The 113568-nt window shown below is 69.5% G+C and carries 104 protein-coding genes, 3 tRNA genes and 1 pseudogene (1 of these 108 only partly in view); 63 read left to right on the plus strand and 45 right to left on the minus strand.

The genetic code is table 11. The features are described from left to right. Positions 1-60 precede the first annotated feature (60 nt). Together ACT3T9_RS03710 and ACT3T9_RS03715 are read right to left on the minus strand one after the other, a co-directional pair. On the minus strand, positions 61-1596 hold the full coding sequence (locus tag ACT3T9_RS03710; protein ID WP_444592529.1) for a UDP-N-acetylglucosamine 1-carboxyvinyltransferase: 1536 nt from the start codon (positions 1594-1596) through the stop codon (positions 61-63). An 86-nt stretch (positions 1597-1682) separates the two neighbouring features. Beyond that, on the minus strand, positions 1683-2210 hold the full coding sequence (locus ACT3T9_RS03715) for an HNH endonuclease (RefSeq protein WP_444592530.1): 528 nt from the start codon (positions 2208-2210) through the stop codon (positions 1683-1685). Positions 2211-2411: 201 nt separating this feature from the next. Between ACT3T9_RS03715 and ACT3T9_RS03720 the strand changes: the two genes are divergently transcribed. The 4 genes from ACT3T9_RS03720 to ACT3T9_RS03735 are packed head-to-tail and all read left to right on the plus strand — an operon-like array spanning position 2412 to position 4948. Next, positions 2412-3170, plus strand: a complete 759-nt coding sequence (locus ACT3T9_RS03720; RefSeq protein ID WP_444592531.1) for a hypothetical protein — start codon at positions 2412-2414, stop codon at positions 3168-3170. A 43-nt stretch (positions 3171-3213) separates the two neighbouring features. Further along, entirely contained in the window at positions 3214-4509 is a 1296-nt protein-coding gene (locus ACT3T9_RS03725; protein ID WP_444592532.1) for a hypothetical protein, read from the plus strand. Between the two features lie 47 nt (positions 4510-4556). Then, complete coding sequence (locus tag ACT3T9_RS03730; protein WP_444592533.1) at positions 4557-4772, plus strand: hypothetical protein; 216 nt, start codon at positions 4557-4559, stop codon at positions 4770-4772. Further along, positions 4769-4948: a hypothetical protein gene (locus ACT3T9_RS03735; protein ID WP_442332436.1), complete on the plus strand. Its 180-nt coding sequence runs from the start codon at positions 4769-4771 to the stop codon at positions 4946-4948. Before ACT3T9_RS03730 ends, ACT3T9_RS03735 begins: the two co-directional genes overlap by 4 nt. A gap of 10 nt (positions 4949-4958) precedes the next feature. Here ACT3T9_RS03735 and ACT3T9_RS03740 read toward each other — a convergent pair whose 3' ends face one another. Both ACT3T9_RS03740 and ACT3T9_RS03745 read right to left on the minus strand, forming a co-directional pair. After that, a complete protein-coding gene (locus ACT3T9_RS03740) occupies positions 4959-6449 on the minus strand; it encodes a peptide MFS transporter (RefSeq protein WP_441442885.1) in 1491 nt (496 codons plus the stop codon). A gap of 62 nt (positions 6450-6511) precedes the next feature. Continuing rightward, a complete protein-coding gene (locus ACT3T9_RS03745; protein WP_444592534.1) occupies positions 6512-8035 on the minus strand; it encodes a phytoene desaturase family protein in 1524 nt (507 codons plus the stop codon). A gap of 75 nt (positions 8036-8110) precedes the next feature. Between ACT3T9_RS03745 and ACT3T9_RS03750 the strand changes: the two genes are divergently transcribed. From ACT3T9_RS03750 to ACT3T9_RS03775, 6 genes are all read left to right on the plus strand, one after another. Continuing rightward, entirely contained in the window at positions 8111-8971 is an 861-nt protein-coding gene (locus ACT3T9_RS03750; RefSeq protein WP_441442887.1) for a siderophore-interacting protein, read from the plus strand. A 15-nt stretch (positions 8972-8986) separates the two neighbouring features. Then, positions 8987-9640: a DNA-3-methyladenine glycosylase I gene (locus ACT3T9_RS03755; RefSeq protein WP_441442888.1), complete on the plus strand. Its 654-nt coding sequence runs from the start codon at positions 8987-8989 to the stop codon at positions 9638-9640. Between the two features lie 68 nt (positions 9641-9708). Further along, positions 9709-11013, plus strand: coding sequence for an O-acetylhomoserine aminocarboxypropyltransferase/cysteine synthase family protein (locus ACT3T9_RS03760; RefSeq protein ID WP_442332439.1), 1305 nt, complete (start codon positions 9709-9711; stop codon positions 11011-11013). Positions 11014-11063: 50 nt separating this feature from the next. Beyond that, positions 11064-12173 carry an FAD-dependent oxidoreductase gene (locus tag ACT3T9_RS03765; protein WP_444592535.1) on the plus strand — a complete coding sequence of 370 codons (1110 nt, stop codon included), beginning with the start codon at positions 11064-11066 and terminating at the stop codon, positions 12171-12173. A gap of 10 nt (positions 12174-12183) precedes the next feature. Beyond that, positions 12184-12915, plus strand: a complete 732-nt coding sequence (locus ACT3T9_RS03770) for a PIG-L deacetylase family protein (protein WP_444592536.1) — start codon at positions 12184-12186, stop codon at positions 12913-12915. Between the two features lie 102 nt (positions 12916-13017). Beyond that, positions 13018-14892 (plus strand): transketolase, encoded by a 1875-nt coding sequence (locus tag ACT3T9_RS03775; RefSeq protein ID WP_444605995.1) that lies wholly within the window; start codon positions 13018-13020, stop codon positions 14890-14892. Positions 14893-14905: 13 nt separating this feature from the next. Here ACT3T9_RS03775 and ACT3T9_RS03780 read toward each other — a convergent pair whose 3' ends face one another. The 4 genes and pseudogenes from ACT3T9_RS03780 to metG form a co-directional block, all read right to left on the minus strand. Next, positions 14906-16369 carry a sugar porter family MFS transporter gene (locus tag ACT3T9_RS03780; protein ID WP_441442893.1) on the minus strand — a complete coding sequence of 488 codons (1464 nt, stop codon included), beginning with the start codon at positions 16367-16369 and terminating at the stop codon, positions 14906-14908. 70 nt (positions 16370-16439) lie between these two features. Then, positions 16440-16586, minus strand: a complete 147-nt coding sequence (locus ACT3T9_RS03785) for a hypothetical protein (protein WP_441442894.1) — start codon at positions 16584-16586, stop codon at positions 16440-16442. 103 nt (positions 16587-16689) lie between these two features. Then, a pseudogene (locus tag ACT3T9_RS03790) lies at positions 16690-16815 on the minus strand (hypothetical protein); the annotation flags it as partial. 77 nt (positions 16816-16892) lie between these two features. Continuing rightward, positions 16893-18692, minus strand: coding sequence for a methionine--tRNA ligase (metG, locus tag ACT3T9_RS03795; RefSeq protein ID WP_441442895.1), 1800 nt, complete (start codon positions 18690-18692; stop codon positions 16893-16895). Positions 18693-19234: 542 nt separating this feature from the next. Here metG and ACT3T9_RS03800 point away from each other — a divergent pair. Together ACT3T9_RS03800 and ACT3T9_RS03805 are read left to right on the plus strand one after the other, a co-directional pair. Next, entirely contained in the window at positions 19235-20749 is a 1515-nt protein-coding gene (locus ACT3T9_RS03800; protein WP_444592539.1) for an ATP-binding cassette domain-containing protein, read from the plus strand. Positions 20750-20809: 60 nt separating this feature from the next. Beyond that, positions 20810-22198, plus strand: coding sequence for a UTP--glucose-1-phosphate uridylyltransferase (locus ACT3T9_RS03805; protein WP_441442897.1), 1389 nt, complete (start codon positions 20810-20812; stop codon positions 22196-22198). 895 nt (positions 22199-23093) lie between these two features. Here ACT3T9_RS03805 and ACT3T9_RS03810 read toward each other — a convergent pair. Continuing rightward, positions 23094-24341: an IS256 family transposase gene (locus tag ACT3T9_RS03810; protein ID WP_444605996.1), complete on the minus strand. Its 1248-nt coding sequence runs from the start codon at positions 24339-24341 to the stop codon at positions 23094-23096. A gap of 326 nt (positions 24342-24667) precedes the next feature. Between ACT3T9_RS03810 and ACT3T9_RS03815 the strand changes: the two genes are divergently transcribed. Then, entirely contained in the window at positions 24668-25390 is a 723-nt protein-coding gene (locus tag ACT3T9_RS03815; RefSeq protein ID WP_444592682.1) for a hypothetical protein, read from the plus strand. 936 nt (positions 25391-26326) lie between these two features. Here the strand turns inward: ACT3T9_RS03815 and ACT3T9_RS03820 are convergent. The 4 genes from ACT3T9_RS03820 to ACT3T9_RS03835 all read right to left on the minus strand — a co-directional run bounded on the left by ACT3T9_RS03820 (position 26327) and on the right by ACT3T9_RS03835 (position 28854). Next, on the minus strand, positions 26327-26959 hold the full coding sequence (locus ACT3T9_RS03820) for a recombinase family protein (protein WP_345078155.1): 633 nt from the start codon (positions 26957-26959) through the stop codon (positions 26327-26329). Between the two features lie 125 nt (positions 26960-27084). Next, positions 27085-27657, minus strand: a complete 573-nt coding sequence (locus tag ACT3T9_RS03825) for a recombinase family protein (protein ID WP_345078158.1) — start codon at positions 27655-27657, stop codon at positions 27085-27087. 180 nt (positions 27658-27837) lie between these two features. After that, complete coding sequence (locus ACT3T9_RS03830; RefSeq protein WP_345078161.1) at positions 27838-28113, minus strand: hypothetical protein; 276 nt, start codon at positions 28111-28113, stop codon at positions 27838-27840. Positions 28114-28332: 219 nt separating this feature from the next. Continuing rightward, positions 28333-28854, minus strand: a complete 522-nt coding sequence (locus ACT3T9_RS03835) for a hypothetical protein (RefSeq protein WP_345078164.1) — start codon at positions 28852-28854, stop codon at positions 28333-28335. 279 nt (positions 28855-29133) lie between these two features. On the opposite strand from ACT3T9_RS03835, the gene ACT3T9_RS03840 reads away from it, so the two are divergent. Further along, positions 29134-29499 carry a hypothetical protein gene (locus tag ACT3T9_RS03840; protein ID WP_444605997.1) on the plus strand — a complete coding sequence of 122 codons (366 nt, stop codon included), beginning with the start codon at positions 29134-29136 and terminating at the stop codon, positions 29497-29499. 1646 nt (positions 29500-31145) lie between these two features. Here ACT3T9_RS03840 and ACT3T9_RS03845 read toward each other — a convergent pair. Further along, positions 31146-32393: an IS256 family transposase gene (locus tag ACT3T9_RS03845; RefSeq protein WP_444605996.1), complete on the minus strand. Its 1248-nt coding sequence runs from the start codon at positions 32391-32393 to the stop codon at positions 31146-31148. A gap of 163 nt (positions 32394-32556) precedes the next feature. Here ACT3T9_RS03845 and ACT3T9_RS03850 point away from each other — a divergent pair, with 163 nt between their 5' ends. Then, positions 32557-32919 carry a hypothetical protein gene (locus ACT3T9_RS03850; RefSeq protein ID WP_444605998.1) on the plus strand — a complete coding sequence of 121 codons (363 nt, stop codon included), beginning with the start codon at positions 32557-32559 and terminating at the stop codon, positions 32917-32919. A gap of 149 nt (positions 32920-33068) precedes the next feature. On the opposite strand, the gene ACT3T9_RS03855 is transcribed toward ACT3T9_RS03850, so the two are convergent. Beyond that, a complete protein-coding gene (locus ACT3T9_RS03855) occupies positions 33069-36527 on the minus strand; it encodes a bifunctional proline dehydrogenase/L-glutamate gamma-semialdehyde dehydrogenase (protein ID WP_444606068.1) in 3459 nt (1152 codons plus the stop codon). 273 nt (positions 36528-36800) lie between these two features. Between ACT3T9_RS03855 and ACT3T9_RS03860 the strand changes: the two genes are divergently transcribed. Continuing rightward, complete coding sequence (locus tag ACT3T9_RS03860) at positions 36801-37169, plus strand: hypothetical protein (protein WP_444605999.1); 369 nt, start codon at positions 36801-36803, stop codon at positions 37167-37169. Positions 37170-37212: 43 nt separating this feature from the next. Here the strand turns inward: ACT3T9_RS03860 and ACT3T9_RS03865 are convergent, their stop codons facing one another. Together ACT3T9_RS03865 and ACT3T9_RS03870 are read right to left on the minus strand one after the other, a co-directional pair. Next, positions 37213-37821: a thymidine kinase gene (locus ACT3T9_RS03865; RefSeq protein ID WP_299303956.1), complete on the minus strand. Its 609-nt coding sequence runs from the start codon at positions 37819-37821 to the stop codon at positions 37213-37215. 28 nt (positions 37822-37849) lie between these two features. Further along, the gene (locus tag ACT3T9_RS03870) at positions 37850-39082 is read right to left on the minus strand and encodes a GNAT family N-acetyltransferase (RefSeq protein ID WP_444606000.1); all 1233 of its coding nucleotides are present in this window, start codon (positions 39080-39082) and stop codon (positions 37850-37852) included. A gap of 66 nt (positions 39083-39148) precedes the next feature. Here ACT3T9_RS03870 and ACT3T9_RS03875 point away from each other — a divergent pair, with 66 nt between their 5' ends. From ACT3T9_RS03875 to holA, 8 genes are all read left to right on the plus strand, one after another. Then, complete coding sequence (locus tag ACT3T9_RS03875) at positions 39149-40123, plus strand: sugar phosphate isomerase/epimerase family protein (RefSeq protein ID WP_444501904.1); 975 nt, start codon at positions 39149-39151, stop codon at positions 40121-40123. 77 nt (positions 40124-40200) lie between these two features. Beyond that, positions 40201-41232 (plus strand): 3-oxoacyl-ACP synthase III, encoded by a 1032-nt coding sequence (locus tag ACT3T9_RS03880; protein ID WP_444501903.1) that lies wholly within the window; start codon positions 40201-40203, stop codon positions 41230-41232. Positions 41233-41285: 53 nt separating this feature from the next. After that, on the plus strand, positions 41286-43919 hold the full coding sequence (locus ACT3T9_RS03885; protein ID WP_444606069.1) for an alpha/beta fold hydrolase: 2634 nt from the start codon (positions 41286-41288) through the stop codon (positions 43917-43919). Further along, positions 43916-44908, plus strand: a complete 993-nt coding sequence (locus ACT3T9_RS03890) for an NAD-dependent epimerase/dehydratase family protein (protein ID WP_441442905.1) — start codon at positions 43916-43918, stop codon at positions 44906-44908. Before ACT3T9_RS03885 ends, ACT3T9_RS03890 begins: the two co-directional genes overlap by 4 nt. A 71-nt stretch (positions 44909-44979) precedes the next feature. Next, positions 44980-45687: a vitamin K epoxide reductase family protein gene (locus tag ACT3T9_RS03895; RefSeq protein WP_441442906.1), complete on the plus strand. Its 708-nt coding sequence runs from the start codon at positions 44980-44982 to the stop codon at positions 45685-45687. A 125-nt stretch (positions 45688-45812) separates the two neighbouring features. Beyond that, positions 45813-46658, plus strand: coding sequence for a helix-hairpin-helix domain-containing protein (locus ACT3T9_RS03900; RefSeq protein WP_444606001.1), 846 nt, complete (start codon positions 45813-45815; stop codon positions 46656-46658). Continuing rightward, complete coding sequence (locus tag ACT3T9_RS03905; protein WP_444606002.1) at positions 46655-49024, plus strand: ComEC/Rec2 family competence protein; 2370 nt, start codon at positions 46655-46657, stop codon at positions 49022-49024. Before ACT3T9_RS03900 ends, ACT3T9_RS03905 begins: the two co-directional genes overlap by 4 nt. A gap of 36 nt (positions 49025-49060) precedes the next feature. Further along, positions 49061-50047, plus strand: coding sequence for a DNA polymerase III subunit delta (holA, locus tag ACT3T9_RS03910; RefSeq protein WP_441442909.1), 987 nt, complete (start codon positions 49061-49063; stop codon positions 50045-50047). A 138-nt stretch (positions 50048-50185) separates the two neighbouring features. Here holA and rpsT read toward each other — a convergent pair whose 3' ends face one another. Then, positions 50186-50452, minus strand: coding sequence for a 30S ribosomal protein S20 (gene rpsT, locus ACT3T9_RS03915; protein WP_444606003.1), 267 nt, complete (start codon positions 50450-50452; stop codon positions 50186-50188). Between the two features lie 272 nt (positions 50453-50724). After that, on the minus strand, positions 50725-51411 hold the full coding sequence (locus ACT3T9_RS03920) for a type II toxin-antitoxin system PemK/MazF family toxin (protein ID WP_441442910.1): 687 nt from the start codon (positions 51409-51411) through the stop codon (positions 50725-50727). Between the two features lie 64 nt (positions 51412-51475). On the opposite strand from ACT3T9_RS03920, the gene ACT3T9_RS03925 reads away from it, so the two are divergent. The 6 genes from ACT3T9_RS03925 (at position 51476) to ACT3T9_RS03950 (ending at position 58318) form a co-directional block, all read left to right on the plus strand. Then, on the plus strand, positions 51476-53134 hold the full coding sequence (locus ACT3T9_RS03925) for a circularly permuted type 2 ATP-grasp protein (RefSeq protein ID WP_441442911.1): 1659 nt from the start codon (positions 51476-51478) through the stop codon (positions 53132-53134). Continuing rightward, complete coding sequence (locus ACT3T9_RS03930) at positions 53121-54038, plus strand: alpha-E domain-containing protein (RefSeq protein WP_442332754.1); 918 nt, start codon at positions 53121-53123, stop codon at positions 54036-54038. Before ACT3T9_RS03925 ends, ACT3T9_RS03930 begins: the two co-directional genes overlap by 14 nt. Positions 54039-54125: 87 nt before the next feature. Further along, positions 54126-56051 (plus strand): translation elongation factor 4, encoded by a 1926-nt coding sequence (gene lepA, locus ACT3T9_RS03935; protein WP_442332755.1) that lies wholly within the window; start codon positions 54126-54128, stop codon positions 56049-56051. Positions 56052-56053: 2 nt separating this feature from the next. After that, positions 56054-56767, plus strand: coding sequence for an MOSC domain-containing protein (locus ACT3T9_RS03940; RefSeq protein WP_444606004.1), 714 nt, complete (start codon positions 56054-56056; stop codon positions 56765-56767). Further along, entirely contained in the window at positions 56764-57912 is a 1149-nt protein-coding gene (gene hemW, locus ACT3T9_RS03945) for a radical SAM family heme chaperone HemW (protein ID WP_441442915.1), read from the plus strand. The genes ACT3T9_RS03940 and hemW overlap by 4 nt, the downstream gene beginning before the upstream one ends. Positions 57913-57937: 25 nt before the next feature. Continuing rightward, positions 57938-58318: an iron chaperone gene (locus ACT3T9_RS03950; protein WP_441442916.1), complete on the plus strand. Its 381-nt coding sequence runs from the start codon at positions 57938-57940 to the stop codon at positions 58316-58318. Between the two features lie 75 nt (positions 58319-58393). On the opposite strand, the gene ACT3T9_RS03955 is transcribed toward ACT3T9_RS03950, so the two are convergent. Together ACT3T9_RS03955 and ACT3T9_RS03960 are read right to left on the minus strand one after the other, a co-directional pair. Next, positions 58394-59095 (minus strand): DUF4870 domain-containing protein, encoded by a 702-nt coding sequence (locus ACT3T9_RS03955; RefSeq protein ID WP_444606005.1) that lies wholly within the window; start codon positions 59093-59095, stop codon positions 58394-58396. Positions 59096-59217: 122 nt separating this feature from the next. Beyond that, positions 59218-60096 carry a DUF3097 domain-containing protein gene (locus ACT3T9_RS03960; protein WP_441442918.1) on the minus strand — a complete coding sequence of 293 codons (879 nt, stop codon included), beginning with the start codon at positions 60094-60096 and terminating at the stop codon, positions 59218-59220. Between the two features lie 125 nt (positions 60097-60221). On the opposite strand from ACT3T9_RS03960, the gene hrcA reads away from it, so the two are divergent. The 3 genes from hrcA to ACT3T9_RS03975 all read left to right on the plus strand — a co-directional run bounded on the left by hrcA (position 60222) and on the right by ACT3T9_RS03975 (position 63282). Beyond that, positions 60222-61232, plus strand: a complete 1011-nt coding sequence (gene hrcA, locus ACT3T9_RS03965; protein WP_444606006.1) for a heat-inducible transcriptional repressor HrcA — start codon at positions 60222-60224, stop codon at positions 61230-61232. A 105-nt stretch (positions 61233-61337) separates the two neighbouring features. Continuing rightward, on the plus strand, positions 61338-62462 hold the full coding sequence (dnaJ, locus tag ACT3T9_RS03970; protein WP_444606007.1) for a molecular chaperone DnaJ: 1125 nt from the start codon (positions 61338-61340) through the stop codon (positions 62460-62462). Positions 62463-62493: 31 nt separating this feature from the next. After that, positions 62494-63282, plus strand: a complete 789-nt coding sequence (locus tag ACT3T9_RS03975; protein WP_444606008.1) for a 16S rRNA (uracil(1498)-N(3))-methyltransferase — start codon at positions 62494-62496, stop codon at positions 63280-63282. Positions 63283-63432: 150 nt separating this feature from the next. Here the strand turns inward: ACT3T9_RS03975 and ACT3T9_RS03980 are convergent, their stop codons facing one another. Then, complete coding sequence (locus ACT3T9_RS03980) at positions 63433-63975, minus strand: NADPH-dependent FMN reductase (RefSeq protein WP_444606009.1); 543 nt, start codon at positions 63973-63975, stop codon at positions 63433-63435. 77 nt (positions 63976-64052) lie between these two features. On the opposite strand from ACT3T9_RS03980, the gene ACT3T9_RS03985 reads away from it, so the two are divergent. The 6 genes from ACT3T9_RS03985 (at position 64053) to leuA (ending at position 70330) form a co-directional block, all read left to right on the plus strand. Next, on the plus strand, positions 64053-64427 hold the full coding sequence (locus ACT3T9_RS03985) for an HIT domain-containing protein (protein ID WP_444606010.1): 375 nt from the start codon (positions 64053-64055) through the stop codon (positions 64425-64427). Then, entirely contained in the window at positions 64424-65470 is a 1047-nt protein-coding gene (locus ACT3T9_RS03990) for a PhoH family protein (protein ID WP_444606011.1), read from the plus strand. Before ACT3T9_RS03985 ends, ACT3T9_RS03990 begins: the two co-directional genes overlap by 4 nt. A gap of 2 nt (positions 65471-65472) precedes the next feature. Further along, complete coding sequence (gene ybeY / locus ACT3T9_RS03995; protein ID WP_444606012.1) at positions 65473-65934, plus strand: rRNA maturation RNase YbeY; 462 nt, start codon at positions 65473-65475, stop codon at positions 65932-65934. A gap of 45 nt (positions 65935-65979) precedes the next feature. Continuing rightward, positions 65980-67314: a hemolysin family protein gene (locus ACT3T9_RS04000; RefSeq protein WP_444606013.1), complete on the plus strand. Its 1335-nt coding sequence runs from the start codon at positions 65980-65982 to the stop codon at positions 67312-67314. Then, positions 67304-68290, plus strand: a complete 987-nt coding sequence (era, locus tag ACT3T9_RS04005; RefSeq protein ID WP_441442930.1) for a GTPase Era — start codon at positions 67304-67306, stop codon at positions 68288-68290. The genes ACT3T9_RS04000 and era overlap by 11 nt, the downstream gene beginning before the upstream one ends. A gap of 330 nt (positions 68291-68620) precedes the next feature. Beyond that, complete coding sequence (gene leuA / locus ACT3T9_RS04010) at positions 68621-70330, plus strand: 2-isopropylmalate synthase (protein WP_444501911.1); 1710 nt, start codon at positions 68621-68623, stop codon at positions 70328-70330. A gap of 298 nt (positions 70331-70628) precedes the next feature. Here the strand turns inward: leuA and ACT3T9_RS04015 are convergent, their stop codons facing one another. Next, entirely contained in the window at positions 70629-71714 is a 1086-nt protein-coding gene (locus ACT3T9_RS04015) for an EamA family transporter (RefSeq protein WP_444606014.1), read from the minus strand. Positions 71715-71754: 40 nt separating this feature from the next. Here ACT3T9_RS04015 and ACT3T9_RS04020 point away from each other — a divergent pair, with 40 nt between their 5' ends. The 3 genes from ACT3T9_RS04020 (at position 71755) to ACT3T9_RS04030 (ending at position 75974) form a co-directional block, all read left to right on the plus strand. Further along, on the plus strand, positions 71755-72732 hold the full coding sequence (locus ACT3T9_RS04020; RefSeq protein ID WP_444606015.1) for a LysR family transcriptional regulator: 978 nt from the start codon (positions 71755-71757) through the stop codon (positions 72730-72732). Positions 72733-72814: 82 nt separating this feature from the next. Next, positions 72815-75088 (plus strand): M28 family peptidase, encoded by a 2274-nt coding sequence (locus tag ACT3T9_RS04025; protein ID WP_444606016.1) that lies wholly within the window; start codon positions 72815-72817, stop codon positions 75086-75088. Positions 75089-75206: 118 nt separating this feature from the next. Then, a complete protein-coding gene (locus ACT3T9_RS04030) occupies positions 75207-75974 on the plus strand; it encodes a methyltransferase domain-containing protein (RefSeq protein ID WP_444606017.1) in 768 nt (255 codons plus the stop codon). Between the two features lie 57 nt (positions 75975-76031). Here ACT3T9_RS04030 and thpR read toward each other — a convergent pair whose 3' ends face one another. Together thpR and ACT3T9_RS04040 are read right to left on the minus strand one after the other, a co-directional pair. Next, the gene (thpR, locus tag ACT3T9_RS04035) at positions 76032-76619 is read right to left on the minus strand and encodes an RNA 2',3'-cyclic phosphodiesterase (protein ID WP_444606018.1); all 588 of its coding nucleotides are present in this window, start codon (positions 76617-76619) and stop codon (positions 76032-76034) included. Continuing rightward, positions 76619-77335 carry an EcsC family protein gene (locus ACT3T9_RS04040; RefSeq protein WP_444501891.1) on the minus strand — a complete coding sequence of 239 codons (717 nt, stop codon included), beginning with the start codon at positions 77333-77335 and terminating at the stop codon, positions 76619-76621. Before ACT3T9_RS04040 ends, thpR begins: the two co-directional genes overlap by 1 nt. Positions 77336-77562: 227 nt before the next feature. Here ACT3T9_RS04040 and recO point away from each other — a divergent pair, with 227 nt between their 5' ends. Further along, positions 77563-78297: a DNA repair protein RecO gene (gene recO / locus ACT3T9_RS04045; RefSeq protein WP_441442935.1), complete on the plus strand. Its 735-nt coding sequence runs from the start codon at positions 77563-77565 to the stop codon at positions 78295-78297. A 47-nt stretch (positions 78298-78344) separates the two neighbouring features. Continuing rightward, positions 78345-79151 carry an isoprenyl transferase gene (locus tag ACT3T9_RS04050; protein WP_441442936.1) on the plus strand — a complete coding sequence of 269 codons (807 nt, stop codon included), beginning with the start codon at positions 78345-78347 and terminating at the stop codon, positions 79149-79151. A 26-nt stretch (positions 79152-79177) separates the two neighbouring features. On the opposite strand, the gene ACT3T9_RS04055 is transcribed toward ACT3T9_RS04050, so the two are convergent. Genes ACT3T9_RS04055 through ACT3T9_RS04075 form a run of 5 tightly spaced genes read right to left on the minus strand, consistent with a single transcriptional unit; the run spans position 79178 to position 83052 of the window. Next, a complete protein-coding gene (locus ACT3T9_RS04055) occupies positions 79178-79786 on the minus strand; it encodes a DedA family protein (protein WP_441442937.1) in 609 nt (202 codons plus the stop codon). Continuing rightward, positions 79783-80253 carry a Fur family transcriptional regulator gene (locus ACT3T9_RS04060; protein WP_441442938.1) on the minus strand — a complete coding sequence of 157 codons (471 nt, stop codon included), beginning with the start codon at positions 80251-80253 and terminating at the stop codon, positions 79783-79785. The genes ACT3T9_RS04055 and ACT3T9_RS04060 overlap by 4 nt, the downstream gene beginning before the upstream one ends. Before the next feature lie 35 nt (positions 80254-80288). Further along, the gene (locus ACT3T9_RS04065; protein WP_444606019.1) at positions 80289-81212 is read right to left on the minus strand and encodes a metal ABC transporter permease; all 924 of its coding nucleotides are present in this window, start codon (positions 81210-81212) and stop codon (positions 80289-80291) included. Beyond that, positions 81209-82051: a metal ABC transporter ATP-binding protein gene (locus ACT3T9_RS04070; protein WP_441442940.1), complete on the minus strand. Its 843-nt coding sequence runs from the start codon at positions 82049-82051 to the stop codon at positions 81209-81211. Before ACT3T9_RS04070 ends, ACT3T9_RS04065 begins: the two co-directional genes overlap by 4 nt. Then, positions 82048-83052, minus strand: coding sequence for a metal ABC transporter substrate-binding protein (locus tag ACT3T9_RS04075; protein WP_441442941.1), 1005 nt, complete (start codon positions 83050-83052; stop codon positions 82048-82050). Before ACT3T9_RS04075 ends, ACT3T9_RS04070 begins: the two co-directional genes overlap by 4 nt. A 137-nt stretch (positions 83053-83189) precedes the next feature. On the opposite strand from ACT3T9_RS04075, the gene ACT3T9_RS04080 reads away from it, so the two are divergent. Next, positions 83190-84581, plus strand: a complete 1392-nt coding sequence (locus ACT3T9_RS04080; RefSeq protein ID WP_441442942.1) for a glycine--tRNA ligase — start codon at positions 83190-83192, stop codon at positions 84579-84581. Positions 84582-84664: 83 nt separating this feature from the next. On the opposite strand, the gene ACT3T9_RS04085 is transcribed toward ACT3T9_RS04080, so the two are convergent. Further along, positions 84665-85768, minus strand: a complete 1104-nt coding sequence (locus tag ACT3T9_RS04085) for an LLM class flavin-dependent oxidoreductase (protein ID WP_444592132.1) — start codon at positions 85766-85768, stop codon at positions 84665-84667. Between the two features lie 193 nt (positions 85769-85961). Between ACT3T9_RS04085 and dusB the strand changes: the two genes are divergently transcribed. Genes dusB through dnaG form a run of 3 tightly spaced genes read left to right on the plus strand, consistent with a single transcriptional unit; the run spans position 85962 to position 90484 of the window. Continuing rightward, positions 85962-87194: a tRNA dihydrouridine synthase DusB gene (gene dusB, locus ACT3T9_RS04090; protein WP_441442944.1), complete on the plus strand. Its 1233-nt coding sequence runs from the start codon at positions 85962-85964 to the stop codon at positions 87192-87194. A 4-nt stretch (positions 87195-87198) separates the two neighbouring features. Beyond that, complete coding sequence (locus ACT3T9_RS04095) at positions 87199-88503, plus strand: deoxyguanosinetriphosphate triphosphohydrolase (RefSeq protein WP_441442945.1); 1305 nt, start codon at positions 87199-87201, stop codon at positions 88501-88503. Positions 88504-88507: 4 nt separating this feature from the next. Next, positions 88508-90484 (plus strand): DNA primase, encoded by a 1977-nt coding sequence (gene dnaG / locus ACT3T9_RS04100; RefSeq protein ID WP_444592131.1) that lies wholly within the window; start codon positions 88508-88510, stop codon positions 90482-90484. A gap of 30 nt (positions 90485-90514) precedes the next feature. Here dnaG and ACT3T9_RS04105 read toward each other — a convergent pair whose 3' ends face one another. The 4 genes from ACT3T9_RS04105 to ACT3T9_RS04120 form a co-directional block, all read right to left on the minus strand. Then, positions 90515-91333: a CHAD domain-containing protein gene (locus ACT3T9_RS04105; RefSeq protein WP_444501888.1), complete on the minus strand. Its 819-nt coding sequence runs from the start codon at positions 91331-91333 to the stop codon at positions 90515-90517. 186 nt (positions 91334-91519) lie between these two features. Continuing rightward, the gene (locus tag ACT3T9_RS04110; RefSeq protein WP_441442948.1) at positions 91520-92245 is read right to left on the minus strand and encodes a GOLPH3/VPS74 family protein; all 726 of its coding nucleotides are present in this window, start codon (positions 92243-92245) and stop codon (positions 91520-91522) included. A 70-nt stretch (positions 92246-92315) separates the two neighbouring features. Then, positions 92316-93038 carry an ABC transporter permease gene (locus ACT3T9_RS04115; RefSeq protein ID WP_444592130.1) on the minus strand — a complete coding sequence of 241 codons (723 nt, stop codon included), beginning with the start codon at positions 93036-93038 and terminating at the stop codon, positions 92316-92318. Positions 93039-93072: 34 nt separating this feature from the next. Beyond that, complete coding sequence (locus ACT3T9_RS04120; protein ID WP_444592129.1) at positions 93073-93960, minus strand: ABC transporter ATP-binding protein; 888 nt, start codon at positions 93958-93960, stop codon at positions 93073-93075. Between the two features lie 149 nt (positions 93961-94109). Here ACT3T9_RS04120 and ACT3T9_RS04125 point away from each other — a divergent pair, with 149 nt between their 5' ends. Together ACT3T9_RS04125 and ACT3T9_RS04130 are read left to right on the plus strand one after the other, a co-directional pair. Continuing rightward, the gene (locus ACT3T9_RS04125; RefSeq protein WP_444592128.1) at positions 94110-95258 is read left to right on the plus strand and encodes a sensor histidine kinase; all 1149 of its coding nucleotides are present in this window, start codon (positions 94110-94112) and stop codon (positions 95256-95258) included. Then, entirely contained in the window at positions 95255-95857 is a 603-nt protein-coding gene (locus ACT3T9_RS04130) for a response regulator (protein ID WP_441442952.1), read from the plus strand. The genes ACT3T9_RS04125 and ACT3T9_RS04130 overlap by 4 nt, the downstream gene beginning before the upstream one ends. Before the next feature lie 78 nt (positions 95858-95935). Here the strand turns inward: ACT3T9_RS04130 and ACT3T9_RS04135 are convergent, their stop codons facing one another. Further along, positions 95936-96268 carry a cupin domain-containing protein gene (locus tag ACT3T9_RS04135; protein ID WP_441442953.1) on the minus strand — a complete coding sequence of 111 codons (333 nt, stop codon included), beginning with the start codon at positions 96266-96268 and terminating at the stop codon, positions 95936-95938. Positions 96269-96492: 224 nt separating this feature from the next. On the opposite strand from ACT3T9_RS04135, the gene ACT3T9_RS04140 reads away from it, so the two are divergent. Then, on the plus strand, positions 96493-97308 hold the full coding sequence (locus tag ACT3T9_RS04140) for a suppressor of fused domain protein (RefSeq protein ID WP_444606020.1): 816 nt from the start codon (positions 96493-96495) through the stop codon (positions 97306-97308). Between the two features lie 138 nt (positions 97309-97446). On the opposite strand, the gene ACT3T9_RS04145 is transcribed toward ACT3T9_RS04140, so the two are convergent. Then, a complete protein-coding gene (locus ACT3T9_RS04145; protein WP_444598975.1) occupies positions 97447-97602 on the minus strand; it encodes a hypothetical protein in 156 nt (51 codons plus the stop codon). A gap of 319 nt (positions 97603-97921) precedes the next feature. Between ACT3T9_RS04145 and ACT3T9_RS04150 the strand changes: the two genes are divergently transcribed. Beyond that, positions 97922-98479 carry an OsmC family protein gene (locus ACT3T9_RS04150; protein ID WP_444606021.1) on the plus strand — a complete coding sequence of 186 codons (558 nt, stop codon included), beginning with the start codon at positions 97922-97924 and terminating at the stop codon, positions 98477-98479. A gap of 215 nt (positions 98480-98694) precedes the next feature. On the opposite strand, the gene ACT3T9_RS04155 is transcribed toward ACT3T9_RS04150, so the two are convergent. Further along, positions 98695-98768: transfer RNA gene (locus ACT3T9_RS04155), tRNA-Ile, on the minus strand. A 173-nt stretch (positions 98769-98941) separates the two neighbouring features. On the opposite strand from ACT3T9_RS04155, the gene ACT3T9_RS04160 reads away from it, so the two are divergent. The 4 genes from ACT3T9_RS04160 (at position 98942) to ACT3T9_RS04175 (ending at position 100626) form a co-directional block, all read left to right on the plus strand. Beyond that, a tRNA-Asn gene (locus ACT3T9_RS04160) sits at positions 98942-99013 on the plus strand. A gap of 77 nt (positions 99014-99090) precedes the next feature. Further along, the gene (locus tag ACT3T9_RS04165; protein ID WP_442331689.1) at positions 99091-99558 is read left to right on the plus strand and encodes an OsmC family protein; all 468 of its coding nucleotides are present in this window, start codon (positions 99091-99093) and stop codon (positions 99556-99558) included. Continuing rightward, positions 99555-100046, plus strand: coding sequence for a peptide deformylase (locus ACT3T9_RS04170; RefSeq protein ID WP_444592124.1), 492 nt, complete (start codon positions 99555-99557; stop codon positions 100044-100046). The genes ACT3T9_RS04165 and ACT3T9_RS04170 overlap by 4 nt, the downstream gene beginning before the upstream one ends. A gap of 88 nt (positions 100047-100134) precedes the next feature. After that, positions 100135-100626: a DUF3145 domain-containing protein gene (locus tag ACT3T9_RS04175; RefSeq protein ID WP_441442959.1), complete on the plus strand. Its 492-nt coding sequence runs from the start codon at positions 100135-100137 to the stop codon at positions 100624-100626. Positions 100627-100785: 159 nt separating this feature from the next. Here the strand turns inward: ACT3T9_RS04175 and ACT3T9_RS04180 are convergent, their stop codons facing one another. The 5 genes from ACT3T9_RS04180 to aceE form a co-directional block, all read right to left on the minus strand. Further along, positions 100786-102027 carry a beta-ketoacyl-[acyl-carrier-protein] synthase family protein gene (locus tag ACT3T9_RS04180; RefSeq protein WP_444501880.1) on the minus strand — a complete coding sequence of 414 codons (1242 nt, stop codon included), beginning with the start codon at positions 102025-102027 and terminating at the stop codon, positions 100786-100788. A 74-nt stretch (positions 102028-102101) separates the two neighbouring features. After that, the gene (locus ACT3T9_RS04185; protein WP_010551652.1) at positions 102102-102350 is read right to left on the minus strand and encodes an acyl carrier protein; all 249 of its coding nucleotides are present in this window, start codon (positions 102348-102350) and stop codon (positions 102102-102104) included. Positions 102351-102476: 126 nt separating this feature from the next. After that, positions 102477-103478: a beta-ketoacyl-ACP synthase III gene (locus ACT3T9_RS04190; RefSeq protein WP_444600900.1), complete on the minus strand. Its 1002-nt coding sequence runs from the start codon at positions 103476-103478 to the stop codon at positions 102477-102479. A gap of 1 nt (position 103479) precedes the next feature. Further along, a complete protein-coding gene (locus ACT3T9_RS04195; RefSeq protein WP_444606022.1) occupies positions 103480-104427 on the minus strand; it encodes an ACP S-malonyltransferase in 948 nt (315 codons plus the stop codon). A gap of 111 nt (positions 104428-104538) precedes the next feature. Next, positions 104539-107286, minus strand: a complete 2748-nt coding sequence (gene aceE / locus ACT3T9_RS04200) for a pyruvate dehydrogenase (acetyl-transferring), homodimeric type (protein ID WP_444606023.1) — start codon at positions 107284-107286, stop codon at positions 104539-104541. Positions 107287-107592: 306 nt separating this feature from the next. Between aceE and ACT3T9_RS04205 the strand changes: the two genes are divergently transcribed. From ACT3T9_RS04205 to ACT3T9_RS04220, 4 genes are all read left to right on the plus strand, one after another. Further along, entirely contained in the window at positions 107593-108012 is a 420-nt protein-coding gene (locus ACT3T9_RS04205) for a DUF3052 domain-containing protein (RefSeq protein WP_444592123.1), read from the plus strand. A gap of 73 nt (positions 108013-108085) precedes the next feature. Then, positions 108086-108159 (plus strand) — tRNA-Val (locus ACT3T9_RS04210). 567 nt (positions 108160-108726) lie between these two features. Beyond that, the gene (locus ACT3T9_RS04215; protein WP_444606024.1) at positions 108727-109464 is read left to right on the plus strand and encodes an alpha/beta fold hydrolase; all 738 of its coding nucleotides are present in this window, start codon (positions 108727-108729) and stop codon (positions 109462-109464) included. After that, positions 109461-110213: an esterase/lipase family protein gene (locus tag ACT3T9_RS04220; RefSeq protein WP_444592121.1), complete on the plus strand. Its 753-nt coding sequence runs from the start codon at positions 109461-109463 to the stop codon at positions 110211-110213. The genes ACT3T9_RS04215 and ACT3T9_RS04220 overlap by 4 nt, the downstream gene beginning before the upstream one ends. 156 nt (positions 110214-110369) lie before the next feature. Here ACT3T9_RS04220 and ACT3T9_RS04225 read toward each other — a convergent pair whose 3' ends face one another. Next, positions 110370-110591, minus strand: a complete 222-nt coding sequence (locus tag ACT3T9_RS04225) for a hypothetical protein (protein WP_444606025.1) — start codon at positions 110589-110591, stop codon at positions 110370-110372. A gap of 188 nt (positions 110592-110779) precedes the next feature. Here ACT3T9_RS04225 and ACT3T9_RS04230 point away from each other — a divergent pair, with 188 nt between their 5' ends. The 3 genes from ACT3T9_RS04230 to ACT3T9_RS04240 are packed head-to-tail and all read left to right on the plus strand — an operon-like array spanning position 110780 to position 113378. Further along, a complete protein-coding gene (locus ACT3T9_RS04230; protein WP_442331688.1) occupies positions 110780-112057 on the plus strand; it encodes an aminotransferase class V-fold PLP-dependent enzyme in 1278 nt (425 codons plus the stop codon). Then, positions 112054-112509 (plus strand): Fe-S cluster assembly sulfur transfer protein SufU, encoded by a 456-nt coding sequence (sufU, locus tag ACT3T9_RS04235; protein WP_441442966.1) that lies wholly within the window; start codon positions 112054-112056, stop codon positions 112507-112509. The genes ACT3T9_RS04230 and sufU overlap by 4 nt, the downstream gene beginning before the upstream one ends. A 32-nt stretch (positions 112510-112541) precedes the next feature. Beyond that, positions 112542-113378, plus strand: coding sequence for a Nif3-like dinuclear metal center hexameric protein (locus ACT3T9_RS04240; protein WP_442331699.1), 837 nt, complete (start codon positions 112542-112544; stop codon positions 113376-113378). 2 nt (positions 113379-113380) lie between these two features. On the opposite strand, the gene ACT3T9_RS04245 is transcribed toward ACT3T9_RS04240, so the two are convergent. Then, a protein-coding gene (locus ACT3T9_RS04245; protein ID WP_444606026.1) for a YaaA family protein crosses the window boundary here: on the minus strand, positions 113381-113568 show its final stretch. 589 nt of this gene lie beyond the right edge of the window; only the last 188 of its 777 coding nucleotides appear in the window; its start codon lies beyond the right edge, outside the window; the stop codon is at positions 113381-113383.

The following is a 113568-nucleotide window of genomic DNA, read 5'->3' on the forward strand; positions in this document are numbered from 1 at the left end:
CCCAGGCCCAGGCCCAGGCCCAGGTCAGGCCCAGGCCCAGGCGCAGCAGCAGTCGCGGGCTCAGATGTCCCGGAACGTCTCGATCCGAGCTCCGAGCTTGTTGAGCCGGGCCGCCAGATCCTCGTAGCCACGGTTGATGACGTAGACGTTGCGCAGCACCGAGGTGCCCTTCGCGGCGAGCATCGCCAGCAGGATCACCACGGCCGGGCGCAGCGCCGGCGGGCAGACCAGCTCCGCGCCGCTCCACCGCGTCGGCCCCTCGATGAGCACTCGGTGCGGATCCATCAGCTTCACGTTCGCACCGAGCTTGGTGAGTTCGGTGAGGTAGATGGCGCGGTTCTCGTACACCCAGTCGTGGAGCATCGTCTGCCCCTCCGCGGTCGCGGCGATCACCGCGAAGAACGGAAGGTTGTCGATGTTCAAGCCGGGGAACGGCATGGGATGGATCTTGTCGATCGGTGCCTTCAGATCCGAGGCATGGGTGGTGATGTCCACCAGGCGGGTCTTCCCGTTCTCCGCCAGGTACTCCTCGGAGCGGTCGTACTGCAGGCCCATCTCCTCGAGCAGCGCGAGCTCGATCTCCATGAACTCGATCGGGACCCGGCGCACCGTGATGCTCGACCGGGTCACGATCGCGGCGGAGATGAGGCTCATCGCCTCGATCGGGTCCTCGCTGGGGGCGTAGTCGACGTCGGTGGAGATCGCGGACTTCCCCTGCACGCGCAGCGTGGTGGTGCCGATGCCCTCGATCGTCACACCGAGCTTCTCGAGGAAGAAGCACAGGTCCTGGACCATGTAGTTCGGGCTTGCGTTGCGGATGACGGTCTCGCCGTCGTAGAGCGCCGCGGCCAGCAGTGCGTTCTCGGTGACGGTGTCGCCGCGCTCGGTGAGCACGATCGGGCGCCGCGGCCCGGAGATCGGGGAGGTGCTGGCCTGGTAGTGGTGGTCGGTGGCCACCACCTCGAGACCGAAGTGGCGCAGCGCCGACATGTGCGGCTCGACCGTGCGGGTGCCCAGATCGCAGCCCCCCGCGTAGGGGAGCTGGAACTTCCCGGCGCGATGCAGCAGCGGACCCAGGAACATGATGATCGAGCGGGTGCGGCGGGCGGCGTCCGCGTCGATCGAGGAGAGGTCCAGGGTTGCCGGAACGCGCAGTTCGAGGTCGTTGTCCGCATTGAGCCAGGTGGCCTTCACGCCGATCGACGTGAGCACCTCGAGCAGCCGGTTGACCTCCTCGATGCGCGCGACCTTGCGCAGCACCGTGGTTCCCGTGTTCAGCAGCGACGCGCACAGCAGAGCAACGCCCGCGTTCTTCGACGACTTCACATCGATCACACCGGAGAGGGTGGTCTCGCCCTGCACGCGAAGGTGGCTCGGCCCGGAGGTCCCGAGGCCCACGAGCTCCGAGTCGAGCGCCGACCCGATCCTCGAAATGGTCTCCAGCGTGAGGTTCTGCTGACCCTTCTCGATGCGGTTCACGGCGCTCTGGCTCGTGCCGAGCTCGGTGGCGAGCTGGGCCTGGGTGAGGCCGGAGTGCTGACGGGCGTCACGGATCAGAGTGCCGATCCGTGCCAGGTAGTCCTCGTTCTCAGTCATCCAGCGACCGTAACTCACAGATGAGATATCTGCTGTTGAGTGGGGGTGCGGCGATGCTCACGTTGCCACATTGCGCCTGGTGGCGGTCACCCGCTGATCAGCAGCGGGAACCGGCCCCCGGCCAGGAGCACCCGCTGGGCGAGAGCCGGGTCATAGGGGCGCACCCGCAGTGGCATGCCCGCCTCCGCCGGAGTGCGGTCCGCCTTGCGGTTTTTGCACTCTTTGCAGGCGGAGACCAGATTCGTCCAGGACGACGGGCCTCCGCGAGAGACCGGGAGGATGTGGTCCACAGTGGCGAGCAGGCCCTCGCACGGTGGGCTCTTGGAGACGGGCCGCCCGCAGTACGCGCAGGTCCAGCGATCCCGCTCATGGATCGCCCGATAGGAGAAGCCGATCGAGCGCTGCCCAGCGCCCTCCACCCAGGCCCCGCTCAGCTCACGGGTGAGCTCGAGAGCAGTGGGGAGGATCCTGTCCTGGACGATCGTGAGCTCGACCGGGTTCGCGACCTCCCGCCGGATCATGCCGAAGGCGTGGCGCACGCTGGTGGTGTGCAGGAGCTCGCCGATCCCGGTCTCGGGGTCGAATCCGAGGTTGTAGACCCGCACCTGTGCCATCGAGTCACCTCCGATGTTCGGCTGCTGCGTGCAGCCCGGAACCGGTGTGCAGCTCGTGATGCTCGAGGCCCCGGGCATCTCCAGTGTTGTCGATCACAGCCTCCAGGGCCATCGAATTCTTGCGGACGGTCGGGTGGCCGCGGCCTGCACGGCAACCGAACACTGCGTGTCGCCCTGCGCGCCGCGGTCCTAGGATCAGGGGTGGGAGTCGAACAGCTCGAGCTCGTCGCCGTCGTCGGCGTGCTGCTGATCGTCGCGTCCTCCTACTTCGCCGGGAAGTTCGGAGTTGCCACTCCGATCGCGCTGGTGCTACTCGGGCTGGGTCTGAGCTTCCTGCCCGGGATGCGGGCCCGCATCGAGCGCTGGTTGCAGAGGCATCACGCCGACTCCCGTTTCTACGCCGGCAATGGGCTGGGCCTGCGCGGGGGAGCGGTGATCGCATGGGCCGGGATGCGCGGTGTGGTCACCCTCGCCGCCGCCCAGTCGCTGCCCCTGGACTTCCCCTACCGTTCGCAGCTGGTCCTGCTCGCCTTCGTCGTGGCACTGGTGACCCTGGTGGGCCAGGGCGGGACCCTGCCGCTGCTGATCCGGGTGCTCGGCATCCGCGGCACCGATGAGGAGCAGGCCCAGCGCGAGCTCTCGCTGCTGCTGGGGGAGCTGCGGGAAGCCTCCGCTGTCCAAGTCCTCGACAACCCGGATCTGAAGCGGCGCGGCGGGGAGCGCTTCGACAGTGCAGTGCTGGAGAAGGTGCGGCAGCTCCACAGCCGCTCCGCGGAGCCCGGTCGATCCGGTGCCCCGGAATCTCCGGAGGCGCAGCTGCCGGAGCTCACCCAGCTGCTGCTGGAGGTCCAGCAGGATGCCCTCAATGAGGCGCGCTCGATCGGGGCCTACGACTCCGGCACCATCGCCCGTGCACAGCGGATGCTCGATGCGGGCGCCGCGCGGAGGGGCGGGCTGTGAGCGGTCGCTGGCATGCGGGAGCTCGGGGCGTCATGCTGGAGGAATGATGGACGAGCAGCAGGCACAGCAGCGCGAGCGGGAGCTGGTGCTGTCGGAGTACGGGACGTGGAGGGTCACCGCTGACGAGGATGCCCCGGCCGTCGAAGAGGTCCGCACGCTCGAGACGCTGCTGCGGCTCAAGGCTGATCAGCTGAACAGCGCTGATCCCGGACATTGGACCGAGGGGCTCGTCGTCGAACTGCTCACCGAGGTGGTCCCGCGCACCGTGATCCAGCCACGTGAGCAGGTGATGGACATGGTGCCCACGCTGAAGCGGTTCTTCACCTATCTGCGTGAGACCGGGCGCTGGCATCCCGATTCGATGAGCGTCGACGCGTTGCCCGCGAAGCTCGCCGAGCTCGAGTTCGCCGCCCTCGAGGCGGCCGATGACCCCACCCGCCGCTCCTTCTCCACCAACATCCTGGGCTATGGGCTGAACCTCGGCATCGATCTCGAGGACGAGCAGGAGCTCGCCGCCTATATGCACTGGTACAACTCATTGGCCGACGAGGAGCGTGTCGCCTTGAGCGAGACCGGCCGGCTCGATGCTCCCGCACGGCCCTACGACCGCCTTGCCGCGCTGAGAGCTGTGCAGGAGGAGGCGGAGATACCGGCGGGCTGGCCCTGGTTCCTGCCGGAGCCTTCCGCCTCGCGCGAGGCGCTGATGTCGCTCGACCTCGAGCAGGACGCCGAGGACTATGCGACCAACAGCTTCGTGCGCTGCACCGTCGCCCTGCTGGAGTTCGTGGGCCAGGGGAGGCGGGTGACCGCCACCGGTGCGCTCGGGCGGGCGGACGCCGCTGCGCTGTTGGCGCGGTGCGGGCTCGAGCGGAACGTCCGCAGCATGTGGGACCACCCGGAGATCGTCGGCCCCTGGGTGACTCTGCGAGACGGCGGCTGGCTCGAGGTCAGCGCCGGCCGGGTGCATCGCGAACGGGGCCCGATCCCCTTCGTCGCTGCTGCGGAGGATTCTGCCGGGTTCGTCGAGTTCGGCCATGCGGTGCTGACGGCGCTGCTGCTGGGAAGGGATGCCCGGGACGTCGAGGACGGCGGCTTCCGGGGGATGCCGGACACGCTGGCCGCCCTGATGATCGCCTGCCGCGAGGGTGGACTGCGGATGCAGGACCTCCGCAGCGCGGACCCGTCGGTACTCGAGGATCGTGAGGAGGTCGCGCGGTGGATGCGGGTGAGGCACGACCTGGAGGGGCTGGTGGCGCTCGGGGCGCTCGAGCAGGACCAGGACCTCTTCACAGGCTCGGAGGCGCTGCTGGTGGCGGTGGTGGCGCTGCTGCGCGACTGAACAGGTGACTCATTGGACACTTGTCCAAGTCCTCCTAGGGTGGGGAGATGGCATCCACCCCAGAGTCCGTCGCCGTCCCTCCGATCCGCCGCCTCCAGCTCATCGCCATCACCCTGGTCGGGCTGCTCGCCGTGCTGGCCTTCCTGCTCTCGATCGCGATCGGCGGAGAGGCGGGAGCGACGCTGAACACGGTCGCCGGCGGGCTCGGGATCCTCTGCGCGGTGATCGGCGTCAGCTTCGCCGTCGTGGGGAATCGGCGATGATCGTCCTGCTCAGCGTCGTCGGCGCGATCGCGGTGCTCTGCTTCGTCCTCTTCCTGGCCCTCGGGCTGCTCAAGGGCTGGGGCGACCCCAGCGCCCGGCTGCTGCTGCGGGCAGCCGGGGGACTGGGCATCGTGTGCGCCGTGATCGGCGTCCTGCTCCCCGTGCTGGGCAGCTGAGTCCGGACGCTCAGCGCACGCCGCGCATCGCGGTGCCCACGGGCTTGGCGATCAGCAGCATGAGCAGGCCGATCGCGATCGTGACCGCGCCCAGGGCGCCGAAGTACCCCACCTCGTTCTCCGCCGAGTAGAAGGTCGCCAGCGATCCGGACAGCGAGGTGCCCAGCGCGACCGAGAGGTTGTACAGCGCCATCATCATCACCGGGTAGGCACGCGGCGCCAGCTTGGTGGCGAGCGAGAGCCCGACGGGGGAGAGCCACAGCTCGCCGACGGTGGCGACCAGCATGATCAGCGCGATCCACATCACCGGCACCTTGACCACGGACGCCATCGGCAGGAACAGCAGGAACGCGGTGCCCATCAGGATGATGCCCACGCCGAACTTCCGCGGCGTGGAGGGCTGGCGCGGACCGAGCTTCGTCCAGACCGCCGCCAGCACCGGGGCCAGCGCGATGATGAAGAACGGGTTGAAGGACTGCACCCACGAGATCGGCATCGTCCAGCCGAAGATCTCGCGATCCAGGCGAGTGTCCGAGTACAGGGTGATCACGGTGAACTGCTGCTGGAACAGTGCGAAGAATGCGGCGGTGCCGATGAACAGCGGGATGAACGCGAGCACCCGGGAGTGCTCGTCGGCGTCGAGCTTCTTCGAGGCGAGCAGCAGAGCGAAGATGACGATCGCGCCGACCACCGCGAGGCCCGCGACGACGGTGGCGAGGTTCCCGGCGTTCAGCGTCCCGGTGAGTACCAGCACCAGCACCAGCGCCACGGTGCCCGCGGCGATCCCGGCCCACAGCGGGTACTGCGAGCGCGGCAGGGGATCGGGCACGGCATGGACGCTCTCGGGCAGGCCCTTGCGGGTCAGCGCGTACTGGAGCAGGCCCACGGCCATGCCCACGGCCGCGAGGGCGAAGCCCAGGTGGAAGCCCCACAGCTGCTGTGCGAAGCCGGTGATCAGCGGGCCCAGCAGGCCGCCGATGTTGATGCCCATGTAGTAGATCGAGAAGCCTGCGTCGCGTCGCGGATCATCACGCGAGTAGAGCGAACCCACCAGGGTCGCGGCAGTGGACTTCAGTCCGCCCGAGCCGACGCCCACCAGCAGCAGACCGGTGATCAATCCGGGGATCCCGGGCAGTGCGGCCAGGGCGATGTGCCCCAGCATGATCATCACGGCGCTGCCGAAGAGGGTCTTCTCCGGGCCCAGCAACCGGTCCGAGACCAGTGCGCCCAGGATCGAGAAGAGATACACCGAACCGCCGTAGGCGCCGACGATGCCGAGCGCGACGGTCTCGTCGATCCCGAGCCCGCCCTCGGTGGCGGCGAAATACATGTAGATCGCGAGGATGCCCTGCATCCCGTAGAAGCTGAAGCGCTCCCACAGCTCGACGCTGAACAGGTTCGCCAGCGGTCCCGGCTGACCCAGGAAGCTGCGGCCGGAGGGGTTGTGCGGATCCGCGCCGGGAGGGGTGGGATCCAGTGCAGGGCCGTCTGAAGAATTCACGGTGAGCCATCTTGTGACATGTGGTATCGCAATTCAACACAGGGGGCGGGCTGTGTGATCCGTCAGTCGCCGAGAACGGCAGAACCTCTCTGTGCCGGTGACGGGGAGAGGTCCGGCAGCTCCCGGATGCCGAACTCGTGCGCGAGGGCCCGGCGCGCGGCGTGCCAGCCGGACATGCCGTGCACCCCCGGTCCCGGCGGGGTCGCCTGTGAGCACAGGTACCAGCCGGTCTCCGCCAGGCGATAGGGATCCAGGCGCGCGGTGGGACGGGCGATCATCCCGGTCATCGTGACCCGGCCCATGGAGATGTCGCCGCCGACGAGGGCAGGGTTGTGGAGGGACATCTGCGAGGCGGGGATCCCCTGGGAGGCGACGATCAGGTCGCGGAAGCCGGGAGCGAAGCGCTCGATCTGGCGGGTCACCAGCTCCGTGGGGTCGGTGGTGTCCCCGGCGGGCATATGGGCGTAGGCCCAGAGCGGGCGCAGTCCGCCCTGGATCCGGGAGGGGTCCGCGATCGATGGATCACTGACCAGCGCCATCGGATGCTCGGGCATGCGCCCCGCGGCGACCTGCGCCTCGGCGTGCGCCATCTGCGCGCGAGTGCCGCCGAGGTGCTGGGTCCCGGCCTCACCCACCTCGGGATCCCGCCAGGGCACGGGGCCGGACAGCACGAAGTCGACCTTCGCCGCGGCATCGCCATGGGGGAAACGGCGCAGCGCCCGTTCGAGCGAGGCCGGCAGCCGGTTCGCGAGGATGTCCGCCGCGGCACCCGCCGGGGTGTCCAGCAGCACCGCCCGAGCGGGCGGCACATCACGCCAGGTGCGCACGTGATGGCCGGTGAGGATCTGCCCTCCATGGGCCTGCAGGTCCTCCACCAGGACATCGATGATCGACTGCGAGCCGCCGACGGGGATCGGCCAGCCGACCCCGTGGCCGATCGCGCTGAGCAGCCCCGCGGTCGCCGACAGCGCGAGCGAGGGCAGCGTGCCGATGGCATGGGCGGCCACGCCGCCCAGCAGGGCGCGGGCCCGCTCGGTGCGGAAGGGCAGATTCCACGCCGCGGTGCCCTGGAGGCCGATCAGGGCGCCGAAGACCGGCGCGGCCAGCAGCGTCCGTGGGGTCAGCAGCGCCGATGGGATCGAGCGCTTGTCCCCGAGGGCGAGCTCGACGACCAGGTCCTGATGGCGGGCGAGAGTGCCGACGGTGGCGCGCCAGGCGGGGCCGTCGGCGCCGAGACCGTCCACGGTGCGCTCGAGGTCGTGCCAGGCGATCGCCGCGGGCTGATCGTCCAGGGGCTGGGCGTAGGAGGCGGTCGGGGCGATCGCCCGGACTCCGCGGGCCTGCACGTCGAAGGCCTCGAAGAAGGGGCTCGCCAGGGCCAGGGGGTGCGCGGCGGAGCAGATGTCGTGCACGATCCCGGTCGCCAGGCCGAGATCGAGGGTGCGGGCACCGCCACCGATCGTCGGCTGGGACTCGAGCACCTGCACCGAGAGCCCGGCCCGGGCGAGGGTGACGGCGGCGGCGAGGCCGTTGGGTCCTGAACCCACCACGACCGCGTCGACCTCTGGCAGGGACTGTGTGCTCATCGGCCCAGCCTAGAGGAGGTGCGATCTCCCTCCCCATTCATTTACGTAAGCGGCACGTAGCGTAAACTGGACCACATGCAGACCACCACTGAATCGCCTGCCCCCGCCGAGACTGCCGCGGAGCGCTCCGCGCGCCGTCCCCAGTCCCAGGCCGTGCTGGAGGTGCTGAGCAAGACCCGCATCTCGCCACGCCTGCTGCGCCTCACCCTCGGCGGCGAGGGCTACGCCGCGCTGAACCGCAACGAGCACACCGACGCCTACGTCAAGCTGCTCATCGCGGACCCGGCGTCCGGCCTGCAGCCCCCGTATGACATGGAGGCGCTTCGCGAGCACAGCCCGGAGCTGCTGCCTGCGCGCCGCACCTACACCGTGCGCCGCTGGGATGACGAGAACCAGCGTCTCGAGCTCGACGTCGTCCTCCACGGCGACGGGCAGGACAACGGCGTCGCCGCCCGCTGGGCCGACGAGGCACAGCCGGGGGAGCGCATCGCCATGTCCGGTGCCGGCGGTGGCTACACCCCGCAGCCGGAGACTCGCCGTCACCTGATGATCGGCGACCACGCCGCCGTCCCCGCGATCGCCGCCGCCCTTGAGACGATGGCCCCCGGTGCGGTCGGCACGGTGCTCATCCAGCTCGAGAGCGAGGAGGACCGCCTCACGCTCGAGCATCCCGCCGGGGTGGAGCTGAACTGGCTGATCGGCGAGCGCGAGCTGCTGGTCGATGCGGTCGCCGCGCTCGACCTCACCGACCACGACGGCCTGCAGGTGTTCTGCCACGTCGAACGGGGCATCACCAAGCAGCTGCGCCGGGTGCTGGTGAAGGAGTCCGGCATCCCTCGCGCGCAGATCTCGATCTCCGCCTACTGGGCTCTGGGACGCATCGAGGACCAGTTCCAGGCGGAGAAGCGCGAGCCGGTCGGCAGGATCGACGACTGAGACGGAGCACCCGTCATGGACCTGATCATCGGACCCGACGAGCTGGCCCGCCCTGCCTGGGCGTCCACGCACGATGACCTGCGCCTCTATTACGACACCGAGTGGGGGATGCCGGTGCGGGACGAGCGCGGCGTCTTCGAACGGCTCGCGCTCGAGGGCTTCCAGTCCGGGCTGAGCTGGGCCACGATCCTGCGCCGTCGGGAGGGCTTTCGGCGGGCCTTCGTGGGCTTCGACATCGAGGCCGTCGCGGGCTTCGGCTCCGAGGACGTCGAGCGTCTGCTGGGGGACGCGGGCATCATCCGGCACCGCGGGAAGATCGAGGCGACCATCTCCAATGCTCGCGCGACGATCGCGCTGCGGGACGAGCGAGGCCCGGGGACCACGCTCGCGGATCTGGTGTGGTCCTACCGGCCGGCGCGGACTCCGCTGCCCCGCACCCCGGCGGAGGTGCCCACCACGAGCGTCGAATCGGTGGCGCTGGCGAAGGAGCTCAAGCGCCGCGGCTTCCGGTTCGTCGGCCCCACCACCATGTTCGCGCTGATGGAGGCGCTGGGGGTGGTCGACACCCACCTGCTGGGCTCCCATCGCCGGGGCAGCTCGGGGATCTGGGCCGCCGACGGCACAGCAGTCGACGGCACAGTGGTCGCGGAGGGCCATAGTCCGTCATAGATCTCGCGCGCCGTCCCCGCGCCGTCCGACGATGATCCGGTGAGCACCGGAGACCTCGAGGAGGCGTCATGAGCACGGCAGGGATACACGCGGGATGGGCTCCCGCCGTCGACGGCCATCACGCGCTGACGCCGCCCGTCTACACCTCGAGCGCCTACGCTCAGACCTCCCACTCCGCGCTCAAGGCGCTGTTCGAGCGGCGCGCCGAGGGCTACGCGTACTCCCGCTCCGGGAATCCGACCACGGCGGTGCTCGAGCAGCGGATCAGCGCACTGGAGCACGGGATCGGCGCGATCGCCGTCGCTTCGGGCCAATCCGCGACCACGATCGCGCTGTGTGCGCTGGCCGCCCCCGGGGGGCACGTGGTCGCCTCCTCACGGCTCTACGGAGGCACCACCGAGCTCCTCGACGACACCCTCGCCGACTTCGGTGTCACCTGCACGGTCGCGGATCCGTGGGATCTCGTCGCCTGGGAGGCCGCCTTCACCGAGCGCACCCGGGCGGCGATCGTGGAGTCCATCGCGAATCCGGGCGCCCAGCTGGTGGACCTCGCCGCGCTGACCGCCATCGCCCATGCGCATGGCGTCCCCGTGGTCGTCGACTCCACGCTCGCCAGTCCCGCCCTCTACCGGCCCGGGGAGCACGGCGCCGATCTGGTGGTGCACTCCGCCACCAAGTACCTGTGCGGGCACGGCACCACCATCGCCGGGCTGATCGTGGACACCGGCCGCTTCGATCCGCGCCGACGACCCGAGCGCTGGCAGCGGCTCACCACCCCGAACCGGCGCTTCGGCGTGACCTTCTCCGACGAGTACCGGCGCGGAGGTTCCGGCCTGCTGGCCTACGCCCGCGCCAAGTACGTCACCGACTTCGGCACCGCCCTGCCCGCCGCGAGCGCCCAGCAGATCCTGGTGGGCATCGAGACCCTCGACCTGCGGATGGGCAAGGTGAGCACGGACGCTGCGGTGCTCGCCGGCCGGTTGCACGGGTTGCCGGGGGTCGTCGCGGTGGAGCATCCCACGACTCCCGGTCGGCCCGACGCGCACCTCGCACAGCGGGACTTCCCGCGGGGCACCTCCGGGGTGTTCTCCCTCGAGCTCGCCGGGGGAGAGGCTGCGGCCGCCGCCTTCTGCGATGCGCTGTCGCTGTGGACGATCGCCGTGAACCTCGGGGATGCCCGCTCGCTCGTCTGTCACCCGGGGACCACCACCCATTCGCATCTCACCGCAGCTCAGCGCTCGGCCTGCGGGGTGGAGCCGGGCACAGTCCGGCTCAGCGTCGGGCTCGAGGACCTCGAGGACCTGTGGGCAGACCTCGCCCGGGGGCTCCAGGCGGCCCGCGAGGTGAGCACGGCGGTGCCGGCGGCGGCGTGAGCCCGGTCGCTCCGGGGAAGCACCCATGGGTGCGGGCCGTTGTGCCTGTCATGGAGACAGCTGTGCGCACCGTGGACGTGGTGGTGATCGGCGCCGGGCAGGCGGGGCTCTCCGCGGCATATCACCTGCTGCGCCGAGGCGGGCTGGACGTGATGATCCTCGACGCGGAGGACGGGCCGGGCGGGGCCTGGCGACACCGCTGGGACAGCCTCACGATGGCGACGGTCAACGGGATCCGTGAGCTGCCGGGGATGCCCGTCGTCGAAGCGGCAGGTCATCTGGCCGCCAGCCGTGCAGTGCCCGCCTACTTCGAGGACTTCGAGCGTCGCTTCGAGGTGCCGATCGAGCGCCCGGTGCGCGTGACGCGGGTGGAGGACGATCCGTCGGCCGCTCCGGACGCCGGTGGCCAACTCCCGCTGCTGGTGCACTCCGTCGGAGCCGGCGGTGAGCGGCGTCCGCCCGTGCGGACGCGCGCCGTGTTCAACGCGACCGGCACCTGGACCCGGCCGTTCCGGCCCACCTACCCCGGAGCGGCGAGCTTCCGCGGCCGCCAGATGCACACCGCCGACTATCGCCGCGCCGAGGACTTCGCCGGGAGGCGGGTCGGAATCATCGGCGGCGGCATCAGCGCCCTGGGCCATCTGCTCGAGATCGCCGAGGTGGCGGAGACCTTCTGGTACACGCGCCGGGAGCCCGTCTTCACGGACCGCCCCTTCACCGAGGAGGTGGGGCGCGAGGTCATCGCCGGGGTGACGGAACGGGTGCGGCAGGGGCTGCCGGTGCGCAGCGTCGCCTCCGCGACGGGACTGGCCTGGACCCCGCAGCTGCGACAGGCGCAGCGACGCGGGATCCTCGAGCGTCGGCCGATGTTCACGGCCATCCTCCCGAAGGGAGTGCAGGAAGCGGACGGCAACCGCACGCCGCTGGACGTGCTGCTGTGGGCGACCGGGTTCCGGCACGAGCTGCGACATCTGCGGCCGCTGTCCCTTCACAATCCCCTCGGGGGCATCACGATGGACGGCACCGCCGTCGCGGACGACCCGCGGATCCACCTGATCGGCTACGGTCCCGGCGCCTCGACCATCGGTGCCAACCGCGCCGGCCGAGCCGCTGTGACGCGCCTGGTGAAGGACCTCGCCGCTGAGCGGCTGCCCGCCTAGGGTGGAGGGCATGACCTCCACCGGCGCCGCCCTGCCCCCACTGCCCGAGGACGGGGTGCAGCGCGTGCTGTGCATCGTCGCCCACCCCGACGACAAGGAGTACGGGGCCTCGGCCGCCGTCGCCGCCTGGACCGCGGCCGGGATCGAGGTCAGCTACCTCCTGCTCACCCGCGGAGAGGCGGGGATGGCCGAGGATCCTGCGATCGTCGGGCCGCTGCGGGAGCGGGAGCAGCGCCGCGCCTGCGAGATCGTCGGGGTTTCCGATCTGCGCTATCTGGATCATCCGGACGGGATGCTCGAGGGCACCCTCGCACTGCGCCGTGACATCGCCCGGGTGGTGCGGCAGGTCCGGCCGGATCTGGTGCTCACGGCGAACTTCGAGGTGGAGGCCTACGGCGGCCTCAACCAGGCTGATCACCGGGTGGCCGGGCTGGCCGTGGTCGACGGCGCGCGCGACGCGGCGAATCCCTGGGTGTTCCGCGAGCTGCGCGAGGACGAGGGACTCGAGCCGTGGAGCACCCGCGCCCTGCTCGTGGCCGGGCATCCTGCACCGACCCATGCGAAGAGCGTCGACGCCGGGCAGGTGCAGGCGGCGGTGGACTCGCTGCGTGCCCACGAGGCCTATCTCGCGCACGTCGAGGGGCACCCGCTGCCCGAGGAGTTCATCCCCGGGATCCTCTCCGATGGGGGAGAGGCGGCAGGGAGCGAGCACGCAGTGGTGCTGCGGGTGTTCGACCTCTGAACCCCGACCGCTCCGCCGACCGTTCGGTCGTCGTTGATTGCCGGTCATGGCGGCGGGCTCCTACGGTGGAGGCATCAGGCATGATCTGCCCCGAAAGGAGTCATGATGACCACGTCCCTGCACGACGGCCTCGCACTCGACCAGGTCCCGGAGCTCGCCGCCCAGCTGCGCGTCGACTCGATCCGCTCCTCGACCAGCGCCGGCTCCGGTCACCCCACCTCCAGCCTCTCCGCCGCTGACCTGCTGGCCACCCTGATGTCGCGCCATCTGCGCTACGACTGGGACAACCCCGAGACCCCCGGCAACGACCATCTGATCTTCTCCAAGGGCCACGCCTCGCCGCTCCTGTACTCGGTATACCGCGCCGCCGGGGTCGTCAGCGATGAGGAGCTGATGGAGGGCTATCGCCGCTTCGACCAGCGGCTCGAGGGCCACCCCACCCCGGTGCTGCCCTGGGTTGACGTCGCCACCGGCTCGCTCGGGCAGGGACTGCCCGACGGGGTCGGCATCGCACTCGCCGGCAAGCACCTGGAGCAGGCCCCCTACCGGGTGTGGGTCCTCACCGGGGACAGCGAACTGGCCGAGGGCTCCATGTGGGAGGCCTTCGCCACCGCATCGCACTATCAGCTGACCAACCTGGTCACGATCGTGGACGTGAACCGGCTCGGCCAGCGCGGCGAGACCGCGCTCGGCTGGGACCTCGACACCTACGCCGCCCGGGTCGAGGCCTTCGGCGCGAAGGCCGTGATCATCGACGGGCACGACGTCACGAAGATCGACGAGGCGCTGGCGCTGGCCGATGGCGAGCTCGAGAAGCCGCTGGTGATCCTCGCCCGCACGATCAAGGGCAAGGGCATCCCCGGCGTCGAGGACGAGAGCGGCTGGCACGGCAAGCCGATGCCCGAGGAGAAGTCCGAGGAGGCGATCGCGACGCTCGGCGGCGAGAGGTCCCTGCTGGTGCGCGGCCAGAAGCCGCCCGAGATCGAGCCGGCCGACCGCACCCTGCGCGGCACGGTGGAGCTGCCCACCTTCGAGAGGGGCGAGGAGGTCGCGACGCGGAAGGCCTACGGTCCGGCGCTGGTCGCCCTCGCGAAGGTCGATCCCCGGGTGGTCGCCCTGGATGGGGAGGTCTCGAACTCCACCGGTGTCGCCGACTTCGTCGAGGCCTATCCCGAGCGCTTCTTCGAGATGTTCATCGCGGAGCAGCAGATGGTCGCGGCGGCCACCGGGCTCTCCACCCGCGGATACCTCGCCTTCGCCTCGACCTTCGCCGCCTTCCTCACCCGTGCCGCCGACTTCCTCCGCATGGCCCCGGTCTCCCGGGTCGACCTGCGACTGGTCGGCTCCCACGCGGGGGTCGAGATCGGCGCCGACGGCCCCTCGCAGATGGGCCTCGAGGACCTCGCGATGATCGCCGCGACCCAGGGCTCGACCGTGCTCTACCCCAGCGACGCGACGTCCACGGCAGCACTGGTGGTGGAGATGGCCGACATCCCAGGGGTGAGCTACCTGCGCACCACACGCGGTGGATATCCCGTGCTCTACGGGCCCGAGGAGTCGTTCCCCGTCGGCGGGTCGAAGACCCTGCGCAGCTCCCCGGAGGATGCCGTCACGCTGGTCGGCGCCGGGGTGACGCTCCACGAGGCGCTGGCCGCCGCGGAGGCCCTCGCCTCGCAGGGGATCAGGGCCCGGGTGATCGACGCCTACTCGATCAAGCCGATCGACGCCGAGGGCCTGCGCGAGGCCGTCGCCGCGACCGGCGGGCGGATCGTCGTGGCCGAGGACCACCACGCCGAGGGCGGTCTGGGCGCGGCAGTGCTCGCGGCGCTGGCCGCCGAACCGCTCACCGACCTGCACCTCAAGCACCTCGCCGTCGACGGCGTGCCCGGTTCCGGCACGCCCGCGGAGCTGCTGGACTGGGCCGGGATCGACGCCGCGCACATCGCCGCGGCGGCGCGGGCCACCCTGGAGGGGTGAGCGCCCGAGCCGCTCAGCCGCCGTTCCGGCGGCGCCGCCCGAGCTCGAGGGAGTCCATGTCCTCCAGCTCGCGGTCCTTCGTCTCCGGCACCCAGAGGAACACGAAGACCAGGCTCAGCAGTGCGAAGGCCGCGTAGATGCCGTAGGCGAAGGTCAGCCCGATGTTCGACAGGGTCGGGAAGGAGGCCGAGACGGCCCAGTTCGCACCCCACTGCGCCGCCGCCGCGACGGCGAGGGCGGAGGCACGGATCTTGTTGGGGAAGATCTCGCCCAGCAGCACCCAGACCAGCGGGCCCCAGGTGGTGCCGAAGAACATCACGAAGGCGTTCGCGGAGATCAGGGCCACCGTGGACCACGGATCGGGCAGCGCGATCGTCTCGGTGCCCGGGGCGACCTCCCCGAACGAGAAGGCGAGCGCCATCAGCCCCAGCGACACGGTCATCCCGGCGGAGCCCACCAGCAGCATCAGGCGCCTGCCCACCCGGTCCACCAGCAGGATCGCGATGATCGTCGCCACGATGTTCATCACCGAGGTGATGGTGCTGGTCAGCAGGGCCTGGGATTCGTCGAAGCCGACGGACTGCCACAGCGTGGTGGAGTAGTAGAAGATGACGTTGATGCCCACCAGCTGCTGGAACAGCGACAGCAGGATGCCCAGCCAGACGATCGGCTTGAGGCCGAACCGCCCACCGAGCAGGTCACGAAGGCTCTCCTTGTCCTCCCGCTCGAGCGTCTTGCGGATCTGCTCGATCTTCAGGTTGACGTCGAGCTCACCGGTGTAGTCGTAGAGCACCTTCGAGGCGCGATCCAGTTCTCCCTTGCCAATCAGGTAACGCGGTGATTCCGGCAGGAACAGCGCCATGATCCCGTAGATCGCCGCCGGGACCGACTCGATCATGAACATCCAGCGCCAGGCGGCGACCCCGAACCAGAACGACTCCGCCGCGCCTCCGGCGGTGTTCGCGATCACGGCGTTGGACAGCAGGGCGACGAAGATGCCGAGCACGATCGCCAGCTGCTGCAGCGAGCCCAGCCGGCCGCGGAACTTCGCCGGGGCGACCTCCGCGATGTAAGCGGGGGCGATGACGCTCGCGGCACCGACGCCGAGACCGCCGACCACGCGCCAGATGATCAGGTCCCAGACCCCGAAGGCCAACCCGGAGCCGATCGCGGAGATGAAGAACAGGGTCGCCGCGATCACCATCACCGGGATCCGCCCGTAGCGGTTCGAGAGGGTGCCCGCGAACCAGGCGCCGACGGCACAGCCGAGCAGGGCGGAGGAGACGGCGAAGCCGGTCAGGCCCGCGCCGAGCGAGAACTCGTCGGAGAGGGCGTTGACGGCGCCGTTGATGACCGAGGTGTCGAAGCCGAACAGGAAGCCGCCGACGGCGGCCGCCACGCTGATGACGACGACCTTGGGGTTCAGGCTCTGGGACGGTGCCTGGCCGCCTCCGGACCGTGCTGCGGGTGTGGACATGATGCGTCGCCTCCCTGCCGAGGATGTGAGGTGCTCCACAGTATCCCCTCGTAGGGCGTCCCTTCATCAGTCAGCGGGAGCGGCGCACCTCGGCGGCATGGGCGTCCAGGATCCGGAGGATCCCGCGATGCTGCCAGACGCGGTTCCGCGAGCGGCCGGTCGCCTCCCGGAGCGCCCCGGACTCCGTGAGCTGAGCCAGCGCGCGCTGCGCGGTCATCGGCGGAGACCGGGGCGGTGGTGGTCAGCAGCCCTTTGCCGCTGAGCATCGCGTGGACCAGGGCGCGTCCGGCGCGGCCATTGCCGTCGGTGAAGGGGTGGAGGGTCTCGAACTGTGCATGGGCGATCGCGGAGTGGAGCAGGATCGGCAGGTCATCCCGTGCGATGAAGGCCAGGAGGTCCTGCAGGGCGGCGGCCGACGGGAGGCACGGACACCGGGGTCGCCGGATATGTGCTCACACACGCACTGCAGTAACACTTTGGTGAGAAAGTGTGACTACAGAAGGCTGGGAGTCACATGTCGGGCTCAGGCCTCTGCCGCGGCCTCGAGGCGCTCGAGCTCCGCCGCGGCCGTCTCCGGGTCGAGCTTGGTGAAGATCGGGGTGGGCTTGACGACCTGCTGGCCGACGCCGACGGGATGGTGCCCCCAGGCGGGCACGTCCGTGTAATCCCCGGTGATGATCGGGTAGCCGGGCCCGCCGTCGAGATCCTCGACCTCGTCGATGCGCGGCATCGGTGCGATCTGGCGCGTCCCACCGAGCGCCTTCTCGACCGCATTCGCGGACTGCGGCAGGAAGGGGGCCAGCATGGTGTTCAGGTCGGTGACGGCCTGGGCGAGCACATGCAGCACGGTGAGCAGGCGGGGACGCTGCTCCTCCGCCTTCATCTTGAACGGCTCGGTGCGGGAGACGTACGCATTCGCCTCGCCCACCAGGCGCATGATCTCGGCGATCGCCGCCCGCTGACGGTGCGCCTCGATGAGACCGCCGACGGTCGTGAAGCCCTCGCGGATCTGGTCCAGCAGCGCGGTGTCGATCTCCTCGAACTCCCCGGCGGCCGGGATCTCGCCGACGTTCTTCGCGATCATCGCGGCGGTGCGGTTGACGAGGTTGCCCCAGCCGGCGACCAGCTCGTTGTTGGTGCGGGAGACGAAGTCGACCCAGGTGAAGTCCGCGTCATGGGTCTCCGGCCCTGCTGCGGAGATGAAGTAGCGCAGGGCATCGGGCTGGTAGCGCTCGAGCACATCGCGGACGTAGATGACGATCCCCTTGGAGGAGGAGAACTTCTTCCCCTCCATGGTGAGGAACTCGCTGGAGACCACCTCGGTGGGCAGCTTCAGCTCGCCGAACTTCCCCGGCGCGCCGCCCTTGTCGCCCTTCCCGTTCTGGGCGAGCATCTCCGCCGGCCAGATCTGGGAATGGAAGACGATGTTGTCCTTGCCCATGAAGTAGTAGGCGAGGGTCTCGGGGTCGTTCCACCACGTCCGCCACGCCTCCGGGTCACCGGACCGGCGCGCCCACTCGATCGAGGCGGAGAGATAGCCGATCACCGCGTCGAACCAGACGTACAGACGCTTGTTCGGCTGGTCCTCCCAGCCGGGCACAGGGATGCCCCAGTCGATGTCTCGGGTCATCGCCCGCGGCCGGATGTCCTCGAGGATGTTCTGGCTGAAGCGGATCACGTTCGGGCGCCACAGCCCGGTGGCCTCACGCTCGTCCAGCCAGTGGCCCAGCTCCCCGGCCAGGGCCGGGAGGTCGAGGAACCAGTGGGAGGTCTCGATGAACTTCGGGGTCTCGCCGTTGATGCGCGAGACCGGGTCGATGAGATCCGTTGGGTCCAGCTGGTTGCCACAGGTGTCGCACTGGTCGCCGCGCGCTCCGCCGGCACCGCAGATCGGGCAGGTGCCCTCGATGTAGCGGTCCGGCAGGGTGCGTCCTGTCGAGGGGGAGATCGCGCCGGAGGTGACCTGCTCGACCATGTAGCCGTTGTCCCGCACCGTGACGAACATGTCCTGCACCACCTGGTAGTGGTTGCGGGTGGTGGTGCGCGTGAACAGGTCATAGGACAGGCCCAGTGCCACCAGATCCTCGACGATCAGGCGGTTGTTGCGATCGGCGAGCTCGCGAGCGCTGATGCCCTCGGAGTCGGCGGCGACCAGGATCGGGGTGCCGTGCTCATCGGTGCCGGAGACCATGAGCACGTCGTGGCCGGCCATCCGCATGTAGCGGGAAAAGACATCGGAGGGGACGCCGAAGCCGGCGACGTGGCCGATGTGGCGGGGACCATTGGCATACGGCCAGGCGACTGCGGACAGGACTGTGCTCATAGCAGTCGATTCTAGAGGAGGGGCGGGCGCCCCTTAGCCCGCGCGATGCAGGATTGCCTGCCAGCCGACTGACTCGGCACCGCGCACGTGTCCCTCGGAGTCGTCGAGCAGCACGATCTGCGAGGGAAGCATCTCCGTGCCGAGGACCCGTCGAGCCCGAGCTCGCGCAGTTCCGCAGGGACCCGGTCAGTGCCGTTGGCCAACACGAATACTGCCGTTCCCCCGGTCGCGGAATCTCCGCAGCTCGGCGAGCACCCGGCGCTCGATCTGCGCTGGTCGACCAACTCGCGCAACTGCTGCAGGGAGGGAGTCATGACCGTCAACGTAGGGGTGACACAGGGAGGAGATATTCCCGTGACGCTTTCGGTCGGGTGTGCCTAGGATGGAATCATGTGCTGCCGAATCTCCAGCGCGATGCTGATCGCGCGTCCCCGCGCCCGCCGCTGACGGCGGCGCCCCACCACACCCTCACGCCGTCGTCCGGACCTCCACCGGGCGGTACTTCGCCATGCCCGGTGCACCCCACCACCGGAAGGCACCACATGACTCAGCACACCCACCCGCTGCCGAGCACCGGCACCGCGCACCTGCGCGCCCGCGATCTGCGCCTGGCCCGCGGCGGCCGCGTGCTCCTGGACCACGTCGATCTCACCCTGGCCCCCGGCGAACGGCTCGCCGTGGTCGGCGAGAACGGGCGCGGCAAGACCACCCTGCTCGAGGCCCTCGCCGGGATACTCGAGCCCGACGCCGGGACCGTCGAGCGCCACGGCACGCTCGGGATCGTCCGGCAGGAGCTCGCCACCGGCGCGGACGACGGCGAGGCCCTGCGTACCGTCGGTGACCTGTTTGACGAGCTGCTCGCCCGCCCGTTGGAAGCCCTGGGCGAGCTCGATGACGCCGCCGCGGCGCTCACCGAGGACACCGTGGCGGCGGCGCAACGCTACGACGAGGCGCTCGCCCTGGTCACCGCGCTGGATGCCTGGGACGCACTGCGTCGATTGGAGGTCGCGCTCGAGGAGGTCGGGGCCGTCACCGACCGTGCCCGCCCGCTCGCAGCGCTGTCGGTCGGGCAGCGCTACCGCGTGCGCCTGGCCGGGGTCATCGCCGCCCGCGACGACCTCCTGCTGCTGGACGAGCCCACCAACCACCTCGACTCGCGAGGACTCGAGCACCTCGCCCGCGCCGTGCGCGAGCATCCCGGCGCCGCCGCGCTCGTCTCCCACGACCGGACGCTGCTGGAAGACGTGGCCACCGCGTTCCTCGACCTGGATCCCACCCGCGATGCCCGGCCCCTGCTGGTCAGCGGCGGTCTCGAGGCATGGCAGGAGGCGAGGAGACGCCACCGCACCGCCTGGGAGGACGCCTACCGTGCCCAGCAGGAGCAACAGGACCGGCTGCGCTCGCAGGCTGACGCCGCCCGCTCGCGCCTCTCCACGGGGTGGCGGCCGGACAAGGGCACCGGGAGACACCAGCGGCAGTCCCGCGCCCCGGGCATCGTGCGCGCGATGAACGAACGCATCGACCGGCTCGAGGAGCACCGCCTCGACGTGCCGCCGCCCCCGCCGCGACTGCACCTCTCGGCAGCGGGGACCGCTGCCGGCACGCCGCTGCTGCGGGCCGACGCGGTGCGTGTCGATGACCGGCTGGGGGAGACCACGCTGCGGCTCGAGGGCGGGGACCGTCTGCTGGTCGTCGGCCCCAATGGCGCCGGCAAGACGACGCTGCTGCGGGTGCTCGCGGGAGAGCTCGCGCCGACCTCGGGATCCGTGCGGGTGCTCGGCCGGACGCGACTCGGGCTGCTCGCCCAGGAGGATGCACCCCTCGGGGTCCATCGCGGCAGTCCGGGGGAGCGGCGTCGTCGAGCGCTGGCCGGGCTGTTCCGTGAGCGTCCCGATGTGCTGCTGCTGGACGAGCCCACCAACCACCTCGGCATCAGCGGGGTCGACGACCTGCTCGAGGGTCTCGAGGCCTCCCCGTCGGCCGTCGTGGTCGCGACCCACGACCGCTCCGTGCTGCGGGCGCTGGCGCACTGGCCGCGGCTCGAGCTCGGGAGCTGAGGCTGCCGGTGATCGGGGTGGACGCAGCAGAGAGGGTGTCCGCCCCGATACGCTGGTGCCATGAGCAACGAAGGACTCGCCGCCGCGCAGCAGAAGATGGCCGATGAAGGGGTCGCACAGACTGCGATCGACGTCTTCTCCCACTATTACGAGCAGCTCGCGCAGGGCGTCACGGGCACCATCCCTGAGGACACGATCGACCCCTATCTCGATCCCCCGCTGCTCGAGGACGTGAAGATCGACGTCGGTCACGCCAAGCAGGTCTTCGACCAGCTGGCGATCATCAACCTCAACGGCGGGCTCGGCACCTCGATGGGCCTGGACCAGGCGAAGTCGCTGCTGCCCGTGCGCGATGGCAAGAGCTTCCTCGACATCATCGTCGAACAGGTCCTCGCCGCGCGTCGCGGCACCGGCTCCCGCCTGCCTCTGATCTTCATGAACTCCTTCCGCACCCGCGAGGACACCCTCGAGGTGCTCGCGAAGTATCCCGACCTGCCCGTCGGCGACCTGCCCCTGGACTTCCTGCAGAACAAGGAGCCGAAGCTGCGGAAGGACGATCTCACCCCCGTGGACTGGGAGGCGGACCCCTCGCTCGAGTGGTGCCCGCCCGGCCACGGCGACATCTACACCGCGCTGCAGACCTCCGGCCTGCTCCAGCAGCTGCTGGACGCCGGCTTCAAGTACGCCTCCGTCTCGAACTCGGACAACCTCGGCACCGTGCCGAGCCCCGTGATCGCCTCCTGGTTCGCCTCCACCGGCGCGCCCTATGCCGCAGAGCTGTGCCGTCGCACCCCCGCCGATCGCAAGGGCGGTCACCTCGCGGTGCGGAAGTCCGACGGCCGACTCATCCTGCGCGATACCGCGCAGACCCCCGAGGAGGAGATGGACTTCTTCACCGATGAGCATCGCCACCCGTTCTTCCACACCAACAACCTCTGGTTCGACCTCGAGCAGATGGCCGCGGTGCTCGCAGAACGCGACGGCATCATGGGCCTGCCCCTGATCCGCAACGAGAAGACGGTGGATCCGGCCGACAAAGCCAGCACCCCCGTCTACCAGATCGAGTCCGCGATGGGAGCGGCGATCGAGGTGTTCGACGGCGCGACCGCGATCGTTGTCGGCCGCGACCGCTTCCTGCCGGTCAAGGCGACCAGCGATCTGCTGCTGGTGCGCTCGGACGCCTACACTCTCGACGAGCGGGCCGCGCTCGTGCAGCAGGTGGACACGGTGCCCGCGGTCTCGCTGCACAGCGGTGCCTACAAGCTGATCCAGGACTTCGAGCCGCGCTTCCCGCATGGGGTGCCCTCGCTCAAGGAGGCCAGCAGCCTGGATGTGCAGGGCGACTGGACCTTCGGCGCCGATGTCTCCGTGATCGGCGACGCCGTGCTCGGCGAAGAGGGCGGCGAGGTCCCCGAAGGGGCCCGCGTCGGCACCGCCACTGCTGGCTGACCCCTCCGGGCCCTGCCGCGAGATCGACGTTCGGACCATATTCGGTCAGCGAAGTTGTACCGAACGTCGATCTCGCCGAGCACTGGGACCTCGGTGAGCGTTGTGCCTGATGATCAGCGGCACCAGCGCTCTCTCCTCGTGGAGGATCCGCCACGTCCTGCCGCTCACCTGCGGGTTGTGGTGCGTCATAGGGTCTACGGCGTCGGGGGCCGATGCTGTGGAGATGACCGGCAGACCACGTCCGCTCCCACCTGCTCTTCCCTTCCCTGTTTTCACGACCGCCGAAGCACGGGACGCGGGCGTGTCCGCGTCTCGCCTCCGGGCAGCGGATGTGAGATCACTGGACCGAGGACTCTGGGCACTGGCGGAGCGGCCAATCACCGAGGCGGACATCGTCGCCGCGTTCTGTCGGCGGGATCGAGACACCTTCGCAGCGGGCCTCACCGCCGCGCGACTCTGGGGCATCCCGCTGCCTGGAGTCCTGGCGGATGAGGTGGTCTGCGTCCCGCTCACCTCGCGACGCGTGAATGGCCGATCGGTGCCCCGGCCCCGGGGCCGCACGGTGGACATCCGGATCCATCTGGCATCCTAGGCACCGCCACGGCGAGGTTCCGCGCTGGTGCGGTGGAGTCGTCTCGAGATCACCCCGATGTCGCTGGATCATCAGCCGGCAGTGCAGGTCACGAGTCGGATCCGCACCCTTGTCGACCTCTCCGGGGTGCTTCGCCACGAGGCGCTCGTCGCGATCGGAGATCACCTGGTCCGCCAGCCGCGGCCAGAGTACGAGGGGCGGTCGGTCCCCTATGCGGCTCTCGAGGAGCTGCTCGAGGCGGCCAGCTCCTTCCACGGAGGTCAAGTCCCCGGAAGTGGTGTAGCGATCCTTCGGCGATAGGGATCAGGCTGTCAGCGCGGGAAGTGCATCGGTGCTCACCTCGTTCACGGGATTGGTGGTGAGGGTGAGGCGGCAGCGGGCGAGGACGTCGAGGCCGAGGTAGCGGCGTCCTTCGGCCCATTCATCGGTCTGCTCGGCCAGGACCGCGCCGACGAGGCGGACGATCGCCTCGCGGGAGGGGAAGATGCCCACCGAGTCGGTGCGGCGGCGGATCTCGCGGTTCAGACGCTCGGTGGGGTTGTTCGACCAGATCTGGACCCACACATCCTTCGGAAACGCGGTGAACGCGAGGACGTCTGCGCGGGCGGCATCGAGGTGCTCGGCCACGGCCGGGAGCTTCTCACCGACGTAGTCCAGCAGACGCTCGAACTGCGCATTCACGGCCGCGGCGTCGGGCTGGTCATAGACGCTGTGCAGCATCGCTTTCACGGCTGGCCACATGCCCTTGGGGCAGATGCTCATCAGATTCGCGGCGTAGTGGGTGTGGCAGCGCTGCCAGGACGCTCCGGGCAGGTGAGCGGCGATCGCCTCGACCAGCCCCGCATGCGCGTCGGAGGTGACCAGGCGGACTCCGCCCAGGCCGCGGGCGACCAGGTCGGCGAAGAAGCTGTTCCAGGCCGCGCCGGTCTCGCTGGTCGCGACCCGGATGCCGAGGACTTCGCGGTGGCCGTCGCCGTTGACGCCGGTGGCGAGCAGGACGACGGCGTTGATGACTCGTCCGCCCTCGCGGACCTTCATCGTCAGTGCGTCGGCGGAGACGAACGTGAACGGCCCGGCCTCGTCCAGGGGGCGGTGGCGGAACTGCTCGACGTGCTCGTCCAGATCGGCTGCCATGCGGCTGACCTGGGACTTCGAGAGGCTGTTGATGCCGAGGGTCTTGACGAGTTTGTCCATTCGGCGGGTGGAGACGCCGGCGAGGTAGCAGTCCGCGACCACGGTGATCAGGGCGGATTCGGCGCGTTTGCGGCGCTCGAGCAGCCACTCGGGGAAGTAGGTGCCGGTGCGGAGCTTGGGGACGGCGACGTCGATCGTGCCGACGCGGGTGTCGAGGTCGCGGTGGCGGTAGCCGTTGCGCTGAGCGACCCGCTCGGGGCTGGGTCGGCCGTATTCCGCGCCGGCGACCGCGTCAGCGTCCGCGGACAGCAGCTCGTTGATGATCCTTTGCAGCATCGTGCGCATCAGATCCGGGGAGGCTTCGGCCAGGGCTTCACCGAGCAGGCCGTGAGGGTCGACAATATGAGGAGCGGTCATCGTGATGACTCCGTTCGAGGATTCTGTGGAAGGTTGACTCGAAGGATCACACGGTGGCCGCGTCCTCGTCAGAGACGATCACGGGGCCACCGCGCTACACCACTATGTGGGACTCAACTCGTATCGGTACGGTGTAGGGCAATGACACAGGTGTTTTCAGGTTGCGATACAGGGGCGGGATCACGATGACGCGATCACTTACCAGCGATATGTGCCGAAGCTTGGCCGCGCTAACTTCATTCACAGTCGCCGGGGCGATGGTCCTTGCGGGAGCGGGTCTGGCATCCGCCGAACAGCCCGCGACGGATGCTGCATCCGCGCAGAGCGTGGAAGAGTCTCTCCAGAATCTGGAGGAGGTGAACCCCGGATTGCTGGCCGTGCCGGTCGAATCCGAAACGCATGGGTTGGCTGGATCAAGCCACTCGGTCCCCATTGGGGGAGGGAGCGTCGAAGTCTCTAGTAGCCCCGCCGAAGGCGTTAGCCTCCGCAGTTCGGAGGGTGAAGCTCTGAGCATCCAGTTGCCACATGCGAACAGCGCTGAGCCGGTTGAAGTGCTCGAAGACGGAACGTTTGCGTATCCAGGCGAGGATAGTGCCAATGCAGTGGTGGTCACTGAGCAAGGTGTGCAGATGTTGACTACGATCGCCAATGAGGGTGCATCCTCGACGTTCGCTTACGAGATCGATCTCAGTGTGGGTGAAACCCTGGAGCTGGTCCCCAGCGGGGCGGCAGTCGTCGTGGACTCTGCCGGCGAGACGGTACTAGCCTTCGGGGAGCCGTGGGCTAGTGACGCGGAGGGTAAGGAAGTTGAGACGTGGTTCGAGGTCAACGGCTCGACCCTGACTCAGGTCGCTGATCATACGTCCGATGAGGATGTCACCTATCCGGTGGTCTCCGACCCGATCGTCCTGGCCCCGTGGATGGTTAGGTGCCTGGTAGGGATCGGCCTCAAGAGTCCTGACATCACCCGTATCGCGCAGTTGGGAACGCCCTATTCCATCCTGGCCGCCTTCGGCCGAGGGGCCGTCGCCTGCGTCTTCATGAAGTGATAGTCATGTTTCGTCGACGAAGCGTGCCCGAGCTGGAAGGACAGTTGCGCGAAGTGGAGGAACGTATTTCAGCTCATCCACTCGCCTCAGAGCGTGTAGTAGAGGCCCAGAAGCTGGTCGAAGAACGCAACGGGAAAGACCAAAAAGCACTTTCGAGAGAGCTGTCCGAAAGAGGCTTGCCCAGTCTCGAAGAGCTGGGCCAGATCCAGTTTCGGAATACTGCTAGTTGGTGGCGACTCCATCGTGACCAGAAGCGCTTATCCCGGCAGATCCAGAAACGCCGGACATAGGCTTCCGAACTCACTTTTCCTTAATCGGGAGAGCGGGGAGATTATTTTGCGTGAGCGGCCGCGTAGACGGACCCGATCACCGCTCCGGGCTTGCTTAGCAGTGTCCGGCTCTCAGGCACGACTAGCAGGTGGTTAACCATCTTCTGGGTACTTTCGAGGCTTCGATACCAATAGCCCCGGAAATGATGTGGACTCAGCGCCAGAGATCTCTCAGCGTGGTCACGAGTCGTAACTAGAGCGGCGCCGTCCTTTGGGGTAAACCCTGGGTCATCCTGGATTGCTGCGATAAGGGTTACGTAGGCGAGGTCGGACATCGCTTTCGAAAATGCAAAGCGAGACGACGGCATGTCTATATAAATCGACTTGAGAGCTTCCCATGGCTCCCCCCAAAGGCGTTGCTCTCGTTCGTGGTGGGAAACGGAGAGGGGGGTGAGGAGTAGGAAGTGTCGGCCAGGATCGCCGAGAGCTAAGCCCGCCGGAGTTTCCTCCAATGGCCCGAATCGCTTCACGCGCGTCAGCTCCTCTTGCTCATGATTACCGGCGACGCTGGACGGAGAGAGCTTAGCGCGAAAGGGGTGAAGCTCCGCTCTTAAGCAACTATTCTATGCGACGTTCGCGACGCGGAAGGTCTTTGCTTAACTGGCCATCAGCCCAGGGGTAGTTCTGGTTGCTCGAGGTAGCGGTACAGCGTGGATCGGCTGATTCCGTGGTCACGCGCGATTTGCACCTTAGGCGTGCCGGCCAGGGCGGCGTTGCGGACGGAGCGGATCTGGTCGCTCTCGAGGGTGCGGGGCCGGCCCTTGTAAACCCCACGCTTCTTCGCCGCGGCGATGCCCTCGGTCTGGCGCTGGCGGATGAGCTCACGCTCGAACTGAGCGAACGCGCCCATCATGTTCAGCTGAAACGAGGCCATCGGGTCCGTGTCGCCCGGGGCGAAGGTGAGTCGCTCCTTGAGGAACTCGATGCTCGCACCCTTCCTGGGGTGCTGATCGGTGTGTTCGGTCGGGTCGCCGGTGATCTGCTGGACGATGTCGTTGAGGTCGATCACCGAGCGGGCGAGACGGTCCATAGAGGCGACCACGACATGGTCGCCGTGGCGGACGTGCCGGATCAGCGCCTGCAGCTGTGGGCGGTCGACCGCGCTCTTGCCGGACTGCTTCTCAGTGAAGGTCTGGTCGCACTCCCCCACCGCTTCGAGCTGCCGCGCGAGGTTTTGGCCAGCCGACGAAACCCGGAGGTAGGCGACGCGCTGTCCCAGGGTCCGATGTGTGTCACTCATGTTCTAGACCCTAGCCGAGACATGTGCCAAAAGCCGCTATTGGACCCTGTGGAACAGGAGCGATATGTGGATGTGATGGCTCAGTGGCGCGGTTCTGTGCTCGCTCAGTGGCGGGGCATGGGCGGTCAGGAGGTGGTCGTGGTGCGGCGCAGCTCGCGGTAGATGGTGGTGCGGGAGACGTTGAACAGCTCGGCGAGCTCGGCCTGGGTGTGCTCGCCAGCCGTGTGCAAGGTCAGTAGGTGCTTGCGCTGAGAGGGCGAGAGCTTGGGCTTCTTGCCTTTGAGCTTGCCCTTGGATCTGGCGATGGCCATACCCTCGCGGGTGCGCAGACGGATGAGGTCCGCCTCGAACTCGGCCACCATGCCGAGCACGTTGAAGAGCAGCCGGCCCACGGCGTCATTGGGGTCGTAGACGCTGCCGCCGAGACTGAGCGCCACTCCCTTGATGGTGAGTTCGTCGGCGATGTCCCTCGCATCGGGGAGTGAGCGGGCCAGCCGGTCGAGCTTGGCGACCACCAGGGTGTCGCCGTCCCGGGTCGCGGCCAGTGCCTCGCGGAGCCCGGGCCGGGCGCGGTTCGTTCCGGTCAGGCCGTGGTCGAAGTAGATGTTTTTGCCCTCGACTCCGAGGCGCTCGAGCGCCTCTCGTTGGGCGGAGAGATCTTGCTCGAGGGTCGAGACGCGCGCGTAGCCGACATGCATGTCGACATTGTTGCAGTTAACCTCCCCTCACCGCTCACGTCACCGTACGGGTCTTGCGTACATGACGACCCCTCGTAAAGAGGCGTCGAGGAGGACGCTCGCTCGACATACGGTGAAGGATCCCCTATCGGGCGATTGCTCACTGCAGCTGTTCGCTTCGCCAGCTGCCCGCGAGGGCCACTAGTCCAGCATGAGCTCTACGTCGTAGGCCGGCCCGAGCTCGGCCACCAGAAGACGGTGCAGCTCGATGCCTTCGGCTCGGTGCTCCGCACCCGCCGCGGAAGAGTCCCAGCCGCGCTCCCAGTCGTAGTGCGCATTGAAGAAGGCCGCCCAAGCCGTCAGTCGCCGCTTCAGTGGCTGGGAGAGTTCCCAGTCGCTCTCATCGGTCAAGCCGTCGGTCCAAAGGGGCCATTCAGCGGTGTAGTCGTTCATCAGTCGCACCTGGATCGGTTTCATGCCAGCCAGTGTGCAGCCGGGAGGGAGCCTTGGCGACCTCGATGACGCCAGCGAGCTGTCACAGACAACCGCCACTCAGCGTTCACATCCACAAGCGATACTCCGCCGGCGGCCGTCTCGTTTGGGTATACCTCAGCGAGACGTTCCGATGACAGCTGGCCAGCCACCCTTTGGGCAGCGCGAGCTCCGTCCGGGACGCAATTACTGGCACTTCAGTGCTCAGCCCCCGTTGAGACCTTCCCAGGTGCCAATCTCGGTCACGCCATCGGCCTGGTAGGCCGTGATGGGGATATAGGCGAGGCCCTCGTCGTTGGTCTCTGTCGCCATGTTTTTCACGGTCTCGTTCCACTCGAGTGCCTCTTCCGGCGAGTTGACGTGCCCGCCTTCGAGGCGGATCAGCTCCTCCGCATAGATGTAGCCGACCGCACCGTCGGGCATCTCTACCGCAACGAGGTCTGGCATGGCGTCGTACGATTCCACATCAGAAGAGGAGCCGTAGGTCTGGCCGTTCGCGTTCGTGGGGAAGCTTGGACTCGGCGCGCCCTCATCGGCGGCGGGCTCTGCCTCCGCGTCGGGTGCCGGCTCGGTGGCGGGACTGGCCACGACGGGTGCTGCCTGGCTGGGCGTGGTGGGACCGCTCCCAGCGATCAGGAAGCCAGTGGTCATGCCGGTGACCAGTAGCGCGGCCGCTCCGGCGATGACAGCAGCAGTGCGGTGGCGGGGAAGTCTCTGCGAGGACATCTGTACGGCACCTCCAGACGGCATTCGGACTGCGTCGGTGTCCCATCTCGGTATTTCGAGCGTGGGCCAGGCGTTGTGCTGAATCTGCCAACAGTACCGGCCCGGGGTGACGGGCGCCACTAACGCGGCAGGGCTGCGCACCTCGCGTGACAAGTTTCGGTCCAGGATTGTGGAGCATCTTCATATGCGACAACGAAGCGCCGGCGGCCCTGCTGCTGATGTGCCGCAATGGACCGTTTATGACGCGGGCTGCGGATCGCACTCGGCTAGCCTGGATTGATGAGCGTCACCCTTTCGATCGACTCACGGAAGCTCGACATCCTCGGCATCATGTCAACCACCGCAGGCGGTCTCGGGGTCGCACTCACGGTCTGGGGGCAACTAGCGCGGCAAGAGCTGTATTCGTTCTATGTGTTCAACGGGCACGGGACGGCGGACGGCCTCATGCTGATCCCGTTTATTCCAGGGTTGATCTGCGTCGTTCTCGCCCTTGGGCTCGGCACGGCCAGCCTGCGTACCCGGGACAGCGGGAGAACGTGGGCAATAGTGGGCCTCATTGCGGGAGCTGTTGCGGTCGCCTTCATGGTGTCTGGCATACCCGTCAATTTGGTGCCTGACCCCCGGATTCCACAAGGGCCCCTGTGAGCATCTTTGGTGCGTTCGCGGTTCACCCCTGAACCGACCGTTTAGGGATTGCTGACCTCCAGGCGCGTTCCGCGGCTTGGTCGTCGGCTGCCGCACGAAGCTGTTCGGCGGTTGTGATGTTTGGGGTTGCGAGCCGAGTGGGGTCCTCGTAGACGCCAGAGGCCGCCCCCAACAGGTGCGGCCCCTGGCGTTACGATCGGGAGAACTGTGCTATCTGAACTCTAGGGAGACTTTACTGGCGGAGGCGCCAGAGCCGAAACAATTTCCCGACTGCCATGATTCTCCGCGTATTGCCCAGCTCGTGTATCGATCCAGACCGGAACAATGAGCTCGCGCACGAGCCTGTTTGCCAGCAGCAAGAGTGGGGCATGAGACCGTTGCGTAGAAGGATGTTCCGGTGTAATAGCCGTGTTCGACGCTATATAGTCGCTCCGTTCTCTTTATTAGCTTGCCCGTACACCCGCTAGAGGTTGCTGTGCTGACGGTTGTGGTTTTGACCTGATCCGCATGGGCCAGACCAACCATCCCGGTCCACAGGCTGAGAGACAGCAACGCCGTTGCGGCTACGCGCATAGATCGTGATCGAGTTGGCATTCTCGAAGCCTTCGCTTTCTTGTTTAAGCGCCCAGCGAAAGGGCGTAGTACGTCAAGTAAATGGTAAAGGCTGGCGAAATTATTTCGACCACACCTACTAGGCACATCCACCAGGATCTGGCATATATGCCCAAGCAAACTGTAACTATCCCGAGGAGGGGAACAAAAAGGAAAGCGAGACTGTTCGCGAGTGGAGACAATACGCATAACGCCAACGAAATCGCAGCTATACTCAAGGTTGAAATGGTAGCCATCTGTTTTCGTGATTGCGCGCCATTCGGAGTTGTCGCACTTTTGTCGGACATGCCATCCTCCACTGCTAGCATTTTACGGCGATTTGGGCCGCGAAATACGTTTTCACGGCGGTTGCTGCGATCTTCTCGGTCGTATGCATACGGTTGTAAGTGCGATTAATGGTGGCAATGAGGGCGCGGTCGCAGGAGCAGTTGAAGTATCCGTTTGAGGCGTAGCACCTATCATGGGTGCGGCAAGCGCTATCAAGGAGGTCCTTGGCGATTCCTCCACCATGCCCGGGGCCGCACCAGTTCCCCCAAATAGGGATACCTAGCTTCCTTGCAGATACGCCCCCTGCCTCCTCGGTAGCGTACGCTTCCGATAAGTCAGTTAGTATAGCCCCCGCTTGAAGCACGTCCGGCGAAGCCCCTTCGGAGAGGGCTCGATCAGTGTCGAAGGCGATTATTCCACCTTCGGTTACCACATACTCTTGCACGGCTGCGTCAAAGTCATCCTGAGACGAGTTCACTGAGGCTGAGACGGTCGCACTTCCCGAGCCTGCGCCAGGAATCGCAGGTGCCGCAAAAGATGGGGCGGCCATTAATAGCGGGGCTACTAAGATGACATGCGCTACTAATAGCGAAGTAAGCTTCCTCTGGCGCCGTGTCAAAGGCCCTCCACTGCCACTCTGCATGATTCTCCCCTCTTCCGGGCTGGTAACCTTCGCTAGCTACAAGTCCCGGGCGCTTCGTTGCGCTTAGGCGGACTGTACCGGTCAAGTCCCCGGAAGTGGTGTAGCGATCCTTCGGCGATAGGGATCAGGCTGTCAGCGCGGGAAGTGCATCGGTGCTCACCTCGTTCACGGGATTGGTGGTGAGGGTGAGGCGGCAGCGGGCGAGGACGTCGAGGCCGAGGTAGCGGCGTCCTTCGGCCCATTCATCGGTCTGCTCGGCCAGGACCGCGCCGACGAGGCGGACGATCGCCTCGCGGGAGGGGAAGATGCCCACCGAGTCGGTGCGGCGGCGGATCTCGCGGTTCAGACGCTCGGTGGGGTTGTTCGACCAGATCTGGACCCACACATCCTTCGGAAACGCGGTGAACGCGAGGACGTCTGCGCGGGCGGCATCGAGGTGCTCGGCCACGGCCGGGAGCTTCTCACCGACGTAGTCCAGCAGACGCTCGAACTGCGCATTCACGGCCGCGGCGTCGGGCTGGTCATAGACGCTGTGCAGCATCGCTTTCACGGCTGGCCACATGCCCTTGGGGCAGATGCTCATCAGATTCGCGGCGTAGTGGGTGTGGCAGCGCTGCCAGGACGCTCCGGGCAGGTGAGCGGCGATCGCCTCGACCAGCCCCGCATGCGCGTCGGAGGTGACCAGGCGGACTCCGCCCAGGCCGCGGGCGACCAGGTCGGCGAAGAAGCTGTTCCAGGCCGCGCCGGTCTCGCTGGTCGCGACCCGGATGCCGAGGACTTCGCGGTGGCCGTCGCCGTTGACGCCGGTGGCGAGCAGGACGACGGCGTTGATGACTCGTCCGCCCTCGCGGACCTTCATCGTCAGTGCGTCGGCGGAGACGAACGTGAACGGCCCGGCCTCGTCCAGGGGGCGGTGGCGGAACTGCTCGACGTGCTCGTCCAGATCGGCTGCCATGCGGCTGACCTGGGACTTCGAGAGGCTGTTGATGCCGAGGGTCTTGACGAGTTTGTCCATTCGGCGGGTGGAGACGCCGGCGAGGTAGCAGTCCGCGACCACGGTGATCAGGGCGGATTCGGCGCGTTTGCGGCGCTCGAGCAGCCACTCGGGGAAGTAGGTGCCGGTGCGGAGCTTGGGGACGGCGACGTCGATCGTGCCGACGCGGGTGTCGAGGTCGCGGTGGCGGTAGCCGTTGCGCTGAGCGACCCGCTCGGGGCTGGGTCGGCCGTATTCCGCGCCGGCGACCGCGTCAGCGTCCGCGGACAGCAGCTCGTTGATGATCCTTTGCAGCATCGTGCGCATCAGATCCGGGGAGGCTTCGGCCAGGGCTTCACCGAGCAGGCCGTGAGGGTCGACAATATGAGGAGCGGTCATCGTGATGACTCCGTTCGAGGATTCTGTGGAAGGTTGACTCGAAGGATCACACGGTGGCCGCGTCCTCGTCAGAGACGATCACGGGGCCACCGCGCTACACCACTATGCGGGACTCAACTTCCACGGAAGGGGTGCCCGCAGGCTCCAGGCGGCGGTAGCGCAGGTGCGTCGCGACAGCGATTCGCCCGCCGAGACCACGCTGCGGCTCGCCCTGGTCAGGGCCGGGCTCCCGGAACCGCTGGCGAATGTGCGCCCGGTCGGTGGAGTCGACAGGCTCGGGGCCGGGATCGATCTCGGCCAGCCCGATCTGCACTGGCCGACGTGGCGGGTCGCGCTCGAGCACGACGGGCCCACTCATCTCACTCCGGAGCAGCAGGCGAAGGACATCGCCAGGGGCGAGCGGCGGGCCCGGGCAGGATGGGTCGAGGTGCGCACCACGGCTGAGGATCTTCAGTACGGCTGTCGCAAGGCCGTGGACCGTGTCCGCGACGCCTTGCTTCGGCAGGGCTGGACGGCGTCGGCGTGACCACGGCGAAGCACCGAGATCGACGTACGGAGCAGGATGCTTGTTGCAATCTGTACCGAACGTCGATCTCGACGCGAGCCGGGGCCGGAGGGGGCCGAATCGGCGCGAGACGACGCGAGCCGGGTGCGAGCTGCGTGCTGGGTCGGGGCTCAGTCCCGGCCGCGGGCCCAGCCCTGGCCGCCGGTGAGATCCAGCGGGTGGGGGAGCGGATTGCCGTAGCGGTGATCCGTGGCGCTGATCGCCTGCTCGTGCAGGAACGGGAGCAACTCGATCCGTCCGCTGGAGACCACCACTCCGGTGAACAGTGCCACCTCGATGTGCTCCGCGATCGCCCGGCGCAGCGCCGCGTCGGGCTCGCCGATCAGACGGATGCGGGACTGGGTGAGGGCGGGGATGCGACCTGCGAAGGCGACGCTGTCCTCGAGCGTGACCGCGGTACCCGCCGCTTCGGCGACGGAGACCAGCTCATGGTCCGCGACGGAGACCTCCACCTCGGCGCCGACGGTCGCTGCGGCATGCAGCACCCGCTCGAGCTCCTGCGGGGCTGCGCCGGAGGCGGCGCGGATCAGCACCGGGAGCGGCAGGTAGCGCAGCACGTTGATCTCCCCGTGCAGCTCCTGCACGTCGCGGGGAGCGAAAGTGCTCGAGAAGTGCTCGCGGTCGCTGTGTCGTGCCGAGGCCAGCCAGGTCTCTGGGTCGGACAGCGCGTCGGAGGTGGCGGGGGCGTCGGCCCAGTCCATCAGGTGGACCAGATAGTTCGGCCCGCCCGCCTTCGCGGTCTGGCCGATGGCCGAGCGCTTCCAGCCGCCGAAGGGCTGCCGTTCCACGATCGCCCCGGTGATACCCCGGTTCACGTAGAGGTTCCCGGCCTCGACGTGCTCCGTCCACCAGGCGACCTCGGCGGGCTCGAGCGAATGGAGCCCGGCGGTGAGCCCGAAGGCGGTGCCGTTCTGGATCCGCACCGCCTCCTCGAGGGACTCGGCGTGGATGACCCCGAGCACCGGTCCGAAGTATTCGGTGAGGTGGAAGGCGGAGCCCTCCTCGACACCGGTGCGCACGCCCGGGGAGAACAGGGTGCCGGAGTCATCCAGCTGGCGGGGTCGGGAGAGCCAGGCCTCACCGTCCGCGAGCTCGGTCAGCCCCGAGCGGAGCTTCTCACCGGGGGCCTCGACCACGGGGCCCATCTGTGCGGTCGGGTCGGTGGGCCGGCCCACGTGCAGGCTCAGCACCGCGTCGGCGAGCTGTGCGGTGAAGCGCCGCGAGGTGGTCACGGATCCTACGGTGATCACCAGGGAAGCGGCGGAGCACTTCTGGCCGGCGTGGCCGAAGGCGCTGGCTGCGACATCGCGGGCTGCCAGGTCGAGATCCGCCTGCGGGCTGACGATGATCGAGTTCTTGCCGCTGGTCTCGGCGAGGATCCGCAGCTCGGGCCGCCAGGAGGCGAACAGTGTGGCGGTGTCTGAGGCACCGGTGAGGATCAGCTGATCGATCCGCGGGTCCGAGATCAGCGCTCGGCCCACCTCGTCCTCCGGCACATCGACCAGGGTGAAGACGTCCTGGGGGACACCGGCCTCGTGGAGAAGCCTGCCTATCAGTGCGCCGCAGCGACGAGCCTGCGGAGCGGGCTTCATGATCACGCTGCTGCCGGTCACGAGTGCGGCGAGAGCGCCGCCGGTGGGGATCGCGACCGGGAAGTTCCAGGGCGGGGTGACCAGTGTCAGCGGCCGGGCCGTGGCCTGCAGATCGCCCTGCCGGGCGAGCTGCTCGGCCTGTTCGGCGTAATAGAGCGCGAAGTCGATCGCTTCGCTGACCTCCGGATCGCCCTGCTCGAGGGTCTTGCCGGTCTCCGCCGCCATCACCTCGAGCAGCTCGGCCCGATGCGCAGCGAGGGTGCCCGCCACTCGGCGCAGGATCCCGGCGCGCTTCTCCACTCCCAGACCCACCCAGGAAGGCTGTGCGGTCAGGGCGCGGGAGATGGTCGACGTGACGGCCTCCACGGTGGTGAGTCGCGCGGCGCGGGCTTCCTCGTCGCCGATCTCAGAGCCGCGGATGCGATGGGTGAGCTGCGCGGCCCACTGCTGGTTCGCGGGGGTCGAGAGGTCGGTGTCGGGGGTATTGCGGAAGGCGCCGGGCACCGCCGGCAGGCCGGGGGAGCCCAGCTGCAGCACGCCCCGACCCCCCACGACCTCGGCGATGCGGTCCTGGTCCCGATGGGTGGGCAGGGAGGTCTCCCGCAGCGCCCGCTCCAGGGCGCCGGTGAACCGCTGCCGCTCCCGCTCGAAGAGCTCCTCGGAGGTGTCCAGCTCGAACGCGGCGGACAGGAAGTTCTGCGAGGAGGCATTCTCCTCGAGACGGCGCACCAGGTAAGAGACGGCGACGTCGAAGTGGCGCGGGTGCACGATCGGCACGTACAGACGCATCGTGCCGGTGGCCTCGCGCACCACGGCCTGCTGCCCAGGGGCCATCCCGGCGAGCATCTCGAACTCCACGCCGTGGCCGGGACCGGCACCGATGTCTCGCTCGCGCATCAGCAGGTGCGCGAAGGCGACGTCGAAGAGGTTGTGGCCGGCGATGCCCAGGTGGACCGCGTCCAGTCGGCTGGGGTGCAGCGCCTCGAGCAGCATCCGCTTGTACTGCGCGTCGGTCTCCTCCTTCGACAGCAGCGGCGCCTGCCTCCAGCCGTGCACCGAAGCCTCGACCTGCTCCATCGCCAGGTTCGCGCCCTTGACCAGGCGCACCTTGATCGGAGCACCCCCGGCCGCCACCCGCCGCTCGGCGAAGCGCCGCACCCGGGCCATCGCGGAGGGCGCATCGGGCAGGTAGGCCTGCAGCACGATGCCCGCGTGGAGGTGCTCGAGCTCGGGACGGTCCAGGAGCTTCTCGAAGACCTGCAGGGTCAGCTCGAGATCCCGGTACTCCTCCATGTCCATGTTCAGGAAGGTGGGCTGCTCCCGGCGGGCGGCATCGAGGTAGAGGGGAAGCAGTGTCTCGACCGTGTGGTCTACCGTCTCGGCGGTGGCCCAGAGCGGCAGATGGTCCACGAGCGAGGAGACCTTGATCGAGACGTAGTCGATGTCCGGGCGGGCCACCAGCTCACGGAGCCCCTGCATCCGGCGGGAGGCCTCCTGCGCGCCGAGCACCGCTTCGCCGAGCAGATTGATGTTGAGCTCGGTGCCGTCGGCGGTGAGGCGTGCGATCGAGGCTCCCAGCTGGCGGGGGCGGGCATCGAGGATGAGGTGGCCGACCATGCGACGCATCGCGGCCTGAGCGGTGGGCACCACCACGCTCGGAGCGAGGGAGGAGGCGACGCCGCCGAGCCCCAGCACCCGGCGCAGCGGCGCCGGCAGGAAGGCCGGCGGGTCCTGGGCGAGGCGGCGGAGCTCCACGGCTGCGGCGCGCGGATCCTCGGGCCGGATCACGCGATCGACGAAGGCGAGGGTGAAATCCAGCCCTTTCGGGTCTCTCAGCAGATCGGAGAGCATCCTCGCGGGCCCCGGCACCGGACGGAGCGCTGCAGCATGCACCCAGCTGCGGACCTGCGCCGCGACCTCCTCCACGGTCAGGGAGGTGGCGGGGGAGTCATCGAGCGGGGACTGTGACGGGGGCACGGGGGACAACGAAGTCTCCTTCTCGTTACTGATCACGGCGGCGTTGCGGTCCTCTGATCGTAGGTCCTCGCCGAGCGTGTCGGAGGTGCCGGTGGACGCCGAAGGTGGAGGTTCTGTGACCAAAAGGGAACCGAAGTGGGACGAGCCCTCCGCCACGGACGACAAGCCCGCTCACGAGACTGCAGTGAACCGCTCGGTCGGCGAAGACCGTTGCCGACCCGGGTCCTGTGGCACGATGCGGGGCACAGACACCGGACGATGCTGGAGGCAGTGATGAAGAAGTTCATTTTCCTGGCCGGACTCGCGATCGGCTTCGTGGTCGGATCCCGCGCGGGCCGTGGCCCCTATGAGTCGCTCGAGCGCACTGCGCGCCAGGTGGCCGACGATCCTGAGGTGCAGCGCCGGGCCACGCAGGCGAAGGACACCGCGACCAAGGTCGCCCATGACACCGCCGGCGCGGTCAAGGAGAAGGCACCCGAGGTCGCCTCGAACGTCCAGGGCGCGGTGGCCGGCGCGGCCGGCAGCGCCAAGGAGCGGATCGGCAGCGCTCGTGAAGATCACAGGAGCGGCGACGAGAGCTCCACCAGCACCCATGCCGGCGGCGACGCCGAGGTGGGCGAGGACAAGCCGCTCAGCTCCTGAGCAGTTCGACCGCCTAGCAGCGCAGTTCCCGAACGCGCCGGTGTCACCCCAGGACGGTGACGCCGGCGCGTTCCTGCTCCTGCATGAAGCAGGGCCCGCACAGCGACATATAGGTCACCTCCGCACCGTCGATCGCGACCTGCTCCCCTTCGAAGACGAAGCGGCCGTCGACCATGCGGCAGTTGAACTCGGCCTGCGAACCGCAGCGGCACATCGTGGGCAGCTTCTCGATGTTGTCGGCGAGCTCGAAGAGCCGGCTCGCACCGGGGAACATCGCGGTGCGGAAGTCCGCGCGCAGCCCGTAGCAGATCACCGAGATGCCGTCCTGCTTGGCGATCTTGAACAGGTCGTCGATCTGCGAGGGCTCGAGGAACTGCGCCTCGTCCACCAGCACGCAGTGCAGCGGGCGCAGCCCGCGCTCGTCGGCCGTCGCATTGACCCTCGCGCGCACATCATCACCGGCGGCGGCGAGCACATCGACCAGGCGCCTGGCGCCGCCGCGGGCCACCACCCAGTCCTCGCCCTTGGTGTCCAGCGCGGGCTTCACGGTGAGCGTGGCCAGCCCGCGCTCGTCGTAGTTGTAGGCGGTCTTGATCAGGGTGTCGGACTTCCCGGAGTTCATCGCTCCGTACTTGAAATGCAGCTTGGCCATGCGGGTGCTCCGGAGTTCGATGTCGGGATCAGAAGGCGTCCATGACGCTCGGCCGCGGACCGGCCAGCAGAGCATCCAGGAAGGTCTCGGCGGCCGGGTCGGCCGCTGCGGTGAGGTCAAGGCGACGGGCATCGGCGAGGGAACGCCCGCCCATCAGCAGCAGGGACGCGGCATGGATGTCGAGCCGGACGGTGCCGAGGAGGCCCGCAGACCCTCCTCCCTCCGGCTCTGCTGCGATCGTGCCGCTGTGTGCGGAGACCAGGAAGGACCCCGCCGCGCGGCAGTCGCCCTCGGGGACTGTGCTGTCCTCGACCACCAGGCGGATGCTGCCTGCCAGCTGCTCCGGTGCGCGGCGGGCGCGCAGGGCCGCGGCCGTGTCGATCACCCGCGTCATCACCAGCGGCGCCGGTTCCGGGCTGGGACGGGCCCCGGCGCCGGGGAGCGCATCGAGCACCGGGTCCTCGGTGCGCACCCGCAGCCGGACCAGCTCCGTGACCGTGGACCACGACCCCAGGGAACGCAGCAGCGCGAGCCGATCGGAGCGGGTGCGGCCCAGCAGCTCATGCACGTCGAGGCCCACGCCGTGCGGGTCCTCGCGCCGCCGGGTCCAGGACAGGTAGCCATGATCGGTGCCGGACTCGTCCTGGAGCAGCAGCGCGGACCAGCCCGCACCGGGCAGGCCGTCGGCGAACAGCGGCGGCTCCCGGCGGAGCATCCCGTTGTCGTCCGCGCTGAGGCGGTGGTAGAGGTCCCGCAGTCGGGGCATCGAGTCCGCGGTGACCGGCACCAGGCGCCGGTGCGGCACGGCCGGGATCCGCTGCAGGTCCACCAGCGGCACGATCAGCGACTGCCCCCGCGCGACCACCTGGTAGCCGTACCGGCGGTAGAGCGCGGGATGGGAGGGGTAGAGCATCGAGACCGCCATGCCCTCGGCAGCGCAGCGGGCGATCACCGCGGTGAGCAGAGTCCCGAACAGCCCGTCGCCGCGGTGCGCGGGGTGGACGACGAGCCCGGCCACGCCGCCGCAGCGCACCAGGCCACCGCCCAGGGCGATCTGGTCGTGACGGATCCGGGCACCGGCGGCGATGACCCCATCAAGACCTCCCGGGAGCGCGGAGGCGTCGATGCCGATCGCCGTCTCACCGGGGGAGAAGTCCTGGGGAGCGGCCGCTGAGGAGGGGTCGTAGGACCCCCCGAACGCACCGGAGCTCATCGTCTTGTAGGTGACGAAGTCCTGGGCGGTGAGATCTCGGACAGGCATGCTGAAGAGTCTAGGCGCGCCCCCTGTTGCATACTGACGAGGCCCGCTCAGCCCCGAGGAGATGCCGTGAGTCCACGCCGTGACCGTCCGTCGACGGACGCTTCGTCGGGCACTGCCCGAAAGCCCTACACCCGGCCCAGCACCGCCCAGCGCACCGCCCGCGAGAAGCTGTCCAAGCGGCTGTCGGCCGGCGATCCCCGCAGCGACCAGGATCCGCAGCGCCGGATCCCGGTGGGTCTGTCCACCTCCTCGGTCTTCCCCGCCGGGGTCGAGGAGGCGTTCCGGCTCGCGCACGAGATCGGGTACGACGGGATGGAGGTGATGGTCTCCTACCCCAAGGACAGCCAGGACCCGAAGCTCCTGCGCGAGTACTCCGAGCGGTTCGAGCTGCCGATCCTCTCCCTCCATGCGCCCACCCTGTTCCTCCTGCAGGGCCTGTGGGGTCGGGACGCCTGGGTCAAGATCGAGCGCACGATCGAGATCGCGAAGGAGCTCGAGGTGCCCACGATCGTGGCGCACCCGCCCTTCCGCTGGCAGGGCAGGTACGCGCGAGGATTCGTCGAGGGCGTCGCCGCGCTCGAGGAGGAGCACGGGATCGCGATCGCGGTGGAGAACATGTACCCCTGGCGGCTCGGGGTGCGGGAGCTGCTGAACTATCTGCCCGACCATGACCCCACCGACGAGGACTACGCCCACGTCACCGTCGACCTCTCGCATGCCGCGACTGCCGGCGATGACGCGCTGGAGATGATCGAGCGGCTCGGGGACCGGCTCACCCATCTGCATCTCGCCGACGGCTCCGGGAACTCGACGAAGGATGAGCACCTGCCCCCGGGCGAGGGGAACCAGCCCTGCGCCGAGGTGCTGCGACGCTTGGCCAACCGCGGCTGGGAGGGGTCGGTGCTGCTCGAGGTCACCACCAGCAGCAAGCCCGAGATCCGCGAGCGCACCCTGCGACAGAGCCTCGCCTTCGCACGTCACCACCTGGGGCACCTGCTCGAGGACGGGGACGAGGGCGACGTGGGATCGGCCACCCCTTGAGCGTCTCCCCAGGCATGGGTGGAAGAATGACGCGATCCGGCCACGACACACACAGACTGACGAGGTAGCGCACGCTGATGGGGAACGGGAACACAGGGATCGTCCACAGGAACACCAGCCTGCTCGCGATCGAGATGAGCCTTCCGCAGGTCACAGTCACCTCGGATGAGATCGACGAGATGCTCACGCCGGCACGCAAGCGCCTGCGTCTGCCCAAGGGCGTGCTGCAGCGGGTCGCCGGGGTCTATGAGCGCCGCTGGTGGCGCGACACCCAGAACGGCTGGAAGCAGGGCGTGGTGCTCGCCGCCGAGCGCGCCATGGCCAAGGCCGGCATCATGCGCGACCAGGTGGGGCTGCTGATCAACGCCTCCGTCTCCCGCCAGCACCTCGAGCCCGCGGTCTCCACCGGGATCCACCACTCGCTGGGCATGCCTCCCGGCTGCATGAACTTCGACATCACCAACGCCTGCCTGGGCTTCGTCAACGCGATGACGATGGCCTCGGCCATGATCGATTCCGGGCAGATCAAGTACGCCCTGGTCGTGGGCGCGGAGGACGTCGAGGAGGTGCAGCGCGGGACCGTGGAGCGACTGAACTCGAAGACCTCCACCCGCGCGGACTTCAACAACCAGTTCGCCTCGCTGACCCTGGGATCGGGCGCCGCCGCCGCTGTCCTCGGACCGTCCGACGAACACCCGGAGGGCCACCGCCTGAAGCACACCCAGGCCCGCGCCGGGACCGAGCATCACGAGCTGTGCGTGGCGGACATGCACGACATGCGCACGGACTCCGCCGGCCTGCTCGAGAACGGCATCCAGCTCATCCTGGACACCTGGAAGGGCGCCAATGAGGCGGGGCACGATTTCAAGAACCTCGATCTCGTGATCCCCCATCAGGTCTCCACGGTGTACATCCGGAACTTCTCGAAGATCACCGGAGTGGGAATGGACCGCATCCCGATGACTCTCGGGGATTGGGGCAACGTCGCCGCCGAAGCGGTGCCGATGACTCTCGCGCACGTCCAGAACGACATCCAGCGCGGGCAGCGGGTGCTGCTGATGGGGGTCGGCTCAGGTCTGAACACGGCGATGATGGAGGTCGAGTGGTGAACACCGCCCGCAGCACGGGGCGCCGACGCGCGTCCACTGAGGAGATTCCGGCGATGCCCGGGGTCGATCCCCGGCTCAGCCGCACCCTCCAGGTGCGCGACCACTCGGGCGAGCAGCGTCGCTGGCACCTGCTGGACTCCGGCCCGCTGCTGGCCGAGCGCGGGATCACGCCGCGCGGCACGCTGCTGGCCGTCCATGGCAACCCCACCTACTCCTTCCTGTTCCGTTCGCTGGTGCGCGCGGACATCCCCTGGCGCCTGATCGCGGTCGACCAGCTGGAGATGGGATGGTCCGAGCGGACCGGCCTGAAGCGTCGCTATCAGGACCGCATCACGGACCTGTCCCTGCTCACCGACGCGCTGTCGCTGCGCGGCCCGGTGGTGACCGTCGGCCATGACTGGGGCGGCCTGATCTCCGCCGGGTGGGCGCTGGACAACCGCCACGACGTGATCGGGATGATCCTCACCAACACCGGTGTCCACCAGAAGCTCGAGGAGGCGCTCCCCAAGGCGCTGCAGCTCGCGACCGCGCCGTGGTTCCGCACCCCGTCGACCTCGGTGACCGACACCTTCCTGCGCACCACCCTGGCGCTGTCCAAGCCGGCGCTGCCGCGCGAGGTGCAGGACGCCTACCTCGCCCCGTATCGCGGCCGCACGCGCCGTCTCGGGATCGACCAGTTCGTCGCCGACATCCCGGCCGCCGAACACCACCCCTCCCGGCCCACCCTCGAGCGGGTCGCCGCCGGGATCCAGGAGCTGAAGGTCCCCACCCTGTTCGCCTGGGGGCCGAAGGACATCACCTTCAACGACCGCTTCCTGCGCGACCTCATCCAGCGGGTCCCGCACGCTGATGTGCACCGCTTCGAGAAGGCCTCCCACCTGGTGTGGGAGGACGCAGACGTCGCCGGACTGGTCGCGGAGTGGCTCGAGACCACCTTCGGCACCGCCGAGGAGCCCCGCACCGAGGCACCCGCCTGGCGCGCCGTCTCCTCCTACGCCGAGGCCGCCCCCGAGCGGCACATCGGCGCACCCATCGCCGAGCTCGCCGGCGACCCCCGCCACGCCCACCGCCCCGCCGTGGTGGAGCTGGGCGGCGAGGACGGCGAGACCCGGGAGATCTCCTGGTCCCTGCTGAACCGCAGGGTCGACGACATCGCCGCCGGCCTGCTCGGCCACGGGGTGCGCCCCGGGGACCGGGTGAGCCTGCTGATCACCCCCGGCGCAGATCTGACCGGCGTGCTCTACGCCTGCTTCCGCATCGGCGCCGTCGCCGTGGTGGCCGACGCCGGGCTGGGCATGGCGGGCCTGACCCGTGCGGTCATCGGCTCCCACCCCGACTGGTTCATCGGCATCAAGAAGGCGCTCGTCGGCGCCCGCGCCCTGGGTTGGCCCGGCCGCCGGCTCTCGGTCGAGCAGCTGCCGACCGTGGACCGGGTGGCTCTCGGCGTGGAGACCTCGATCGCCGAGCTCGCCCGTTCCGGCTCGCTGCAGCGCGAGCTCGGCGCTCCGCTGGATGCCGCCTGGCCCGCACCCGACGCGGATGCCGCGATCCTGTTCACCTCCGGATCCACCGGCCCCGCCAAGGGCGCGGTGCTCACCCACCGCCAGCTCGGCGCGATGTTCACCGCCGTGGGGGACACCCTGCAGCTCGCCCCCGAGCGCGGCCTGGTCGCGGGCTTCGCGACCTTCGCGCTGCTGGGCCCCGCGCTCGGCGCCCCGACGGTGGTGCCGGACATGGACATCACCCGACCCGGTGAGCTGACCGCTCCGGCGCTGGCCGCGGCGATCGACGCCCTCGGCGAGCCGGCCGTGTTCACGGCTCCGGCCGCGCTGCGGAACATCATCGACACCGCCGACCAGCTCGATGCGGACGGCCGCGCCGCGATGGCCCGCGCCGCGAGCTTCTTCTCCGCCGGCGCTCCGATCCCCGCGCAGCTGCTGCGCGAGCTGCGCACCCTGATGCCGAACGCGCGCGCGCTGACGCCCTACGGCATGACGGAATGCCTCGCGGTGGCCGCGATCGACCTCGAGGGCATCGAAGCGGCAGGCGAGGGCGCCGGCGTCTGCGTCGGCCGCCCCGTGCCCCGGGTCGAGATCGCGATCGCCGTGATGGACGAGCTGGGTCGCACCACCGGAGAGATCACCTCGGACGCCGGGAAGACCGGAGAGATCCTGGTCTGCGGCCCGCACGTGAGGGACCGTTACCTGATGCTCTGGCGCACCACCCACACCTCGATGCGCTTCGAGGGCTGGCACGCCACGGGCGATGTGGGCCATCTCGACGCCGATGGACGGCTGTGGGTCGAGGGCCGTGCGGATCATGTGCTGGCCACAGCAGAGGGCATGTTCACCCCGGTCCAGGTCGAGGACGCCGCCGAATCGGTGCCGACCGTGCGCCGCGCCGGCGCCGCCGTCGTGGGCCCCCGCGGCACCCAGCAGGTGGTCGTGATCCTCGAGACCGAGGACGGCTACCGTCCCGGCAGGGCAGGCCGGCCCCACCCGGCGGAACCGTCCCTGCAGGAGGCGGTGCGGCGCGCGGTGCGCGAGCGCTCCGGCGCCGAGGTGGTCGCGGTGTTCACCACCCGTTCGCTGCCCACGGATATCCGCCACAACTCGAAGATCGACCGTGCGGCCCTGTCCCGCTGGTCCGAGCAGACCCTGCGCGGCGAGAAGGCAGACGCCCTGTGAGTGCGCCGACGGTCCTGGTCACCGGTGCCTCCGGGATGCTGGGCGGAGCGGTTGCGACCGCTCTGCGGGATCGCGGGGCCACCGTGCGCGCCTTCCAGCGCCGCCCTGCCGGGATCGACGGCGTCGAGGACGTGCGCGGCTCGCTCACCGAGGCGGAGGACGTGCGCCGTGCGGTGAAGGGCGCCGACGCGGTGATCCACCTCGCCGCGAAGGTCTCCATCTCCGGCCCGGAGAACGAGTACCGCGCGATCAACATCGAGGGCACCCGCAACGTGCTGGACGCGCTGCGCGCGAACGGCGGCGGCGCCCTGGTGAACATCTCCTCGCCGTCGGTCGCGCATCTCGGCCGCGCGATCGTGGGCCTCGATGCGACCCCCGCGGATCCCGCGCAGGCCCGCGGCCCCTATGCCCGCACCAAAGCGGCCGCCGAGCTGTTGGCGATGGAGGCCGACGGCACCGATGGGCTGCTGGTCACCTCGATCCGCCCCCACGTGGTGTGGGGCCCGGGCGACACCCAGCTGGTGGGCAGGATCGTGGATCGTGCCCGCAGCGGCCGCCTGCCGCTGCTGGACCAGGGCATGGCACTGATCGACACCACCTATGTCACCAACGCCGCGGAGGCGATCGTCGCCGCGCATGATCGCATTCAGGACGTGCACGGAGAGAGCTTCGTGGTCTCCAACGGCGAGCCCCGCACGGTGCGCGACGTGTTCGGCGGCTGGTGCGAGGCCGCCGGAGTCCCGGCACCGACCCTCAAGGTCCCCGGCTCCGCGGCCCGCTTCGCCGGCCGGGTGATCGAGCGGATCTGGGAGAAACGGCCCGGACATGACGAGCCACCGATGACCGAGTTCCTCGCCGAGCAGATGTCCACCGCACACTGGTTCGACCAGCGCCGCACCCGGGAGCGCCTGCAGTGGACGCCGCGGGTGAGCATGGACGAAGGCAACGAGCACCTCGCCGCCTGGTTCCGCGAGCACCCGGTCGCCTGAGAACCCGTTGATCGCCTGAGATTCCCCGATCTGAAGACCTGATCCCTCGCACGGAAGAGCACGGTCCTGCCATGAACGATGAGCCCGCCCTGGACCCCGCAGACCCCGCAGACCCCGCTGCTGACGGCGCCGACGACGCGGCGATGCTCGCCGAGATCGACGCCGAGCTGGCCGCGGAACGCTCCGCGAAGAGCCGCGCCGGGCAGCGGCTCGTCGGCCTGGTGCTCCTGATCGGCGGGCTCGTCGGCTGGATCGCCTCCCTCGAGCTGCAGGTCGGCAAGGAGTTCCTGCTCGCCAACCCCGGCGGCAGCCTCTCCTGCGATGTGAACCCCTTCATCTCCTGCGGCAACGTGATGATGACCTGGCAGTCCTCAGCGCTGGGGATCCCCAACATGGCGATCGGGCTGGGCGGCTTCGCGATCATGGGCGCCCTCGGCGCACTGATGGCCTCCGGAACAGCGCTGCCCACCTGGTTCCGCTGGGCTCGCCTGGGCGGGATGAGCTTCGCCTTCGGGTACGTGCACTTCCTGGCGATCTCCGCGATCTTCCTGATCAAGGCGCTGTGCCCCTGGTGCATGGTGATCTGGACCGTCACGGCCCCGATGTTCTTCGCGACCCTCGCCCGCACCATCGAGAGCGGCGACCTGCGGCTGCCTGCACCACTCGGCAACCTGCTGCGCCACTGGGTGGTGCTGACCCTGCTGTGGTACCTGCTGGTGATCGTCGTGATCGCGATCGTCTTCTGGAACCAGTGGCTGGTGATGCTCGGCCTCTACTGAGGCTGGGCCACTGAGGCTGAGCTACTGAGGCTGGGCGCGGGGGACCGTTCCTCCACAGGGGCTCCCCATCCCCAGAACCGGCCCGTGCCTGGCTGGACGTTGCCTGCCCGCCTAGGTTCGCGGGCATGGGAGCACACGCCGGATCCGACGGACCGACGCAGCGCCGCGCCGGGACGCATCGCCGCACCGGCCAGGCGCTGATCGAGCGCCGGGACCACACTGCCGAGACGCCGCGCCGCCGAACTTCGCTGCCCGCACCGTCCCCCTCGGCCCTGGTGGGGATCGCGGTGCTCGTGCTGATCGGGGTCGGGGTGATCCACCTCTCCGGCTCCGGCTCCGCGGTGCCGCTCGAGACGCAGCCGACGGTGCAGGTGCAGTCGGAGTCTGGCGGTAGCAGTGGCAGCAGTGGCAGCGATGGCGGCAGTGGCAGCGATGGCGCGCCCTCGGATTCCGCGGCGCCGCCTGCTGCGGAGGATGCATCCCCCTCGGACGGCGCGTCCTCGAGCGACGGGCAGGAGCTCGTGGTCCATGTCTCCGGGGCCGTGGCTGCGCCCGGGGTGGTGCATCTGCCCGCAGGGGCCAGGGTCGACGACGCGCTGGAGGCCGCGGGCGGACCCACCGACGATGCGGATCTGTCTGCCGTGAACCTCGCCCGTCCGGTAGGCGATGGCGAACAGATCCATCTGCCGGTGCCGGGGGAGGAGCCGAGGGCGGCGGATCCTCCGGCAGCAGGTTCCGGAGCGTCCGCGGCAGCGGAGGCGCCCGCTGCGGGCGCCTCCGGCGTGATCAACCTGAACACCGCGAGCGCCGCGGAGCTCGAGGAGCTGCCCGGAGTGGGGCCCGCGATCGCCCAGCGGATCATCGAGCATCGGGAGAAGAACGGGCCCTTCCGCAGCGTCGATGACCTGCTCGAGGTGTCCGGGATCGGCCCGTCCACCCTGGAGAAGATCCGCGCCCAGGCCACCACATGAGCCGTGCCGACCTGCGACTGCTCCCCGCAGCTACCTGCATCTGGGCCCTCGCCGTGCTCGGCGTGACCGTCGGCACCGCCGCCGCCGTCGCCGGTGGCGCCGTGCTGGTGGCCCTGGCGCTGACCGTGATCACGGTGACCGGCGGCACCCGCACCGCGAGCGGGATCTTCGCCCACCTGGGAATCGTGGGGCTGGCCGGGGTGCTCCTGTTCCCGGCCCTCCAGCGCCATGGCAGCACCGACGAGCTGCTCGAGGACGCCGCCGCCCGAGGACTGATCGTGGAGCTGGCCGTGGTGGCCGCCGCGGACCCCGCCGCCCCCGCCAGCGGCCCGGAATGGTCCCGAGACGGACTGCAGATGCGAGCACGGACCATCCGCGGCCCCGCGCGCATCGGACGCGAGGATGCTGCCCTGCCCGCCTCGCTGCCGCTGCTGGTACGCGCCTCAGGTGATGCGGAGAGGGGCCTGGCCCAGGTGCGGGACGGTGACACCGTGCAGCTGCGCGGCACCGTCACGATCAGTGGCTCCCTGGTGATCCTGCGCGCTACCGAGGCGAGTGCGGTGCCCACGGCCGGGATGGCCGGCCGGGCACAGGCCGCCCGGCACTCCCTGCGACAGCTGGCGCGAGCGGCCACCGCGCATCTCCCCGCGGATGAGGCCGCGCTGGTGCGCGGCATGACCACCGGCGACACCCGCGGCATGAGCGAACGCACCGAGGAGATCATGCGCCGTGCAGGGATCTCTCACCTGGTCGCGGTCTCGGGCGCGAACATCGCCCTGGTGCTCGCCGCAGTGCTGGTGCCGCTGCTGCTGGCCGGGGTGCGCCGCCGGCCCCGGCTGCTGGGCGCCGGGATCGTGGTGGCCGGCTATGTGTGGCTGGTGGGCGATGAGCCCAGCGTCCAGCGGGCCGCGACGATGGCCGTCCCGCTGCTGGCCGCCCGCTTCGCCGGGGTGCGCGCCTCCCCGGTGGCGGCGCTCGCTCTCACCGTGGCCCTGTGGTCGGTGCTGGATCCCGTCACCGCAGCCTCCATCGGATTCCTGCTCTCGGCCCTCGCGACCGCTGCGATCCTGGTGGCAGCCCCGCCGCTGGCCGCAGCACTCTCGGAGCTCACCGGGGGCAGGCTGGGCCGTACCGCCGCGCTCGTGCTCGCGGTCCCGCTGGTCGCGCAGCTCGCCTGCACCCCGATCCTGATCCTGCTCGCCCCGGAGATCTCGATCTGGGCGGTGCCGGTGAATATGATCGTCGGCCCGCTGGTGGGCCCGGCGACGGTGATGGGACTGCTCGCCCTCGTGCTCGGCATCCTCTGGCCGCCGGCAGCCGTGGTGCTGTACACCGCGGCCGCCGGCGGGGCGCACCTCGTGCTCCTGATCGCCCGCGCCGCCGATGCGCTGCCCGGCTCGCGCATCGCCGTGCCCGAGGGCGCCACCGGGGTGCTGCTCACGATCGCCGTGATGCTGGTGGCCGCGATCGCGCTGGCCGCCCGGCGCCTCCCCCTGGTGCGCTGGACGATGGCGGCGCTGCTGGTCGTCGTCCTCGCTCCAGGGGTCGGTCGCCTGCTGCCGCTCAGCACCGCCCCGGGCTGGACCCTCGCGATGTGCGCAGTGGGCCAGGGGGATGCGCTCCTGCTGCGTCCCGGTGACGCCGCCGGTGACGGTGACGGACCCACAGTGCTCATCGACACCGGCCCGGACCCCGCCGCGCTGGGCCAATGCCTGGACCGGCTGCGGGTGCAACGGATCGACCTCCTGGTGCTCACCCACCCCCACAGCGACCACACCGGCGGCCGGGAGGCGCTCACCGGGCAGCGAGCACCCGCCCTGCAGTGGGTGTGCCCGCTGCCGCAAGCACGCCGCGACGTGGTCCCCGGCGCCCCCGTGGTCGCGGCATCCACGGGGGAGACCTGGCAGCGGCCCGGCCTGTCCCTGCGGGTGCTGTGGCCCGGCTCCGCCGAGGACGCGCTGCGGGCGACCGCCGCCGAGCAGGGGTCAGGGGAGGGGGACGCGGCCAACGACTGCTCGCTCGCTCTCGAGGTGGTCTGGACGGACGGCACCCGCCTGGTCGCGCTCGGCGATCTGGAACCCGCAGCGCAGGCGGAGCTCGCCGCGCTCGCCCCCGGGCCGGCGGAGATCGTGAAGGTGGCGCATCATGGATCCCGCTTCCAGCACGCTCCGCTCTACCAGCAGCTGGACCCCGGCCTCGCCCTGGTGCCGGTGGGACGGGAGAACAGCTTCGGGCACCCCACCGAGGAGCTCTTGACACTGATGGACGAGATCGGCGCGCAGGTGCTGCGCACGGATGTCCACGGCACCGTGGTGCTGCCGGTCGATCAGCAGTCGCCGCCGCGCAGCGTCGGCCCGGCCCGCTAAGATCGACCAGTCCCTCCCCAGCAGTCAGGAGCCCCCGTGAGCGATGTCGAGTGGCACAGCGTCGCCCTCGCACCGATCGTGCTGATCCATGGCACCGAGACCCTGATCGCCGATCGTGCCGTCCAGCGGCTGCGCGGCCTGGCCCGCGAGGCGGATCCCTCGGTCGCAGTCCATGACCTCTCCGGTGACGCGCTCGGTCCGGGTGCCCTCACCCAGGTGGCGAGCCCGTCGCTGTTCGGCGAGCCTCGCTTCATCGTCGTCCCCGAGCTGCAGGCCGCGCCGGATGTTCTGGTCGTCGAGCTGCTCGACTACGTGAAGACCCCTGAGCAGGACGTCACCCTCGTGCTCGTCCACCGCGGCGGCAACCGCGGCAAGAAGCTGCTGGACACCCTCAAGAAGGCCGGGGTGCCGCGAGTCGATGCCAGCCCCGTCAAACGGGCGGGGGACAAGCAGGCCTTCGTCGCCGCGGAGTTCGCCCGCGCCCAGCGCCGCATCCAGCCCGAGGCACTGGTCGCCCTCGTGGACGCCTTCGGCACCGATCTCGCCGAACTCGCCGCCATCAGCCATCAGCTCATCGAGGACACCACCGCCGACCCCGGCGAGCAGGCCACCCAGGTGACCCTCGCGGAGGTGCACGCACTGACTGCGGGCCGGGTGGAGTCCACCGCCTTCGCCGTCGCAGACGCCGCGATTGCCGGCCGCGAACAGGAGGCGCTCCAGCTGCTCCAGCAGGCCCAGCTGGCCGGCGCCGATCCGGTGCCGATCGTCGCCGCGATCGCCTCCAAGATGCGCTCCCTGGCCAAGGTCAGCGCTCCCGGTGCCAGCGCCCGCAGCCTGGGGATGCCGGACTGGATGCTGCGCAACCTCTCCCGCGAGGCGAGGAACTGGAACGACCGCTCCCTGGCGCGGGCCCTGGAGGCCATCGCCCGCGCAGACCATGAGGTCAAGGGGGCAGGACGTGACCCGCGCTGGTCCGTGCAGCGGATGGTGATGGGCATCTGCCGCGCCCGTCGCGCTGGCTGACCCGTCGCGCCGGCTGATCCGTCGCGCTGGCTGACCAGCCTCGGCACGACGACGCCCGGCAGATCCCCGGTACGACGACGAGGCCCCGCACACCATCGTGGTGTGCGGGGCCTCGTCACAAACGAGAGCGGGTGAGGCTCAGGCTCTCACCGCGGCGACCAGCTTCGCGAGACCGGACTTGCGGTTCGCGGCCTGGTTCTGGTGGATGACGCCCTTGGAGACGGCCTTGTCGAGCTTGCGAGAGGCGGTCTTGAGCGCCTCGCCAGCAACCTCGGCGTCGCCGGTGGAGACGGCGGCCTTCACCTTGCGGGTGTAGGTGCGGAGCTCGGACTTGACGGCGCGATTGCGAAGGCGCGCCTTCTCGTTCGTCTTGTTCCGCTTGATCTGGGACTTGATGTTTGCCACGAAGACTCTTCTCTTGTGCTGCTGCGGTGGATCTTCCGCGACGGCCGAGGATCGGAGCCGACAGGGACGGCGGTGGGGATTCGCCTGAAGACGTCGGTACCGGGTCGCTGCCACGGGTACTCGCCCGGTTCGCACGAATCGTCGCCCCTGACACGTCGGGACTATCATGCGCACACCGAACGGTATGTCACACATACGAGGCAAGAGATTACCAGAGCAGCGGCTCCCGGGCGCACCCGGTGTGCGGCGTGTCTCTCGGAAATCCCACCGCTTCAGCGCCAGCCGTGCACCGACCGGACCGTGGCGGAGACCCGATCGTAGCGCGCGCGATCCAGCCGCCCGCCCTCCCGGCGCACCGCCCCGGGTGCCAGGCGCAGCAGCCTGTCCGCCCGCACCTCGGAGGGGCGCCCCTCCCGGTCCCACTCGCCGGTGCCGATGTCCACCCAGGTCGAGCCGTGCTGATCGGTGGTGACCTCGCCGTCGCCGGCGCGGTCGCGGGAGGTGAGCATGAGCGCCACCAGCACCTCGCCGGACCCGTCGGACCCTCCCGCATCGGCCGCTTCCTCGGCGATGACCAGCACGGGACGGTCCTTGCCCTGGGAGAGATCCTCCTCGTAGGGCACCCATGCCCACACGACCTCGCCGGGATCCGGGTGGTCGTCCTGGCGCGGGGCGTAGTCGAGGGCCAGGGGGGTGGAACCGCGGCGGTCGGCGAGCGCGAGGGCGCCCTCCCCACCGGCGTGACCACCGGCACCGGCCCCGGCAGAGGTGGGCCGCCGTGTCGTCGCGGACGGAGTCGCCGCGGAAGGCGTGGACTTGGAGGGTGTCGCGGGCTCGGCCCGACGCTGCTCCCTGACCGCCCGGACCGCGGACCGGCCCAGCGCGCGGGCTCCTCGGCGGAGTGCGGGATCGCGCGCCGCGGAGCGGAGGAAGGAGGTCAGTCGGGAGACCAGGGACATCAGGCTCTCGCTTCCTGGGCGGAGTGCGCCGCAGAGAGGGTGGGACGGTGTGAGAATGGTAGGCATGTCTGCCACCCCGCTGTTCCACAGTGCGCGGACCGGTTCCGGCGGCGATGAGATGTTCGCCCCCGACGGGACGGTGCACCCCACCTACCAGGCGCTGCATGATGCCCTGTCCGGGCTCGGCACAGAGGAGTTCCGCAGCCGGTCCGACTCCCTGGCCCGCAGCTACCTCGACCAGGGGATCACCTTCGACTATGCGGGGGAGGAGCGACCCTTCCCGATCGACGCGATCCCGCGAGTGGTCGCGGCCGAGGAGTGGACCCGGGTCTCGGCCGGGGTCGGCCAGCGGGTGCGCGCCCTCGAGCGGTTCCTCGATGACCTCTACAACGACCAGGCCGCGATCACCGACGGGGTGATCCCCGCGGAGCTGGTCACCTCGTCCACCTATGTGGTCGAGGCGATGCGTGGCTACACACCGCCCAACGGCGTGCGGATCCACATCTCCGGGATCGACCTGGTGCGGGACGGAGCCGGCGACTTCCGGGTGCTCGAGGACAACGTGCGCACCCCCAGCGGCGTCAGCTACGTGCTCTCGAATCGGCGCGCGATGGCGCAGGGCTTCCCGGAGCTGTTCGCGCACCGGCCGGTGCGGCGGGTGGGCGAGTACCCGGGCCGGCTGCTCTCGGCGCTGCAGGCCGCCGCGCCGAACACCGCGGGGGAGGAGACCACCGTCGTGGTCCTGACCCCTGGCCGCTACAACAGCGCCTACTTCGAGCACTCCCTGCTGGCCCGCACCATGGGCGTGGATCTGGTCGAGGCGTCGGACCTGGTCGAACGGGGTGAGCGCATCTACATGCGCACCACCGCCGGACTGCGCCGCGTGGACGTGATCTACAAGCGCACCGACGACGACTTCCTGGACCCCGAGGTGTTCCGGCCCGACTCTGCGCTCGGAGTGCCGGGCCTGGTGCGCGCGATCCTCGCCGGCAACGTGGTGGTCGCCAACGCCATCGGCAACGGGATCGGCGACGACAAGCTCACCTACACCTATGTTCCCGACCTGATCCGCTACTACCTCTCCGAGGAGCCGATCCTGCCCAACGTCGACACCTGGCGGCTGGAGGAGCCCGACTCCCTGGCCGAGGTGCTCGACCGGCTCGACGAGCTGGTGGTCAAGCCGGTCGACGGCTCCGGAGGCAAGGGCATCGTGATCGGTCCCGCCGCCTCCCGCGAGGAGCTCGATGCGCTGCGGGAGCGGCTGCTCGCGGATCCGCGCGGCTGGATCGCCCAGCCCGTGGTCCAGCTCTCCACCATCCCCACCCTCGTCGAGGAGGGACCCGAGCCGCGTCACGTGGACCTGCGTCCCTTCGCTCTGAACAGCGGCGATGACGTCTGGGTGCTGCCCGGAGGGCTCACCCGGGTGGCCCTGCCGCGCGGTGAGATGATCGTGAACTCCTCCCGCGGCGGCGGGTCGAAGGACACCTGGGTGCTCGCCCCCGAGCGGACGACCGAAGGGTCTGCGCATCAGTCCCAGGCGCAGTCGCAGGCGCAGTCCCAGGAGTTCGAGGTGGAAGGGATCGAAGATCCGACGGATGACAGCTACGACGAGTTCGAGGACCCGCGTGAAGAGCAGATCGAGGAACGGGCACCCGAGCCCGACCCGGTGACCTCCGCGATCCCGATCATCGACGTCGAGGAGGCACCCCATGATGCTGAGTAGGATCGCCGACGCGATGTTCTGGATCGGCAGGTATGTCGAACGTGCGGACCAGACGGCCCGGATACTCGATGTGAAGCTGCAGTCGATCACCGAGGACACCCCGGAGGACTTCGCCGAGGCCTGCCGCGACGTCTACCAGATCTTCGGGCTCGAGCAGACCGACGAGTCCGACCACAGCGTGCAGCGGGTGCTGGACCGCCTGCTCACCGATCGAGGGAATCCGTCCTCGGTGGCCGGCGCGCTGCTGGCCGCCCGGGAGAACGCCCGGGGCGTGCGCGAGGTGCTCTCGACCGAGGTGTGGGAGTCGCTGAACACCACCACCCTGGGCCTGCCGCGCGGGGTGCGTCCCTCACGCATGCACGGCGCCTTCCAGTTCGCCAAGGACCGCTGTGCGGTGGTGAACGGACTGGTGGACTCCTCGATGACCCGTGACGAGGCATGGCTGTTCCTGCGGATCGGGCAGCTGCTCGAGCGGGTAGACATGCTGGCCCGCAACCTGCAGGATCACGACCTCGAGGATTCCTCGCCTGCCGCGACGGTGATGTTACTGCGCTCCTGCAGCGCGCACGAAGCCTATATCCGCTCCTACCGCGGGCGGGTCCGCGCCGCACGGGCGATCGAATTCCTGCTGCTGGACTCGATCTTCCCGCGCTCTGCGGTGCACTGCCTCGGGGAGATCGAGGAGGCGCTCGAGACCCTCGCGAAGCTGCACGGCAACAGCTTCGACCGGCTCGGCACCGCCGAGCCCGGCAGGCGGATCGTCGGCCGGGCGCTGGCGAGCCTGCGCTTCCGCTCCCTGGATGACATCGTCGAGAACTTCGACGAGGAGATGGAGCAGCTGCAGATGGTCACCGGCGCCGTCACGCGGGCGCTCGGCGCGACCTACTTCCATCCCGCGCACTGAGGCGGCGGGCAGCACGTCCCCTGTGACCTCTGTCCGGGAGCACCGCGGGATCAGGGACGGGAGCGTTCCCCATGAGACGATGGGCCGATGCCCGGCGCGAGAGCGTCCGGCCCGTTATCGACGAGAGGACGTAAGCCGGTGACCCCGAAGATCGCGGCCGACGAGGCGCGGGACATCCTTCCCGCCTCGACCCCCCAGGAGCGGCTCCGCAACTTCTGCATCATCGCGCACATCGACCACGGCAAGTCCACGCTGGCCGACCGCATGCTGCAGATCACCGGGATCGTCAACTCCCGTGACATGCGCGCCCAGTACCTCGACCGGATGGACATCGAGCGCGAGCGCGGCATCACCGTGAAGAGCCAGGCTGTGCGCATGCCGTGGCAGGTCGACGGCGTGAACTACGCACTGAACATGATCGACACCCCCGGGCATGTGGACTTCACCTACGAGGTCTCCCGCTCGCTGGCAGCGTGTGAAGGCGCGATCCTGCTGGTCGACGCCGCGCAGGGCATCGAGGCGCAGACGCTCGCGAACCTCTACTTGGCGATGGAGAACGACCTCACCATCATCCCGGTGCTGAACAAGATCGACCTGCCCGGAGCGGACCCCGAGAAGTACGCCGCCGAGATCGGGCAGCTCGTCGGGGTGGAGCCCGATGACGTGCTGCGCGTCTCCGGCAAGACCGGGGTCGGCGTCGAGGACCTCCTGGACCACGTGGTCCGGACCCTCCCGGCCCCGCTGGGCGACCCCGAGGCCCCCTGCCGCGCGATGATCTTCGACTCCGTCTACGACACCTACCGCGGCGTGATCACCTACATACGCATGATCGACGGATCGCTGAAGTCCCGCGACCGCATCGACATGATGTCCACCGGAGCACACCACGAGCTGCTCGAGATCGGCGTGAGCTCCCCGGAGCCCCACCCCACTCAGGGCATCGGTCCCGGCGAGGTCGGCTACCTGATCACGGGCGTGAAGGACGTGCGCCAGTCGAAGGTCGGCGATACCATCACCACCTCGATCCGTGGTGCGACGGAGGCCCTCGAGGGCTACGCTGATCCCAAGCCGATGGTGTACTCGGGCTTGTTCCCGATCGACGGCTCCGACTACCCGGTGCTGCGCGACGCACTGGACAAGCTCAAGCTCAACGACGCCGCCCTGAACTACGAGCCGGAGACCTCCACGGCCCTCGGCTTCGGATTCCGGGTCGGCTTCCTGGGCCTGCTGCACCTGGAGATCATTCGCGAGCGCCTCGAGCGCGAGTTCAACCTCGAGCTGATCTCGACTGCCCCGAGCGTCGTCTACCACGTGGTCATGGAGGACGGCACCGAGATCGAGGTGCTCAACCCGTCGGACTTCCCGAGCGGCAAGGTCCGCGAGATCAGCGAGCCGATGACCAACGCCACGATCCTGGTCCCCAGCGAGTTCATCGGCGCCGTCATGGAGCTGTGCCAGTCGAAGCGCGGGAATCTCGGCGGCATGGACTATCTCAGCGAGGACCGTGTCGAGCTGCGCTATACGCTGCCGCTCGCGGAGATCATCTTCGACTTCTTCGATCAGCTGAAGTCCAAGACCCGCGGCTATGCCTCCCTTGACTACGACATCTCCGGCTCCCAGGTCGCAGATCTCGTCAAGGTCGACATCCTGCTGCAGGGTGAGCCGGTGGATGCGTTCAGTGCCATCGTGCACCGGGACAAGTCCTACAACTACGGCGTCGAGATGGCCGGGAAGCTGCAGAAGCTCATCCCGCGCCAGCAGTTCGAGGTGCCGATCCAGGCCGCCATCGGCGCCCGCATCATCGCCCGCGAGAACATCCGCGCGATGCGCAAGGACGTGCTGTCCAAGTGCTACGGCGGCGACATCTCCCGTAAGCGCAAGCTGCTGGAGAAGCAGAAGGAGGGCAAGAAGCGTATGAAGAACATCGGATCCGTCGAGGTCCCGCAGGAGGCCTTCATCGCCGCGCTCTCCTCCGACGAGGGCGATATGCCCAAGGACAGCAAGAAGAAGTGACCATGGAGACCGGACGCATCGCGGCGGTCTGCACCGTCGCCCAGCTGTTCCCGGTCGCGGCGAGCGGCCTGATGAGCGGCATCGACAAACGGCCGGTCGACGGGCCGGTGCGGCTGCTCACTCACGGGGTGCTCGGCGACGTCCAGGGCGATCGCGAGCACCACGGCGGGATCTTCAAGGCGGTCTACGCCTTCTCGCGGGAGACGCGTGCGGCCCACGCCGCCGAGCGCGAGCTCGACCTGCCCGACGGGTCTTTCGGGGAGAACCTCGTGACCACCGGGCAGGACACCGACGAGACGGTGATCGGAGAGCGCTGGAGAGTCGGCACCGCCGAGCTCGAGGCCACCTGCCCCCGCAACCCCTGCGGCACCTTCTCCGCCTGGATCGGGGACCGCCGCTGGGGCCGCCACTTCACCGCTGCAGGCCGCTGCGGTGCCTACTTCCGGGTGCTGGTGGAGGGCGAGACCTCCGCCGGTGACGGGATCGAGGTGCTCCATCGTCCTGAGCACGGGGTCACCATCGGCGACGCCTTCCGCGGCCTCGACCCCGCACGGGCCTGTGCGCTGCTGGACTGGGCCCGGGAGACCGACACCGTGCTGTACGACTCGCTCGTGGACAGCGCCCAGAACGCGCTGCGGCGCGCCGATCAGGACACCGAGTTCCCCGACCGCCTGCGCTCCACCGGGCGAGGACTGGGATTGGGGATGGGCCTGTGAACCCGCTGTCCGTCTACATCCACGTCCCCTTCTGCGCCGTGCGCTGCGGGTACTGCGACTTCAACACCTACACCGCGACCGAGCTCGGCGGGGGCGGCTCCCAGGCCGAATACGCGCAGAACTCCATGCGTGAGATGGATCTGACCCTCGCCGCGGACCGCGAGGCCGGCTACGACTACGAGCAGGTCTCGACCGTCTTCTTCGGCGGCGGCACCCCGACCCTGCTGCCCGCTGATGACCTCGTCGCGATGCTCGACCATCTGCGCACGCTGATCCCGTTGGCCGAGGGCGCCGAGATCACCACCGAGGCGAACCCGGACTCCGTCACCCGGGCCTCGCTCTCGCGCCTCGCCGACGGGGGCATCACCCGCGTCTCGATCGGTATGCAGTCCGCGGTGCCCTCGGTGCTGGCCACGCTGGATCGCACCCACGACCCCGAGAAGGTCCCGCAGGCAGTGGCCTGGGCCCGCGAGGCCGGGTTGGATGTCAGCCTCGACCTCATCTACGGCACCCCGGGGGAGACCCTCGCCGACGTCGAGACGTCCGTGAAGGCAGCGCTGGCCTGCGGTGTCGACCATATGTCGGCGTACTCGCTGATCATCGAGGGCAACACCGCGATGGCACGGCAGCTGCGCCGCGGTGAGCTCGAAGCCCCCGATCCCGACGACATGGCCGACAAGTACGAGCTGGTCGATGACCTCGCACGCGCCGATGGGCTCTCCTGGTACGAGGTCTCCAATTGGGCCCGCACTGAGCAGCAGCGCTCCCGCCACAACCTCGCCTACTGGCGCGGCACCGACTGGTGGGGGATCGGCCCCGGCGCGCACCGCCACCGAGACGGGCTGCGCTCCTGGAACGTGAAGCACCCCAGCCGCTACGCCCGGATGCTCGCCGCGGGCGAGATGCCGGTGGCGGACTCCGAGCTGGTCGCCGCCGAGGACCGGCTGGTCGAGAGGATCATGCTCGAGCTGCGGATCGCCGACGGGCTCGCCGTCGAGGTGGTCCCCGCAGAGCGTCGGGAGATGCTCGCCGTGCACCGTGATCGTGGCCATCTCGACGCCGATGCCCTTGCCGCCGGACGAGCGGTCCTGACCCGGCAGGGGCGGCTGCTGGCCGATGCCGTCATCCGGGACCTGGTGCCCTGAGACGCTTTCGGGGCAGACTGCGGGAATGACTCCGTCAGCGAAGCCCACCACGGTCGACGAGTACATCGCGGCGTTCGACGGCCCGGCTCGCGCCCGCCTGCACGAGCTGCGGGCGCTGGCTCAGGAGGCCGTGCCCGAGGCGAGCGAGGCCCTCAAGTGGGGCTCTCCCGCGTACCTGCATCCACGGGGCACGATCCTGTTCGTCTGCAGCGCCCACCGTCATCACGCGAACTTCACGGTCACCCCCAGCACTCGGGAGGCCTTCGCGGCGGAGCTCACCGCGTACGAGACCGGCAAGGGGAGCGTCAAGCTGCCCTATACGACGCCGGTGCCCACGGACCTGCTGCGACGGATGATCGCCCACCGCGTCCGCGAGTTCGAGCACGACGGCGTGAACTGGATGTGAGGGCAGCGGAAGAGCCCCCGGGATCGTGGGATCCCGAGGGCTCTCGTGCTCATGGTGCAGTGGACGCCGGGCCGGTCACTTCACCAGGCGGAGGTTGAACGGGTAGGCCCAGTACTCGCCCTGGTTGGCCTTGACCGCGCCGACGATCGAGAACACCAGCTGAAGAAGTGCGGGGAGCCCGACCAGCGGGTACAGGATCGAGCCGACGCCGAGAGTGAAGATGGTCAGGATCGTGATCACGATGGTGAGGGCAACCTGAGCGATGAGCACGGCGATCGCGCCGTTGAGCGCTTCGGTGGCGTGGAAGCGCACGAAGCGATCGCGGTCCTTGTACATCAGGAAGATGATCAGCGGGCCGACCCAGCCGAGGAAGCCCCAGCTGATCACGTGCCCGAGGACCACGGCGAGCTGCGAGAACATCCCCCACATGCGGGAGTCGGAGCGATTCAGCGGCTGACCGCTCAGGGGCCCCTCGTAGACACCCTTGGTGCCGGGAGCCGGCTGGTCCGTCTGCTCCCCGCCCGGCGCCCCACCCGGTGCGCCACCCTGCGCGCGATATGCGCTGTGGCCGGCAGGGGCGGGAGCCGGCGCCGCGAGATGGGGGGCCTGCGCCGCGGGCTCACCGGCGCTCGGCGGCGACGGGACGCGAGAGGCGTCGGAACCGTAGGCGAAGGGGTCGTGCGGATGCAGCGAGGGATCCGAGGCGGGGGCGGCCTGCTCGGCGGGGGTGCCGGGCTCGATGCCGAACGGATCATGCGGATGCGGAGTCTGGCTCATGGTTCCTTCTTCGGGACGGGCCGGCTCTCACGCCGGCGACGGGCTGATGCAGCCAGCCTATAGAGCATCGCCTGCGGCGTCCGCGTGGCGTGCCGCCGTATCGACCGGGGGTTAACCCCCAGTCAGGAGTGGTCCACGGTCACGAAGTCGATGAGCTCCTCGATGCGGCCCGAGAGCGTCGGCTCGACGTCGGCGTAGGAGCGGACGGTCGACAGGATCCGCTTCCAGCCGAGTCCGATATCGGACTTGTCCGCATGGGGCCAGCCGAGCGCGGCGAGGGAGCCGACCTTGATGTCGGTGCCCTTGGGGATGTGCGGCCATGCCGTGAGCCCCACCCGGGCGGGTTTGACCGCCTGCCAGACATCGACGTACGGGTGTCCGACCACCGTGACATTGCCTCGGGCGCCAGGCAGCGCCATGACCTCGGCGGCGATGCGGGACTCCTTCGAACCCTTCACAAGATGATCCACGAGGATCCCGAGCCGGCGCCCGGGAGAAGGTCCGAACTCACGCACGCGCTCGGCGAGGTTGTCCGCGCCCTCGAGCTGTTCGACGACGATGCCCTCGATGCGCAGGTCGTGGCCCCACACCTTCTGCACCAGCTCCGCATCATGGGTGCCCTCGACCCAGATCCGGGAGGCGCGGGCGGTGCGTGCCTTCGCCCCTTCGACGAAGACGGACCCGGAGGCGGAGCGCCGGCGCACGGGTGCGGAGGCAGTCGCGACGGCGCGGGTGAGCACCACGGGCTGTCCATCGATCATGAAGCCGGGACCCAGCGGGAACGTCCGGCGGACGCCGCGGCCGTCCTCCAGCTCGACCACGAGCTCTCCGGCGATCTTCTCCACGCGGGTCACCGCGCCGGTGAACCCCGTGGAGGCCTCCTCGGCGACCAGGCCCCGCTGAGCGGGGACCTCGCGGGCCACGGGACGGCGACGATGATGGGCGGGCGGACCGGAGGACAGCACGTCGCGGCCGTACCGGTCGGGGAAGTCAGCAGGCACGCGCGACACCGTACACCCGTGGCGAACGCCTCCCCGCGCAGCGCGCCGGGGCGCGTAGGATTGGCACCTGGCATGAGAGAGTGCCAAATGAGAGACCACGACTTTGGACGCACGCAGCGCAGGAGGTGAGCGAGACGGACGCCCGCAAGCTCCAGATCCTCGGCGCGATCGTCGAGGACTACGTCTCCACCCGCGAGCCCGTCGGCTCCAAGTCGCTCCTGGAACGCCACGAGCTCGGGGTCTCCGCTGCGACAGTGCGCAACGACATGTCGCTGCTCGAGGAGGAGGGGCTGATCCATCAGCCGCACACCTCGGCGGGGCGTGTCCCCACCGACAAGGGCTACCGCACCTTCGTCGACCACGTCGCCACCATCAAGCCGCTCTCCGCCCCCGAACGCCGGGCGATCCGTACGCTGCTCGAGGACTCGGGCGATGTCGAGGAGCTGCTGGCTCGGACCGTGCGGGTGCTGGCGCAGCTCACCCAGCAGGTCGCGATGGTGCAGTACCCGGCCCGCAGGCAGGCCCGGATCCGGCATGTCGAACTGGTCAAGGTCGCCGACTCCCTGCTGCTGGTGGTGCTGATCACCGAGTCCGGCCGGGTGGATCAGCGCACCGTGCCGATCAACGCCGGCAAACCCGCCGAGTACTACGCGGTGCTGCGCGACCAGCTCAATCGTGTAGTCGCCGGCCGCGAGGTCACCGACCTCGCCACGCCGCTGGAGGACTTCCTCGAAGCGCTCACGCCCCCGGAGCGACCGGCCGCCGCCGAGGTGTCCGAGGCTTTCGCCGCGCTCGCAGCGACTCGTGCCGAGGGCCGGATCATGATGGCCGGCACCGCGAACATCGCGCGATCGGCTGAGGACTTCGCCCGTGACGTCGAGCCGTTGCTGGACGTGCTCGAGGAGCAGCTGGTGCTGCTGCGCCTGTTCACCGAGATGCACGCCTCGCCGGGCGCCGTCGAGGTGCGCATCGGGACCGAGCTCCAGGACCGGGCGCTGCATCAGGCCGCGGTCGTCGGCGCCGGGTACGGTGTCGGCTCGCATGTCGCGATCCTGGGACCCAGCCGGATGGATTACGTCACCGGCATCTCGACCGTCCAGGCCATCGCCCGTTACGTCTCCCGCTTTCTCGAATAGCCTCGGGCGGGCTCCGCGGGCTCACCCCCGCCCGGCCGCCCATGCCACTCGACGCCCCGTGCCCGCCGCCCGCGGCACCGACTCCCCGGTAAGGACCCCACTGCAGTGAACGACGATTACTACGACCTCCTCGGCGTCTCCCGCGAAGCGACGACTGATGAGATCAAGAAGGCGTACCGCAAGCTCGCCCGCACGCTCCACCCGGACGTCAATCCGGACCCCGAGGCGGCCGAGAAGTTCAAGCGGGTCTCCCAGGCCTACGAGACCCTCTCCCATGCGGACAAGCGCCGGCAGTACGACATGGGTGGCGGCCCGGGCATGGGCGGCTTCCCCGGCGGCGGCGGTGGCGGCTTCGACTTCAACGACATCTTCGACATGTTCGCCGGCGCCTCCGGCATGCGCGGCCGCAACCAGGGCCCCGTGCCCCGCCAGCGACGTGGCGGAGATGTGCTGCGCCGCGTGAAGATCGACCTGCGCGACGTGGTCTTCGGCACCGAGGAGAAGGTCACCTTCCGCACCGCAGTGCTGTGCGAGCGCTGCACCGGTTCCTGCTGCGAGCCCGGCACCAGACCCACCCGCTGCACCGCCTGCAACGGCTCCGGCCACGTCCAGCGCGTCGCCCAGTCGCTGCTGGGCCAGATGGTCACCATGGCACCCTGCCCCACCTGCGAGGGCCACGGCGATGTGATCGAGAGCCCCTGCACCGGCTGCTCCGGTCATGGCCGCACCGCCTCCGAGCGCACGGTGACCGTGCGGATCCCCTCCGGTGTCGAGAACGGCACTCGGATCCAGCTGCGCGGAGAGGGCGAGACGGGCGAGGCGGGCGGGCCCTCCGGCGACCTCTTCGTCGAGCTGGCCGTCACCGACCACGAGATGTTCGAGCGGTCGGGCGACGACCTGGTCACCACGATCGCGGTCCCCATGACCACCGCCGCGCTCGGCGCCACCATCCCGCTGGATACCTTCGACGGCCCTCAGGATCTCGATGTGCGCCCCGGCTCGCAGCCCGGTGAGGAGATCGTCCTGAAGGGGCTCGGCGTCACCCCGCTGCGCCGCGAACGCCGCGGTGACATCCGCGTGGTGCTCGATGTGGATGTCCCCACCTCGCTCACCGAGGAGGAGCGGGATCTGCTCCAGCAGCTCGCCGCGCTGCGCGGCGACGAGACCACACGCCGCACCAAGGGCCACGGCCCGTTCGCGAAGCTCCGCGAGCGCCTGCGCGACTTCTGAGACCGACGGAACCGACGAGAGCGCTGAGGCCATGCCCACCACACCGCCCGGCTTCCTGATCCTCGACGACGCCCTCGCCGCCGCCCGCGCGGGGGATGCGCTGGTGCTGGACGGGGAGGAGGGACGTCACGCCGCGAAGGTCGCCCGGATCGGTGTGGGGGAGCAGCTGCTCCTCACCGACGCCCCCGGCCGCCAGGTGCTGGCCGAGGTGACCGATGCCCGGAAGGAGTCCCTCGAGCTGCGGCTGCTCGGCGACCCTGCGGCGGCGGTGCAGCGCCTGCCCCGACTGACCCTGGTGCAGGCCCTGGCCACCGGAGGCCGCGACGAGCAGGCGATCGAATCGGCCACCGAGCTCGGAGTCGACCGGGTCGTGCCCTGGAGCGCACGCCGCTCGGTGTCCGTCTGGCGCGGTGAGAAGCTGCGCAAGGGGCGCGCCAAGTGGGAGTCGACCGTGCGCGCGGCGGTCAAGCAGTGCCGCCGGCCGGGAATCCCCGCCGTCGACCCGGCGGTCACCACCGCGCAGCTGGTGGCGGAGCTCGGGGCCGACGCCGGGCCGGAGACGCTCGTGCTGGTCCTGCATGAGCAGGAGTCCGTCGGTCTGATGAGCCTCGCCCCGCAGCTGCAGGCGGCGAGCGAGACCGGGCTCGAGGAGATCCTCATCATCGTCGGCCCCGAGGGCGGGATCGACCCGGATGAGCTCGACGCGCTGCGCGGAGCCGGTGCCCTCTCGGTGCTGCTGGGACCCGAGGTGCTGCGCTCCTCGACCGCCGGGCCGGCGGCGATCGCCGTGCTCAGCGCGCTGCTGGGTCGCTGGGGCTGAGCTGACAAGCGCACCCGCTCTCCCCACTTGTCGCACGGGCTCGACCACGTCACCGCGCCGACAGCAGAACGCCGAGAACACCGATTCCTGTCAGATATGCAAGGAATCGGTGTGCTCGGCGTGAGCGGTCCGGCCGGTCCGGGAAGGCGGTCAGCCGACGTTCGAGAGCGCGCGCTGGGAGATCGCGGTGAGATGCTCGCCGAGTGCCGCAGTCTTCTCCTCGGCGACGAACAGCTCGCCCTCGATCGAGAGGTCCTCGCGGAAGCCCAGGCCGACCGAGCCGACCACGTCTGCGCCGAGGCGGGTCATCAGGGTCTCCAGCAGCGGCAGCACCTCGCCGGCGGAGCCCCAGCCATAGCCGACCAGGACGGTGGGCAGGCTGTTCCACTCCTCGTAGAGGAAGTCGAGCGCGTTCTTCAGGGCTCCGGGGTAGGAGCCGTTGTACTGCGGCGTGAGGATCACCAGGGCGTCGAGGGCATCGATCCGGGCTCCCCAGGCGAGGGAGTGGTCCGTCTCCTTGGGCAGGCCCTGCTTGGGGCTGCTGGTGCCGTCGAAGGCCGGCAGCGCGACCTCGCGCAGGTCGATCAGGTCCACGTCGACCCCGGCGGGGACGGCGTCACGGACCCAGCGGGCGACGTGGTCGCCCACGCGGTTCGGGCGGGCGCTGGAGAGGAGGATTCCAAGTTTTGTCATAGTGATTAAAACTTCTCATACTCTCCGGGTGTTCCTCAATCCGAGGTGGCCTTCCTCGCTCCCGTAGACTCATGCGCATGGGAAACAGCCTCACCGAGCACGTCACACAGCGTCATGATCCGGAGTGCGTCTTCTGCAGGATCGTGGCGGGCGAGATCCCCTCCGAGCGGGTCCACGAGGACGATCAGGTGATCGCCTTCAAGGATCTGCATCCGCAGGCCCCCGTGCATGTGCTGGTGGTGCTGCGGGAGCATCGACGCGACGTGACCGAGCTCGCCCAGGACCCGGTGCTGCTCGCCCATACGGCGCAGGTGGCCGCGCAGGTGGCCGCAGACCAGGGTGATGGCGACTTCCGACTGATCTTCAACACCGGCGCGAGCGCCGGCCAGACCGTCTTCCACGTGCACGCGCACGTCCTGGCGGGCGGGAAGCTCGCAGAAGGAGAACTGTGACAGACGCTCTCGACCCGGCACCCGGGCACCCTCCCGAGGTTCGTGAGCGGAAGCTGACGATCCCCGATCACCTCAGCCCCTTCCAGGTGCTCGGGGAGAACGACCAGGCCCTGGCGGCGCTCGAGGATGCGATCCCCGACACCGACGTGCACGTGCGGGGCCACCAGGTGACTCTGCGCGGCACGCAGGAGGCGCTGCGCCGCGGCGAGCAGATCATCCGCTCGATCATCGAGCTGGCCGGCACCGGACAGGCCGTCACCGCCGAGGCGGTGCAGCGCGCCGCGAACCTCTACGGCGATCAGAGGGCCAGCGGGAAGAAGCTCGAGCAGGTCCTCTCCCGGACGATCCTCTCCTCCCGCGGCCGCACCATCCGGCCCAAGACGATGGGCCAGAAGACGTACATCGAGGCGATCGAGTCCTCGACCATCACCTTCGGGATCGGTCCTGCCGGCACCGGCAAGACCTATCTCGCCGTGGCGATGGCGGTGCAGAAGCTGCTGAGCAAGCAGGTGGACCGCATCATCCTCACCCGCCCTGCCGTCGAGGCCGGGGAGCGGCTCGGCTTCCTGCCGGGGAGCCTGAACGAGAAGATCGACCCGTACCTGCGCCCGCTGTACGACGCGCTGCACGACATGCTGGACCCGGAGTCGATCCCGCGCCTGATGAGCGCCGGCACCATCGAGGTCGCGCCGCTGGCCTATATGCGCGGCCGCACTCTGAACGACGCCTTCATCATCCTCGACGAGGCCCAGAACACCACGCCTGAGCAGATGAAGATGTTCCTGACCAGGCTCGGCTTCAACTCCACCATGGTCATCACCGGCGATGTCACCCAGGTCGACCTTCCGGGCGGCCAGAAGAGCGGCCTGCGGGTCGTCGAGCAGGTGCTCTCGGGCATCGAGGACATCTCCTTCTGCCGCCTGTCCTCCCGGGACGTCGTGCGCCACAGTCTGGTCAGCGAGATCGTCGAAGCCTACGGGCGCTGGGAGATCCAACCCGGGGGCACCCGAGACCCCCGCCACCGAACCCACAAGGGGAACTGAGCATGACCATCGAGATCCGCAACGAGACCACGGCGGTCGTGGATGAGCGCGAGTTCGTCGACCTCTCCCGCTTCGTGTTCGAGGCGATGCACCTGCATCCGGCCACCGAGATGTCGATCCTGTTCGTCGACGAGGACGCGATGGAGAAGCTCCACGTGCAGTGGCTGGATCTGCCCGGCCCCACCGACGTGATGAGCTTCCCGATGGACGAGCTCATCCCCGGCAGCCCCGAGCACCCGGCGCCCGAGGGACTGCTCGGAGACGTGGTGCTATGCCCGACGGTCGCCACCAAGCAGGCCGCCGAGGCCGGCCACAGCGCTGTCGAGGAGATGCTGCTGCTGACCGTGCACTCGATCCTGCACCTGCTGGGCTACGACCACATGGAGGAGGACGAGCGCACCGTGATGTTCGACCTCCAGCGCAAGCTCCTGCTCACCTTCCTCGCCTCACGGCCCGCCCGCTGACCGCACCCTGATGACGCTTCCGCAACCCAGGCCCGGGCTGTTCCAGTGCTGACCCTCGCCGTGCTCGTCCTGATCCCGCTGATCGTGCTCTCCGGGGTGGTGGCCGCCATGCTCACCGCGGTCGATGCGGCCCAGCTGTCCGTCTCCCGCGGCGTGCTGGAGAAGGCGCTGTCCTCCCGTCCCGAGCCCGTGCGGGCGAGGGTGCTCGCCCACCGCGAGGACGCCGCTCGCACCCTGGCCTCCGTGTCGCTGGGCCGGATGCTCGCCGAGACGGTCATGGTCGCCTCCGTGGCGGGGGTGACCGTGGCGATCCGCGACCACCTGGGCCACACGGGCCTGCTGCTGCCGGGGGTCGCGACCATGGTCGTCGCCGGGCTGCTGGTGCTGATCGTGCTCGCGATCTCACCGCGGACCATCGGCCGCAGCCGTCCCGAGTCCGTGCTGATCTCCAACCGCTGGCTGGTCACGCTGGTGCGGGGCCTGCTGTGGGTTCCCGCGGGGGCGCTGACCAGCGTCGGCGCCTCGCTCGCGGCCCGTTCGGGCGGAGCGGAGACGCCCGAGGATGGCGTCGAGAAGGCGCGCCAGAACGTGGACCGAGCGCTCGAGGACGAGCATGTGCGCGACGGTGAACGGGACATGATCCAGGGCGTCTTCGAGCTGCGCGAGACGATGGTGCGAGAGCTGATGGTCCCGCGCCCCGACATGGTCACCCTCAGCGCGGAGTCCAGCGCCGAGACGGCGATGCGGCTGTTCGTGCGCTCCGGCTACTCCCGAATCCCGGTGATCGGTGACAACGTCGACGATCTGCGCGGGATGCTGTACGTCAAGGACGTGATGCGGGCGATCCATTCGCCCTGGGACGCACGCCCCGAGCGGCCGGTGCACGAGGTCATGCGCGCGGCACGCTTCGCACCAGAGTTCGTCGCGGCCGACGAGGTGCTGGCGCAGATGCAGACCAGCCATGTGCACATCACCGTGCTGGTCGACGAGTACGGGGGAGTGGCAGGCATCGTGACCATCGAGGACATCCTCGAGGAGATCGTGGGCGAGATCGCCGACGAGCACGACCGGGCGGAGCCGGAGATCCAGGATCTCGGCGAGGGCCGCTACCGGGTCCCCGCCCGGGCCGGGCTCTCGGAGGTCGGGGACCTGTTCGACCTCGAGCTCGACGACGATGACATCGACAGCGTGGGCGGCCTGCTGGCCAAGGTGACCGGGCGGGTGCCGATCCCCGGCTCCCACGCCATCGCGCTCGGGCTCGAGCTGGAGGGGGAGAGAACCGCGGGCCGCCGCAAGCGGCTCTCCACCGTGCTGGTGCGCAGAGCTCCGCAGGACGAGGACCACGAAGACACCGACCAGGAGGACGACTATGACCGCTGACCAGGACCCCAACCCCGACACCACCGAGGATTCCGTCGCGGAGCCCGTGCACCGCTCCGGTTTCGTCGCCCTGGTGGGCCGGCCCAACGTCGGGAAGTCCACGCTGACCAATGCGCTGGTGGGCGAGAAGGTCGCGATCACCTCGAGCAAGCCGCAGACGACCCGCCGCGCGATCCGCGGCATCGTCACCCGCGACGACGCCCAGATCATCCTGGTGGACACCCCCGGTGTGCACCGCCCTCGCACCCTGCTGGGCGAGCGGCTGAACGACCTGGTCCGTGAGACCCTCAGCGAGGTGGATGTGGTGGGCTTCTGCCTGCCCGCAGATCAGAAGATCGGCCCTGGTGACCGCTTCATCTGCGAGGATCTGGTCGAGCTCCGCACTGGTCGGCGCGGCCCGCGGGTCGTCGCCGTCGTCACCAAGACGGACCTGGTGACCCGGGACCGTCTGGCCGAGCACCTCATGGCCGTGGACCAGATGATGGATTTCGACGAGATCGTGCCGATCTCCGCCGTCAAGGGAGACCAGATCGACGTGCTGCTCGAGGTGATCACCCGCCAGCTCCCCGAGGGGCCGCAGCTCTACCCGGATGACCAGCTCACCGAGGAGTCCCGCGATGATCGCATCTCCGAGCTGATCCGCGAGGCCGCCCTCGAGGGTGTCCGCGACGAGCTCCCGCACTCGATCGCGGTGGTCATCGAAGAGGTCGTCGAGGTGGATCCCGACGGCGATGCCTTCACCCCGGTCGAACCCGGCACCGGACGTCTCGTGGTCCGAGCGTCCCTGTTCGTCGAGCGTGACAGCCAGAAGGGGATCATCATCGGCAAGGGTGGCTCCCGCCTGAAGGAGGTCGGCTCCCAGGCCCGCGCCGAGATCAACCACCTGATCGGCCGCAAGGTGCACCTGGACCTCCGGGTCAAGGTCGCCAAGGAGTGGCAGCGCGACCCCAAGCAGCTGGGCCGCCTCGGGTTCTGACGCCAGCTGGAACCGGGACCGTCATCGCTGCCCGGTGTTCGCATGGTGAGAGGTCCCGAACCGCCGGTCAGACGGTGCTAACGTGAGGCTCATGCGTGGATCGCTGCTTCTGCTTCGCCGCCGCGACGGGTCCTGAACCGCCGGGAACCCGCCGCGGCTGACGTGCTGTCCGGCGACCGGTACCCCAGCGAGAAGGACCTCCAGATGACTGACTCCACGATCACCTCCACCCCCGCCGCACGCGGCACCGTCGCTCCCGTCGCGGCAGAGGGCGACCCGTCGGCCCCCGTCGTCGGCCCCACCGGCGACGCACCCCAGCAGCCGTCGGGCATGCCGACCCACAAGTACCTGCCCTTCCATGAGCAGATCCAGGTCGAGCTGCCGGACCGCACCTGGCCCGCCCGTCGCATCTCGCGCGCGCCTCGCTGGTGCGCGGTGGACCTGCGCGACGGCAACCAGGCCCTCATCGACCCGATGAACGCCGAGCGCAAGCTGCGGATGTTCGAGCTGCTGGTCCAGATGGGCTACAAGGAGATCGAGGTCGGCTTCCCCTCTGCCTCGAAGACCGACTTCGACTTCGTGCGCAGCCTCATCGAGGAGGACCGCATCCCCGAGGACGTCTCGATCCAGGTCCTCACCCAGTCCCGCGAGCACCTCATCGAGCGCACCTACCAGGCGATCGCCGGGGCGAAGCGCGCGGTGGTCCACCTTTACAACTCCACCTCCGTGGTCCAGCGCGACGTGGTCTTCCGCGCCGACGAGGACGCTGTCCTCGACATCGCCGTGCAGGGTGCGCTGCTGTGCAAGAAGTACGAGGAGACCATCCCGGACACCCAGGTCACCTACCAGTACTCCCCGGAGTCCTACACCGGCACCGAGCTCGAGTACGCGCTGCGCGTATGTAACGCCGTGATCGAGGTCTTCCAGCCCACGCCCCAGGACAAGATGATCGTCAACCTGCCGGCGACAGTGGAGATGGCCACCCCGAACGTCTACGCAGACTCGATCGAGTGGATGCACCGGAACCTGGACCGCCGCGACTCGCTCGTGCTCTCCCTGCACCCCCACAACGACCGCGGCACCGGTGTCGCCGCCGCAGAGCTCGGCTACCTGGCCGGCGCGGACCGCATCGAGGGCTGCCTCTTCGGCAATGGCGAGCGCACCGGCAACGTGGACCTGGTGACCCTGGGCCTGAACCTGTTCAGCCAGGGCATCGATCCGCAGATCGACTTCTCCGACCTCGGCGAGGTGCGCCGCACCGTCGAGCACTGCAACCAGATGCCGGTGCCCGAGCGCAGCCCCTACGGCGGCGACCTCGTGTTCACCGCCTTCTCCGGCTCCCACCAGGACGCCATCAAGAAGGGCCTGGAGCGCATGGAGGTCGACGCCGAGAAGGCCGGCAAGGATGTCGATGATCTGGTGTGGCGGGTCCCGTACCTGCCGATCGACCCGATGGACGTGGGCCGCTCCTATGAAGCGGTGATCCGCGTGAACTCGCAGTCCGGCAAGGGCGGGATGGCCTATCTGCTGCGCACCGAGCACGGCCTGGACCTGCCGCGCCGTCTGCAGATCGAATTCTCCGGCATCGTCCAGGAGCGCACCGACTCCGACGGCGGCGAGGTCAGCCCCGAGCAGCTCTGGGATGCCTTCACCGACGAGTACCTGCCCTCCCGCGACGAGTCGCGCCAGTGGGGCCACTACGGCTTCCGCGACGTGCACCAGGAGTCCACCGGCGAGGGCTCGGACCGCATCACCGCCACGCTCGTGGTCGACGGCGAGGAGCACCAGGTCACCGGCATCGGCAACGGCCCGCTGGACGGCTTCGTCAAGGCCCTCGCCGAGCGGAAGATCGACGTGCGCATCCTCGACTATGCCGAGCACGCACTCACTGAAGGTGACGACTCGCTGGCCGCCTCCTACATCGAGTGCGAGATCGGCGACCGGATCTTCTGGGGCGTCGGCATCGACGGCTCGATCACCCGCGCCTCCCTCGAGGCGATCACCTCGGCTCTGAACCGGGCGTACCGCGCACGGGCTTGAGATTCCGGTCCGCGCCGCGGCCGCGCGGTCTCGCGGCCCCGCGCGCTGCGTGCTGCTGCGGGTGCGACCTCGCGTTGCGCTCCCCGCCACGTCGCGAAAGATGTCAGCTTTCTGGCACCTTTTGCGGCGTGGCTGCTCTTCGCCCTGGTGGGGGCTCAGGCCTGCTAGCCGCACCCGGCCAGGCGAGAAAAGGTTCCAGCTGAGTGGTACCTTTCGCCGCGTGGCGGGCTCGTTGTCCGGCTGAGGGCCAGTCCGGCGGGGCTCGGGACCGCTCGCCAGGGCCCGCGACGGGCGGAGCTCAGCCGCGCTGCCGCGTGCCGGTGGCGTCGGCCCCGGGATCTCCCGAGACCTCGTACTCCCGCAGCTCCTCCTCGGTGAGCATCGGCATCTCGCCGGTGACGGTCGCGTGGGTGGGCGTGGGCAGATCCCAGCCGGGCGCCTCGTCGGCGGGCTGCGGCTGATCCGCCGGGGTGCTGCGCGCGGTGAGGGTGACTCCGGCGCTCGCGGCCACCACGAGCACTGCCGCGGTGATCCGCAGCGGCGTCGCGTCCTGTCCGATCAGCAGCACGCCGGCGAGCAGGGCGACCACCGGTTCGAGGCTCAGCATGATCCCGAAGACGTGCCGGGGCAGTCGCCTCAGTGCCGTGAGCTCGAGGGTGTACGGCAGCACCGAGGCGAGCAGCGCGGTGCCCGCGGCGAGGGCGAGCAGGCGCAGGTCCATCACTCCTGCGACGGCGCCCTCTGCGCCGAGCGGCAGGATGGCGAGTGCACCGACCGCCATCGCGACGGCGAGGCCGTCCTGCCCGGGCACGAGCTGCCCCACCTTCGCGCTGGAGAGCACATACAGGCCCCAGAACACGGCGGCGACGAGGGCGAAGAGCACGCCGATCAGGTCCAGGGAGGCCGCGCCGGTGAAGGATTCCACGCCGAACAGCCCCACCCCGCCGAGGGCCAGCAGCACCCAGAGCAGATCGGTGCGGCGGGTGGAGAGCACCGCTGCCACGGTCAATGGACCGAGGAACTCGATCGCGACGGCTGTGCCGAGCGGGATCCGTTCGATCGAGGCGTAGAAGGCACCGTTCATCCCGCCGATCACCACGCCGAAGATGATCACCGCGATCCACTGCTGGCGGGTGAAGCGGTGCACTTTCGGTCGGACGATCACGAGCAGGATGATCGCCGCGATGCCGAGACGCAGCGCGGTGGTGCCCCAGGAGCCGATCGCAGGGAACAGCTGGGTCGCGAGCGCCGCGCCGAACTGCAGGGAGAAGCAGGAGCCGAGGATGAACAGCACCGGCGTCAGCGGCACCCCGCGGGAGGGACCCGACGGGGTCGGTGCGGCGGCGGACGAGGAGGCCGGAGCGGGGGTGGACGAGGTTCTCACGCCTCCACTGTGCACACTCCTATCCCGCCAGGTCCAGCGAATGTTTCCGACCTGTATCGTGAAGCAGAACTTCATGATTGAAGGGGGCTCCGTGCTGAACCTGCACCGACTGTTCCTGCTGCACGAACTGCGCAGGCTGGAGACGATGACGGCGGTCGCCGGAGCTCACTCGATGTCCCCGTCGGCCGTCTCCCAGCAGCTCTCCCACCTGGAACGGGAGACGAAGACCACCCTCTTCCAGCAGGTGGGTCGCCGGGTCGTGCTCACCGATGCCGGGGTGCAGCTGGCTCGTCGCGCAGCGGAGATGCTGAGCCTCCTGGAGACAGCGGAGGCCGAGCTCGCGCTCGCGCAGGGAGAGGCCAGCGGACTGCTGCGCGTGGCGTCCTTCCAGACCCCGATGATCGCGCTCGCCCCCGCGGCCGTGAGCGTGCTCGCCCAGCAGCACCCGGATCTCCATCTGGAGATGGCGCAGCAGGAGGTCGAGGCGGCTTATGACGGGCTGCTCGCGCACCGCTTCGACGTGATCCTCGGCGAGGACTACCCCGGAGGGCAGCAGCTGGTGCGCCGCGGCACCGACCGCGAGGCGGTGCTGAGCGATCCGCTCCTGCTGGTGCTGCCGGACTCCGGACCCTGGGCCGAGGCTCACACCCTCGCGGCGCTGAGCGAGGCGCCCTGGGCGCTGGACCCCTCGGGCAGCCGCACCGGGATCTGGGCACGGACATACCTGCGCCAGGCAGGGCTCGAGCCGCGGGTCCGCTTCACCACCCCTGACCCGCTGCTGCAGGTGCACCTGGTGCGCACCGGGCACGCGGTCGCCTTCGTCCCCGGGATCATCGCCTCCGAGCACCTCGGGGGCACGCGGGTGGTGCGTCTGCCAGGCGACCCGCACCGTTCCCTGTACACCGCGGCACGGGCGGGCGCGGCCGGACACCCCTCGCTGCTCGCCTTCCGCGCGGCGCTGCTCGAGGCGGCCGGGACCCTCTCCGGTCTCGACGGGCTGGAGAGCTTCCAGCGCTGACCATGTGCTCCGCTGCGACACGATCGTGCAACTCCTCCGCGCGGGGGACGAAGCGGCGGCCCCGACGGGGTAGAACGTTCCCATGACGACTCCTCAGGATGACGGCACCGTTCCAGCCCCGAGCCCTCGGTGGCACGCCGCCGTGCTGCTGCTGGTGCTGCTGGGCGCGGTGGTCGCGGGCTTCGCCTTTCGAGGCGTGACCGCGCCGCGCGATGCTGCGGCACCCGAGGACGCCTTCAGCGCCGAACGCGCGGCGGCGTCCGTCGCGCCCGTGGTCGCCGTGCCTCGGCCCCTCGGCTCGGCCGAGAACGACAGCGCCCATCAGGAGCTCGCTGACCAGCTGAGCGCACTCGGCTTCGAGATAGAGACCCAGGAGGGGATCGGGACGCGCACCGGAGAGGGCGAGGCCTCGGCAGGATACGTCCGCAATCTCGTCGCCACCCGGCCCGGCACCGATCCCACCGGCACGGTCGTACTCGCCTCCCACCTCGACTCGGTCCCCGGCGCGCCCGGCGCGGCCGACGCCGGGGTGGGCCTCGCGGTGATCCTCGAGACGGCCCGGGCACTGGGCCCGGAGGCGCTGCGTAACGACCTCGTGATCCTGCTGGTCGACGGTGAGGAGCGGGGCCTGCTGGGCTCGGACGCGTACCTGGCAGGTCCGGGCCAGGAGCTCACCGCGCCGGTGGTGGTGCTGAACCATGAGGCGCGCGGCATCTCCGGCCGGCCGCTGGTGACCCGGGCGAGCGGGCCGATGCACGCCGTGATCGGCTCGGCGCCGAGCCCCGAGTTCGAGTCCTTCACCGATGCCCTGTTCGGCATCATCCCCAACTACACCGACTTCAGCTCCTACCGGGATGCGGGCTGGTGGGGGATGGACATGGCGATCATCGATGAGTCCTGGGCGTACCACTCCGCGCAGGACGATGCCGCGCATCTCGACGCCGGCACCCTCCAGCATTACGGCGAGCTGACCCTGGCCCTGACCCGCGATCTCGGTGACCGTGATCTCGCTGCGCTCCAGGCACGTGCGGACGAGCATCCGGTGCAGACCACTGCTCCGTGGGGAGTGGTGCAGGTGCCGCCCCTGGTGATGACCGTGCTCGGGCTGCTGGCGCCGTTGGCCGTGCTCGTCACGCTGCTGGTGCGGCGTTATCGCGCGGAGGTGACCCTCCCCGGTGCCGCAGTGGGTGCGGTGGTGGGGATGCTGGCCCTCGTCGGCGGGGTGCTCGCCGCGTACGCGCTGTGGAAGGCCACCGCTGCTGCGACTCCCGAGATGCTCTCCCAGACCATGGGCGAACCCGTGCGGGCCGACCTCTTCCTGCTCGCGGAGATGTTCGCCGCCGCTGCGGTGGTGGCGGCCGGCTGGGTGGTGGTCCGGCTGCTGATCTCGCGCACGGCCGCGCTGCTCGGCGCGGCGTTCATCGTCACGGCCCTGCTCGCGGTGCTCGGGGTGTACTCGCCCACGCTCGGCAGCTCGATGATCCTGCCCGCCGCGATCGCAGCGGTCGGCGCGCTGGGCGCTGCGCTGCTGCCGCCGATGCCCGCTCTGGTGGTGCGGGTGCTCGCCGTGCTGCCGACGGCATGGATGCTCGGCACCCAGCTCTCCGCGCTGGCCGAGTTCGGGATCGCTTCCGCCGCCGGAGGCTTGGCCGGCACGGCGCTGATCGGGCTCGGCGCCGCAGGCCCGCTGCTGCTCGGCAGCTCCCGTGCCAGCTCCCTCGCCAGCTCCCGCGGTCGCGCCGGGGACCGGCAGCGCCGTGCGCGCGTCGATCCCGGTGCCCGCCCGGCCCGTCGGCCTCACCGTCTCCTCATCCCGGTGCTGCCCGCGGTCCTCGCGATCGGGCTCGTGATCGGTGGGACCGCCTGGACCCTCGCCGCGCCGGAGCCGACGCAGGAGCGGGTCATCGCGCATGTGGACGGGGCCAGCGGCGCGACCACCTGGGAGGTCTCCGGCAGCACGAACTGGGGTCGGGAGCTCGACGGGACAGCGGCGACCTCGGACGTCGCCGCGCCGGTCGTGAGCGTGCAAGGCGCCGCGGAGGGACCGCAGGAGATCTCGATCGACGCCCAGAGAGATGCATCTGAGCTCACCCTCGAGGCGAGCGATGGTCTGCTCACCGACGTCGTCGTGGACGGGGTGGCGGTGGAGTCCGACGAAGGGCTCGAGCGGGTCATGATCCACGGCGTCCGTGCCGGCCAGACGGTGCGCATCACCGCGACCGTGCCCCCTGAATCGCAGCTGATGCTGCGCGAGACGAGCTACGATCCGACACTCGCCGCCGGCTGGGTCGCGCCGGGCGATGACGTCTCCCTCGTGCAGCCGCGGATGGAGGTGAGCGTCGCCGTCCCGCGCTGATCGCCGTCCCTCGCTGAACTGAACGGGGGTCTGCGATGCCCTTGCTCTCGGCTCCCTGGCGATATACCTTGACGTCAAGATAATTCCTGGAGGAGAGACCCCGGACGAGAGGCAGCAGATGGCGCACACCTGGAGTCCGGAGCAGTACCTGCGGTTCGGGGGCGAGCGCGCTCGCCCCTTCCTCGAGCTCACCGCCCGGATCGGCGCCGAAGACCCGCAGCGGGTCGCGGATCTCGGCGCCGGACCCGGCACCCAGACGGCGCTCCTGGCCGAGCGCTGGCCGAAGGCCGAGGTGATCGCCGTGGACTCGAGCCCGGAGATGATCGCCCGCGCCCGGACAATCCCCGGTCTGGTCGCGAAGCTGGGGGATCTGCGCGACTGGTCGCCCGCCGCACCCCTCGATGTGCTGATCACCAACGCCGCGCTGCAATGGGTCCCCGGCCATCTCGAGCTCCTGCCCCGCCTGGTGGACCTGCTCGCCCCGGGCGGCTGGTTCGCGATGCAGGTCCCCGGGAACTTCGAGGAGCCCAGCCATGCCCTGCGCCGGGAACTCGCTGCGGAGGAGCCCTATGCAGGTCACCTGCAGGGCATCGCCTCGCCCGCCTCCCACGACGCCGCGACCTATCTCGGCGCCCTGCAGCGGCTCGGGCTCGAGGTCGATGCGTGGGAGACCACTTACCTGCATGTGCTGCATGGGCAGGACCCGGTGTTCGAGTGGGTCAGCGGCACGGGGGCTCGGCCGACGCTGCAGGCGCTGCCTGGGCCGCTCCGCGAGCAGTTCGCCACCGCGTTCAAGTCGGTGCTGCGCGAGGCCTATCCCGATACCGGGCACGGAGTCGTGCTCCCGTTCCGTCGGATCTTCGCCGTGGGCCGGCGCCCGGACTGATCGGCGTCCGGACTGATCGGCGCCCGGACTGACTGGCGCCCGGACTGACCGAAGCCCTCAGCCCAGCGGAATCGTGGCCAGCACCGCGTGGTGGGGACCGCCCGAGCGGCCCTGTCCCAGCCGCGACTCGAGCAGCTCCAGCTCCGTCGCCTCCCACGTCGGCCCTCGATAGACGGACAGTGCCCGGACCACCTCCGCGAGCAACAGCTGCGTCGGATCCAGCGGCGGTTCCTCGCCACGGCGACGCCGGCGCGGTCGAGGAGAGCGGGCCGAGACTCGGGCGACGGTCAGGTGAGCTCGCCGCCGCTCGCGGCCCTCAGCCTCGAGCAGCTCCTCGCCCAGCAGAGCGCCCAATGCTTCGGTGGCACCGCCCACGCCGATCCACAGCGTGCGGGCGCTGAACACCCCTGCACCGCTCAGCTGGAGCGGCATCGGCCGATGCCGGGCAGCGGTCCGCGCGAGCTCGTCGACCGTGTCCTCGAGCGCGCCACCGGGCAGGTCTGCCCGGAACGCGAGCGTCAGGTGGCGCTGGGCGGGGTCCACCCAGCGCAGCGCACGGCCCGCGCGCGCACGCATCTCCTCGAGCGCTGAGTCCAGATGCTCGAGCGCGGCCGAGGAGGGGCGGAGGGCGACGAAGACCCGCATCAGACCACCGGCGGGAAGCTCTTCTGTGCGGCGGACGCGATCTTGTTCAGCTGGGAGCGGTCGGCGAGCGCGCCGAGCACAGCACCGAGCCCTGGGATCGCCTTGCCGAACAGGCGTGCGGAACGCAGTCCGAAGCGTCGCAGCAGGCGGCCGCCGATGGCGCCGGCGAGCTCCGACTGCGGGGTCGTCGGCAGGCGCTTGGCGAGGCCGCGCGTGGCGACCCCGGCGATCGGGCCGAGGCCCACGTTCTTCAGCACGTCCCCGGACTCCTCGCCGAGCAGAGCTGCGAGCACCCGCACCCGGACCTCCTCATCCTCGAGGTCATAGCCGCGCACTGCTGCGATCGCCCCCACCATGTGGGTGGCCTGGACATAGAACTCGACCACGTTCGTGGGCAGCAGGATGGGCAGGGTGAGGAACCCGCCGAGGCCGGTGACGAAACCGCCCGCGGTCACGCCCCAGCGATGCCGGCGCACGATGCGGCGCACCGCCACCTTCGGGCGGCGCTTCCCGCGCCCGCGCTGGGCGCGGCGGGCGGTGTCCGCGGCCGAGGGATAGGCGAGCTTCCCGTCCAGGCCGATGTCGCGGATCATCGTCACCACGCGTTCGAGAGCCCCACCCTGCGGTGACTGGTCACCGCGCCGGGCCTCCTTCATCGCCTCGCGCGCGGTGCTCCTGGCCGACTTGTCATGGCGCAGCATCGAGAAGATCCCCATGGCGCCTCCTTCCTCGTCGTGCACCGCGCAAGCGGCAGTGCGGCGGTCGATGGTTCCCATCATGCCGTGCGCCGGGGCGTGGACCGACGCGCCTGACCGCTCGGTGGGGCGCGAATCAGCAGCGCGGGAGCCTGCGACGCGGAAGCCAGCGGGGTGAGCGACCTCCCGCTCGACACCGTGCCCGCCTGCGGTGCCGGGAGTCCCCGTGGTCGTAGGCTCCAAGGACCATGCAGCAGAAGCTCTACCGTGACGATGCGATCGTCCTGCGCACCCACCCCCTGGGTGAGGCCGATCGCATCATCACGCTGCTCACCCGGCGCCACGGCAAGGTGCGGGCGGTCGCCAAGGGCGTGCGCCGCACGGGCAGCCGCTTCGGTGCCCGGCTGGAGCCGTTCAACCTGGTCGACGTGCAGCTGCACGCCGGCAAGAGCCTGCACACGGTCACCCAGGTGGTCACGATCGACGCCTTCGCCGTGGGCATCAGCGCTGATTACGGGCGCTTCACCGCTGCCAGCGCGATGCTCGAGACCACGGACCGGCTCACCGACGAGATGGTCGATCCCCACCAGCGGGGCTTCCTGATGCTGGTCGGGGCCCTGCGGGCGATGGGCGAGGGCCGGCTCGCGCCGCCGCTGGTGCTGGACTCCTTCCTGCTGCGCACCCTCGCCGTCTCGGGCTGGGCGCCGGAGCTGAGGGTCTGTGCCTCATGCGGTGCGGAGGGACCCCATCACGCCTATGACATCCGCGCCGGCGGTCTGGTCTGCACACCCTGCCGGAAACCGGGAGCGATCGCGGTGCGCCAGTCCACGATCGAGCAGCTGATCTTCCTGCTCGCCGGAGACTGGGAGAATGTGCTCCAGAGCGAGGAGTCCGTCATGCAGGAGGCGGGCCGTCTTATCACCGACACGGTGACCTGGCACCTCGAACGCTCCGTGCGCTCCCTGCACTACGTAGAGCGCTGAGCACGCGCTCGATCCCCGCAGCCCTGCGACCGATCCAGGAGGACCTCATGCCCGGTGCCGCCCGTCACGGGTACCAGGAGCCGTTCGAGCACCCCAGCGGTGCACGGCCCCCGCAGCTGCCCGCCCCCACCATCCCCGCCCATGTCGCGGTGGTCATGGATGGCAACGGGCGCTGGGCGAACCAGCAGGGCCTGCCCCGCACCGCAGGGCACGAGGCGGGGGAGGCCGCACTGCTGGACGTGGTCGCCGGGGCCCTGCAGATCGGCGTGACCCATCTGAGCGCCTACGCCTTCTCCACGGAGAACTGGAAGCGCTCCCCGGAGGAGGTGCGCTTCCTGATGGGCTTCTCCCGCTCCGTGCTGCGCCGCCAGCGCGACACCCTGAACTCCTGGGGGGTGCGGATCGTATGGATCGGTCGCGAGCAGCGACTGTGGGGGAGCGTGATCAAGGAGCTGCGCGAGGCCGAGCAGCTCACCCGCGAGAACACCCGCATGACGCTCTACATGTGTGTGAACTACGGCGGGCGGGCCGAGATCATCGACGCGGTCCGGGAGATCGCGGAGGAGGCCCGCGCCGGCCGCCTCAGCGCCAGGGGCATCACGGCCAAGAGCTTCGCACGCCACCTGGACGATCCCGATATGCCGGACGTCGACCTGTTCCTGCGCACCAGCGGAGAGCAGCGCACCTCGAACTTCCTGCTCTGGCAGGCTGCCTACGCCGAGCTGGTCTTCGTGCCCGAGCTGTGGCCGGATGTCGACCGTCGGGTGCTCTGGCGGGCGATCACTGACTACGCGCGGCGGGACCGCCGCTACGGGGGCGCGATCGACGCTCCGGATCAGCCCCCGACGGACTGACTCGACGGACTGACTCGACGGACCGATCAGCCCTCGACGGGATGGTCTTCGCGCTCGGTGCTGCGAGCGTGCGCCGAGGCGCCGTGCTCTGTGGCGCCGTGCTGAGAGGCGCCGAGCGCCGATCCGGCATCCTCTGCGCTCTCCGCGGTGCCCGGGGCCGGTGCCATCACGCCGCCGGTGCGACGCCGATGCCGCAGCAGGACCCAGACCAGCAGCACGAGGATCCCCAGCGCCGCGACGGCGGCCCAGGGGGAGAGCAGGAACAGTTCGAACCAGGCCATGAACGCCACCAGGCCCACGGTCGCGTAGATGACGGCCCAGGCGAGCCCTCCGATCGCGAGAGCGGGCAGATACCGCTTGGCCGGCATGCCGGTGAGTCCGGCGGCCGCGTTGGCGGCGGTCTGGAACCCGATCGTGAGGAAGCTGAGCGCCACCACCGGCGCTCCCCACCGGTTGATCAGCTCGGTGGCGCGCCGCACGCTCGGAGAGTTGAGGAACGCGGCGATGCGCCCCCGGTCTGCGGCTCTGCGGGCGCCGCGCCCCAGCAGATAGGTGGCGCCGGCGCGGCACCAGATCACGACGTACAGGAATGCCACTGCAGGCAGCAGCGGCAGGTTCCCGACCCACTCCATCATCGTGCGGCGTCCTCTGCTTCGTCTCCGTCGTCGACGTCGTCCTCGTCTGTGTCCTCGTCGAGGTCCTCGTCAGGCTCGGCGGCCTGCTCTGCATGGTCCCCGCAGAGGCCGAACACCTCGAGCGTGTGGTCCACATCGGTGAAGCCGTGCTCGTGGGCGATCGCGGTCATCGCATTCTCGAGCTTCGGGGCCAGGAACTCGACGGTGCGGCCGCACTCCCGGCACACCAGGTGATGGTGGTGCCCGGTGTCCTCGCACTGGCGGTACAGCGATTCGCCGTCGCCGGCCACCAGCACGTCGAGCCGACCGGAGCGGGAGAGGACCTGGAGATTCCGGTACACGGTGGCCAGGCCCACGGTCTCCCCGTCGGCCCTCATCTGCTCATGGATCTGCTGGGCGCTGCGGAAGTCGTCCTGCCGCGAGAGCGTCTCGAGGATCGCGGTCCGCTGGCGGGTGTTCCGTTGCATACCGACATTCTCCTCCACGGCGACCAGGACTTCTATCAGTCGTGGGGCGTTGCACGTGCGGCGAGGGGCAGGGCATCAGCCCGCCCCGGGCCGGGACCGCCGAGCGCAGAGATCGGCCGTACGGGCCGCAGCGCCCGGAACAGCAGGCCGAGGATGTAGGCGGCGATGGTCAGCAGCACGATCACGCCGCCCGGCGGCAGATCCACGTACACGGTGATCAGCAGTCCGCCCAAAGAGCAGAGCACGGCGATCACCATCGCGGTGCGCATGGTCCGGGCGAAGCCGACCACCAGATGCTGGGCGGCGGCGACGGCGACGATCATCAGCGCGGAGACCATCAGAGCGCCGACGATCCGCATCGAGAGGGTGACGGTCAGCGCGGCCATCACCGCGATCAGCACGTTCACCACGCGCACCGGCAGTCCGGAGGCACGCGCGAATTCCTCATCCGCCGTGACCGCGGCGAGCAGCCCGGAGAGCCCCACCCCGATCGCCAGCACCAGCACCGCGAGCACCAGCGCGATCACGGTGTCCGGTGCGGTGACGGTGGACAGGGAGCCGAAGAGATAGCCCATCAGGTTCTGGGAGGTGCCTCCGGCGAGCTGGATGATCACCACGCCACCGGCGATGCCGCCGTAGAACAGGATCGCCAGCGCCACGTCGCGGCTGGTGTGGCTGACCTCCCGGACGTATTCGATCAGCACGGCGCCGATCACCGAGGCCGCCAGGGCGCCGGGGATCGCCAGCAGGTCCGCGGGGGAGGCGGTGAGCCAGGCACCCACCAGCCAGCCGACGGCCACGCCGGTGAGGGCGACGTGACCGAGCCCGTCGCCGAGCAGGGACAGCCGCTTCTGGACCAGGTAGGTGCCGACCACGGGGGCGGTGAGCCCGATGAGCACCGCGATGATCAGCGGGTAGCGCAGCAGGTCGGAGGTGAGGATGTCGAGGGGCGAGATCACAGGGGGTTCATCTCCTGGCCGAGGCACTGATCGATCGGGGCGGCATCCTCGGGATGGCCGTGCCCGGGATGGAGGCGCGGGCGGTCCTCGACGGGTCCGTCGTGCACCACATGGCCGTGGTCGAGCACGACGGCGCGATGGATGTCTCCGGTCAGCGGACCGGTCTCGTGAAGGACCACCAGGATCGAGGTGCCGGTGGCGGACAGCTCGCGGAAGAGCTGGGAGATGAGGTCCTGGGTGGGCAGGTCGACCCCGGAGAACGGCTCGTCGAGCACCAGCAGGTCAGGGTCGCGCACCAGGGCGCGGGCGATCATCACGCGACGCCGCTGCCCGCCGGACATCCGGGTGATGGGACGAGCGGCAAGATCCGACATCCCGACCTGCTCGAGGGCCTTCAGGACCCGGGGGTCACGGCGGCTGGGCCACCACGACCGAGCACCCAGCAGGCCGCTGGCGACAGTCTCCTGAGCGGTCGCGGGGATGGACCCCGCCTCTGCGGAGTCCTGCGGCACGTAGCCGAGACGGTCGTGGGCGAGGCTGCGATGGACCGGCTCTCCGAACAGCCGCGCGCTGCCGGAATCGAGCGGCAGGATCCCCACCGCCGCGCGCAGGAGAGTCGACTTGCCGGAGCCGTTGGCGCCCAGCAGGGCCACCAGCTCACCGGGGACGATGCGGAGGTCTACGTCGTGGAGCACGCGCTGCCCACCTCGGCTGACGGAGGCCGCAGTGACCTCGACGACGGGCACGGTGTCGATAGAAGCGTCGCTGACTGCGTCGATGGCCCGGCCGGCGGCGGGGCGGGCGACGGGACCGGCGGCAGAGGTGATGTCGCCGCTCACGTCCAGCTCGCGACCAGGGCAGTGCAGTTGTCTCGCATGACCTGAGGATAATCCGCGTCCTCCGACTGCTGGGTCTCGAGATTGTCGAGCTCGGCGCTCTCGATGCCCAAGTTCTTCGCGAGGGTCTGGGCGACCTTGGGGGAGGCGGAGGATTCGAAGAAGATCGTGCTCACGCCTTCGTCCTCGACGACTCCCTCGAGCGCGAGCAGGCGCTGCGGGGACGGCTCGGTCTCGGGATCGACACCAGAGATGCCGATCTGGTGCAGCGCATAGCGCTCGGCAAGGTAGGCATACGCGGCATGGCTGGTGATGAAGGGCCTCTCGCCGCTCACTGCACCGAAGGACTCCACGAGCTCGGCGTCGAGCTCCTCGAGCTCGGTCCGGAGGGTGCTTGCCGCGTCGGTGAAGGACTGCGTGCTCTCCGGGGAGTGCTCACCCAGGCGAGCGGCGATGGCGTCTGCGAGATCGGCCATGCGCAGCGGGTCGTGCCAGAAGTGGGGATCGTTCGGGCCATGGTCATGACCGTCGTGGGAGCCGCCGCCATCGGAGGCGTGCTCGGCGTGCTCCTCCTCGGTCTCGCCCTCGTGGTCCGCCTCGGCGTGCTCCTCATGGGAGCCTTCGGCGCCGACGGGCAGCAGGCTGATGGCGGTGGAGACGTCGAGCACGTTGCCCTCGCCATGGGAGGCGATGGCGTCGTCCACCGCATTCTGGAAGCCGGGGATCTGGAGCACCAGGTCGGCCTTCTCGATGGCCATGACCTGCTTGACCGAGAGCTCCAGGCCGTGCGCGTCAGCTCCCGGCGAGGAGAGGTCCTCCAGCGCGACGTGCTCCCCGCCGATCCTGGAGACCAGGTATGCCAGGGGATACGCCGAGGTCACCACCGACAGCTTCCCGTCGGCCGCACCGCTCTCGCCCCCGCACGCCGCGAGGAGGGCGGTGCCGACGGTGAGGCCGGCAGCGGTGAACAGGGAGCGCCGGGTGGGGCGGGACGGAAGCGACATGACAATCATTCTCACCACCGTTCCGGCGGTGTGCAAGTGGATCGGCCGCTCAGGTCCCCTCGCGTGGGGACCGTCACAGTGCGGGAGGTGACTATGCTGGGGCGGTTCCGACCCACACCGTCACCAGGAGTATCCCCGTGGCCAAGGCCCCCGCCAGCACGCTGGACAACGTCATCGCACTCGCCAAGAAGCGCGGCTTCGTGTTCCCGGCCGGTGAGATCTACGGCGGAACCCGCTCCGCCTGGGACTACGGACCCCTGGGCGTCGAGCTCAAGGAGAACATCAAGCGGCAGTGGTGGCGCACCTTCGTCCAGTCCCGCGGCGACATGGTGGGCCTGGACTCCTCGATCATCCTGCCCAGGCAGGTCTGGGAGGCCTCCGGCCACGTGGAGACCTTCACCGACCCGCTGGTGGAGTGCAAGAGCTGCCACAACCGGTTCCGTGAGGACCACCTCCTGGAGGCCTTCGAGGAGAAGAAGGGCCGCGCCCCGGAGGGCGGCATGGCGGAGATCGCCTGCCCCAACTGCGGCACCCGCGGCGAGTTCACCGAGCCGCAGCAGTTCTCAGGCCTGGTGAAGACCTTCCTCGGCGCCGTCGACAACGAGGCGGGCCTGTTCTACCTGCGCCCCGAGACCGCGCAGGGCATCTTCGTGAACTTCCTCAACGTGGTCACGGCCACCCGACAGAAGCCGCCCTTCGGCATCGGTCAGGTCGGCAAGGCGTTCCGCAACGAGATCACCCCCGGCAACTTCATCTTCCGCACCCGCGAGTTCGAGCAGATGGAGATCGAGTACTTCACCCCGCCGGCGGAGGCCGATCAGCAGTTCAAGGACTGGGTCGAGGCCTGCTGGGACTGGTTCATCGATCTGGGCATCGACTCAGAGAATCTGCGCCGCTTCGACGTGCCCGAGGATGAGCGTGCCCACTACAGCGCCGGCACCATCGATCTCGAGTACCGCTTCGGCTTCCAGGGCAGCGAGTGGGGCGAGCTGATGGGCATCGCCAACCGCACCGACTTCGACCTCGGCGCCCACACCGACGGCTCCGGCACGAAGATGCAGTACTTCGATCAGGCGGCGAACGAGCGCTACACGCCGTACGTCATCGAGCCCTCCTTCGGCCTCACCCGCGCCATGATGGCCTTCCTGGTGGACGCCTACAGCGAGGACGAGGCACCCAACGCCAAGGGCGGCGTCGACAAGCGCACCGTGCTCAAGCTCGACCCGCGCCTGGCCCCGGTCAAGGTCGCGGTGCTCCCGCTGTCCAAGAGCGAGGACCTGGTCCCGCGGGCCACGCAGCTCGCCGACCAGCTGCGCAAGCACTGGAATGTCGAGATGGACGTCACCCAGGCCATCGGTCGTCGCTACCGCCGTCAGGACGAGATCGGCACCCCGTTCTGCATCACGGTGGACTTCGAGACCGCCGAGGACCAGTCCGTCACCATCCGCGAGCGCGACACGATGGCACAGGAGCGGGTGGCCCTGGACCAGGTCGAGGCCTACCTCGCCACGCGCCTGCTCGGCGTCTGAGAACAGCCGCCGACGAGTCGCCTGCGCTCCGGAATCCCGGGGCGCAGGCGCGGGCCCGTGCAGGTCAGGCAGTCCGGCCGGGGTCAGAGCTGATCGGGTCCCGCGCCGCGGCGGCCCAGCACCAGCTGCAGCTGCGGGACCACCATGCGGGCGAAGGTCCTCAGCAGCGCCTGCTGATCGGCCAGCGGTGCATTCGGGGGCAGCACGAGTGCGAGCTCGTCGGCCGTCTGCACCACCGGGTCCTCCCACAGCTTCCTGGCCACCTCCGCCGGTTCGTCCAGCACCACTTCGCTGAACACTGCGTCGTGCCCGCCGATCTCCTGGCCGTGGTGCTCGCCGACGATCCGCGGATCCGCGGTGCGCTCCCGGGGGAGGAGGGTGACGTAGCGCTCCAGCTCCGCGTCGCTGCGCACCGGCACCATCTGGCGGCTGACCATCACCGTGCCCTCCCCGAAGCCGGCCTCCTGCGAGGCCTCCCGATAGGCGGTCAGCACCTCCAGCTGCAGCTCCTCGAAGGAGCGTCCGGATCCGTCGTCCGGAACCATCGTCGCCAGCTGCAGCTCGAGTCCCAGCCGCCCCGCCATCGCCGCCCGCTGCGGACCCGCCGCACCATAGGCGAGCCGGGAGCGCAGGGACGGGACCCGGGGCTGCATCCGCAGCGGCGCACCGGGATCGATCCCCTCGATGTGCGAGTCGGCGCCGGCCACGATCTCGCCGTCGAGCAGCGAGAGCAGATCGTGCAGGATCCGGTCCACATGATCGGCGCGCTCATCGCGGAGAGCCCCGAAAGCACGTGCGTACATCGCGTCATTCGCCGAGTAGCCGGAGCTGACCCCGGGGCGGAGCCGGCCTCCGGTGAGCAGATCGGCGGAGGCGAGGTCTTCGGCCAGCCTTCCCGCGTTCTCGAAGCGCAGCGGGATCACCGCGGTGCCGAGCTGGATTTGTCGGGTGCGCTGGCCCAGTGCGGCGAGGAAGAGCAGCGGCGAGGACAGGGAGTCCTGCAGGTGGCGCACCCGCACATAGCCGACCTCGTAGCCGAGCTCCTCGGCGGTGAGGAACAGCTCGATGCCCTCGTCGATCCCCGTGCTGGTCACCGCCGTGCCGGTGGTGCGGATCCCGGTGTGGTCGACCTGGGTCACGAAGCCCATGCGGGGCACTCGGTGGGTTGATGATGCGGATGTGGACATCTCACGCCTCCTGCGACGAGGGCCGGGACGGCGCGGAGGGAGAAGGGCGATGCGCCGCTGTCTCCATGGTCTCGCACCGGAGCGGGTTCGCACAGGGACCAAGCTCCTGGACGTCTCCTCCCCATCGGGCGTCGATGCACATCACCCCCGTCATGACTCCCGCCTGACCGGGTGAGATGGGACAATCGAGGGGATGACCACCGTTGAGACCTCGCCCCTGCTGAGCGACCCTGCCGCGCCCGCCACCTCGGCCGCCGTGACGGGTCCGCGTCGCACCCTCACCATCGGCCCGCACACGATCGACACCCCTGTCGTGCTCGCGCCGATGGCAGGGATCACCAATATGGCGTTCCGCCTGCTGTGCCGTGAGTTCGGCGCGCTGCACAGCCAGGACGACGGCGGTCTGTTCGTCGGCGAGATGGTCACCACGCGCGCGCTCGTGGAGGGGCACAAGGAGTCCTGGCGCCTGGTGACGATGGGGGAGCGGGAGACCCCGCGCTCGGTGCAGCTGTACGGCGTGGACCCCGCCACGGTGCGCCGCGCGGTCGAGATGATCCGAGAGCGCGATCTCGCCGACCACATCGACCTGAACTTCGGCTGCCCGGTCCCCAAGGTCACCCGCCGCGGCGGCGGCGGCGTGCTGCCCTGGAAGACGGAGCTCTTCACCCGCATCGTCACCGCCGCGGTCGAGGCCGCCGGTCCTGAGGTGCCCGTCACCGTCAAGACCCGCATCGGCATCGACGACGAGCACCAGACCTTCCGCGACGCCGGGCTGATCGCCCAGGAGGTCGGCGCGGCGGCGATCGCCCTGCACGGCCGCACCGTCGTCCAGCACTATTCCGGCGAGGCCCGCTGGGGCGCGATCACCGAGCTCAAGGAGCTGATCACCGACATCCCCGTGCTCGGCAACGGTGACATCTGGTCCGCCGAGGACGCGCTCGAGATGATGGACCAGACCGGCTGCGACGGCGTCGTCGTCGGCCGCGGCTGCCAGGGACGCCCCTGGCTGTTCGCCGACCTCGCCGCCGGATTCGCCGGCAAGCCCGACCGGATCCAGCCCTCCCTGGGCGAGGTCGCGCAGATCCTGCGCCGCCACGCCGAGCTGCTGATCGAGTTCTTCGAGGACGAAGGCCGGGCCCTGCGTGATCTGCGCAAGCATGTGGCCTGGTACTTCAAGGGATACCCCGTCGGCGGCGAGATGCGCCACCGGCTGGCGACCATGGAGTCCCTCGCCGACCTCGATGCCAAGCTCGCCGAGCTCGACCTCGAGAGCCCCTATCCCGGTGCTGCGGTCGAGGGACCGCGCGGCCGGGCCGGCACGCCGAAGAAGGCCCACGTCCCCGATGGCTGGATGTCCTCCCGTGAGCTCAGCACCGAGCACGCCGCCCGCCTCCACGAGGCCGAGCTCGACACCTCGGGAGGATGACCGCATGACCACCCCGTCTCCGGCCGGCTATTCGGCGCCCGACCTCGAACGGTGGGTTCCCGAGCCCCCGAAGTCGCAGGCTCGTACACCCTTCCAGCGGGACCGCGCGCGCGTGCTGCACTCCTCCGCGCTGCGCCGGCTCGGCGCCAAGACCCAGGTGCTCGGCGCAGGGTCGAACGACTTCGTGCGCACCCGCCTCACCCACTCCCTCGAGGTCGCCCAGGTGGGCCGCGACATCGGTGCCGAGCTCGGCTGCGACCCCGACATCGTCGATGCCGCCTGCCTGTCCCACGACCTCGGACACCCGCCGTTCGGGCACAACGGCGAGAAGGTCCTCGACGAGCTCGCCGCGGACTTCGGAGGCTTCGAGGGCAATGCCCAGACCCTCCGCCTGCTCACCCGGCTCGAGCCGAAGGTCGTGGGGGAGGACCGTCCCTACGGCCTGAACCTCACCCGGGCCAGCGTCGACGCGGCGATCAAGTACCCGTGGACGCGCGGCCAGGGCCCCGATCCGACCTCGGTGAAGTTCGGCGCCTATGCCGACGACCTCGACGTCTACACCTGGGCCCGAGAGGGAGCGATCCCCGGCAGGCAGTGCTTCGAGGCGCAGGTGATGGACCTCGCCGATGACGTCGCCTACTCGGTGCACGACATCGAGGACGCCATTACCGGCCTGACCCTGGACCTCAAGCGGCTGCAGGATCCGATGGAGCGAGCCGCGGCGCTGTACGTGGTCCAGGACTGGTACATGCCCGGCGAATCCATCGATGCGCTCGACGAGGCGCTCACGCGGCTCGAGGCCGAGCCCTACTGGATGCCGACCTTCGACGGAACGATGCGCTCGGCCGCCGCGCTGAAGGACATGACCAGCCAGCTGATCGGCCGCTTCACCCACTCCGCGATCTCCGCCACCCGTGCCGCCCACGGCCAGGACGCCATGTCCAGATACGCGGGAACGGTGGAGGTGCCCGATCACACCCACCTCGAGATCGCCGTGCTCAAGGGCCTGGCCGCCGCCTATGTGATGTCCTCCGCGTCGCAGCAGCCGGTGTACGAGGCCCAGGAGGAGATCATCCGCGACCTCTACTCGCGGCTCTGGAACACCGGCACCCAGTACCTCAGCCCGCTCTTCGCCGAGCTCTGGCAGAGCGCCACGGACGACGACGTGCGGCGCCGGGTGGTCGTGGACCAGATCGCGTCCTACACCGACGTCACCGCCCGCAGGCTGCACGAGGTCCTCTTCGACCGGGACCTCACGCACATCACCGCCGCGGACACCCCCCTGCCCGGCCTCGGATCGGAGCTCTGAGCCGGTGGCCCAGGGACTGATCCGTCGCGCTGACGTGGAACTGGTGCGGGAGCGCTCCCGCCTGGACGAGGTCGTCGCCGAGCACGTCACGCTGCGCACCGGCGGAATCGGCTCGATGAAGGGGCTGTGCCCCTTCCATGACGAGAAGACCCCCTCGTTCAACATCCGCCCGCAGCTGGGCCACTGGCACTGCTTCGGCTGCGGCGAGGGCGGGGACGTCATCTCCTTCGTGCAGAAGATCAGCCACCTCAGCTTCGTCGAGGCGGTCGAGATGCTGGCCGGCCGCTACGGGGTCCAGCTGCACTACGAGGACAGCGGCGGCGGCAGCGCGGATCGGCCCGACTTCGGGACCCGGCGCCGGCTGCTGGATGCCCACTCCATCGCCGAGGAGTACTTCCGCGAACAGCTCAGCACCCCCTCGGCGGAAGTGGGCCGCAGGTTCCTCACCGAACGCGGCTTCGACCAGGAGGCCGCCGCGCACTTCGGCGTGGGCTTCGCCCCGGAGGGCTGGGACTCACTGACCGGAGTGCTGCGCTCCCGCGGCTTCACCGAGGCTGAGCTGACCGCGAGCGGCCTCGTCTCCCAGGGGCAGCGCGGGGTCTACGACCGCTTCCGCGGGAGGCTCGTCTGGCCGATCCGCGACATCACCGGCAACACCATCGGCTTCGGCGCCCGCCGCCTGCTGGAGTCCGACCAGGGCCCCAAGTACCTCAACACCCCCGAGACCGCGATCTACCACAAGTCCAGCGTGCTCTACGGCCTGGACATCGCCCGCAAGGAGATCTCCTCCCAGCACCAGGTGGTGGTGGTCGAGGGCTACACCGACGTGATGGCCGCCCACCTCGCCGGGGTCACCACTGCGGTCGCTTCCTGCGGCACCGCCTTCGGCCCTGATCACGTGAAGATCGTGCGCCGGGTGATGGGGGACTCCAACGCCTCGGCCGGGCTGCGCCTGAACACTGATGGCCGCGGGCTGGCCGGCGAGGTCATCTTCACCTTCGACGGCGACGCCGCCGGACAGAAGGCGGCGCTGCGCGCCTTCGAGGAGGACCAGCGGTTCGTGGCCCAGACCTATGTCGCGGTCGAGGCCGGCGGCATGGACCCCTGCGAGCTGCGGATCACCCAGGGCGACCAGGCGGTGCGGGACCTCATCGCGGGCCGTCGGCCCCTGTTCGAGTTCGCGATCCGCTCGGCGATCGCCCAGGTGGACCTCGACACCGTCGAGGGTCAGGTCACCGCCCTGCGGATGGCCGCGCCGGTGGTGGCACAGATCCGCGACCGTGCGATGCGCCCCGAGTATGCGCGTCGGCTCTCCGGCTGGCTGGGGATGGAGGAGCGCACCGTGCTGCGCGCCGTGCATGACGCGGCCCGCAGCGAAGGCCGCGGCGGCCACCGGGCCGACGAGCCGGCACCGACGACCGAGCGGCCCGGCGAGCGGGGATCCGGGGCCGACGGCGCGCCGCAGAGCCTGCCGCTCGCGCGCCTGGCCGATGCGGTCAACCCCCGTGACCCCGTGGGGCAGGTCGAGACGCAGTCGCTCGCAGTCATGCTCCAGGCGCCGCAGCTGCTGGACCCCGAGAAGGTGGCCTCGCTCCCGGACGACTCCTTCCACGTGCCCACGCTGCAGGGGGTGTGGGACGTGATGCTCGCGGCCGGCACCCTGCTCGACGCCGTCGCGGGGGAGCTGCATGCCGCCCGCTACCTCGAGCAGGTCCTCGAGATCGCCGGCGAGACCATCAGGCCGATGATCGTCGAGATCGCGAACCTCGACCTGCCGGCCCGGGACGAGGAGGATCTGCGCAAGCTCGCTGACTCGCTGCTGAACCGCCTCACCGAGCTGTCGATCACCCGTGAGTACTCAGTGCTCAAGCAGCGCCTGCAGCGCACGGATCCCGGGGATGCGGAGCGGCATCAGGAGATCATGTCGCGCCTCGCGCAGGTGCAGGTCAAGCGCCGCACGCTGCGCGCCGGGGACGACTGAGGGACCCTCCTACCAGGGAGGCGACGACGGTCAGAGCAACGACGCGGCGCGGGCCACCAACTGGGCCCGGGAGACGCTCAGCGCGTCCCGCAGGCGCCCTACGAGGGTGGTGCTGCTGGCCCTTCCGGGGCTCTGCAGCCCGTCCAGGAACTCGGTGCCGATCACGGTGTCCTGCAACTCCCCGAGCACGTCCTGCACCTGCTGCGCCTCCTCCAGATGCGCCTGAGCGGCAGGCTCCACCGGAGCCAGCAGCTCGGCGGCATAGCGCCAGCGCTTGGCGGCTTTGCGCGCGGAATGGAGGGCATCCGGCTGCCCGCCCGCGGCGGAGAGTCGGCGCCTGACCGTGTCGCGGGCGCGTCGCAGCGTGTCCTCTGTCGCGGGCATCGCGAGCGACGGCGGCGCTGCGCTCCACTGCTCGAGCTGGCCGACGGCCCGCGCCCAGCGTGCGTCCTCGGCATGCGCGCGGAGGTCCGTGAGCGCCCGCTCGCGGGCGGAGGTCAGGGCCGCGGCGAGCGCGTGCTGCTCGCTGGACGGTGCGTCAGCGGAACGCGCGTCGGCGTCGGTGGCGCTGAGTGACTCCGCCAGGGGCAGCAGCAGCTCGGCGAGCACGTCGGCGTCCCGGACGGCGCCGAACCCGAGAGCGACCCACTGCAGGTCCGCGTCATCGGCGACCAGGTCGGGGAAGGACTGCGGGAACGTGCGCACGGTCGCACGGAGCCGGCGCAACGAGGTGCGGGTGTCATGGACCATCTCGACCGACGGTGCGGCGGCGAGATGCCGCACGCCCTCGAGCGCCCGCGTCGTATGCAGGGCGAGGTACGCGGTCAGGGGGTCACGGTCACTGCCCATCGTCGGCCTCCTCGAAGTGAACCGTCGCGGTCATACCCCCATCGAGACTACGGGGCCAGCGCGCTCCTGACGGCGGGCTCCTCACGGTGCCCTTCAACGACCGCTTCACCGCCGACTGGCCCCACCTGGTCAGCAGGTGGGGCCAGCCGCTGCCGATGAACGGTGAACCGCTGAAGGGACGTGGCGCTAGCTGCTCCGTGCGGCGGAGGAGGCGGCCGATGCCGCCAGCGCGCTGATGACCAGGAACGTCGACTGGGTGACGCTGAGGCCTGCTGCCTGGGCGCCCGCACTGCCGGCCTCGTACTCACGTGCCCGCTGGATGACTGCAGAGGTCCAGGGGATGTCCGGGTCCAGCTGGTGGAGCTGTGCACTCGCGGACAGCAGCGCGATCAGGGCTCCGGTCCGCGCACTGGCGCGTGCGCCATCCACCAGCACTGCCCGGATCTGGGAGAGCAGCTCCTCCCGCCGGGAGCTACCCAGTTCGATCCGCTCCCGGGGGATGAAGCCCAGAAGGGTCGTACGGCGCCGGCGCAGATGCCCCTTCGCGAGCAGCTTCTCGATGACCCGGCTGCGAAGGTCCGGCCCGACAGCTGAGATCACGGTCTGGGGGTAGCGGGACTTCCTGGCCAGGTAGTCCCATGCCGGGCGGAGCAGGTCCTCGTGAGGGGAGGAGCTCATGCGCGAGGTGATCCGGTCCGTCCCATCACCCGTCGCCTGCACCAGGTCGCGCAGCGCGAGCTCGGTGAGGGCCGCGCCTCCTAGGATGTAGAACAGGGTGTTCTCCCCGGCGATGCTTCCCGAGGTGGGCTGGAAGAGCAGGAGCAGCGTGTCCTCGGCGAGCGTCGTGTCGACGCTGTGCTCGGGGTGGGGTGACGGTGATCGATGGGCCGGCTGGTCGTGGTGCGTGGTCATGGGTCCTCCTTCGATGGGTGCATGTATGTGCGTCGCGTATCCGGTGCGTTGCTCATCCGGCGCAGCGGTCTCAGCGGCGGGGCTCCCACCGGAAGAACCGCTGGGCGAGCGCGACGCCGACGGCCACCCAGGCGATGGTCGGCGGCAGCAGGAGCAGGTTGTCGACCAGGCCGGTGCCCCCGTTCCAGGCGTTGATGGTGAGCTCGGTCGCCGCTCCGCCGGGCAGCAGACGCTTGAGCATGCCGAGCTCCTCGGTACCGGTCAGTCCGATCCAGAAGGCCACCGCTGAGGTGCCCATGGTGATCGGGAGGGTGGTGATCTGGGCGTGCTCCGGGGACGTGGTGATCCCGGCCGTGGCTAGGGCCAGACCCACCATCATCGCCACCAGGGACAGGGCGGAGACGATCAGCAGCGGGATGCTCGCAGGGATCTCCGTGAGGACTGCCAGTACGACGAGCACGGCGGTGACCTGGAGCAGGCCGATCATGGCCGGCGGGCCGAGGATCCCGGCGAGGGCGGCCGTATCGCTGACCGCGGTGGAGCGCAGACGCTTGAGGAACAGGGTCTGGCGACGAGCGGCCAAGGTGGAGACCGCCGTGGTGTACAGGCCCATGCTGATCAGGATCATCATGAAGACCCCGGCGAGGAGGCCCATACCGGCGGGCACCTGGCCGAAGAGATCCCGCTGGGTGATGAGCAGCAGGCTCATGCCCACCGGGATCACGGTGGCGCTGAAGAAGACGAGTCGGTTGCGCAGGATCTGTTGGAATTCGCTGCGGGCGATGGTGAACATCGATCTGTCCTTAGGGTGTGGGGTGAGCGGTGGGTCAGTGACGGGAGACGGCACGGAAGACGTCATCCAGGCGCGTGGGTCCGGCGTCGAGGTCGCGCAGCACGGTGTTGCTCGCGTGCGCCCAGGTGAGCAGGGCGTGGAGATCCTGCTGGAGATCCTCGGTGCGGATCAGCTGCCTGTCGTGGTCCGTGGGTGAGCTCTGCAGCGGCAGGTGGGGGACCAGCTCCTCGTCGAGGGCGAAACTGATGGTGCCGGGCAGAGTGCGGGTCAGCTCGCTGACGGTTCCCTGCCTCCGCAGGGTGCCCTCATGCATGAGGCCGATCCTGTCGGCCCGCTGCTGCGCCTCTTCCAGATAGTGGGTGGTGAGCACGATGGTCGCGCCGTCCTCACGGAGCCGGTCCACCGACTCCCAGAGGTCGTCGCGGGACTGGACGTCGAGCCCGGTGGTGGGCTCGTCGAGGAAGATCAGTTCGGGCGAGCCGTAGACGGCGGTCGCGAAGTCCAGCCGACGCTTCTCACCCCCGGAGAGGGAAGCGACCCTGACGTCGGCCTTCGAGGTAAGCCCGACCACGTCGAGCACCCGGCTGGGCTGGTCCTGGCGACCGGAGAGTCCACCGATCAGGGCCAGGGTCTCCCTCACGCTGAGGTCGGCGGCGAAGCCGCTCTCCTGGAGCATGATGCCGGTGCGATGGCGCACGGCCCGGCGGTCCATGGGGTCCTCTCCGAGGATCCTGACCCTCCCGGAGGTCGCGGGGCGGTGGCCCTCGATGACCTCCAGGGTGGACGTCTTGCCCGCACCGTTGGTGCCGAGCAAGGCGTACAGCTCGCCACGTCGGACCGAGAACGTGAGGTCCTTGACCGCGTGGAAATCGCCGTAGCTGATGTGGAGTTGTTCGATGTCGATGACTGTCGGTGAGTTCATGCCGCTATTCCACGCTCGTGGGCGCCACCACGGCAGTCGCGCTGCGTCACCAGCGGGCATGACGTTCTGTCACTTCCGGTGGTGCGGGGGATCCGAGATGATGAGTGGAGCAGAGCACCCGTCGGACCCCTGGAGCGGAGGCAGAGCAGATGACCTCGACCTCCATCACCGCACGACGGCGCCTGCACCGGGCCACGGTGATCACCACCGTGGTGGCCATCGCCCCGGTCACGCTCGCGATCGTCGCCATCACCTCCGGCAGCTGGCAGGAGGCTCTCGTGTTCAGCCTGGGGGTGCTGGTCGCCTTCCTGGTGCTGCTGGAGTTCGAGCCCGCCCGGTATCCGCGATCCACGGCGCTCGCCGTCGCCTTCTCCTACGCGATCTGGATCCTCAGCGCCGCGCTGGCCATCAATCCGGTGGCCTTCTTCGGAGCCGCGATCCTCAGCGGGGTGCTGATTCCCCTGCGACGCGGGCGGCACCTGGTGTGGATCAGCGGCGTAGGGGCGCTGATCGCCGCGATCGGCGGCCTGTACTTCGTGAACGAGCCCGTCACCTGGGTCGACCTGGTGCGCTTCGTGGTGATGCCGGGAGGGCTGAGCGTGTTCGTGGGAGCAGTGATCCTCCTGATCCAGAGCTATTGGCGGATCATCGACGATCTGGAGGTCGCTCAGGAGGCGGAGGCGGAGCTGGGGATCATGCGTGAGCGGATGCGCTTCGCCAGCGAGCTCCATGACATCCAGGGCCACACGCTGCACGTGGTGAACCTGAAGGTCGCGCTCGCCGAGGAGCTCGTCCACCGCGACCCCGCCCGCGCGATCACCGAGCTCCGCGAGGTGTACGCGCAGGTGGAGGAGACCATCAAGGAGACCAAGAGCCTCGCCTACGCCCAGCGCAGGCTCAACCTCCGCGCCGAGCTGGAGAACGCCCGGAACCTCCTGGCCGCCGCCGGGGTCACGGTGCGGATCACCCGCGCCGGGGAGACCCGCTCCGGGATCGGGGAGCTGCTGAGCCAGGTGCTGCGCGAATCGACGACGAACATCCTGCGCCATGCCCAGGCCAGCCGCGTCTCGATCACGCTCACCGACGGCGGGATCGAGATCGTCAACGACGGCGCGGCCATCGGCCCGGCGCCGGCCCTGCGCGGCCTGGAGACCTTACGCGCCCGGGTCGCGAGCGAAGGCGGCATGCTCACCGCGACGCAGGCCGGGGGCGAGTTCCGCACCACGGCCCACTTCCCTGCCGCGGACCCTGCCCCTGCCCCCGCCTCGTCAGAGCGTGTCGAGAGGAGGTTCCCGTGATCCGGATCGTGCTCGCGGATGATGAGGCCCTGCTGCGCTCAGCACTGGCCTCCCTGCTGCCCCTGAAGGCGGACATCGAGGTCGTCGGTGAAGCGGCAGATGGCGCTGCCGCTGTCGATGCAGTCATGGAGCATCAACCTGATGTGCTGCTCATCGACCTCGAGATGCCGGGCACGGACGGTCTCGCGGCGGTGGAGATCATCCGGCGGCGCCGCCCCGAACAGGTGATCCTCATGCTCACCCGACACGCCCGGCCCGGGGTGCTCCGTCGCGCCTTGAAGCTGGGCGTGAGCGGATTCGTGAGCAAAGCGGCCCATCCGGCCCTGATCGCCGAGGTGATCGAGACCCTGCATGCAGGCAGGCGCTGGATCGACCCCGAGATCTCGGCGCAGGCCGTGCTGGATGATTCCCCGCTCACCGACCGGGAGCTCGATGTGCTGCGCGAAACCCTCGAGGGCTGCTCGGTCGCAGAGATCGCGGCGCGGCTCCACCTCGCCGAGGGCACCGTCCGCAACTACCTCTCCAATGCCATGCACAAGACGCAGACCCGCACCCGGCGCGAGGCCGCCCGTTATGCGCGGGCTCGGGAGTGGCTGTGAGCGATGGGCGTGGGTGCCGAGGGGGCGTTCTGGCTGGTCAGGGGTTCGAACCCGCGACCGACGGATCAGGTGGGCGCCTCAGAGCTGCTTGACCACGGTCAGGAGGATGACGGAGTCTTCGACGGCGTCGAGCGAATGCGGCCCGTCGGGGACGGTCAGAAGGTCGCCCGGGGAGCCGTTCCATGACACCTCCCCGAACTTGAGAAGGACGCGGCCATTGAGCACCTGCACTGTGGCCTCACCAGGGTTCTCATGTTCGGACAGGCTTTCGTCGGCGCGGAGAGCGACGACCGTCTGGCGCAGTTGATGCTCATGACCTCCGAAGACAGTCTTCGCGCTCCGGCCGCTCGAGGCCTCACGGGCCTGGCCCAGCTCGTGACGGGCAAGGGCGACGAGGGAAACTTTCTGCATGAGGAGTGCTCCGCTTCGACTCCGCAATGAGCTCCAACTCGGATTCAAGCTCCTCAAATGGATCAAAGGCATCGAATTCGCGAATTCTTCGGCTACAGCCAGACCATCTAGATGCTGCGGGTCATGACGTGGTCATTTGCGGGCGCGTCAGTGCGCCTGCGGGATGCTGGACTCATCGCGTCGTCGGAGTTCCGGTGTCGACGTCTCTCTGCCAGACTCTCGTCATGGCAGCTCTCGACGCGTTCCCGAACCACGTCTTCGATGCCCTCGGCACGGAGCCCATCGTCCTGGAGGACCGGATCGGCGGCTCCGTGATGGTCGTCGAGAAGCGCCCCGAGAACGGACCGATCACCCTGATCACCGCCGGGGCCTCCCAGATCCCCACCGACTCGGGCGAACGGGTCGAGCTCGCGGTGGAGGTGGTCGACGGTCAGCAGGGCGCCGCCCTGGTGGCGATGAGGATCGTCTGCGACAACATCGCGAACAACCGGCGCGTGCCGCCGATGGGCACGCCGTGGCGCAACAGCGAGCCGTTCCTCTCGGGCACCGGGATCTCCGCGATCCTCGCGACGGGCTCCCGGTGGGGCGCCGCCTTCGACGAGGTGCGCTCCGAGCACGGCGAGGTCCTCGGCCGCGTGTGCACCCTGCGGCTGCTCACCGATGCCGAGGCGAGTCACATCGCCTCGAGCGGCTGGGATTCGTTGCGCGACGAGGCAGGATCTGTGGATGCCCTGCTGGACGTGACCCGGGGGAGTGCGGTCGGCGCGGCCGGACTGCCCGGTGCGATGCCCGTGTTCCTCTCGAAGCTCCACGCCGAGCATCCTCCGCGGTGGGTGACGTTCACCGGCCGGGAGGTCCAGTCGGTCACGGGGCTCGAGTCGGAGGCCTATATGGACGATGCGAGCAACCACGAGGTCTGGTCCGTCGGGTCCTTCCGAGACCGCTTCCCCATGGTCGACGGATTCCTCCGCGTCGCAGTTCCAGGCCAGACGGCGCTGTTCGCTGACGAGTCCGGCGCCTTCGCGATCGAAGACGACTGAGATGCCCGTGGCGGACCTTCCCAGGTGGGACCCCGCCGGCGGGGCGCTGTGACCTCTTGCGAGGGGGCCGCGCGCCGGGTACCCGAGGCGTCGGGCTCGTGGATGGATCGTCCGCAGCTCGCACCGTCCGCCCCGGGCTCACTCCTCGTCGACGCCCAGCGCCTCGACGCCCACGCCGGCGACCGGCACGATCTGCACCGACAGGTGGAGGTGCCGTTCGAGGCGACCCTCGCTGATCTGCTGGCCCTGGTGATCGAGCCGTTCCTGAGGGCCGCTCCCCGGAGCGACTGGCACTGCCGGGTGGGAGGAACAGGCCGATGGCAGGACTTTGCAGAGGCAACCTGGGACCCACCGCGCCAGCACCTGTCCGCACACCTCTTCGCCGAGGATCGACCAGCCCGGGAGCTCGCTGCCGAGGGACTGATCGAGATCGCCTGCCGGCCACGGTGACACGTGCCGGAGCGCAGTCGAGTCGATCCTCCGCGTCCTGTGCCAGGAGCAGCGGCAGAGAAGCTGGGCTGATCCAGAAGCGCTCATGGCTCCAGATGACACTCGATGGCGGAAGGTTTCGCAGGTCTTGGTACCCACGGCAGGCCCTTCTATCGTCGCCGTCATGACCGCCACAGCAAGCATCCAGTCCGCCGTCCCCGACATCTCCGCCGAAGATCGCGCCGCTCGCCTCACGAACGCCGGCAGCGCATGGGCCGAGCGCATGGATGCCGATCGGTCGAAAGCCCATCTGACCTACGCGGTCGAAGGCGCCGGTGCCGGTTCAGTGGCAACGACTGTGCGCGCTGGCAAGCATTCCTTCGTCGTCGACGAGCCCGCAGCGCTAGCTGGCGATGACGCCGGGACCAGCCCCGTCGAATACGCGCTCGGCGCGCTGGTCGGATGCCAGGTCGTCGTCTATCGCCTCTACGCGCAGCAGCTCGGCATTCCGTTCGATGACATCGTCATCAGGGCCGAAGCCGATCTGGACGCGGCGCGTCTGTTCGGCGCCGACGAGTCCGTGCGTGGCGGGTTCTCCGAGGTGCGGCTTGATATCGAGCTCTCGGGACCGGAGACGAGCGAGCGCTACGACGCGCTGCGCGAGGCCGTCGATGCCCATTGCCCGGTGCTCGACATCTTCCAGAATCCGACTCCGGTCAAGACCACCGTCACCCGCGCGTGATCACCGCCTTGCCGGTGTGACCACGGCCGGGGCAGGACTCCCCGGCCCGCTGCTGGCCGGGGTCAGGATCTGTTGCCGCCCCTGCGGGGCCCCTTCCTGCGCTTCCTGGTGGGGACGAGCGCAGCCAACAGCTCTAGGAGAAGGTCAAGTACCAAGGCCATGCCGGATCCTCTCTGGGGGTGACGGGACTCTTCGTTGAAGTCCCAGCTACGTCGTAGCCCAGGCGGGGCTTGAACCCGCGACCGACGGATTATGAGTCCGCTGCTCTGACCGGCTGAGCTACTGGGCCGTGCGCTCCTGAGGAGCGCACCCGAATCTACCGCACACGGGACACCGGGACGCACCCGAATCGGCGCCGTCGGAACCTGGGCTGCGCGGCGTTACCTTCGTCATATCAGCCGGTGGGAGGGCAGAACGGAGATGCGAGCACCGGCCAGATCCTGCTACAGTCGTTCAGGTCGATCCCGCATAGCTCAACGGCAGAGCACTCGACTGTTAATCGAGCGGTTCTTGGTTCGAATCCAAGTGCGGGAGCCCAGTACAGGAGCACAGCCCCGGAGATGATCCGGGGCTGTCCCATTTCCTGATGGTTCTCGTGAAGGAGAAGGACGATGCCCACCGTCCCCGATGACCGTTTCGAGCTCCCGGAGAGCTTCGGTCCCGGCAGCGTCTGGGCGGACCGCTCCGGTGCCCGCACCCTGGTGGGTCGCAACCAACGCGGGGTCGAGATCCCGATCGGCCATGGCGACGGGGAGATCAACCCCGGTGAGCTGCTGAAGCTCGCGCTGATCGGCTGCGCCGGAATGAGCAGCGATGTGAATCTCGCTCGCCGCCTGGGGGATGACTTCCCGATGCGCCTGTGGGCCCACGGGGCCTCCGACGCGGCCGAGAACCGCTACCTGAGCATCGCCGAAGAGGTGCAGCTCCCGTTTGAAGGGCTCACCGAGAGCGAGATCGCCACCGTGGTGAAGGTGTTCGGCCGCGCGGTCGCCGCCGGCTGCACGGTCGAGCGGTCCGTCGTCCCCGGCATGGAGGTCACCCACCGCGTGCTCGGTGCTGAGCGGGAGGCGCAGGCATGACCATCCGCCCTATCAGGGTCGTCGGCGACCCTGTTCTGCGCACTGCCTGCGACCCGATCACGAAGATCACCGATGGCACCCGCATCCTGGTGCGCGACCTGCTGGACACCGTGGACGACGAGGGGCGGGCCGGTGTCGCCGCCAATCAGATCGGGGTGAACCTGCGTGCTTTCTCCTGGCACCTGGTGGAGAAGCAGGAGCTCGGATACATCTTGAACCCCGTCATCGTCGAGCTCTCCGAGGAGCTCCAGCACGACGACGAGGGCTGCCTGTCGGTGCCCGGGCTGTTCTTCCCGCGCACCCGCTCCGCCTACGCCCGGTGCATCGGCACGAACCTCGAAGGTGAGGAGATCGAGTTCGCGGGGGAGGGGCTCATCGCACGGCTCATCCAGCACGAGGTCGGTCATCTCGACGGTGCGCTGTACATCGACGGCCTCGAACGCTCGGTCAAGAAGCGGGCGTTGCGCCAGATCAGGGAGACCCTCTAAGCTCTACACCGACAGCCACCTCTGTCATCAGATCCATCCGCGGTACCGATTCGTTGGGGAAGACGCATCGGAGACCGGAAGGAACGAGATGACTCAGGGCGTTCTGTATATTCACTCCGCTCCGCGGGCCCTCACGCCGCATATCGAATGGGCCGCCAGCGGAGTTCTCGGCGTGCCCGCACGCATCCGCTGGGAAGACCAGCCGGTGAGCCGTGGGCTGCAACGTGCCGAGATGACCTGGCGCGGGCGCGAGGACACCGGGGCCCAGCTGGTGAGTGCGCTGCGCGGCATGAACGAGGTGCGCTTCGAGGTCACCCAGGAGGCCACCGCCGCAGTGGACGGTGCCCGCTGGAGCTGCACCCCCGAGCTCGGCATCCATCATGCCGCCACCGATCATGCAGGGAACATCGTCCTCACCGAGGACCATGTGCGCGGCTGCATGGAACGGGCAGGGAACGACCCGCACGCCCTCCGCCATGAGCTCGACATCGCCCTCGGTGCCCCCTGGGACGACGATCTCGAGATCTACCGTCATGCTGGTGAGGGCGTGCCGATGCGGTGGCTGCACCGCGTGAGCTGAGCGCAGCTGCACTCATGGTCCGTGGAAGCCAAGCCCATGGAAGACCGGAACGGCGCCCGGAACACTCTCCGGTAAGGGAAGTGCTCCGAACGCCGTTCAGCGGACTGCGCGGTGGGCAGGGTGCTGCGCGGCGCGAGAACGCGCCGCGTGGCACGTCGATCAGGCGCTGGTGAAGACCACCGCAATGTCGTGGCCGCCGAAGCCGAACGCGTTGTTCAGCACGGCGATGTCGCCGCCCGGCAGCTCGGCCGGCGCGTTCTGTGCGATCCGCATCGGGGTCTCCGGGTCGAGGTTCTCGATGTTGATCGTCGGCGGGGCGAGGCGGTGGTGCGAGGCGAGGACCGAGAAGACGGACTCGAGTGCGCCGGCGCCGCCCAGCAGGTGGCCGGTCATCGACTTGGTCGAGGAGACCACGATCTGGTCCGTGACGCCGCCCAGCGCGGTGGAGACGGAGTTGAGCTCGCCGATGTCGCCCAGCGGGGTGGAGGTGCCGTGGGCGTTGAGGTGCACGATGTCCTGCGCGGCGACGTCCGCATCCTCGACGGCCTCGCGCACTGCGCTGGCCTGACCCTCGGGGGAGGGGGCGGAGATGTGGTGCGCGTCGGAGGCCATGCCGCGCCCCGAGGCGTAGGCGTACACGCGGGCACCGCGGGCGGCGGCGTGCTCCTCGCTCTCGAGCACCAGGATGGCCGCGCCCTCGCCGAGGACGAAGCCGTCGCGGTCCACGTCGTAGGGGCGCGAGGCGTGCTCGGGATCATCGACCCGGGTCGAGAGGGCGCGGATGTTCGCGAAGGCGGCGATGGTCATCGGGTGGATCGATGCCTCGGTGCCGCCGACGACGACCACGTCGGCCCGGCCGTCGCGGATCATCCCCATGCCCAGAGCGACCGCTTCGGCGCCGGAGGCGCAGGCGGAGACGGGGGTGTGGGCACCGGCGCGGGCGCCGAGCTCCATCGAGATGTTGGCGGCCGAGGAGTTCGCCATCAGCATCGGGACGGTGAACGGGTTGACCCGCCGGGCGCCGCGCTCGCGCACCACGTCCCACTGGTCCAGGGTGGTCCAGATGCCACCGATGCCGGTGCCGACCACGACGCCGAGCCGTTCGGGGGCGACCTCGGGGGCACCGGCATCGGCCCAGGCCTCACGTGCGGCGACCATGGAGTACTGCCCGGAGGGGTCCAGCTTCTTGGACTCGGGCCGGGTGAGGGAATCGAGAGCGCCGGGAACGATCTGGCAGGCGAAGTCCACGGACAGCCCGTAGCGCTCCTTCCAGTCGTTGTCGAAGGTGCGCGCGGTGGAGGTCCCGGCCAGAGCGGCCTCCCAGGTGGAGGTCACGTCACCGCCGAGCGGGTTGACGGTGCCGAGGCCGGTCACGGCGACACGAGAACGGGGAGCGGGCATACGGACCTCCGGGTCGGGGCGGCAGACGAAACGGCGACGCCCGGGACGGGATCGTCCCGGGCGTCAGGCGGGGCTCAGTTCTGGGCGCCCGCGATGTACTTGACGGCGTCGCCGACGGTCGCGAGGTTCTTGACCTCTTCGTCGGGGATGCGGACGTCGAACTTCTCTTCGGCGTTGACGACGATGGTCATCATCGAGATGGAGTCGATGTCGAGGTCGTCGGTGAATGACTTCTCGAGCTTGACGTCCTCGGTGGCGACACCGGTCTCCTCGTTGACGATCTCGGCGAGGCCCTCGAGGATCTCGTTCTCCGTGTGTGCCATGGGTGCTCCTTCAGGTGTGCGGATGTGTGGCGGTCACAGACTACCCGTGCTACCGCGCGGTAATCGGCCAGCGGGGATCGTGTCCCCCGTGAGGCGTGATGCGGGCGACAGTGCGCCCGCGACGGATCACGGCAGGATCAGGACCTGGCCCGCGTAGGCGAGGCCGGCACCGAAGCCGAACTGCACGAGCACGTCGCCGCTCTTGGCGGCGCCCTCCTCGATCAGACGGTGCGTGGCCAGCGGGATCGAGGCGGCAGAGGTGTTCCCGGTCTCGGCGATATCCCGGCCGATCACCACGGAATCAGGCAGCTTCAGCTGCTTGGCGAGCTCGTCGATGATCCGCATGTTGGCCTGGTGGGGCACGAACACGTCGATGTCCTCGATGCCGATCCCGGACTTCTCGAGCATCTCGCGGATCTTCTCGGCGGTGTGCCAGACGGCCCAGCGGAACACCGTGCGGCCGTCCTGCTCGAGGGTGGGCCACGGGCCGTTGCCGTCGCGGAAGTTCACCAGCGAGTTCGTCATCCGGATGGTGTTCCAGTTGTCGCCGTCGCTGCCCCACACGGTGGGGCCGATCTTGGGAGCGTCGCTCGGTCCGACGATCGCGGCTCCCGCGCCATCACCCAGCAGGAAGGAGATCGAGCGATCGGTGGGATCGACAAAATCGGAGAGCTTCTCCGCGCCGATCACCAGCACATGACGGGCGGCACCTGAGCGGATCAGCGAATCCGCCTGACCGATCCCGTAGGCGAAGCCGGCGCAGGCGGCGGAGATGTCATAGGCGATGACGTCGGGCCGACCCAGCTCTCCGGCCAGCAGCGTGGCCAGGGACGGGGTCGGGTAGGGGAACGAGATGGTGGAGACGATGATCGCGTCGAGCGTCTCCAGATCGATACCGGAACGCTCGATCGCCTCCTTGGCCGCTGTGAGCGAGAGGTCCTTGACGCCGACGTCCTTGCTGGCCCGCATGCGGGTGATGATGCCGGTGCGCTGCCGGATCCACTCATCGGAGGAGTCGATCGGACCGACCAGGTCGTCGTTGGGTACGACGACATCGCCGCGGGCCGCGCCATAGGCGAGGACCTGCGAGCCGGGGACGGTCTTCTGAGAGGTGAGGGCGACGGTCATGTCAGTTCTCCTGATCCGTGGGGGCGACGCCAGCATGTTCGCGCACCAGGGCACGGGCCGACTCGAGATCGTCAGGGGTGTTGAGGTTCGCCAGCGCGATCCCCTTCAGCTCGCGCTTGGCGAGCCCGGTGAGGGTCCCTGCGGGGGCGACCTCGATCAGCGCGGTCACGCCGCGCTCGCGCAGCGCCGCCATGCAGGCCTCCCAGTCCACGGGGGAGGCGACCTGGTTCACGATCAGCTCGAGGTAGCGGGCACCGGAGGTGATGACCTCGCCACCGGCGTTGGAGATCAGCGGCACCGACGGGTCCGAGGGGTGCAGGCCGGGCGCGAACGCTGCCAGCTCCTCGCGGGCCCCGGCCATGTACGGGGTGTGGAAGGCGCCGGCGACCTGGAGGGGGATCACGCGAGCCTTCGCGGGACCGTCCTCGACCAGGGCGGCGATCTTCTCACCCGTCCCGGCTGCGACCACCTGGGCGGCGGAGTTGATGTTCGCCGGGTGCAGGCCGTGGCGCCGGATCGTCGCGATGACGTCCTCGCGGGTGCCGCCGACGACGGCCGCCATCGAAGTGGGCTCCGCCGCCGCAGCCTTCGCCATCGCCTGGGAGCGGACGGCGACCAGACGCATCGCGTCCTCGTTGCTCAGCACCCCGCCCAGTGCAGCGGCCGTGAGCTCTCCGACGCTGTGGCCGGCGAAGGCGTCAGCGGCGGGCAGGCCCTGCTCCTGGTACAGGGACGAAGCGGCGATGATGCCCGCGGCGACCAGCAGCGGCTGGGCCACGGCGGTGTCGCGGAGGGTGTCCGCATCGGACTCGGTGCCGTGGCGGAGCAGGTCGACGCCTGCCGCTTCGGACAGGGCTGAGAGCGCTTCCTCGACGCCGGGCAGTTCACGCCACGGGCTCAGGAATCCGGGCTTCTGCGCCCCTTGTCCGGGACAGACGATCGCGAGCACTGGTACCTCCAGGGAGAGACGGGGCACGGCCCGCTCGGAGGACGAGACGGGCCGGCTGGGGGAGAGACCGTCGGGCCTCCCGTCACGAGGACGGGCGGCCCGACGGGGCGATCAGGACTCGCCGCCGAAGGAGCCGGACTGGCCGGCATTCACATTCGTCAGGTCGTACTTGTCGATGGCCTGGCGCACCACCGAGGGGTCCACCTTGCCCTCCTTGGCGAGCAGCTGAAGGGCCTTGACGACCATCGAGTGCGCATCGATCTTCAGGTGACGGCGAGCTGCCGGACGGGTGTCCGAGAAGCCCCAGCCGTCGGCCCCGAGCACGCCGTAGCGTCCCGGGATCCACTCGCGGATCATGTCCGGGACCATGAAGTCGTAGTCGGAGGTCGCGACGAACGGACCCTCGACGCCTTCGAGCCGCTGGGAGATCCACGGAGTGCGCTGATCCTCAGGATGCAGGAGGTTGTGCTTCTCAGCCTCCTGGGCCTCCTTGCGCATCTCGGTCCACGAGGTGACCGACCAGACGTTCGCCTTCACGCCCCAGTCCTCGGCCAGCAGCTCGCGGGCGTGCAGCGCCCACGGGACACCGACGCCGGAGGCGAGCAGCTGAGCTTCGGGGCCATCGCCGTCAGGCTTGGCCTCGAGCAGGTACATGCCCTTGAGCAGCCCCTCGACGTCCAGGCCCTCGGGCTCCTTGGGCTGCACCATCGGCTCGTTGTAGACCGTGATGTAGTAGAAGACCTCTGCGACGCGGTCGTCCTCGCCGTACATGCGCTGGAGACCGTCGCGGATGATGTGGCCGAGCTCATACCCATAGGTGGGGTCGTAGATCACGGCCCCGGGGTTGGTCGACGCGAGGATCGGCGAGTGGCCGTCCATGTGCTGCAGGCCCTCGCCCGCGAGCGTCGTCTTGCCGGCGGTCGCGCCGATCACGAAGCCCTTGGCCATCTGGTCGCCGGCGGCCCAGAAGAAGTCACCGGTGCGCTGGAACCCGAACATCGAGTAGAAGATGTAGAACGGGATCATCGGGAAGTCGTGCGTGGCGTACGAGGTGCCTGCCGCGGTGAAGGCTGCGGTGGAGCTGATCTCGTTGATGCCCATGTGCTTGATCTGGCCGGAGGTGGACTCCTTGTAGGCCAGGAGCAGATCGCGGTCGACGGAGAGGTAGTTCTGACCGTCGGGGTTGTAGATCTTCGCCGTCGGGAACAGCGAGTCCATGCCGAAGGTGCGGGCCTCGTCGGGGACGATCGGGACCCAGCGCTTGCCGGTCTCCTTGTCGCGCATGAGGTCCTTCAGCAGCCGCACGAGCGCCATTGTGGAGGCGATCTCCTGCTTGCCGGAACCGCGCTTGACGACCTCGTAGGCCTTGTCGCCGGGGAGGTTCAGCGGCTTGTGCTCGGTGCGGCGTGAGGGGACCGGACCGCCGAGGGCGGCGCGGTGCTCCTTGAGGTACTTCATCACCGGTGCATCGTCGTCCGGCAGGTAGAACGGTGCGTCGTAGACGCTGCCGGCGGATTCGAGCTGCTCGTCGCTGATCGGGATGCGCAGCGTGTCGCGGAGGGCCTTGAGGTCCTCGGGGGTGAACTTCTTCATCTGGTGGGTCGCATTGCGGCCCGCGAAGTTCTTGCCCAGGCGGTAGCCCTTGACGGTGTGGGCCAGGATCACGGTCGGCTTGCCGTTGCTCTCGGTGGCCTGCTTGAACGCTGCGTAGATCTTCTTCGCGTCGTGACCGCCGCGGTTCAGCTTCCACCAGATGTCCTCATCGGACATGTCCTCGACCAGTGCCTTGGTGCGGGGGTCGCGGCCGAAGAAGTTGTCGCGGATGAACCCGCCGGACTCGGCGCGGTAGGTCTGGTAGTCGCCATCCGGGGTGGCGTTCATCAGGTCGATGAGCGCGCCGTCGGTGGACTCTTCGAGCAGCGGATCCCAGCCCGCGCCCCAGATCACCTTGATGACGTTCCAGCCGGCACCGCGGAACTGGCTCTCCAGCTCCTGGATGATCTTGCCGTTGCCGCGGACAGGGCCGTCCAGGCGCTGCAGGTTGCAGTTCACCACGAAGGTGAGGTTGTCCAGGTGCTCCTTGGCGGCGATGTGCAGGGCGCCGCGGGATTCCACCTCGTCCATCTCGCCGTCGCCGAGGAATGCCCAGGTGTGCTGCTCGCTGGTGTCCTTCAGGCCACGGTTCTGGAGGTACTTGTCGAAGGAGGCCTGCTCGATCGCGGCGACCGGGCCGATGCCCATCGAGACGGTCGGGAACTCCCAGAAGTCCTGCATCGCCCGCGGGTGCGGGTAGGAGGGCATCCCGTGCTCGCTGGAGACCTCCTGGCGGAAGCCGTCGAGGTCGTCCTGGGAGAGGCGGCCCATCATGTAGGCGCGTGAGTAGATGCCGGGGGAGGCATGGCCCTGGAAGAAGACGTGGTCGCCGCCGCCGGGATGGTTGCGTCCGCGGAAGAAGTGGTTGAAGCCGACCTCGTACATGGTCGCGATCGAGGCGTAGCTCGAGAGGTGCCCGCCGACGCCGATCCCGGGAGCCTGCGCCCGGTGCACCACCATCGCCGCGTTCCAGCGGTTGATGTTGCGCAGCTCCTTCTCGAGCTCGAGGTCACCGGGGTACTCCGGTTGCTGCTCGACCGAGATGGTGTTCACGTAGTCCGTGGTGAGCGACTCCGGGAGGTGGATGTCCTCTTCCCGGGCGTGCTGGATGACGCTCTGGACGATCTCGGAGGCGCGCTCGGCACCGCGGTGCTCGACGAGACCGTCGAACGAGTCCAACCATTCCCGGGTCTCTTCCGGATCCGGATCCTGGGCATGGCTCGGCAGGTTGATGCCGATGGGACGAGGGGTCTCGTGCGAAGTCACACTGTCCTTCTCTCTACGGGAGGGGGCGGACCGGCCGGGGGAGCGGGAATCGCCGGTGGGCCCTGCTCCGTCGGCCTCGGTGCGTGCAAGCCTACCGTTGCCAGGAGGGCGCGGGACCTCCACGCACCGTCCGCATCTGTGACACGTCGGACATCGAATTCTCCGGTGCTGGCACCGGGACTCTCGTCCCGGAATGCATGTGAGGTGCGCGTGACATAGAATCAGGCCCGCGCAGCACGGCCTCGGGCCCTGCAGGCCCCCGTCGCTGCCGAGTTCGTCATACCCCCGCTCTGAAGGAGTCCTTTCTTGTCACCGTCGGCAGACGCCACTTCGTCCAGCTCCCTCGCCGAGGTGCTGAGCTTCACCACGGGCCAGATCGTGCAGGAGATCGGCTACGACGATGATGTCGATCTTGACCTGCGCGATGCGATCGAGGATCTCATCGGCGACGAGCTCGAGGATGAGGACACCCAGGAGATCGTGGACGCCGTGGTGCTGTGGTGGCGCGATGGCGACGGTGACCTCACCGACGCCATGGTGGACACCCTGCGGAACATCGAGCCCGGTGCGCCGGTGTGGATGCTGGTCCCCAAGGCAGGCCGCCCCGGTCACGTGATGCCGGGAGACATCCAGGAGAGTGCGAGCATCGCCGGGCTGCGGGTGATGAGCTCGGTGAGCCTCGCCCCGGACTGGAACGGCACCCGCCTGGCCAGCCGCCCCAGCTGAGCCGAGACGACGCTCCGGTGAGGAGCGTCACGGTCTCCGGTGTGCTGGAGGCCACGGGGGTCCGCCCCCGTCCGGGTCGTTAGCTCAGTTGGTCAGAGCGCCTGGTTTACACCCAGGAGGTCGGGGGTTCGAGCCCCTCACGACCCACTTCACGAAAGGCCTCTGGCCTGTACGAACAGCGCAGAGCCAGGATTCCCGAGCTGCTCTGAGCAAAAGGGCGGCGTCGACTGTCCGGCGCGAGCCGCAGACTCGGGCCCATGATCACCACGACCTGGCTGGTCCGCGCATCCCGCGGATGGGTCGAGCCGATGCCTCCGCCGTGCGACTGCGGCAGCGACTGCCACACGATCGGCTGGCGCGCCTGCCGGTGCGGCGCCGGGCCGACTGAGGGAGGCCATCGCACCTGGGCGTGCCGGGCCTGTGGGCGGCGGACCGCGGTCGGATGCGTGGGACCGGTGGGGCGCGGACCGCTCGAGGAATACGGAGTCCGGGGACGACGAGCCAACACGGCGAGCTCGACGACGTCCCGCCGGCGGAGCTCGACGGAACCCTCTACGCTACCCAGCAGTGCGACCGGGTCCTGAGCGAGAACAGATGACCGGCGCCTCCAGCAGGCCCCCATGGGGTTCAGGAAGGACGATGGTGTGCCAGAAGGATGAGCCGGGCGCCGGGCTCCACACACGGCGTGTGCACGTTGGCGGCCATACCGTGGACGTGCGGGGTACCTTCGCCCCGGAGCGCCCACCGATCGTGCTGGTGCATGGGATCGGCATGTCGGGGGAGTACTTCCTGCCGTACGGCGACCTGCTCGCAGTCACTCACGACGTGTACACCCTCGATCTGCCGGGCTACGGCAGCACGCCGCAGCCGGTCCGCGCGCTCACCGTCCCGGAGCTGAGCGACGTGGTCGTGGGGGTGGTCACGACGCTGGGGCTGGATGCGCCCGTCCTCGTAGGTCATTCCATGGGCTGCCAGATCGTCGCGGACGCGATCGCCGACCATCCGGGGTTGTGCGCCGGCTATATGTTGATCGGCCCGACCGTGGACCCGGCCGCGCGCAGCCTGCACGCCCAAGGCATGCGGCTGTTGCGGGACACCCTGATCGAGTCGCCCCTCAGCAACGCGGTGGTGTTCCGCAACTATCTGCGGATGGGCCCGTTGCGGTATCTGCGCACTGCCCGGCACATGCTCGCTGACCACACCGAGGAGACCATTCCACGGTGCACCGTTCCGGGACTTGTGGTCCGCGGGGCGCGGGATCCGATCGCGTCCGCCGAGTGGGTGCGCCTGTTGGTGCGCCTGGCCCCGGACGCCGCCCTGCGGGAGATCCCCGGCGGCTCCCATAACGTCCAGCACATTCGGCCGCACGATCTCGCCGCCGCCTGCGCACCGTTCCTCGCCGCCGTCAACGGCGGCCGTCCCGGTCCGCAGACCACCTCCCCGAGCGCATGACCGGTCGCAGGTTGCGCCTGAAAGAGCTTTCTCCCGGTCCATTGAGTCGCCTGCCTGAGATGCTCGCCGAGGCCGGAGCCGATCTCGATGCCTGGGCCCGCGACTACGCCTACGCCCTCCGCTGGCAGATCACCGCGCTGGTCCGCCGGCCCGACCCCCACACCTACCGCCAGCCTGGTCCGGACAAGCTCGTCGTCGTTCTTCTGCCCGGGATCTACGAGACCTGGTCCTTCATGCGTCCGGTGGCTGACGTGCTGCGCGAGCACAGCTACGACGTGCGTGCAGTCGTCGACATGGGGTACAACGGCGGCAGCATCGAAGACATGGCGAACCTCGTGGACGGATTCATCCGCCGTGAAGGCATCGGGCACTGCGTATTGGTGGCCCACAGCAAGGGCGGGTTGATCGGCAAGCTCCTGCTCGCCCGGTACAACGAGACCGGCGTGATCCAGGGACTCGTGGCCCTCAACACGCCGTTCGAAGGCTCCCCGCTGGCCCGCTTGCTGCCGCTGCCCGCGATCCGCGTCTTCCTGCCACACTCCCCCGAGCTGGCCGAGCTGGCCGCCAGCCGACACGTGGATCAGGACATCATCTCGATCTACGGCCGCTTCGACCCGCACATCCCGGGCGGCAGCCACCTGGAGGGGGCGCACAACGTGCAGCTGGAGACGCGCGGGCACTTCCTGCCTCTCGGAGATGCTCGAGTGCACGAAGCGGTTCTCGACGGAATCCGGCTGCTCACGCGCTGAGAGCGGTGCCGGGCTCGACTTTCCGGACGGTTCACGGTTTCGGTGCCGCACCGGCGTCCGGAAGGTACCTCTGGCTTGGCGTGGCACCGAACTCTGCGCCTCGCAGAGGGCCAGGGCTACCTCCTGCCCGGCTTCTCATCCGCGCTCATGACGCGGCTAGAGGCCGGTCACGGCATACAGCAGCACCAGCACCACGGGCACGGCGACGACCAGGCAGCCCCAGATGACTGCGGTCTGACGCTCCTTCGCCTTCTCCTCGGGCGTCGGCGCGGGGGCCTCTGGCCGTCCGGACTTCTCCCACTCTTCGCGGGCGCGCTGGCGCCGCACCAGGAGCTGTCCGACCAGGACGACCACCGAGACCAGGATGGCCACGGCCATGGCGAGCAGGATGAGATTCGTGATGGCGGTGCCTCCGGAAGGTCGCAGGGGTCAGGGACTGTGCACAGGGTCTCACGGCCCGGCCCGTCCACCTGGACGCTTCCTATACTGGCAGGGCAGCCATGACCGGCGTGCTCCGCAGCTCGCGGGGCCTCGGCCGGAGCCCCGTTGAAGGAGGAGCCGCGCAGGTGAGTGCACCCAGCAGAGAGTTCGACGTCGAGACGATTCGCGCAGACTTCCCGATCCTCACCCGGATGCTCGATCCGGACACCCCCCTGATCTACCTCGACGGCGGTGCCACCTCGCAGCGCCCCCAGCAGGTGATCGATGCCGAGGTCGCCTACCTCCTCAGCGACAACGCCGCGGTCAAGCGCGGCGCCCATCGGATGGCGGGCTTCGCAACCGACGCCTACGAGAATGCCCGCGAACGCATCGCGGACTTCCTCGGCGCCCCTTCTCCGGACGAGGTGGTGTTCACCAAGAACGCCACCGAGGCGCTGAACCTGGTCGCATACTCACTCGGCAACGGCGACGAGTCCACCCCGGCCCGGCTGCGGGTGCGCGAGGGGGACGAGATCCTGGTGACGGAGATGGAGCACCACGCGAACCTGGTGCCCTGGCAGGAGCTCGCCCGGCGCACCGGCGCGACTCTGCGCTGGATCCCGGTGACTGACGAGTTCACCCTCGACCTCACCGATCTCGACTCGCTGGTCACCGAGCGCACCAAGGTCATCGCCTTCACCCATCAGTCCAATGTGCTGGGCACCGTGAACCCGGTCGGCACGCTGGTCGAGGCCGCGCGCGCCGTCGGCGCCCTCACTGTGCTGGATGCCGCGCAGTCCGCGCCGCACATGCCCTTCGACGTCGCTGAGCTCGGGGTGGATTTCGTCGCCGCGTCCGGGCACAAGATGCTGGGCCCCACCGGGATCGGTGTGCTGTGGGGACGCTACGAGCTGCTCGCCGAGATGCCGCCCTTCCTCACCGGCGGTTCGATGATCGAGCTGGTCGATATGGAGCGCTCCACCTTCGCCGAGCCGCCCGCCCGTTTCGAGGCCGGCACCCCGCCGATCTCGCAGGCCGTGGGGCTCGCAGCGGCCTGCGACTATCTCGACGCTCTCGGGATGGAGCGGATCGCCGCCCATGAGCAGGCGCTCACCCAGCAGGCGCTGACCGGCCTCGCCGCGATCGACGGGGTGCGGATCATCGGCCCTGCGGCGTCCCCGTCACGCACGGGCGCGGTGGCCTTCGACGTCGCCGGCCGGCATCCCCATGACGTCGGCCAGGTGCTCGACTCGCTGGGCATCGAGGTGCGTGTGGGGCACCACTGCGCATGGCCCCTGCATCGCCGCTACGGCGTGCACGGCACCACTCGTGCCAGTTTCTCCGTCCACACCACCGCCGCCGAGGTCGACGCCTTCATCGCCGGCGTCGCCCACACCATCGACTTCTTCGGATCCCTCTCATGAGCAGCCAGCTGTCCGCCCTGTACACCGAGCTCGTGATCGAGCACGACAAGCGCCCCCTGCATGCCGGGCTGCGCGAGCCGTTCTCCACCGAGGTCCATCACGTGAACCCCACCTGCGGGGACGAGATCACCCTTCGTCTGCAGCTCGCCGACGGGGGTGAGCGGATCGAGGACATCTCCTATGACGCCGTCGGCTGCGCGATGAGCCGCGCCGCCGCCTCGATGATGGCGGACCTGCTGATCGGTCGCACCATCGAGGAGGTCGCCCCCGCGCAGGACCACTTCGAGGCGGCCATGCGCTCCCGGGGGCGGCTCGAGGGCGACGAGGACCTCATCGGCGACAGCATCGCGCTGCTCGGCGCGGCGAAGTTCCCTGCCCGCGTGAAGTGTGTGCTGATGCCCTGGAAGGCCTACCAGGCGGCACTGGTCGAAGCACAGATGCTGGGAGCGTGAGCGTCGTGGAGAGCCACCGGGTTGCCGGCAACATGACCGTCGGTTCCGTGATCGGCGCCCTCGAGGACGCCTACCCGCTCGCGTGGGCGGAGTCCTGGGACCGGGTGGGCCTGGTGCTGGGGGAGCGGGGTGCCGCCGTGCAGCGCGTGCTGCTGGCGGTGGATCCGACGGTCGCGGTGGCGCGCGAGGCGGTGGACCGAGGCGCAGAGCTCCTGGTCACCCACCATCCTCTGCTGCTGCGCGGCGCGAGCTTCCTCCCGGCCGACGACGGCAAGGGCGCCGTGGTCACCCACCTGCTGCGGCACGGCACCGCCCTGTGGTGCGGGCACACGAACGTGGACCGCTCCACCCGCGGCACCGTCGGAGCATGGATCTCGCAGCTCGGCCTGCAGGACGCCTCCGCGCTGATCCCGGGGGAGGTGCCCGCGGAGGCGGCGCACGGCTCCCACCGCTTCGGACTCGGCGCCGTGGGCACCCTCCCCGCGCCCACCACGGTGGGGGAGCTGACCTCCGCGATCGCAGGCCTCGTCCCCGCGACCGCCCGCGGAATCCTTCACACCGGTGACGCCGACCGTCCGGTGCGCCGCGTCGCCGTCTGCCCGGGGGCCGGGGACTCCTTCCTCGACGCCGCCGCCGGCGCCGAGGTCGATGTGTACATCACCTCGGACCTGCGCCACCATCCGGCGCTCGAGCATCTCGAATCGGCCGCTGATCCCGCGGTGGTGCCGGCCCTGATCGATGTGCCCCATGCCGCGAGCGAGGCGCTCTGGCTTCCGCTCGCGAAGGACCTGCTCGAGACCGCGGTGCCAGGCCTCGAGGTGCTCCTCAGCGAGCACACCACCGACCCCTGGGGCGGCCGCGCCGGCTGAGCTCAGGCCGCGCGATCCACCAGGACGAGGGTGTCGCCGTCGAGCTCGACCTGCAGGCCGGGCAACCCGGAGCTGACCGCGTCGACGGCCTCATCCGGCGTGGCCGGTGCGCGCTCCAGATCCATCAGCACCTGCGTGACCAGTCCGCGATATCGCTTCGCGTCGTGGGAGATCACCTTGCGCACACCAG

The organism is Brachybacterium sp. AOP29-B2-41 (genome assembly GCF_052378395.1).
Taxonomy (GTDB): Bacteria; Actinomycetota; Actinomycetes; order Actinomycetales; family Dermabacteraceae; genus Brachybacterium.

Bases quoted from the DNA above. Each gene is read 5' to 3' on its own strand.
- ACT3T9_RS03900 (WP_444606001.1), top strand. From the start codon at position 45,813: ATGGGAGCACACGCCGGATCCGACGGACCGACGCAGCGCCGCGCCGGG.
- ACT3T9_RS03980 (WP_444606009.1), bottom strand. From the start codon at position 63,975: ATGACAAAACTTGGAATCCTCCTCTCCAGCGCCCGCCCGAACCGCGTG.
- ACT3T9_RS04150 (WP_444606021.1), top strand. From the start codon at position 97,922: ATGACCGCCACAGCAAGCATCCAGTCCGCCGTCCCCGACATCTCCGCC.
- ACT3T9_RS03930 (WP_442332754.1), top strand. From the start codon at position 53,121: ATGATGCTGAGTAGGATCGCCGACGCGATGTTCTGGATCGGCAGGTAT.
- ACT3T9_RS03760 (WP_442332439.1), top strand. From the start codon at position 9,709: ATGAGCACGGCAGGGATACACGCGGGATGGGCTCCCGCCGTCGACGGC.
- ACT3T9_RS04020 (WP_444606015.1), top strand. From the start codon at position 71,755: ATGTTTCCGACCTGTATCGTGAAGCAGAACTTCATGATTGAAGGGGGC.
- ACT3T9_RS03730 (WP_444592533.1), top strand. From the start codon at position 4,557: ATGGCATCCACCCCAGAGTCCGTCGCCGTCCCTCCGATCCGCCGCCTC.
- ACT3T9_RS03805 (WP_441442897.1), top strand. From the start codon at position 20,810: ATGAGCAACGAAGGACTCGCCGCCGCGCAGCAGAAGATGGCCGATGAA.
- ACT3T9_RS04095 (WP_441442945.1), top strand. From the start codon at position 87,199: ATGACCACCCCGTCTCCGGCCGGCTATTCGGCGCCCGACCTCGAACGG.
- ACT3T9_RS04025 (WP_444606016.1), top strand. From the start codon at position 72,815: ATGACGACTCCTCAGGATGACGGCACCGTTCCAGCCCCGAGCCCTCGG.
- ACT3T9_RS03925 (WP_441442911.1), top strand. From the start codon at position 51,476: ATGTCTGCCACCCCGCTGTTCCACAGTGCGCGGACCGGTTCCGGCGGC.
- ACT3T9_RS04180 (WP_444501880.1), bottom strand. From the start codon at position 102,027: ATGCCCGCTCCCCGTTCTCGTGTCGCCGTGACCGGCCTCGGCACCGTC.
- thpR (WP_444606018.1), bottom strand. From the start codon at position 76,619: ATGCGGGTCTTCGTCGCCCTCCGCCCCTCCTCGGCCGCGCTCGAGCAT.
- ACT3T9_RS03765 (WP_444592535.1), top strand. From the start codon at position 11,064: ATGGAGACAGCTGTGCGCACCGTGGACGTGGTGGTGATCGGCGCCGGG.
- ACT3T9_RS03905 (WP_444606002.1), top strand. From the start codon at position 46,655: ATGAGCCGTGCCGACCTGCGACTGCTCCCCGCAGCTACCTGCATCTGG.
- ACT3T9_RS03940 (WP_444606004.1), top strand. From the start codon at position 56,054: ATGGAGACCGGACGCATCGCGGCGGTCTGCACCGTCGCCCAGCTGTTC.
- ACT3T9_RS03750 (WP_441442887.1), top strand. From the start codon at position 8,111: ATGCAGACCACCACTGAATCGCCTGCCCCCGCCGAGACTGCCGCGGAG.
- ACT3T9_RS03810 (WP_444605996.1), bottom strand. From the start codon at position 24,341: ATGACCGCTCCTCATATTGTCGACCCTCACGGCCTGCTCGGTGAAGCC.
- ACT3T9_RS03735 (WP_442332436.1), top strand. From the start codon at position 4,769: ATGATCGTCCTGCTCAGCGTCGTCGGCGCGATCGCGGTGCTCTGCTTC.
- era (WP_441442930.1), top strand. From the start codon at position 67,304: ATGACCGCTGACCAGGACCCCAACCCCGACACCACCGAGGATTCCGTC.
- ACT3T9_RS04135 (WP_441442953.1), bottom strand. From the start codon at position 96,268: ATGCAGAAAGTTTCCCTCGTCGCCCTTGCCCGTCACGAGCTGGGCCAG.
- lepA (WP_442332755.1), top strand. From the start codon at position 54,126: ATGCCCGGCGCGAGAGCGTCCGGCCCGTTATCGACGAGAGGACGTAAG.
- ACT3T9_RS04040 (WP_444501891.1), bottom strand. From the start codon at position 77,335: ATGGGGATCTTCTCGATGCTGCGCCATGACAAGTCGGCCAGGAGCACC.
- ACT3T9_RS03830 (WP_345078161.1), bottom strand. From the start codon at position 28,113: ATGAAACCGATCCAGGTGCGACTGATGAACGACTACACCGCTGAATGG.
- ACT3T9_RS04240 (WP_442331699.1), top strand. From the start codon at position 112,542: ATGACCGTCGGTTCCGTGATCGGCGCCCTCGAGGACGCCTACCCGCTC.
- ACT3T9_RS03755 (WP_441442888.1), top strand. From the start codon at position 8,987: ATGGACCTGATCATCGGACCCGACGAGCTGGCCCGCCCTGCCTGGGCG.
- ACT3T9_RS03825 (WP_345078158.1), bottom strand. From the start codon at position 27,657: ATGCATGTCGGCTACGCGCGCGTCTCGACCCTCGAGCAAGATCTCTCC.
- ACT3T9_RS03895 (WP_441442906.1), top strand. From the start codon at position 44,980: ATGAACGATGAGCCCGCCCTGGACCCCGCAGACCCCGCAGACCCCGCT.
- ACT3T9_RS04030 (WP_444606017.1), top strand. From the start codon at position 75,207: ATGGCGCACACCTGGAGTCCGGAGCAGTACCTGCGGTTCGGGGGCGAG.
- ACT3T9_RS03745 (WP_444592534.1), bottom strand. From the start codon at position 8,035: ATGAGCACACAGTCCCTGCCAGAGGTCGACGCGGTCGTGGTGGGTTCA.
- ACT3T9_RS03725 (WP_444592532.1), top strand. From the start codon at position 3,214: ATGATGGACGAGCAGCAGGCACAGCAGCGCGAGCGGGAGCTGGTGCTG.
- ybeY (WP_444606012.1), top strand. From the start codon at position 65,473: ATGACCATCGAGATCCGCAACGAGACCACGGCGGTCGTGGATGAGCGC.
- ACT3T9_RS03975 (WP_444606008.1), top strand. From the start codon at position 62,494: ATGCCCACCACACCGCCCGGCTTCCTGATCCTCGACGACGCCCTCGCC.
- ACT3T9_RS04140 (WP_444606020.1), top strand. From the start codon at position 96,493: ATGGCAGCTCTCGACGCGTTCCCGAACCACGTCTTCGATGCCCTCGGC.
- ACT3T9_RS03770 (WP_444592536.1), top strand. From the start codon at position 12,184: ATGACCTCCACCGGCGCCGCCCTGCCCCCACTGCCCGAGGACGGGGTG.
- ACT3T9_RS03950 (WP_441442916.1), top strand. From the start codon at position 57,938: ATGACTCCGTCAGCGAAGCCCACCACGGTCGACGAGTACATCGCGGCG.
- ACT3T9_RS03920 (WP_441442910.1), bottom strand. From the start codon at position 51,411: ATGTCCCTGGTCTCCCGACTGACCTCCTTCCTCCGCTCCGCGGCGCGC.
- ACT3T9_RS03780 (WP_441442893.1), bottom strand. From the start codon at position 16,369: ATGTCCACACCCGCAGCACGGTCCGGAGGCGGCCAGGCACCGTCCCAG.
- ACT3T9_RS03835 (WP_345078164.1), bottom strand. From the start codon at position 28,854: ATGTCCTCGCAGAGACTTCCCCGCCACCGCACTGCTGCTGTCATCGCC.
- ACT3T9_RS04170 (WP_444592124.1), top strand. From the start codon at position 99,555: ATGACCATCCGCCCTATCAGGGTCGTCGGCGACCCTGTTCTGCGCACT.
- leuA (WP_444501911.1), top strand. From the start codon at position 68,621: ATGCCGACCCACAAGTACCTGCCCTTCCATGAGCAGATCCAGGTCGAG.
- dusB (WP_441442944.1), top strand. From the start codon at position 85,962: ATGACCACCGTTGAGACCTCGCCCCTGCTGAGCGACCCTGCCGCGCCC.
- ACT3T9_RS03860 (WP_444605999.1), top strand. From the start codon at position 36,801: ATGAAGAAGTTCATTTTCCTGGCCGGACTCGCGATCGGCTTCGTGGTC.
- ACT3T9_RS04055 (WP_441442937.1), bottom strand. From the start codon at position 79,786: ATGATGGAGTGGGTCGGGAACCTGCCGCTGCTGCCTGCAGTGGCATTC.
- ACT3T9_RS03715 (WP_444592530.1), bottom strand. From the start codon at position 2,210: ATGGCACAGGTGCGGGTCTACAACCTCGGATTCGACCCCGAGACCGGG.
- ACT3T9_RS04220 (WP_444592121.1), top strand. From the start codon at position 109,461: ATGACCGGTCGCAGGTTGCGCCTGAAAGAGCTTTCTCCCGGTCCATTG.
- ACT3T9_RS04175 (WP_441442959.1), top strand. From the start codon at position 100,135: ATGACTCAGGGCGTTCTGTATATTCACTCCGCTCCGCGGGCCCTCACG.
- ACT3T9_RS03800 (WP_444592539.1), top strand. From the start codon at position 19,235: ATGACTCAGCACACCCACCCGCTGCCGAGCACCGGCACCGCGCACCTG.
- ACT3T9_RS04190 (WP_444600900.1), bottom strand. From the start codon at position 103,478: ATGACCGTCGCCCTCACCTCTCAGAAGACCGTCCCCGGCTCGCAGGTC.
- ACT3T9_RS04050 (WP_441442936.1), top strand. From the start codon at position 78,345: ATGCCCGGTGCCGCCCGTCACGGGTACCAGGAGCCGTTCGAGCACCCC.
- ACT3T9_RS03820 (WP_345078155.1), bottom strand. From the start codon at position 26,959: ATGAGTGACACACATCGGACCCTGGGACAGCGCGTCGCCTACCTCCGG.
- sufU (WP_441442966.1), top strand. From the start codon at position 112,054: ATGAGCAGCCAGCTGTCCGCCCTGTACACCGAGCTCGTGATCGAGCAC.
- ACT3T9_RS04075 (WP_441442941.1), bottom strand. From the start codon at position 83,052: ATGTCGCTTCCGTCCCGCCCCACCCGGCGCTCCCTGTTCACCGCTGCC.
- ACT3T9_RS03955 (WP_444606005.1), bottom strand. From the start codon at position 59,095: ATGAGCCAGACTCCGCATCCGCATGATCCGTTCGGCATCGAGCCCGGC.
- ACT3T9_RS04105 (WP_444501888.1), bottom strand. From the start codon at position 91,333: ATGGGCAGTGACCGTGACCCCCTGACCGCGTACCTCGCCCTGCATACG.
- ACT3T9_RS04120 (WP_444592129.1), bottom strand. From the start codon at position 93,960: ATGAACTCACCGACAGTCATCGACATCGAACAACTCCACATCAGCTAC.
- ACT3T9_RS04125 (WP_444592128.1), top strand. From the start codon at position 94,110: ATGACCTCGACCTCCATCACCGCACGACGGCGCCTGCACCGGGCCACG.
- ACT3T9_RS03865 (WP_299303956.1), bottom strand. From the start codon at position 37,821: ATGGCCAAGCTGCATTTCAAGTACGGAGCGATGAACTCCGGGAAGTCC.
- ACT3T9_RS04110 (WP_441442948.1), bottom strand. From the start codon at position 92,245: ATGACCACGCACCACGACCAGCCGGCCCATCGATCACCGTCACCCCAC.
- ACT3T9_RS03785 (WP_441442894.1), bottom strand. From the start codon at position 16,586: ATGACCGCGCAGCGCGCGCTGGCTCAGCTCACGGAGTCCGGGGCGCTC.
- ACT3T9_RS03710 (WP_444592529.1), bottom strand. From the start codon at position 1,596: ATGACTGAGAACGAGGACTACCTGGCACGGATCGGCACTCTGATCCGT.
- ACT3T9_RS04185 (WP_010551652.1), bottom strand. From the start codon at position 102,350: ATGGCACACACGGAGAACGAGATCCTCGAGGGCCTCGCCGAGATCGTC.
- ACT3T9_RS03840 (WP_444605997.1), top strand. From the start codon at position 29,134: ATGAGCGTCACCCTTTCGATCGACTCACGGAAGCTCGACATCCTCGGC.
- ACT3T9_RS03775 (WP_444605995.1), top strand. From the start codon at position 13,018: ATGATGACCACGTCCCTGCACGACGGCCTCGCACTCGACCAGGTCCCG.
- ACT3T9_RS04225 (WP_444606025.1), bottom strand. From the start codon at position 110,591: ATGGCCGTGGCCATCCTGGTCTCGGTGGTCGTCCTGGTCGGACAGCTC.
- ACT3T9_RS04115 (WP_444592130.1), bottom strand. From the start codon at position 93,038: ATGTTCACCATCGCCCGCAGCGAATTCCAACAGATCCTGCGCAACCGA.
- ACT3T9_RS03985 (WP_444606010.1), top strand. From the start codon at position 64,053: ATGGGAAACAGCCTCACCGAGCACGTCACACAGCGTCATGATCCGGAG.
- ACT3T9_RS04060 (WP_441442938.1), bottom strand. From the start codon at position 80,253: ATGCAACGGAACACCCGCCAGCGGACCGCGATCCTCGAGACGCTCTCG.
- ACT3T9_RS04085 (WP_444592132.1), bottom strand. From the start codon at position 85,768: ATGTCCACATCCGCATCATCAACCCACCGAGTGCCCCGCATGGGCTTC.
- ACT3T9_RS03870 (WP_444606000.1), bottom strand. From the start codon at position 39,082: ATGCCTGTCCGAGATCTCACCGCCCAGGACTTCGTCACCTACAAGACG.
- ACT3T9_RS04165 (WP_442331689.1), top strand. From the start codon at position 99,091: ATGCCCACCGTCCCCGATGACCGTTTCGAGCTCCCGGAGAGCTTCGGT.
- ACT3T9_RS03845 (WP_444605996.1), bottom strand. From the start codon at position 32,393: ATGACCGCTCCTCATATTGTCGACCCTCACGGCCTGCTCGGTGAAGCC.
- recO (WP_441442935.1), top strand. From the start codon at position 77,563: ATGCAGCAGAAGCTCTACCGTGACGATGCGATCGTCCTGCGCACCCAC.
- metG (WP_441442895.1), bottom strand. From the start codon at position 18,692: ATGAGCACAGTCCTGTCCGCAGTCGCCTGGCCGTATGCCAATGGTCCC.
- ACT3T9_RS03880 (WP_444501903.1), top strand. From the start codon at position 40,201: ATGGGGAACGGGAACACAGGGATCGTCCACAGGAACACCAGCCTGCTC.
- ACT3T9_RS03885 (WP_444606069.1), top strand. From the start codon at position 41,286: ATGCCCGGGGTCGATCCCCGGCTCAGCCGCACCCTCCAGGTGCGCGAC.